Source organism: Microbacterium sp. FW305-3-2-15-F-LB2 (genome assembly GCF_058787255.1).
Map to the genome: position 1 here is coordinate 1179224 of NZ_JBYSZO010000001.1, position 111551 is coordinate 1290774.

General features: G+C 70.5%; 112 protein-coding genes and 1 tRNA gene (1 of these 113 cut by a window edge). 67 read left to right on the top strand and 46 right to left on the bottom strand.

What is annotated here, in order from left to right; genetic code table 11:
* Positions 1–580: 580 nt before the first annotated feature.
* The 18 genes from AC3WLZ_RS05660 (at position 581) to AC3WLZ_RS05745 (ending at position 17481) form a co-directional block, all read left to right on the top strand.
* Positions 581–1234, top strand: coding sequence for a tetratricopeptide repeat protein (locus tag AC3WLZ_RS05660; RefSeq protein ID WP_412924110.1), 654 nt, complete (start codon positions 581–583; stop codon positions 1232–1234).
* Positions 1231–2265 (top strand): HAD-IIA family hydrolase, encoded by a 1035-nt coding sequence (locus AC3WLZ_RS05665; RefSeq protein ID WP_412924111.1) that lies wholly within the window; start codon positions 1231–1233, stop codon positions 2263–2265. The genes AC3WLZ_RS05660 and AC3WLZ_RS05665 overlap by 4 nt, the downstream gene beginning before the upstream one ends.
* Before the next feature lie 19 nt (positions 2266–2284).
* Positions 2285–2446, top strand: coding sequence for a hypothetical protein (locus tag AC3WLZ_RS05670; protein WP_492469380.1), 162 nt, complete (start codon positions 2285–2287; stop codon positions 2444–2446).
* Complete coding sequence (locus tag AC3WLZ_RS05675) at positions 2443–3243, top strand: TlyA family RNA methyltransferase (protein ID WP_492469382.1); 801 nt, start codon at positions 2443–2445, stop codon at positions 3241–3243. The genes AC3WLZ_RS05670 and AC3WLZ_RS05675 overlap by 4 nt, the downstream gene beginning before the upstream one ends.
* The gene (locus tag AC3WLZ_RS05680) at positions 3240–4160 is read left to right on the top strand and encodes an NAD kinase (protein WP_412924114.1); all 921 of its coding nucleotides are present in this window, start codon (positions 3240–3242) and stop codon (positions 4158–4160) included. Before AC3WLZ_RS05675 ends, AC3WLZ_RS05680 begins: the two co-directional genes overlap by 4 nt.
* Complete coding sequence (recN, locus tag AC3WLZ_RS05685; RefSeq protein ID WP_492469384.1) at positions 4157–5857, top strand: DNA repair protein RecN; 1701 nt, start codon at positions 4157–4159, stop codon at positions 5855–5857. The genes AC3WLZ_RS05680 and recN overlap by 4 nt, the downstream gene beginning before the upstream one ends.
* Positions 5858–5989: 132 nt before the next feature.
* Entirely contained in the window at positions 5990–7699 is a 1710-nt protein-coding gene (gene pyrG, locus AC3WLZ_RS05690) for a CTP synthase (RefSeq protein WP_412924116.1), read from the top strand.
* Position 7700: 1 nt separating this feature from the next.
* Positions 7701–8279, top strand: a complete 579-nt coding sequence (locus tag AC3WLZ_RS05695) for an NUDIX domain-containing protein (RefSeq protein ID WP_412924117.1) — start codon at positions 7701–7703, stop codon at positions 8277–8279.
* Position 8280: 1 nt separating this feature from the next.
* Complete coding sequence (xerD, locus tag AC3WLZ_RS05700; RefSeq protein ID WP_492469386.1) at positions 8281–9210, top strand: site-specific tyrosine recombinase XerD; 930 nt, start codon at positions 8281–8283, stop codon at positions 9208–9210.
* A gap of 119 nt (positions 9211–9329) precedes the next feature.
* The gene (locus tag AC3WLZ_RS05705) at positions 9330–10232 is read left to right on the top strand and encodes a ParA family protein (protein ID WP_492469388.1); all 903 of its coding nucleotides are present in this window, start codon (positions 9330–9332) and stop codon (positions 10230–10232) included.
* Complete coding sequence (locus tag AC3WLZ_RS05710) at positions 10216–11067, top strand: segregation and condensation protein A (RefSeq protein WP_492469389.1); 852 nt, start codon at positions 10216–10218, stop codon at positions 11065–11067. The genes AC3WLZ_RS05705 and AC3WLZ_RS05710 overlap by 17 nt, the downstream gene beginning before the upstream one ends.
* Positions 11057–11671 (top strand): SMC-Scp complex subunit ScpB, encoded by a 615-nt coding sequence (scpB, locus tag AC3WLZ_RS05715; protein ID WP_412924121.1) that lies wholly within the window; start codon positions 11057–11059, stop codon positions 11669–11671. The genes AC3WLZ_RS05710 and scpB overlap by 11 nt, the downstream gene beginning before the upstream one ends.
* Positions 11668–12429, top strand: coding sequence for a pseudouridine synthase (locus AC3WLZ_RS05720; protein ID WP_412924122.1), 762 nt, complete (start codon positions 11668–11670; stop codon positions 12427–12429). The genes scpB and AC3WLZ_RS05720 overlap by 4 nt, the downstream gene beginning before the upstream one ends.
* Positions 12430–12481: 52 nt before the next feature.
* On the top strand, positions 12482–13615 hold the full coding sequence (locus AC3WLZ_RS05725; protein WP_412924123.1) for a prephenate dehydrogenase: 1134 nt from the start codon (positions 12482–12484) through the stop codon (positions 13613–13615).
* Positions 13608–14321, top strand: a complete 714-nt coding sequence (cmk, locus tag AC3WLZ_RS05730) for a (d)CMP kinase (RefSeq protein WP_492469392.1) — start codon at positions 13608–13610, stop codon at positions 14319–14321. Before AC3WLZ_RS05725 ends, cmk begins: the two co-directional genes overlap by 8 nt.
* Positions 14311–15834 (top strand): ribosome biogenesis GTPase Der, encoded by a 1524-nt coding sequence (der, locus tag AC3WLZ_RS05735; protein WP_138177425.1) that lies wholly within the window; start codon positions 14311–14313, stop codon positions 15832–15834. Before cmk ends, der begins: the two co-directional genes overlap by 11 nt.
* A gap of 182 nt (positions 15835–16016) precedes the next feature.
* Positions 16017–16457: a DUF805 domain-containing protein gene (locus AC3WLZ_RS05740; protein WP_492469395.1), complete on the top strand. Its 441-nt coding sequence runs from the start codon at positions 16017–16019 to the stop codon at positions 16455–16457.
* A gap of 121 nt (positions 16458–16578) precedes the next feature.
* On the top strand, positions 16579–17481 hold the full coding sequence (locus AC3WLZ_RS05745; protein WP_492469396.1) for an NUDIX domain-containing protein: 903 nt from the start codon (positions 16579–16581) through the stop codon (positions 17479–17481).
* A gap of 146 nt (positions 17482–17627) precedes the next feature.
* Here the strand turns inward: AC3WLZ_RS05745 and AC3WLZ_RS05750 are convergent, their stop codons facing one another.
* Entirely contained in the window at positions 17628–18011 is a 384-nt protein-coding gene (locus tag AC3WLZ_RS05750) for an RNA-binding S4 domain-containing protein (protein WP_492469398.1), read from the bottom strand.
* Between the two features lie 40 nt (positions 18012–18051).
* On the bottom strand, positions 18052–18630 hold the full coding sequence (locus AC3WLZ_RS05755; protein ID WP_492469399.1) for a GNAT family N-acetyltransferase: 579 nt from the start codon (positions 18628–18630) through the stop codon (positions 18052–18054).
* Positions 18631–18950: 320 nt separating this feature from the next.
* Between AC3WLZ_RS05755 and AC3WLZ_RS05760 the strand changes: the two genes are divergently transcribed.
* A tRNA-Pro gene (locus AC3WLZ_RS05760) sits at positions 18951–19024 on the top strand.
* 106 nt (positions 19025–19130) lie between these two features.
* Complete coding sequence (locus AC3WLZ_RS05765; RefSeq protein WP_412924129.1) at positions 19131–19451, top strand: DUF1214 domain-containing protein; 321 nt, start codon at positions 19131–19133, stop codon at positions 19449–19451.
* Between the two features lie 38 nt (positions 19452–19489).
* Here AC3WLZ_RS05765 and AC3WLZ_RS05770 read toward each other — a convergent pair whose 3' ends face one another.
* The 8 genes from AC3WLZ_RS05770 to AC3WLZ_RS05805 all read right to left on the bottom strand — a co-directional run bounded on the left by AC3WLZ_RS05770 (position 19490) and on the right by AC3WLZ_RS05805 (position 26027).
* Positions 19490–19969, bottom strand: coding sequence for an SRPBCC domain-containing protein (locus AC3WLZ_RS05770; protein WP_492469401.1), 480 nt, complete (start codon positions 19967–19969; stop codon positions 19490–19492).
* A gap of 64 nt (positions 19970–20033) precedes the next feature.
* On the bottom strand, positions 20034–20315 hold the full coding sequence (locus tag AC3WLZ_RS05775; RefSeq protein WP_412924130.1) for a hypothetical protein: 282 nt from the start codon (positions 20313–20315) through the stop codon (positions 20034–20036).
* A gap of 321 nt (positions 20316–20636) precedes the next feature.
* On the bottom strand, positions 20637–21632 hold the full coding sequence (locus AC3WLZ_RS05780; protein ID WP_492469403.1) for an aldo/keto reductase: 996 nt from the start codon (positions 21630–21632) through the stop codon (positions 20637–20639).
* The gene (locus tag AC3WLZ_RS05785) at positions 21629–22390 is read right to left on the bottom strand and encodes an SDR family oxidoreductase (RefSeq protein WP_492469404.1); all 762 of its coding nucleotides are present in this window, start codon (positions 22388–22390) and stop codon (positions 21629–21631) included. The genes AC3WLZ_RS05780 and AC3WLZ_RS05785 overlap by 4 nt, the downstream gene beginning before the upstream one ends.
* Positions 22387–22881: a hypothetical protein gene (locus AC3WLZ_RS05790; protein ID WP_412924133.1), complete on the bottom strand. Its 495-nt coding sequence runs from the start codon at positions 22879–22881 to the stop codon at positions 22387–22389. Before AC3WLZ_RS05790 ends, AC3WLZ_RS05785 begins: the two co-directional genes overlap by 4 nt.
* Positions 22878–23621, bottom strand: a complete 744-nt coding sequence (locus AC3WLZ_RS05795) for an SDR family oxidoreductase (RefSeq protein WP_412924134.1) — start codon at positions 23619–23621, stop codon at positions 22878–22880. Before AC3WLZ_RS05795 ends, AC3WLZ_RS05790 begins: the two co-directional genes overlap by 4 nt.
* Positions 23622–23689: 68 nt before the next feature.
* The gene (sigJ, locus tag AC3WLZ_RS05800; RefSeq protein ID WP_492469405.1) at positions 23690–24634 is read right to left on the bottom strand and encodes an RNA polymerase sigma factor SigJ; all 945 of its coding nucleotides are present in this window, start codon (positions 24632–24634) and stop codon (positions 23690–23692) included.
* Positions 24615–26027, bottom strand: coding sequence for an NAD(P)/FAD-dependent oxidoreductase (locus AC3WLZ_RS05805; RefSeq protein WP_492469407.1), 1413 nt, complete (start codon positions 26025–26027; stop codon positions 24615–24617). Before AC3WLZ_RS05805 ends, sigJ begins: the two co-directional genes overlap by 20 nt.
* Positions 26028–26218: 191 nt before the next feature.
* Here AC3WLZ_RS05805 and AC3WLZ_RS05810 point away from each other — a divergent pair, with 191 nt between their 5' ends.
* The 3 genes from AC3WLZ_RS05810 to AC3WLZ_RS05820 all read left to right on the top strand — a co-directional run bounded on the left by AC3WLZ_RS05810 (position 26219) and on the right by AC3WLZ_RS05820 (position 29654).
* Complete coding sequence (locus AC3WLZ_RS05810; RefSeq protein WP_492469409.1) at positions 26219–26923, top strand: SDR family oxidoreductase; 705 nt, start codon at positions 26219–26221, stop codon at positions 26921–26923.
* A gap of 608 nt (positions 26924–27531) precedes the next feature.
* A complete protein-coding gene (gene poxB / locus AC3WLZ_RS05815) occupies positions 27532–29256 on the top strand; it encodes a ubiquinone-dependent pyruvate dehydrogenase (RefSeq protein WP_492469411.1) in 1725 nt (574 codons plus the stop codon).
* Between the two features lie 38 nt (positions 29257–29294).
* Positions 29295–29654, top strand: coding sequence for a barstar family protein (locus AC3WLZ_RS05820; RefSeq protein WP_492469413.1), 360 nt, complete (start codon positions 29295–29297; stop codon positions 29652–29654).
* A 42-nt stretch (positions 29655–29696) separates the two neighbouring features.
* Here the strand turns inward: AC3WLZ_RS05820 and AC3WLZ_RS05825 are convergent, their stop codons facing one another.
* Positions 29697–30200, bottom strand: coding sequence for a MarR family winged helix-turn-helix transcriptional regulator (locus tag AC3WLZ_RS05825; protein ID WP_492469414.1), 504 nt, complete (start codon positions 30198–30200; stop codon positions 29697–29699).
* Between the two features lie 165 nt (positions 30201–30365).
* On the opposite strand from AC3WLZ_RS05825, the gene AC3WLZ_RS05830 reads away from it, so the two are divergent.
* Positions 30366–31199 carry a VOC family protein gene (locus AC3WLZ_RS05830; protein ID WP_492470945.1) on the top strand — a complete coding sequence of 278 codons (834 nt, stop codon included), beginning with the start codon at positions 30366–30368 and terminating at the stop codon, positions 31197–31199.
* 133 nt (positions 31200–31332) lie between these two features.
* Positions 31333–31590, top strand: coding sequence for a nuclease (locus tag AC3WLZ_RS05835; protein WP_412924147.1), 258 nt, complete (start codon positions 31333–31335; stop codon positions 31588–31590).
* A gap of 19 nt (positions 31591–31609) precedes the next feature.
* Here the strand turns inward: AC3WLZ_RS05835 and AC3WLZ_RS05840 are convergent, their stop codons facing one another.
* From AC3WLZ_RS05840 to AC3WLZ_RS05860, 5 genes are all read right to left on the bottom strand, one after another.
* A complete protein-coding gene (locus AC3WLZ_RS05840; RefSeq protein WP_492469416.1) occupies positions 31610–32017 on the bottom strand; it encodes a four-helix bundle copper-binding protein in 408 nt (135 codons plus the stop codon).
* Between the two features lie 91 nt (positions 32018–32108).
* A complete protein-coding gene (locus AC3WLZ_RS05845; protein ID WP_492469418.1) occupies positions 32109–32897 on the bottom strand; it encodes a dienelactone hydrolase family protein in 789 nt (262 codons plus the stop codon).
* Between the two features lie 45 nt (positions 32898–32942).
* Positions 32943–33401 (bottom strand): acyl-CoA thioesterase, encoded by a 459-nt coding sequence (locus AC3WLZ_RS05850; RefSeq protein ID WP_492469420.1) that lies wholly within the window; start codon positions 33399–33401, stop codon positions 32943–32945.
* 10 nt (positions 33402–33411) lie between these two features.
* The gene (locus tag AC3WLZ_RS05855; protein WP_492469421.1) at positions 33412–33780 is read right to left on the bottom strand and encodes a DUF1622 domain-containing protein; all 369 of its coding nucleotides are present in this window, start codon (positions 33778–33780) and stop codon (positions 33412–33414) included.
* 138 nt (positions 33781–33918) lie between these two features.
* Entirely contained in the window at positions 33919–34842 is a 924-nt protein-coding gene (locus AC3WLZ_RS05860) for a LysR family transcriptional regulator (RefSeq protein WP_412924151.1), read from the bottom strand.
* Between the two features lie 128 nt (positions 34843–34970).
* Here AC3WLZ_RS05860 and AC3WLZ_RS05865 point away from each other — a divergent pair, with 128 nt between their 5' ends.
* Entirely contained in the window at positions 34971–37070 is a 2100-nt protein-coding gene (locus tag AC3WLZ_RS05865) for an FAD-binding oxidoreductase (RefSeq protein WP_492469422.1), read from the top strand.
* Positions 37071–37123: 53 nt separating this feature from the next.
* On the opposite strand, the gene AC3WLZ_RS05870 is transcribed toward AC3WLZ_RS05865, so the two are convergent.
* The 3 genes from AC3WLZ_RS05870 to AC3WLZ_RS05880 form a co-directional block, all read right to left on the bottom strand.
* Complete coding sequence (locus AC3WLZ_RS05870; protein WP_412924153.1) at positions 37124–37291, bottom strand: hypothetical protein; 168 nt, start codon at positions 37289–37291, stop codon at positions 37124–37126.
* 111 nt (positions 37292–37402) lie between these two features.
* A complete protein-coding gene (locus AC3WLZ_RS05875) occupies positions 37403–37855 on the bottom strand; it encodes a hypothetical protein (RefSeq protein WP_412924154.1) in 453 nt (150 codons plus the stop codon).
* Between the two features lie 139 nt (positions 37856–37994).
* Positions 37995–39014, bottom strand: coding sequence for a zinc-binding metallopeptidase family protein (locus AC3WLZ_RS05880; protein ID WP_492469425.1), 1020 nt, complete (start codon positions 39012–39014; stop codon positions 37995–37997).
* Between the two features lie 153 nt (positions 39015–39167).
* Here AC3WLZ_RS05880 and AC3WLZ_RS05885 point away from each other — a divergent pair, with 153 nt between their 5' ends.
* The 6 genes from AC3WLZ_RS05885 (at position 39168) to AC3WLZ_RS05910 (ending at position 46412) form a co-directional block, all read left to right on the top strand.
* Complete coding sequence (locus AC3WLZ_RS05885; protein WP_412924156.1) at positions 39168–39875, top strand: response regulator transcription factor; 708 nt, start codon at positions 39168–39170, stop codon at positions 39873–39875.
* Positions 39872–41263, top strand: coding sequence for a sensor histidine kinase (locus tag AC3WLZ_RS05890; RefSeq protein ID WP_492469427.1), 1392 nt, complete (start codon positions 39872–39874; stop codon positions 41261–41263). Before AC3WLZ_RS05885 ends, AC3WLZ_RS05890 begins: the two co-directional genes overlap by 4 nt.
* A gap of 63 nt (positions 41264–41326) precedes the next feature.
* The gene (locus AC3WLZ_RS05895) at positions 41327–42094 is read left to right on the top strand and encodes a hypothetical protein (protein WP_492469429.1); all 768 of its coding nucleotides are present in this window, start codon (positions 41327–41329) and stop codon (positions 42092–42094) included.
* Between the two features lies 1 nt (position 42095).
* A complete protein-coding gene (locus tag AC3WLZ_RS05900) occupies positions 42096–44282 on the top strand; it encodes an MMPL family transporter (RefSeq protein ID WP_492469430.1) in 2187 nt (728 codons plus the stop codon).
* A 117-nt stretch (positions 44283–44399) separates the two neighbouring features.
* A complete protein-coding gene (locus AC3WLZ_RS05905; protein WP_492469431.1) occupies positions 44400–45377 on the top strand; it encodes an alpha/beta fold hydrolase in 978 nt (325 codons plus the stop codon).
* Between the two features lie 132 nt (positions 45378–45509).
* Entirely contained in the window at positions 45510–46412 is a 903-nt protein-coding gene (locus AC3WLZ_RS05910; RefSeq protein WP_492469432.1) for a CPBP family intramembrane glutamic endopeptidase, read from the top strand.
* On the opposite strand, the gene AC3WLZ_RS05915 is transcribed toward AC3WLZ_RS05910, so the two are convergent.
* Positions 46353–46793, bottom strand: coding sequence for a DUF2000 family protein (locus tag AC3WLZ_RS05915; protein ID WP_412924163.1), 441 nt, complete (start codon positions 46791–46793; stop codon positions 46353–46355). The two genes, AC3WLZ_RS05910 and AC3WLZ_RS05915, sit on opposite strands and share 60 nt — an antisense overlap.
* A gap of 49 nt (positions 46794–46842) precedes the next feature.
* Between AC3WLZ_RS05915 and AC3WLZ_RS05920 the strand changes: the two genes are divergently transcribed.
* The 3 genes from AC3WLZ_RS05920 (at position 46843) to AC3WLZ_RS05930 (ending at position 48327) form a co-directional block, all read left to right on the top strand.
* Positions 46843–47625: a helix-turn-helix transcriptional regulator gene (locus tag AC3WLZ_RS05920; protein WP_412924164.1), complete on the top strand. Its 783-nt coding sequence runs from the start codon at positions 46843–46845 to the stop codon at positions 47623–47625.
* Between the two features lie 69 nt (positions 47626–47694).
* Positions 47695–47979, top strand: a complete 285-nt coding sequence (locus AC3WLZ_RS05925; RefSeq protein ID WP_412924165.1) for a hypothetical protein — start codon at positions 47695–47697, stop codon at positions 47977–47979.
* 39 nt (positions 47980–48018) lie between these two features.
* A complete protein-coding gene (locus AC3WLZ_RS05930; RefSeq protein ID WP_412924166.1) occupies positions 48019–48327 on the top strand; it encodes a helix-turn-helix domain-containing protein in 309 nt (102 codons plus the stop codon).
* A gap of 30 nt (positions 48328–48357) precedes the next feature.
* On the opposite strand, the gene AC3WLZ_RS05935 is transcribed toward AC3WLZ_RS05930, so the two are convergent.
* Both AC3WLZ_RS05935 and AC3WLZ_RS05940 read right to left on the bottom strand, forming a co-directional pair.
* Complete coding sequence (locus tag AC3WLZ_RS05935) at positions 48358–48573, bottom strand: hypothetical protein (protein ID WP_412924167.1); 216 nt, start codon at positions 48571–48573, stop codon at positions 48358–48360.
* Between the two features lie 249 nt (positions 48574–48822).
* Positions 48823–49128 carry a hypothetical protein gene (locus AC3WLZ_RS05940; RefSeq protein ID WP_412924168.1) on the bottom strand — a complete coding sequence of 102 codons (306 nt, stop codon included), beginning with the start codon at positions 49126–49128 and terminating at the stop codon, positions 48823–48825.
* A gap of 124 nt (positions 49129–49252) precedes the next feature.
* Here AC3WLZ_RS05940 and AC3WLZ_RS05945 point away from each other — a divergent pair, with 124 nt between their 5' ends.
* Positions 49253–50065 carry a shikimate 5-dehydrogenase gene (locus tag AC3WLZ_RS05945; RefSeq protein ID WP_492469433.1) on the top strand — a complete coding sequence of 271 codons (813 nt, stop codon included), beginning with the start codon at positions 49253–49255 and terminating at the stop codon, positions 50063–50065.
* Between the two features lie 49 nt (positions 50066–50114).
* Here AC3WLZ_RS05945 and AC3WLZ_RS05950 read toward each other — a convergent pair whose 3' ends face one another.
* Together AC3WLZ_RS05950 and AC3WLZ_RS05955 are read right to left on the bottom strand one after the other, a co-directional pair.
* Positions 50115–51419, bottom strand: a complete 1305-nt coding sequence (locus AC3WLZ_RS05950) for an ABC transporter permease (RefSeq protein ID WP_492469434.1) — start codon at positions 51417–51419, stop codon at positions 50115–50117.
* Positions 51416–52123, bottom strand: a complete 708-nt coding sequence (locus AC3WLZ_RS05955; protein ID WP_492469435.1) for an ABC transporter ATP-binding protein — start codon at positions 52121–52123, stop codon at positions 51416–51418. Before AC3WLZ_RS05955 ends, AC3WLZ_RS05950 begins: the two co-directional genes overlap by 4 nt.
* Before the next feature lie 131 nt (positions 52124–52254).
* Here AC3WLZ_RS05955 and AC3WLZ_RS05960 point away from each other — a divergent pair, with 131 nt between their 5' ends.
* Positions 52255–53463 carry a sensor histidine kinase gene (locus tag AC3WLZ_RS05960; protein ID WP_492469436.1) on the top strand — a complete coding sequence of 403 codons (1209 nt, stop codon included), beginning with the start codon at positions 52255–52257 and terminating at the stop codon, positions 53461–53463.
* Entirely contained in the window at positions 53460–54125 is a 666-nt protein-coding gene (locus tag AC3WLZ_RS05965) for a response regulator transcription factor (protein WP_412924173.1), read from the top strand. The genes AC3WLZ_RS05960 and AC3WLZ_RS05965 overlap by 4 nt, the downstream gene beginning before the upstream one ends.
* Before the next feature lie 16 nt (positions 54126–54141).
* On the opposite strand, the gene AC3WLZ_RS05970 is transcribed toward AC3WLZ_RS05965, so the two are convergent.
* Positions 54142–54369 (bottom strand): hypothetical protein, encoded by a 228-nt coding sequence (locus tag AC3WLZ_RS05970; protein ID WP_492469437.1) that lies wholly within the window; start codon positions 54367–54369, stop codon positions 54142–54144.
* Between the two features lie 55 nt (positions 54370–54424).
* Positions 54425–56170 carry a Na+/H+ antiporter gene (locus AC3WLZ_RS05975; protein ID WP_412924175.1) on the bottom strand — a complete coding sequence of 582 codons (1746 nt, stop codon included), beginning with the start codon at positions 56168–56170 and terminating at the stop codon, positions 54425–54427.
* A gap of 205 nt (positions 56171–56375) precedes the next feature.
* Between AC3WLZ_RS05975 and AC3WLZ_RS05980 the strand changes: the two genes are divergently transcribed.
* On the top strand, positions 56376–56753 hold the full coding sequence (locus AC3WLZ_RS05980) for a hypothetical protein (protein WP_492469438.1): 378 nt from the start codon (positions 56376–56378) through the stop codon (positions 56751–56753).
* Between the two features lie 33 nt (positions 56754–56786).
* Here AC3WLZ_RS05980 and AC3WLZ_RS05985 read toward each other — a convergent pair whose 3' ends face one another.
* A complete protein-coding gene (locus AC3WLZ_RS05985; protein ID WP_492469439.1) occupies positions 56787–57707 on the bottom strand; it encodes a helix-turn-helix domain-containing protein in 921 nt (306 codons plus the stop codon).
* A gap of 217 nt (positions 57708–57924) precedes the next feature.
* Here AC3WLZ_RS05985 and AC3WLZ_RS05990 point away from each other — a divergent pair, with 217 nt between their 5' ends.
* Positions 57925–58911 (top strand): carbon-nitrogen hydrolase family protein, encoded by a 987-nt coding sequence (locus tag AC3WLZ_RS05990; protein WP_492469440.1) that lies wholly within the window; start codon positions 57925–57927, stop codon positions 58909–58911.
* A gap of 15 nt (positions 58912–58926) precedes the next feature.
* Here the strand turns inward: AC3WLZ_RS05990 and AC3WLZ_RS05995 are convergent, their stop codons facing one another.
* The 7 genes from AC3WLZ_RS05995 to AC3WLZ_RS06025 all read right to left on the bottom strand — a co-directional run bounded on the left by AC3WLZ_RS05995 (position 58927) and on the right by AC3WLZ_RS06025 (position 68179).
* Entirely contained in the window at positions 58927–60474 is a 1548-nt protein-coding gene (locus AC3WLZ_RS05995; protein WP_492470946.1) for an SbcC/MukB-like Walker B domain-containing protein, read from the bottom strand.
* 158 nt (positions 60475–60632) lie between these two features.
* The gene (locus AC3WLZ_RS06000) at positions 60633–62279 is read right to left on the bottom strand and encodes an ATP-binding protein (RefSeq protein WP_492469441.1); all 1647 of its coding nucleotides are present in this window, start codon (positions 62277–62279) and stop codon (positions 60633–60635) included.
* Entirely contained in the window at positions 62276–63016 is a 741-nt protein-coding gene (locus AC3WLZ_RS06005; RefSeq protein WP_492469442.1) for a DUF4194 domain-containing protein, read from the bottom strand. The genes AC3WLZ_RS06000 and AC3WLZ_RS06005 overlap by 4 nt, the downstream gene beginning before the upstream one ends.
* The gene (locus AC3WLZ_RS06010; protein ID WP_492469443.1) at positions 63009–64484 is read right to left on the bottom strand and encodes a DUF3375 domain-containing protein; all 1476 of its coding nucleotides are present in this window, start codon (positions 64482–64484) and stop codon (positions 63009–63011) included. The genes AC3WLZ_RS06005 and AC3WLZ_RS06010 overlap by 8 nt, the downstream gene beginning before the upstream one ends.
* Before the next feature lie 260 nt (positions 64485–64744).
* Positions 64745–66148: an APC family permease gene (locus AC3WLZ_RS06015; RefSeq protein WP_492469444.1), complete on the bottom strand. Its 1404-nt coding sequence runs from the start codon at positions 66146–66148 to the stop codon at positions 64745–64747.
* A gap of 169 nt (positions 66149–66317) precedes the next feature.
* A complete protein-coding gene (locus AC3WLZ_RS06020) occupies positions 66318–67712 on the bottom strand; it encodes an aspartate aminotransferase family protein (protein ID WP_492469445.1) in 1395 nt (464 codons plus the stop codon).
* The gene (locus AC3WLZ_RS06025; protein ID WP_412924185.1) at positions 67709–68179 is read right to left on the bottom strand and encodes an Lrp/AsnC family transcriptional regulator; all 471 of its coding nucleotides are present in this window, start codon (positions 68177–68179) and stop codon (positions 67709–67711) included. The genes AC3WLZ_RS06020 and AC3WLZ_RS06025 overlap by 4 nt, the downstream gene beginning before the upstream one ends.
* Positions 68180–68347: 168 nt before the next feature.
* Here AC3WLZ_RS06025 and AC3WLZ_RS06030 point away from each other — a divergent pair, with 168 nt between their 5' ends.
* Positions 68348–69055 carry a HEAT repeat domain-containing protein gene (locus AC3WLZ_RS06030; protein ID WP_492469446.1) on the top strand — a complete coding sequence of 236 codons (708 nt, stop codon included), beginning with the start codon at positions 68348–68350 and terminating at the stop codon, positions 69053–69055.
* Between the two features lie 6 nt (positions 69056–69061).
* On the opposite strand, the gene AC3WLZ_RS06035 is transcribed toward AC3WLZ_RS06030, so the two are convergent.
* Genes AC3WLZ_RS06035 through AC3WLZ_RS06045 form a run of 3 tightly spaced genes read right to left on the bottom strand, consistent with a single transcriptional unit; the run spans position 69062 to position 73358 of the window.
* Positions 69062–70432, bottom strand: a complete 1371-nt coding sequence (locus AC3WLZ_RS06035; protein WP_492470947.1) for a gamma-aminobutyraldehyde dehydrogenase — start codon at positions 70430–70432, stop codon at positions 69062–69064.
* A 50-nt stretch (positions 70433–70482) separates the two neighbouring features.
* A complete protein-coding gene (locus AC3WLZ_RS06040) occupies positions 70483–71844 on the bottom strand; it encodes an aspartate aminotransferase family protein (protein ID WP_492469447.1) in 1362 nt (453 codons plus the stop codon).
* A 26-nt stretch (positions 71845–71870) separates the two neighbouring features.
* The gene (locus AC3WLZ_RS06045; protein ID WP_492469448.1) at positions 71871–73358 is read right to left on the bottom strand and encodes a CoA-acylating methylmalonate-semialdehyde dehydrogenase; all 1488 of its coding nucleotides are present in this window, start codon (positions 73356–73358) and stop codon (positions 71871–71873) included.
* A gap of 99 nt (positions 73359–73457) precedes the next feature.
* On the opposite strand from AC3WLZ_RS06045, the gene AC3WLZ_RS06050 reads away from it, so the two are divergent.
* The 3 genes from AC3WLZ_RS06050 to AC3WLZ_RS06060 all read left to right on the top strand — a co-directional run bounded on the left by AC3WLZ_RS06050 (position 73458) and on the right by AC3WLZ_RS06060 (position 79010).
* A complete protein-coding gene (locus tag AC3WLZ_RS06050; RefSeq protein ID WP_492469449.1) occupies positions 73458–75113 on the top strand; it encodes a PucR family transcriptional regulator ligand-binding domain-containing protein in 1656 nt (551 codons plus the stop codon).
* A 64-nt stretch (positions 75114–75177) separates the two neighbouring features.
* Positions 75178–76881, top strand: coding sequence for a cellulase family glycosylhydrolase (locus AC3WLZ_RS06055; protein WP_492469450.1), 1704 nt, complete (start codon positions 75178–75180; stop codon positions 76879–76881).
* Positions 76882–76961: 80 nt separating this feature from the next.
* Positions 76962–79010: an ArnT family glycosyltransferase gene (locus AC3WLZ_RS06060; RefSeq protein WP_492469451.1), complete on the top strand. Its 2049-nt coding sequence runs from the start codon at positions 76962–76964 to the stop codon at positions 79008–79010.
* 30 nt (positions 79011–79040) lie between these two features.
* Here AC3WLZ_RS06060 and AC3WLZ_RS06065 read toward each other — a convergent pair whose 3' ends face one another.
* Entirely contained in the window at positions 79041–79838 is a 798-nt protein-coding gene (locus AC3WLZ_RS06065; protein ID WP_492469452.1) for an alpha/beta fold hydrolase, read from the bottom strand.
* A gap of 57 nt (positions 79839–79895) precedes the next feature.
* On the opposite strand from AC3WLZ_RS06065, the gene AC3WLZ_RS06070 reads away from it, so the two are divergent.
* The 5 genes from AC3WLZ_RS06070 to AC3WLZ_RS06090 all read left to right on the top strand — a co-directional run bounded on the left by AC3WLZ_RS06070 (position 79896) and on the right by AC3WLZ_RS06090 (position 83187).
* Positions 79896–80465: a mismatch-specific DNA-glycosylase gene (locus AC3WLZ_RS06070; protein WP_492469453.1), complete on the top strand. Its 570-nt coding sequence runs from the start codon at positions 79896–79898 to the stop codon at positions 80463–80465.
* A 77-nt stretch (positions 80466–80542) separates the two neighbouring features.
* On the top strand, positions 80543–80839 hold the full coding sequence (locus AC3WLZ_RS06075) for a DUF1905 domain-containing protein (protein ID WP_492469454.1): 297 nt from the start codon (positions 80543–80545) through the stop codon (positions 80837–80839).
* A 4-nt stretch (positions 80840–80843) separates the two neighbouring features.
* Complete coding sequence (locus AC3WLZ_RS06080) at positions 80844–81296, top strand: prepilin peptidase (RefSeq protein ID WP_492469455.1); 453 nt, start codon at positions 80844–80846, stop codon at positions 81294–81296.
* A gap of 131 nt (positions 81297–81427) precedes the next feature.
* Positions 81428–82450 (top strand): YhjD/YihY/BrkB family envelope integrity protein, encoded by a 1023-nt coding sequence (locus tag AC3WLZ_RS06085; RefSeq protein ID WP_412924197.1) that lies wholly within the window; start codon positions 81428–81430, stop codon positions 82448–82450.
* Positions 82451–82479: 29 nt separating this feature from the next.
* Positions 82480–83187, top strand: a complete 708-nt coding sequence (locus tag AC3WLZ_RS06090) for an NAD(P)H-hydrate epimerase (protein ID WP_492469456.1) — start codon at positions 82480–82482, stop codon at positions 83185–83187.
* A 90-nt stretch (positions 83188–83277) separates the two neighbouring features.
* Here the strand turns inward: AC3WLZ_RS06090 and AC3WLZ_RS06095 are convergent, their stop codons facing one another.
* On the bottom strand, positions 83278–84030 hold the full coding sequence (locus AC3WLZ_RS06095) for a glutamine amidotransferase (RefSeq protein ID WP_492469457.1): 753 nt from the start codon (positions 84028–84030) through the stop codon (positions 83278–83280).
* A gap of 71 nt (positions 84031–84101) precedes the next feature.
* On the opposite strand from AC3WLZ_RS06095, the gene AC3WLZ_RS06100 reads away from it, so the two are divergent.
* Together AC3WLZ_RS06100 and AC3WLZ_RS06105 are read left to right on the top strand one after the other, a co-directional pair.
* Entirely contained in the window at positions 84102–84329 is a 228-nt protein-coding gene (locus AC3WLZ_RS06100) for a response regulator (protein WP_412924200.1), read from the top strand.
* Positions 84326–84967, top strand: a complete 642-nt coding sequence (locus AC3WLZ_RS06105) for a CYTH domain-containing protein (protein WP_412924201.1) — start codon at positions 84326–84328, stop codon at positions 84965–84967. The genes AC3WLZ_RS06100 and AC3WLZ_RS06105 overlap by 4 nt, the downstream gene beginning before the upstream one ends.
* Positions 84968–85047: 80 nt before the next feature.
* Here AC3WLZ_RS06105 and lpdA read toward each other — a convergent pair whose 3' ends face one another.
* Both lpdA and AC3WLZ_RS06115 read right to left on the bottom strand, forming a co-directional pair.
* Positions 85048–86445 carry a dihydrolipoyl dehydrogenase gene (gene lpdA / locus AC3WLZ_RS06110; RefSeq protein WP_412924203.1) on the bottom strand — a complete coding sequence of 466 codons (1398 nt, stop codon included), beginning with the start codon at positions 86443–86445 and terminating at the stop codon, positions 85048–85050.
* Between the two features lie 9 nt (positions 86446–86454).
* Positions 86455–87096 carry a copper resistance CopC family protein gene (locus AC3WLZ_RS06115; RefSeq protein ID WP_492469458.1) on the bottom strand — a complete coding sequence of 214 codons (642 nt, stop codon included), beginning with the start codon at positions 87094–87096 and terminating at the stop codon, positions 86455–86457.
* A 256-nt stretch (positions 87097–87352) separates the two neighbouring features.
* On the opposite strand from AC3WLZ_RS06115, the gene AC3WLZ_RS06120 reads away from it, so the two are divergent.
* The 3 genes from AC3WLZ_RS06120 to AC3WLZ_RS06130 all read left to right on the top strand — a co-directional run bounded on the left by AC3WLZ_RS06120 (position 87353) and on the right by AC3WLZ_RS06130 (position 89172).
* Positions 87353–87847 carry an FHA domain-containing protein gene (locus tag AC3WLZ_RS06120; protein WP_412924205.1) on the top strand — a complete coding sequence of 165 codons (495 nt, stop codon included), beginning with the start codon at positions 87353–87355 and terminating at the stop codon, positions 87845–87847.
* Entirely contained in the window at positions 87847–88533 is a 687-nt protein-coding gene (ftsR, locus tag AC3WLZ_RS06125) for a transcriptional regulator FtsR (protein ID WP_492469459.1), read from the top strand. Before AC3WLZ_RS06120 ends, ftsR begins: the two co-directional genes overlap by 1 nt.
* A gap of 96 nt (positions 88534–88629) precedes the next feature.
* Positions 88630–89172, top strand: coding sequence for a MerR family transcriptional regulator (locus AC3WLZ_RS06130; protein WP_412924207.1), 543 nt, complete (start codon positions 88630–88632; stop codon positions 89170–89172).
* A gap of 50 nt (positions 89173–89222) precedes the next feature.
* Here the strand turns inward: AC3WLZ_RS06130 and AC3WLZ_RS06135 are convergent, their stop codons facing one another.
* Positions 89223–90032: a ParA family protein gene (locus tag AC3WLZ_RS06135; protein WP_412924208.1), complete on the bottom strand. Its 810-nt coding sequence runs from the start codon at positions 90030–90032 to the stop codon at positions 89223–89225.
* Between the two features lie 69 nt (positions 90033–90101).
* Here AC3WLZ_RS06135 and AC3WLZ_RS06140 point away from each other — a divergent pair, with 69 nt between their 5' ends.
* Genes AC3WLZ_RS06140 through AC3WLZ_RS06150 form a run of 3 tightly spaced genes read left to right on the top strand, consistent with a single transcriptional unit; the run spans position 90102 to position 96176 of the window.
* Positions 90102–93509 (top strand): pyruvate carboxylase, encoded by a 3408-nt coding sequence (locus tag AC3WLZ_RS06140; RefSeq protein WP_492469460.1) that lies wholly within the window; start codon positions 90102–90104, stop codon positions 93507–93509.
* Between the two features lie 49 nt (positions 93510–93558).
* Positions 93559–95688: a MinD/ParA family ATP-binding protein gene (locus AC3WLZ_RS06145; RefSeq protein ID WP_492469461.1), complete on the top strand. Its 2130-nt coding sequence runs from the start codon at positions 93559–93561 to the stop codon at positions 95686–95688.
* Positions 95685–96176: a peptide deformylase gene (locus AC3WLZ_RS06150; RefSeq protein WP_134128909.1), complete on the top strand. Its 492-nt coding sequence runs from the start codon at positions 95685–95687 to the stop codon at positions 96174–96176. Before AC3WLZ_RS06145 ends, AC3WLZ_RS06150 begins: the two co-directional genes overlap by 4 nt.
* 99 nt (positions 96177–96275) lie before the next feature.
* Here the strand turns inward: AC3WLZ_RS06150 and AC3WLZ_RS06155 are convergent, their stop codons facing one another.
* Positions 96276–98102 (bottom strand): AMP-dependent synthetase/ligase, encoded by a 1827-nt coding sequence (locus AC3WLZ_RS06155; RefSeq protein WP_492469462.1) that lies wholly within the window; start codon positions 98100–98102, stop codon positions 96276–96278.
* Between the two features lie 157 nt (positions 98103–98259).
* On the opposite strand from AC3WLZ_RS06155, the gene AC3WLZ_RS06160 reads away from it, so the two are divergent.
* Genes AC3WLZ_RS06160 through AC3WLZ_RS06170 form a run of 3 tightly spaced genes read left to right on the top strand, consistent with a single transcriptional unit; the run spans position 98260 to position 101258 of the window.
* Positions 98260–99195 (top strand): ROK family glucokinase, encoded by a 936-nt coding sequence (locus tag AC3WLZ_RS06160; protein WP_412924213.1) that lies wholly within the window; start codon positions 98260–98262, stop codon positions 99193–99195.
* Between the two features lie 2 nt (positions 99196–99197).
* Entirely contained in the window at positions 99198–99911 is a 714-nt protein-coding gene (locus tag AC3WLZ_RS06165) for a lysophospholipid acyltransferase family protein (protein ID WP_412924214.1), read from the top strand.
* 9 nt (positions 99912–99920) lie between these two features.
* Positions 99921–101258: a class II 3-deoxy-7-phosphoheptulonate synthase gene (locus AC3WLZ_RS06170; protein WP_492469463.1), complete on the top strand. Its 1338-nt coding sequence runs from the start codon at positions 99921–99923 to the stop codon at positions 101256–101258.
* Positions 101259–101333: 75 nt separating this feature from the next.
* On the opposite strand, the gene pknB is transcribed toward AC3WLZ_RS06170, so the two are convergent.
* Complete coding sequence (gene pknB, locus AC3WLZ_RS06175; protein WP_492469464.1) at positions 101334–103262, bottom strand: Stk1 family PASTA domain-containing Ser/Thr kinase; 1929 nt, start codon at positions 103260–103262, stop codon at positions 101334–101336.
* Positions 103263–103316: 54 nt separating this feature from the next.
* Positions 103317–104303 carry a LysM peptidoglycan-binding domain-containing protein gene (locus AC3WLZ_RS06180; RefSeq protein ID WP_492469465.1) on the bottom strand — a complete coding sequence of 329 codons (987 nt, stop codon included), beginning with the start codon at positions 104301–104303 and terminating at the stop codon, positions 103317–103319.
* Between the two features lie 136 nt (positions 104304–104439).
* On the opposite strand from AC3WLZ_RS06180, the gene AC3WLZ_RS06185 reads away from it, so the two are divergent.
* Positions 104440–104784 carry an Rv2175c family DNA-binding protein gene (locus AC3WLZ_RS06185; protein WP_492469466.1) on the top strand — a complete coding sequence of 115 codons (345 nt, stop codon included), beginning with the start codon at positions 104440–104442 and terminating at the stop codon, positions 104782–104784.
* Between the two features lie 18 nt (positions 104785–104802).
* Here the strand turns inward: AC3WLZ_RS06185 and AC3WLZ_RS06190 are convergent, their stop codons facing one another.
* The gene (locus tag AC3WLZ_RS06190; protein ID WP_492469467.1) at positions 104803–105894 is read right to left on the bottom strand and encodes a polyprenyl synthetase family protein; all 1092 of its coding nucleotides are present in this window, start codon (positions 105892–105894) and stop codon (positions 104803–104805) included.
* A 64-nt stretch (positions 105895–105958) separates the two neighbouring features.
* Here AC3WLZ_RS06190 and AC3WLZ_RS06195 point away from each other — a divergent pair, with 64 nt between their 5' ends.
* From AC3WLZ_RS06195 to AC3WLZ_RS06220, 6 genes are all read left to right on the top strand, one after another.
* Positions 105959–106345: an SCO2097 family morphological protein gene (locus AC3WLZ_RS06195; protein WP_412924220.1), complete on the top strand. Its 387-nt coding sequence runs from the start codon at positions 105959–105961 to the stop codon at positions 106343–106345.
* 361 nt (positions 106346–106706) lie between these two features.
* The gene (gene mraZ, locus AC3WLZ_RS06200; RefSeq protein WP_412924221.1) at positions 106707–107138 is read left to right on the top strand and encodes a division/cell wall cluster transcriptional repressor MraZ; all 432 of its coding nucleotides are present in this window, start codon (positions 106707–106709) and stop codon (positions 107136–107138) included.
* A 96-nt stretch (positions 107139–107234) separates the two neighbouring features.
* Positions 107235–108188: a 16S rRNA (cytosine(1402)-N(4))-methyltransferase RsmH gene (gene rsmH / locus AC3WLZ_RS06205; protein WP_412924222.1), complete on the top strand. Its 954-nt coding sequence runs from the start codon at positions 107235–107237 to the stop codon at positions 108186–108188.
* The gene (gene ftsL / locus AC3WLZ_RS06210; protein WP_492469468.1) at positions 108185–108787 is read left to right on the top strand and encodes a cell division protein FtsL; all 603 of its coding nucleotides are present in this window, start codon (positions 108185–108187) and stop codon (positions 108785–108787) included. Before rsmH ends, ftsL begins: the two co-directional genes overlap by 4 nt.
* 4 nt (positions 108788–108791) lie before the next feature.
* Complete coding sequence (locus tag AC3WLZ_RS06215) at positions 108792–110588, top strand: peptidoglycan D,D-transpeptidase FtsI family protein (RefSeq protein ID WP_492469469.1); 1797 nt, start codon at positions 108792–108794, stop codon at positions 110586–110588.
* Positions 110589–110640: 52 nt separating this feature from the next.
* A protein-coding gene (locus AC3WLZ_RS06220) for a UDP-N-acetylmuramoyl-tripeptide--D-alanyl-D-alanine ligase (protein WP_412924225.1) crosses the window boundary here: on the top strand, positions 110641–111551 show its 5' portion. 502 nt of this gene lie beyond the right edge of the window; the window shows 911 of its 1413 coding nt (coding positions 1–911); the start codon lies at positions 110641–110643; its stop codon lies off the right edge, out of view.

The window sequence follows — 111551 nt, forward strand, 5'->3', positions numbered from 1 at the left end:
CGGCGGCTTCGACCGTCCGCGTCGCGATGGGGATTCCCGTCCGTACCGCCGCGACGGCGAGTCGGCCGGTCGTCCCCGTCGGGACGGCGACGCTCGTCCGCGTCGCGACGGCGACGCGCGTCCGTACCGTCCTCGCACGGAGGGTTCGGATTCGCGTCCGTACCGTCCTCGCACGGAGGGTTCGGATTCGCGTCCGTACCGTCCTCGCACGGAGGGTTCGGATTCGCGTCCGTACCGTCCTCGCACGGAGGGTTCGGATCCGCGTCCGTACCGTCCTCGCGGCGAAGGGTCGGACTCGCGTCCGCCCCGTTCGCGGAGTGAGGGTGGCGAGTCGCGTTCCTTCCGACCGCGAGGCGATGGCGGCGACCGCCGGCCGTCCGGCGACCGTCGCCCGGGTGCCGGAGCGCCTCGTCGCTTTGACCGCGCGGACGGTCGCGCCACACGTCCGCCCCAGGATCAGCGCGAGCGCGGGCCGCAGATCCCCGAGGACGTCACCGCCCGTGACCTCCCGGGGGCGGCGCGGAACGAACTGAAGACTCTGAGCAAGGACAACGCCGAGAACGTCGCCCGACACCTGGTGATGGCGTCGCGCCTCATCGACGACGACCCGGCCCTCGCGCACGAGCACGCCCTCGCGGCATCCCGGAGCGCGGGCCGCGTCGCCATCGTCCGTGAGACCGTCGCGATCACGGCGTACGCCATCGGTGACTTCGCTCTCGCGCTGCGTGAGCTGCGCACCCACCGCCGCATCTCGGGCTCCGACGAGCAGCTTCCGCTCATCGTCGACAGCGAGCGCGGTGTGGGACGTCCGGACCGTGCGCTCGAGGAAGGCCGCGCCGTCGACCGCTCGACGCTGACGGCCGCGGTGCGCGCGCAACTGGCCATCGCCATGTCCGGAGCCCGGCTGGATCTCGGCGAGACCGAACGCGCGCTGCAAGAACTCGAGATTCCGGAAGCCGACCCGGATCGCGCCTTCGAATGGAGCCCCGCTCTCTTCGCCGCGCGTGCCGCTGTCCTGGAGGAACTCGGACGCGAGGACGAGGCGGCGGAGTGGTTCCACCGCGCCGAGATCGCGGCGGACGCGCTCGACGCTGCTGCCGGAGTCGCCGACCGCGAGGTCATCGTCGTCGAGGAGATCGACCTCGTGGATGACGAGGGCGGTGTGGACGTGGCATCCGGTGTCATTCCGGTGCAGGACGCCGCCGAAGACGCGAGCGAGGACGAATCGCGATGATCTTCGGGCGCAAGACGGAGTCGACGCCGCTCGACGGTGTGGATGTCGTGCTCGCGGATCTCGACGGCGTGGTCTATGCCGGACCCGGCGCGTTGCCGCACGCGGTCGAGAGCCTGAATCGTGCCGCGGACGAAGGACGCCGCCTCGGCTACATCACGAACAACGCGTCGCGAACGGATGCGTCTGTCGCCGAGCACCTGACCTCGTTGGGGTTGCACGTGGCGCCCGAGGACGTCGTGACGAGTCCGCAAGCCGCGATGCGTCTTCTCGCGGATCTGGTGCCGGCGGGCTCCACGCTCCTCGTCGTCGGGGGAGAGGGGCTCGTCGTCGAGGTCGAGAAGGCCGGGTTCGTCGTCACCCGCAGCGCCGAGGACTCACCCGCCGCGGTCGTCCAGGGTTTCGCGCCGGAGGTCGGGTGGAAGCAGCTGGCCGAGGCGGCATACGCTCTCGCGACGCCGGTGGAAGAGGGTGGCATCCCGTGGATCGCCACCAACACGGACTGGACCATTCCGCAGGCGAGGGGGATCGCGCCGGGAAACGGGACGCTCGTGTCCGCTGTGCACACGGCTGTCGGCCGCCTCGCGACCGTCGCCGGCAAGCCGGAGCGTCCGATCTTCGACGTGGCGGTCGCCCGCACCGGTGCGCAGTCGCCGCTGTTCATCGGCGACCGACTCGACACCGACGTGCAGGGAGCGCGCGGGGCGGAGATGGCATCCGTTCATGTTCTGACCGGAATCGACCGGCCGAAGCAGTTGCTCGCGGCGGCACCCAACCAGCGTCCCGACTACATCGTCGCGGACCTGCGGCAGCTCTTCGAGCCCTACCCCGCCACCATCGTGAAGGGTGACCGCACGCGGGTGGGTGGTGCGGTCGTCGAGATCGACGGTGTGGATCTGCGCATCGTCTCGGCGGGGGATCGCCAGATCGATCTCCTGCGCGCCGGGGCCGCCGCGATCTGGAACTCGGGTCGCGCGATCTTCGGGTTCCGCGTGCCGGAACAGCTGTACGCGGATCCGTTCCGCGTGCGCTGACGCGGATACGATGGCATCCATGTCGGACGACCGCGAGACCGATGGCGACGCCGAGCTGATCGGCCGCCTTCGCATCATCGAGGAGCAGCCGCTCGACGCGCGCGCCGGCGCCTACGCGGCGCTGCACGACGAGCTGGCGCGACGCCTCGAATCGGGGTCGTCGGCGCCGGCGGACGGATGAGCGGCCGGCTGGATGCCGAGCTCGCGGCACGGGGACTCGCACGATCGCGCACGCATGCCGCGCAGCTGATCGCAGACGGCTTGGTCGCCGTGGACGGACGGGGTGTAGTCAAGCCGTCGATGCGCGTCGAGGACGATTCGCGCATCGAGGTCGCCGTCGTCGACCACTACGTGAGCCGTGGCGCGCACAAGCTCCTCGCGGCGCTCGACGCGTTCGCCGTCGATCCGGCGGGTCGGGTCACGCTCGACCTCGGCGCGTCGACCGGCGGGTTCACCCAGGTGCTGCGCGAGCGGGGCGCGAGTCCCGTGATGGCCGTCGACGTCGGGCACGGGCAGTTGTCCCCAGCCGTGGCGGCCGACCCGGGAGTGGTGTCGGTCGAGGGGTATAACGTGCGGTTCATGACCGCCGCCACGCTCGCCGCCGCGACCGGCGTCGAGGAACGCCCGAGCGTGATCACGGGCGATCTGTCGTTCATCTCTCTCCATCACGTCCTCCCCGCCGTCGTCGCCACGGCCGCTCCTGCCGCCGACGTGGTGCTGCTGATCAAGCCGCAGTTCGAGGTCGGCCGTACGGCGGTGAAGGGCGGTCTCGTCACCGACCCGGCACTGCGGTCGGACGCGGTCCACGGCGTGCTGTGGGCGGCGTGGGACGCGGGCCTGCGGACCGCGGGCATCATCGCCTCGCCCATCGTGGGCACGCACGGCAACCAGGAGTACGTGGCGTGGTTCTCGGACACCCGGGGCACCGACCCCTCAGAATGGGAGAGCACCGTGACCCGACTGACCGGAAGCCGATGACCCCCAGCCAACGCAGAATCCTGCTCGTCGTCCACGCCCGCCGCGACGATACCGTCGAGGCGGCGCAGCGCGTGCTATCCGCCGTGCGCGCCGCGGGGGCGATCCCCGTCGTGTCGGCGGAGGATCGGCCCGAGCTCGCCGAGCGGTTGTCCCTCGCGGGTGTCGAAACCCTCGGTGTCGACGTCGGCGTCGACGACCTGGAGTTGGCGATCGTCCTGGGCGGCGACGGCACGATCCTGCGCGCGGCCGAGACCGTCCGCGGCGGCACGGCACCGATCCTCGGGATCAACATGGGTCACGTCGGATTCCTCGCCGAGATCGAGCGTGACGACATGGACGATGCCGTGCGCCGGGTGATCGCCCGCGACTACCGCGTCGAAGAGCGCCTCGCCCTCGCGGTGAAAGTGCTCGACGCCGACGACCGCGTGATCTTCGAGACGTGGGCGCTGAACGAAGCCACCGTTGAGAAGGCGAGTCGTGAGCGCATGCTCGAGGTCGTCATGGAGGTCGACGGGCGTCCGCTGTCGTCCTTCGGATGCGACGGCATCGTGATGGCCACCCCCACCGGGTCGACGGCCTACAACTTCTCCGCCGGTGGCCCGGTCATCTGGCCGACCGTCGAGGCGATCGCCGTCGTGCCGTTGTCTGCGCACGCGCTGTTCGCTCGTCCGTTGGTGGTGAGTCCGGATGCGACCGTCGCGGTCGAAGTCCTCGAGCGCACCAGCGGCAGCGGCATCCTGTGGTGCGACGGTCGCCGCTCGCACGAACTCCCGCCCGGGGCCCGCGTGGTGGTCCGGCGGTCGTCACGGCCGGTGCGTCTGGCACGTCTGCACCCGGCGGCGTTCACCGAGCGTCTGGTGCGGAAGTTCCGCCTGCCGGTCACCGGCTGGCGTGGCGCCCTCGGGGGCATGCCGTGATCGAGGAGATGCGGTTGCGCGACCTCGGTGTCATCGCTGACGCGACGCTGCCGATCGGACGCGGGTTCACCGCCATCACCGGCGAGACGGGCGCGGGCAAGACCATGGTCGTCACGGGTCTCGGGCTCCTCCTCGGCCAGCGCGCCGATTCGGGTGCGGTGCGCTCCGGCGCCGCCCAAGCGGCGGTCGAGGGCGTGTGGGTGGTTCCCGAGAATGGGCCGGTCGCCGCACGCGTTCGCGAAGCCGGGGGAGACGTCGAGCCGCTCGGCGGCGGGGCGGCCGAGCTGTACCTCGGCCGCACGGTGTCGAGCGAGGGTCGTGGCCGTGCGACCGTGGGCGGTCGGACCGCGCCCGCGGGCGTCCTGGCGGATCTCGCGGACGACCTCGTCGTCGTGCACGGTCAGTCCGATCAGTTGCGGCTGCGCTCGGCATCCGCCCAGCGCGACGCGCTCGACCGCTTCGGCGGCGAGCCGGTCGCGGCCGCGCGAGCCGCGTACCGGACGGCGTGGGACTCGTGGCGGACCCTGGATGCGGAGCTGTCGACGCTCACCGCCGACCGCGACGCCCGCGCTCGCGAGGCGGAGGAGTTGCGTGTCGCGATCGCCGAGATCGAGGCGGCGGAGCCCATCGCCGGCGAGGAAGAAGAACTCGAGCGTCGCGCGGAGCGCCTCGCGAACGCGGAAGAGCTCCGCATCGCCGCCGTGAGCGCGCACGCGGTGCTCTCCAGCGACGACGACACCCCCGACGTCGTGACGCTCCTCGCCGAGGCGCGTCGGGCGCTCGAACGAGTGTCGGGCAGCGACGCGGCGCTCGCGGTCATCGGCGAGCAGGTCGCCGACCTCGGCTACCGTGCGACCGACGTCGCCGTGGCGCTCTCGGGCTACCTGGCCGACCTCGACGAGTCGGGGCCGCACGAACTCGCGGCGGTCGACGAGCGGCGAGGCGTCCTGGCGACTCTCGTCCGTGCGCACGGATCCGTGGATGCCGCGATCGCGCTCCTCGAAACCGGCTCGGCCCGTCTGCTCGAGCTCGACGACGACAGCGACCGCATCGAACGACTCGGCGCGCAGCGCGACTCCGCGGCCGCCGAGCTCGACGCCGCAGCCGAAGCCCTCACCGCCGCGAGGCTCGAAGCCGCCGCTCGCCTCGGCGCCGCGGTCACCGAGGAACTGCACGCCCTCGCCCTGCCCGACGCGAAGCTGACCGTCGAGGTCACGCCCTCGCCCACGCCCGGCGCGCACGGACGTGACGACGTCGCGATCCTGCTCGCCCCGCACCCGGGAGCCGATCCGCGTCCCGTCTCACGCGGCGCGTCCGGCGGTGAGCTCAGCCGCGTCATGCTCGCGATCGAGGTCGTCATCGCGGGTGTCGACCCCGTGCCGACGTTCGTCTTCGACGAGGTGGACGCCGGTATCGGCGGGGCCGCGGCGATCGAGGTGGGGCGACGACTCGCCCGGCTCGCCGAGTCGTCGCAGGTCATCGCGGTGACCCACCTCGCCCAGGTGGCGGCCTTCGCGGGCAACCACCTGACCGTGGTCAAGGGCAACGACGGTGCGGTGACGGCATCCAGTGTCCGCCGCCTGGAGGGCGCCGAACGCGAGGCGGAGATGGCGCGTCTGCTCTCGGGGCTCAGCGATTCCGAGGCTGCGCTCACCCACGCGCGCGAGCTGTTGGAGACCGGCCGAGCGGTGCGCTGACCCCCGTCTCACGACACGGGATCGTCACGCCGAGGTGACACGGGTGTCGGTGGCCGATGCCAGACTTCCCTCAACGCGCGGCGCGCTCCGCGCGGCCATCCTCGGAGACGACTGATAGGATCGAAGCCCGTGATGCAGACTTCGGACGCGGGACATTCAGACGACAACACCACGGCATCGACCTTCACGACGAAGCACATCTTCGTGACCGGAGGAGTGGTTTCGTCACTCGGGAAGGGCCTGACGGCGGCAAGCCTCGGCAACCTCCTCACGGCGCGGGGTCTCCACGTCGTCATGCAGAAGCTCGATCCCTACCTCAACGTCGACCCGGGGACGATGAACCCCTTCCAGCACGGCGAGGTGTTCGTCACCGACGACGGGGCCGAGACCGACCTCGACATCGGTCACTACGAGCGCTTCCTCGACATCGAGCTGAGCCAGGCGGCCAACGTCACCACCGGTCAGATCTACTCGCAGGTGATCGCGCGCGAGCGCCGTGGCGAGTACCTCGGCGACACGGTGCAGGTCATCCCGCACATCACCGACGAGATCAAGCGTCGTATGCGTCTGCAGGCGACCGAGACGCCGCAGCCCGACGTCATCATCACCGAGATCGGTGGCACCGTCGGCGACATCGAGTCGCAGCCCTTCATCGAGTCTGCGCGTCAGATCCGACACGAACTCGGCCGCAAGAACGTCTTCTTCGTGCACGTGTCGCTCGTGCCGTTCATGGGCGCCTCGGGGGAGCAGAAGACCAAGCCCACGCAGCACTCGGTCGCGGCGCTGCGCTCCATCGGCATCCAGCCCGACGCTCTCGTGCTCAGAAGCGATCGGCCGGTCACCGAGTCGAACAAGCGCAAGATCGCGCTGATGTGCGACGTCGACGAGGATGCGGTCGTGAACGCGGTGGACGTTCCGAGCATCTACGACATTCCGACGATGCTGCACGACCAGGGCCTCGACTCCTACATCGTCGACGCGCTCGGCATCGACAAGGCCGCCGACGTCGACTGGTCGCGGTGGCAGCGCGTGCTGCAGGCGGTGCACAACCCCAAGCACGAGGTCACCATCGGCCTGGTCGGCAAGTACATCGACCTCCCGGATGCCTACCTGTCCGTGACCGAGGCCATCAAGGCGGGCGGCTTCGCGCAGGAGACGCAGGTCAAGATCACGTGGATCCCGTCCGACCTGTGCGAGACGCCCGAGGGCGCGGCCAAGGCGCTGTCGACGGTCGACGGCATCATCGTTCCGGGTGGCTTCGGCATCCGCGGGATCGAGGGCAAGCTGGGCGCGCTGCGCTTCGCGCGCGAGCAGGGCATCCCGACCCTGGGCATCTGCCTCGGCCTGCAGTGCATGGTCATCGAGTACGCGCGCACCGTCGCGGGTCTCGAGGGGGCGTCGTCGAGCGAGTTCGACCCCGACACCGTCCACCCCGTCGTGGCGACGATGGCCGAGCAGATCGACATCCTGCAGAGCGGTGACCTCGGCGGCACGATGCGTCTGGGCCTGTACCCGGCCGACCTGGCCGAGGGATCGCTCGCGGCCGAGGTGTACGGCGCGGAGCGCGTGTCGGAGCGGCACCGTCACCGGTACGAGGTCAACAACTCCTACCGTCAGCAGCTGAGCGACGCGGGTCTGGTGTTCTCGGGGCTCAACCCCGACCTCGACCTCGTCGAGTACGTCGAGCTGCCGCGCGACGTGCACCCGTACTACATCGCCACGCAGGCCCACCCCGAGCTGCGCTCGCGTCCCACGCAGCCGCACCCGCTGTTCCGCGGGCTCGTGGGCGCGGCGCTGGAGCGTCACCGTTCGAGCGAGCTGTTCGACGTCGAGGAGGACTGACGTGGAGTCGCTGCGCGACGAGCCCGTCGACCTGGAGGTCGTCGCCAGCGACCTCGTGTATCGCGGAGCGGTGTGGGACGTCCGGTCCGACACCGTCCGGTACGGCGACGACGAGATGACCCGCCAGTACGTCGAGCACCCGGGCGCGGCGGCTGTCGTCGCACTCGACGACGACAACCGCGTCGTGCTCATCCAGCAGTACCGGCAGCCGATCAAGGCGCGCGACTGGGAGATCCCGGCGGGCCTCCTCGACGTGGCGGGCGAGCCGCCGCTGGAAGCGGCCAAGCGGGAGCTGACCGAAGAGGTCGATCTCACCGCCGAGCGGTGGCAGCATCTCGTCTCGATCCACACGACGCCGGGGGGGAACGACGAGGTCGTTCACCTCTTCCTCGCCCGCGGACTCTCCACCGTCGTCACCGGCTATGAGCGCGAGCACGAGGAGTCCGACATGCGCGTCGAGCGGGTTCCGCTCGCCGACGTGATCGACGGTGTGCTCGCGGGGCGTCTGCGCAACGGCATCCTGGCCACCGGTGTGCTCGCCGCCGCCGAGGTGCTGCGCCGCGAGGCCGCGTCGGCCTGACGTGAAGCTCGAGCGCGCCGTCGAGACGTACCTGCGGCACGTCGCGCTCGAGCGAGGGCTGTCCGACCACACCGTCGCCGCGTACCGCCGCGACCTCACCGTCTACACGGCGTGGCTGGGGGAGCGGGGCATCTTCGACACGGATGCCGTGACCTCGGCGCTCGTCGCCGAGTTCGCCGCCGAACGTGCCGCCGCCGAGCCGCCGCCCGCGGCCTCGTCCCTCGCGAGGCTGCAGTCCTCGGTGCGCGGGTTGCACCGGTTCCTCGTGCGCGAGGGGCAATCCGACGATGATCCGAGCGGGCGGCTGCGCCCGCCCAAGGCTCCGCGACGGCTGCCGAAAGCGCTGTCCATCGGCCAGGTCGAACAACTCCTGGATGCCGCGGGCCCCGCGCCGGGATCGGTCGACGCGACCGCCGCCGAACCGTCCGCCGTGCGCGACCGGGCTCTGCTGGAGCTGCTGTACGCCACCGGTGCGCGCGTGTCCGAGATCGTGCAGCTCGATGTCGATGACACCGCGCACGGCGACGTGTTGCGGGTGCGGGGCAAGGGGGCGAAGGAGCGCATCGTCCCGGTCGGGTCGTACGCCCGCGCGGCGGTCGAGGCGTACCTGACGCGCGTGCGACCGGGATGGGCGACGAAGGGGCGGGCGACGCCCCGGCTGTTCCTGGGGGTGCGCGGTGCGCCGCTGTCGCGTCAGAGCGCGTGGCTCATCATCCAGGGTGCCGCGGAGCGGGCGGGTCTCACCGCGCACGTCTCCCCGCACACCCTCCGACACTCCTTCGCCACGCACCTGCTGCAGGGCGGCGCCGACGTCCGTGTGGTGCAGGAACTCCTCGGGCACGCCTCGGTGGCCACGACGCAGATCTACACGCACGTTTCGGTCGATGCGCTGCGCGACGTCTACGCCACGGCGCACCCGCGGGCGCGCTGAGCCACAGCGCGCTGCGGGGGCGGGGCGGCCATCGCGTGGGGCGCTCGCGCACAACCCCGGTCACGGGGCCCGCGGGTCGCCGGGCGAGCGGCGGGGCGGCGAGTAGACTCGGCAGGGTTATGACGAAGGCGGGAGACTCGGTGTCGGCGAGCACGAAGGGGACGGCGAAGAACGAGGACGAGGTCATCCTCGGTCCCACGGGCCGCCCGTACCAGGGATTCCCCACCCCGCCCGCGCTCTCCAGCCACGGCCCCGCGCGCATCATCGCCCTCTGCAACCAGAAGGGTGGCGTCGGCAAAACGACGACCACGATCAACCTCGCGGCCTCGCTCGCCGGGTACGGACGCCGTGTCCTCGCGATCGACTTCGACCCGCAGGGTGCGCTGTCGGCCGGGCTCGGCATCCAGACGCACGACATGCTGACGATCTACGACCTGCTGCTGGACACCAAGCGCGACCCGCGGGATGCGATCGTGCAGACCCGCGTCGAGGGTCTCGACCTGATCCCGGCGAACATCGACCTGTCGGCCGCCGAGGTCCACCTCGTCAACGAGGTCGCGCGCGAAACGATCCTCGCCCGCGTGCTGCGCAAGGTCGCCGCCGACTACGACGTCGTGCTCGTGGACTGCCAGCCCTCGCTCGGCTTGCTCACGGTCAACGCGCTCACCGCGGCGCACGGCGTCCTGATTCCGCTCGAGTGCGAGTTCTTCGCGCTGCGCGGCGTCGCGCTCCTCATCGAGACGATCGACAAGGTGCGCGACCGCCTCAACCCCGCCATCGAATTGGACGGCGTGCTCGCCACGATGTACGACCCGCGCACGCTCCACTCGCGCGAGGTGCTCGAGCGCGTGGTCGAGGCGTTCGGCGACGACGTCCTCGAGACGGTCATCGGGCGCACCGTGAAGTTCCCGGATGCCTCGGTCTCCGGCATGCCGATCACGGAATTCGCGCCCGAGCACGCCGCCGCACAGGCCTACATGCGGCTGGCGCGGGAGCTGGTCGCCCGTGGCGCCGTCGCCTGACGACAGCACCGCTGCCACGACGCCGGACGACGACTCCGCCGTCGACGCGGTCTCGCCGGGCTTCCGTGTGTCGCTTCCGGTGTTCGACGGGCCGTTCGACCTGCTCCTCAACCTCATCTCCGCGCACGAGCTCGACATCACCGAGGTCGCACTAAGCCGCGTGACCGACGAGTTCATCGCCTACCTGCGGGCCCTCGGCCCGGCGGGCGACCTGGACGAGGCATCCGAGTTCCTGGTCGTGGCCGCGACGCTGCTCGACATGAAGATCGTCGGGCTCCTGCCGCAGGGCGAGCTCGTGGATGCCGAGTCGGTGGCGTTGCTCGAGGCTCGCGACCTGCTGTTCGCGCGTTTGCTGCAGTACCGGGCCTTCAAAGAGGTGTCGGCGTGGTTCGCCCGCTGCCTGCAGCGGGAGGACCGCCGCCACACGCGGAACGTGCGCCTCGACGAGAAGTACCGGAGCGCCGTCCCGGAGCTCGTGTGGACGCTCAACGCCGAGGACTTCGCAGCGCTCGCCGTCGTCGCCCTCGCCCCGAAGCAGCCACCCACCGTCGGCCTCGACCACCTGCACGCGCCGCTCGTGAGCATCCGCGAGCAGGCCGCGATCGTGGTGACGCTGCTGCGCGGATCGGGGACGCTGAACTTCCGCGACCTCGTCGCCGGTGTGACGCAGACGGGGGTCGTCGTGGCGCGCTTCCTCGCGATCCTTGAGCTGTACCGCCACGCCGCGCTGTCGTTCGAGCAGCTCGAACCGTTGGGGGAGCTGACCCTGCGCTGGACCGCCGAGAGGTGGTCGGAAGAGAACCTCGCCGCCCTGGGAGCCGACTATGACCGATGACACCGTGGCCGAGACACCCGCCCCGGCGCCCGCCCGACCGCACGACACGGCATCCGTCGCCCGTCGGCTGGAGGCCATCCTGCTGATCCTGGACGAGCCGCAGAGCCTCGTCTCGCTCGCCGCGGCCGTCGCGGCACCCGTTCCCGCGGTACGGCAGGCGATCGAGGGACTCGTCGCCGATTACGACGGTGAGACCGGAGGCCCGCGACGCGGCTTCGAGCTGCGCGAGGTCGGGGGCGGGTGGCGGCTCTACGTCCGCGAGGAGTACGACGACGTGGTGGGGGAGTTCGTCAACACCCAGGCCCCCTCGCGCCTGTCGCAGGCGGCGCTGGAAACGCTGGCCGTCATCGCGTACAAGCAGCCCGTGACGCGGGGGCAGGTGGCATCCATCCGCGCCGTGAACGTCGATTCGGTCGTGCGGACGCTGCTGGCCCGCGGCCTCATCACCGAGGTCTTCACCGACCCCGACACGGGGGCGATCCACTACGGAACGACCGACCAGTTGCTGGTCAACCTGGGCATCAACTCGCTCGACGAGCTGCCCCACATCTCGCCGTTGCTCGACGACGGCGCCGACGGATTCGACGGAGAGGTGCTCAGATGAGCGAAGAGGGCGTACGCCTGCAGAAGGTGCTCGCCAACGCGGGGGTCGCCTCGCGTCGGGTGTCGGAGCAGATGATCGTCGAGGGGCGCGTGCGCGTGAACGGCGCCGTGGTGACCGAGCTCGGCTCGCGCATCGACCCGGAGAGCGACCTGGTCGACGTCGACGGTGTCGCCGTGCAGCTGGACGCCTCGAAGCGGTACGTCATCCTCAACAAGCCCACCGGGGTGGTCAGCTCGATGAGCGACGACCGCGGGCGGCCCGACCTGCGACGCTTCACCGGGGAGTGGGAGGAGCGGCTGTTCAACGTGGGACGCCTGGATGCCGACACGAGCGGGCTCCTCGTGCTCACCAACGACGGCGACCTCGCCCACGTGCTCGCGCACCCCTCGTTCGGCGTCACCAAGGTGTACATCGCGAAGGTCGAGGGGCTCGTGACGCCGCAGACCATCGCGCGCCTGACCAAGGGCGTCGAGCTCGAGGACGGACACATCGCGGCCGACAAGGCGCGCCTCCTGGATGCCTCGCAGGGGGCGAGCCTGGTGGAGCTCACGCTGCATTCCGGGCGCAATCGGATCGTCCGACGGATGATGGCCGAGGTCGGTCATCCGGTGGTGGAGCTGGTGCGTCGGCAGTTCGGGCCGCTCCACCTGGGAACTCTCCCGGTGGGGAAGGCCCGCGAGTTGACTACAGTAGAACGCGGCGCACTGCTCACGCTGTCTCGTCGAGACGGCGACACTCCGGCCGCTCCGGCCGAGTGACCGTCGGGCGCCGCGCGGTGCGAATGCCACCGCCAGGGCAGCAGGAGACCCGATGATCGAAGCGAACGGAACGCCCGCGCGCGCGGACGCGCCCTTGGCGACCCGGACGAGCGGCACCGTACGGGTGGTCGGATCGGGACTGCTCGGTGCCAGCATCGGCCATGCGCTGACCGCCCGCGGTGTCGACGTCGTGCTCGCCGACACGTCTCCGTCGCAGCTGCGCCTCGCGATCGATTACGGCGCGGGCCGCGCCGAGCGGGACGACGATCGTCCGTCGCTCATCGTCGTCGCCGTGCCGCCGGACGTCGTCGCCGACGTGGTGCAGCGCGAGCTCGCCGCTCACCCGGATGCCGTCGTCACCGACGTCGCGAGCGTGAAGCTGGATCCGCTGCGCACCCTCCGCTCGCGCGGCGTCGACCTCACCCACTACATCGGCTCGCACCCGATGGCCGGGCGCGAGCGCGGGGGAGCCATCTCCGCGCGCGCCGACATCTTCGTCGGGCGTCCCTGGGTCGTCTGCCGCGACGGCGAGACGTCCGCCCGTGACCTGTCACTCGTGGAGGGCCTCGCCCTCGACCTCGGCGCGACGCTCATCGAGATGACCCCCGAAGAGCACGACGAGTCCGTCGCGCTCATGTCGCACGTTCCCCAGCTGGTGGCGAGCCTGCTGGCCGGCCGGTTCGTCACCGCTCCCGACGGCTCGCTCCGGCTCGCGGGGCAGGGAGTCCGGGACACCACCCGCATCGCGGCGTCCGCCCCCGAACTGTGGGTGCAGATCCTGGGCGCGAACGCGGCGCCGGTGGTCGACGTTCTCGACGACCTCGCCGCCGACCTCGCCGACGTCGCGGACGCGCTCCGCAACTTCGACACTCCCGGTGCCCGTCGGGCCGTGGCCGACACCATCCGCCGCGGCAACGACGGCGTGGAGCGCCTGCCGGGCAAGCACGGCCAGAACCGCCGGTTCGACTCCTTCGTCGTCATGGTCGACGACACCGCCGGTCAGCTCGGGCGCCTCTTCGGCGAGCTGGGCGACCTCGACGTCAACGTCGAAGACCTGCGTCTCGAGCACTCGCCGGGGGCTCCCTTCGGCCTGGCCGAGATCAGCGTCGTTCCCGACGCCGTCCACCGAGCCGTCGACGGGCTCCAGCAGCGCGGATGGCGGATTGCGAGCACCACCCATGACTGATTCCCTCACCAAGCCCTCGCTGGGCGCGCCCGCGACCGTCGTGGCGATCGACGGACCCGCGGGAAGCGGCAAGTCGAGCGTTTCGCAGGCCGTCGCCACGCGCCTCGCCTTCGGTTTCCTCGACACCGGCGCCGCGTACCGCGCTCTCGCGTGGCACGCGCTCGAGCACGGCAGCGACACCTCCGACGCCACCGCAGTCCTAGAGGTCTTCGGCGACTTCGACTACGCGATCTCGCTCGACCCGGCCGACCGCTGGGTCCGTGTCGGCTCGACCGACGTCACCACCGCGATCCGCGAACCCCGGGTGACGGATGCCGTGAGCGGCGTGGCCCGCGTCCCCGCCGTGCGGCAGGCGATCAACGACCTGTTCCGTCGGCTTGTGGCATCCTCGGGTCTGCGCGGTGTCGTGGTCGAAGGCCGCGACATCACCACGGTCGTGTATCCCGACGCGCCCGTGCGCATCCTGCTGACCGCCGCCCCCGAGGTGCGCGCCGCCCGGCGCAGCGCCGAGGTCACCTCACAGGACGCCGCCGCCGTCGCCGCCGCGCTGTACAAACGCGACGCGGCCGACTCCACCGTCGTCGACTTCCTCACCGCCGCCCCCGGCGTGCAGGTGGTCGACTCGACCCACCTCGATTTCGAACAGACCGTCGACGCCGTGCTGAACGTCGTCGACTCCACGATGGGAGCCCGCGATGGGCGTTGAAGACGAGTACGAAGGCGGGCCCGACCAGCTCGCCGAGAAGATGGCCGAACTCGATGAGGTCCTGGCCGAACAGCGCGCTCAAGCGCTGCGCGCCGGCCTCGAGGACTTCGACCTCGACGAAGAAGATGCGCAGCTCCTCGCGGGCCTCGCGTCGGGCGAGGACGGCATCGAGTTCCTGCCGGCGCTGCCGGTGGTCGCGATCGTCGGCCGCCCGAACGTGGGCAAGTCGGCGCTGGTGAACCGCATCCTCGGGCGCCGTGAGGCCGTCGTCGAAGACACCCCCGGTGTCACCCGCGACCGCGTGACCTACAAGGCCGAGTGGCTCGACCGCCGGTTCTCGCTGGTCGACACCGGTGGCTGGGAGCCCGACGCGCGCGGCATCGACCGCTCGGTCGCCGCGCAGGCCGAGGTCGCGATCGACCTCGCCGACGTGGTCCTGTTCGTCGTGGATGCCACGGTGGGCGCGACCGCGACCGACGAGCACGTCGTGCGGCTGCTGCGCAAGACCAAGAAGCCCGTGTTCCTCGTGGCCAACAAGGTCGACGACGCCCGCCAGGAGCCCGAGGCCGCGGCCCTGTGGAACCTCGGACTCGGTGAGCCGCACCCCGTCTCCGCCATCCACGGCCGCGGCGTGGCCGACCTGCTCGACGAGCTCATGAAGGTGCTGCCGCAGATCTCGGCGGTGGCGAAGTACGAGATCGGCGGCCCGCGCCGCGTCGCGATCCTCGGCCGACCCAACGTCGGCAAGTCGTCGCTGCTGAACAAGGCCGCAGGCGAAGAGCGCGTCGTCGTCAACGAGCTCGCGGGCACCACCCGTGACCCCGTCGACGAGGTCGTCGAGCTCGGCGGCAAGCTCTGGACGCTCGTGGACACCGCCGGCATCCGTCGTCGCGTGCACCTGCAGCAGGGCGCCGACTTCTACGCGTCGCTGCGCACCTCGACCGCCCTGGAGAAGTCCGAGGTCGCCGTCGTCGTGCTCGACGTGTCGCAGTCGATCAGCGTGCAGGACCTCAACATCATCGACCTCGTGCTCGAGTCGGGGCGCGCGCTCGTGCTGGCGTTCAACAAGTGGGACCGCCTGAACGACGACGACATGGAGAACGCCGACCGCCGTCGCTACCTCGAGCGCGAGATCGAGCAGGACCTCGCGCACGTGACGTGGGCTCCGCGCGTGAACATCTCGGCGCGCACCGGCCGTCACCTCGACAAGCTCGTCCCGGCGCTCGAGACGGCGCTGGAGTCGTGGGATCAGCGCATCCCGACCGGCAAGTTCAACGCCTTCCTCGCCGAGCTCGTCGCCGAGCACCCGCACCCGCTGCGCGGCGGCAAGCAGCCCCGCATCCTGTTCGGCACGCAGGCGTCGACGCGGCCGCCGACCTTCGTGCTGTTCACGACCGGGTTCCTCGACCCGGGCTACCGCCGGTTCATCCAGCGGCGCCTCCGCGAGATCTATGGCTTCGAGGGCACCCCGATCGTGCTGAACATGCGCATCCGCGAGAAGCGCCAGCGCTGAGCTGCCACGAACGCCCCGGTTTCGGCCGGGGCGTTCGTGCGTGCGGGGATCGTGGCCGTGGCGGGGTGCCGTCGTGGGTCGGTACCGGGTGTCGTGCGCGTCATGTCCCGCGGTGGCGCGTTCGGTGCCGATAGAGTCCGGTGCTGCGGGCAAAGGGTGCCCGCGAGAATGGGGAGATCATCGTGTCCAGTTCGCAGACCGCGCCGGCGCTGAGTCAGCCGTATTACGGGGCTCCGATCGGTGCCGCCGTGCAGCGGTTCTTCAAGAAGTACGCGACCTTCACGGGCCGAGCCAGCCGCAGTGAGTACTGGTGGTGGGTGCTCGTCATGGCGATCGTGGGTGCCGTGTTCTCGGTGCTCGCGCTGGCGACGAGCGGCCCGACCGTGAACGAGTTCGGAGAGCCCGTCGGCCCGTCCGGTCTCGGCCTCGTGTTCTACGTCATCTACGGCCTGTGGTCGCTGGCGACCATCGTGCCGTACCTGGCGCTCGTCGTCCGCCGCCTGCACGACACCAACCGCAGCGGCTTCTGGATCTTCATTGCCCTCGTGCCGTTCGTCGGTGGGATCATCCTGCTCGTCTTCATGCTCCTGGACTCCAACCCCCAGGGCGCGCGCTTCGACTGAGCGCCGTCGCGATGCGCCTCGATCCTTCGTGGGTCGAGGCGCATCGCCGTTCTCGGGGGCGTGCAGCGCGATGTGACGATCGTGGGCCGGGGAGTGCGCGGGCTGTGCCAGGCTGGGGAGGATGACGATCGAACCTCCGGCCCCGGGCGAACCGCGGCGTCCGCACGGGCCCCGCGACCCCGGCGACGCGTGGGTGGTGGCGCCCACGGGTGAGAAGTACTGGGGCCGATTCGGGGCGGCGGGCCTGCTCGCCATCGACGCGGAGCGCGGCGTCCTCCTACAGCATCGAGTTTCGTGGAGTCATTTCGGCGATACCTGGGCGCTGCCGGGTGGTGCGCGCCACGAGGGCGAATCCGCTCGCGACGGTGCCCTGCGCGAGTCGGCAGAAGAGGCGGGCGTGCCGGTGGATGCCGTGCAACCCCGCTTCGAGAGCGTTCTCGACCTCGGCATCTGGACGTACTCGACGCTCGTCGCCGATGTGACGACACCGTTCGAGCCTGTGATCAGCGACCCCGAGAGCGTGGCACTGGAGTGGGTGCCGATCGACGAGGTGGCATCCCGCCCGTTGCATCCGGGATTCGCGGCGGCGTGGCCCGCGCTGCGCGCTGCCCTGCCGGTGCGTCCGGCGGTGGTCGTCGACGTGGCGAACGTCGTGGGCTCGGTGCCCGACGGGTGGTGGAAGGATCGCGCCGGAGCCGCCGCACGCCTGCTCGCCCAGCTGTCGACGCTCTCCGTCGAGGGGATGGATGCCGAGCACCTCGGCCTCTCGGCCACGCGCTGGTTCCCGTTCGTTTCGGCGGTGCTCGAGGGCGATGCGCGTGCCGCGGACGGCGACGTCGAGCAGGTCGAGGTCGTCCGTGCCGCGGGTTCGGGTGACGATGAGATCGTCGAGGTCGCTCGTGCGCTCGTGGGTTCGCGGAACCCCGTCATCGTCGTGACCAGCGACCGGGGGCTCGCGGCACGCGTCGAGGAGCTTGGGGCGTCGGTGCGCGGGGTGCGCTGGCTGCGGGAGCAGCTGGGCTGAGGCCCGCGGCGGTGGCGGGGCGCGCGGCGGTGGTGGGGCGCGCGGCCGTGGTGCGGCGCGCGGCGGGTGGCTCAGCGATCTGCATTCGCTCAGTTGATCCGGGCGGTTCGGGCTGAGGTTGCGCGGATCGCTGAGCTTGCGCGGCCTCAGTCGAGGTCGCGGCCGCGCAGCTTCTCGATCTCGCGGCGGTCGCGCTTGGTGGGCCGCCCGGCGCCGCGGTCGCGGACCGGCACGAACGCGATGCTCTCGCGCGGCGGTGGCGGGGGAGTTCGGTCGTCGGCGGCTTCCGCGACGAGGGCGGCACCGACCCGTTTCGCGATGGTCTTCTTCACGACGAGGATGCGGTCGAACCCCTGGATCCGCACGCGCAGCTCGTCGCCGGGGCGCACGGGCTGAGCGGCCTTTGCGCGCTCGCCGTTGACGCGCACGTGACCCGCGCGGCACGCCGTGGTGGCGGCCGACCGGGTCTTGTACACGCGGATGGCCCACAGCCACGCGTCGACGCGCGCGGTGGGCGTGGCATCCGTCATCAAGGCTCCTTCGGGCGAACCTCCATCGTAGGTCGAGCGGTCAGTCGCGAAGGGTGAGGGAGACGAGGGCGCGGTCGGGCTTCGGGCGATCGACCACGGCGAAACCCGCGCCTTCGAACACCGACACCGTGCCGAGGTAGAGGTCGTTCACCGGGATCTTCGCGGCGGCGGGGTCGCGCGGATACCCCTCCACGACGCGGGCACCGCCGTCGCGGGCGGCCTCGACCGCGGCATCCAGGAGGTCGTGCATGAGACCGCTACCGCGATGCTGTTTGCGGACGACGAAGCACGTGACTGCCCAGACGCTGTCGTCGTCGAGCGGTTCCGTCGTGGAACCGGTGACGGCGCGCGTGCGCGCAAGTCGGGCTTGGGAGGTGCGCGGACCGACGCGCACCCACCCTGCGGGCTCGCCGTCGACGTAGGCGATGAGTCCCGGTGGGCGGTCGCCGGCGAGCTCGGCGCGGAACATCTCGGTGCGGTCGGCGACGGACGCCTCTTTCCACGGCCCGTTCGGCAGCAGCCACCACTGGCACTGGCATTCGGGCCCGTCTCCGCTGTCGAGCGCGCGCTCGGCGTCGTCGAAGCGGTCACCGGTCGCGGGGAGGATCTCGATGCTCATGCCGCGACGGTAGCGAGGGGGTCCGACACGGGCAAGGGATGCCGGGAGGGGTTGCGGTCCCGGTCGTCCTCGGGCGTTGCGGTCGTCGGTCGTGCCAAGATGCACGACCGAAGCTGCGGTGCTGCACTTCGCCGCGACCGAACCGCTCGCGTCACCGCACACACGCCCGGGTCGCCGCCGGTTCGCGGGGCACCCGCGGAACGGGTAAGATAATCGAGTTGCCCGCTCGCGGGCGACGGGATGTGGCGCAGCTTGGTAGCGCACTTGACTGGGGGACACATTGTCTTCGACGGTCGAGAACAGCCTAGAAAACTCAACAACGGGATGTGGCGCAGCTTGGTAGCGCACCTGACTGGGGGTCAGGGGGTCGCAGGTTCAAATCCTGTCATCCCGACAGAAAAAGCCTGATGGAACGGCATTTCCGAGTGTCCGATTTCCACTAGCGTACGTCGGACGTAGATCGATTTTGTGGTCCCGATTTGTGCTTCCTATGTTAAGGGATGTCGGACTTCACAGTGCCCGCGAACGTGCCGGTCTCGCAGTTCTGGTCGGTCACGATGTACGACGCAGGGACGCACGCCTTCATCCGTGGCAACGACAAGTACTCCGTCTCGTCGCAGACCCCGGGCCTGATCACGAACGACGAGGGCACCGTCGACATCCACTTCGCACCCCACGCGGCAGCGGGAGAGGAAGCCAACACCATCGAGACCGGGGACTCCACCGTCTTCGAGCTGATGTTCCGCTTCTACGGAGTCGGACAGGACGTCATGGCGAAACGCTGGGCACTCAGTGACGTCGTAAGAGTCGCCCGCCTTTGACCCCACGCGCACATCTGCGATGCGCTCAGCTCAAGCAGTCATGCCGATGTGTCGTTGCGCCGCAACAGCGTCTCGTAGTCGTTCCAGAAGTGCTCGAGTGATCGTGGATTGCCTTCTGCGTAGTGGGCGAGGAAGTCCAGATGCACGTGCCAACCTGCTGTGTAGGACACCGGGTCGTCGATGCCTTCGTGCTTCAGCATCACGGTCGTCGTCGTTCCGGCGGGTTCGAGGCCGATGCGGACGAGGCTCGGTGGCTCGTCCGGGAAGTCCCACATGGTCAGCAGTCGGGTGGGTCGCCACTGTGCGATCTCGTGGCGGGAGGGGACGGTGCCGTCGTGCCAGAGCCGGAATCGTGCTCCCGGCTGGAGCGGCGGACCCTTGTAGCGGCCGAGCCACGCCCCGAGTGCCGCGGGTTCTGTCAGGGCCCGCCAGACGGTTTCCTGATCAGCGGCAATCGTCTGTCGCAGGAGTACCGAGTGCGGTTGCCGGCTGATCTCGCCGACGCCATCTGAATCCATCACACGCCCTCGGTGCCAGCCGACCAGACGCTCATACCGGCACGGACGCATCCCGGGCGGTTGGTCACAGTACGGGGCCTCGGAGGGTATCGATGGGGCGCTCGTCCCATTCGACGAAGGGATCGTCGCCGACCTCGGCCATCAGCGCCGACCGGGCTGCCGCTGCGGAATCAGGGGAGTCCCAGACGGCGATGCCGACGAGCCGACCGCTGTCGTCATCGACGATCCCGGTCCACTCCAGTCCAGGCTGTTCGCGTGCGACGCGGCTGTACCGGGACATCGAGTCGATGACCGCCGAGCGATGCTCGGGTTTCGGCGAATGGACGGAGACAACCGCAAACGACATGCTCCATTCGACCACCGTTCGCAACTCAGGTCGACCCCGATGACAGAACCGACCGGTGACCTCGCTCAGAGCAGCGGGGGCGCAACCTCACGACAGCAAAGACCGGCGGTTGGAGCCAACTGTCGCTATCGACATAACGTTCACTATCAGTCGTGCGGTGGTGCGCCGCCAACGGGGGAGTGGACTGATTCTGCGTCGCGGTCACGGATAGTTCTTGCCGATCCTCCCGATCGAATCCGGCTCACACAGAGAGTGAGAGTCCCGGAACAGAAATGAGGGCGCCGGGCGCCTGGCAGTCGTTGTCGAGGCGCATCGTCTGGGTCAGCGGTCGACGCCCACTTCGTGATGCACGTAGTCGCGGGTACCGACGATCTCGTCGTCGGGCAGGGCCGCGGTGAGCCGGGCGAGGTCGTCCGCGTCGAGGCGGATGCGCGCAGCCGCGGTGTTCTCGTCGAGACGGCCTCGCCGGCGGGTGCCGGGGATGGGCACTACGCCTTGGGCGATCAACCAGGCGAGAGCGATCTGCGCGGCGGTCACGCCCTTCTCCGCGGCGATCGTGTGGACGCGATCGACCAGGGCGAGGTTCGCAACGATCGCCTCGGGCTGGAACCGTGGGAGACCGAGCCGCGCGTCGTCGGGGTCGAGGTCGGCGACCGAGCGTATGCCGCCGGTGAGGAAGCCCCGTCCGAGCGGCGAGAACGCTACGAAACCGATGCCGAGCTCGTCGACGGTGGCCTTCTCGTCGTTGTGCAGCACGTCGCGCGTGAACAGCGAGAACTCCGACTGCACGGCGGCGAGCGGATGCACGGCGTGCGCCCGCCTTATGGTCGCCGCCGAGGCCTCCGACAGTCCGATGTGCCGCACCTTTCCCTCGGAGACGAGCTCTGACATAGCGCCGACGCTCTCCTCGATCGGTACCTGCGGGTCGACGCGGTGGAGGTAGTAGAGGTCGATCACGTCGGTGCCGAGGTGGCGGAGTGATCGCTCGGCGGCTTTCCGGATGTAGGCCGGGGTGCCGTTGCGGCCATGGATCGTGCCGTCGTCGTCGGTCTCCGCCGAGGCCTTCGTGGCGAGCACGACCTCGTCGCGGCGGTCGCCGAGCGCGCGGGCGATGAGCTTCTCGTTCTCGAACGGCCCGTAGGCCTCAGCGGTGTCGATGAAGGTGACCCCGGTGTCGACGGCGTGGTGCAGAGTGGCGATCGACTCGCGCTCGTCGCTCGAGCCGTAGTACGCGCTCATGCCCATGGCACCGAGCCCGATGGCCGACACGGTCAGGCCGTCGCCGAGCGGTGTGGTGGGGAGGGCGGAGGAGGTCATGCGGGGTCCTCTCGTGTGCTGATCTCAGCGATCCAGTCGCTGAACGTCTGTGTGCCGAGCATGGCTCCGGGGCCGGCGGTCACGGTGCCGTCGCGGAGGGCTCGACCGAAGCCTCCGGGGAGGGGAACCTCCCAGATCGGCCCCCTGCCGCCGACCGCTCGGGCGTAGGAGCGCACCATGTCGGCCATGCGCAGCACTTCCGGCCCGGCGAGGTCGGCGGGGCGACCGGACGGCCCGTGTTCGGCGAGTTCGACAAGGTGCCGGCCGACTTCGCGGGCGGCGACGGGTTGCGAGATCATCGTCGGCACGAGTGAGACCGGGCCGAGCGTGATCTGCTTGTAAATCTGCGCGGCGAACTCGTGGAACTGGGCGGCGCGGAGGATCGTCCACGGGATGCTGCCGGTCGACACCAGTTGTTCCTGCACCGCCTTGCCGGCGTAGTAACCGAAGGGTGCCCGGTCGCTGCCCACGATCGACAGCGAGAGGTGATGGCCCACACCGGCCACCCGTTCCGCCTCGAGAAGATGATGGGTGACGGCTCCGAAGAATTTCTCGGACACTGTGCCCGACTGGGTCGAGATGGAGGTGACGTCGATCACCGCCTCCGTGCCTCGCAGCGCTTCGACGAGCCCGGTTCCGGCGGCGAGGTCGGTCCCGGTCGCCCGGGACAGGATCGTCACCTCATGATCCTGCAGCCGGGCCGCGTCGACGACGTAGCGCCCTACGGTTCCGGTTCCTCCCGCGACGGCGATTCTCATGACCGTGTTCCTCTCGCGGGCTTCCGGGTGCTGCGACGGGGTGGGACGGCGATCCCGATTCCGAGGAGCGCGGCGACGGCGAGCACGATGACCTGGGCAATGCCATCGGCCGGCGCCATGTGATCAAGGTGGGTGACGTGGTAGGCGAAATGGAGCACGCCGAAGGTGGCCCAGGCGATGCCGAGCACTCGGTAGACCACCTGCGACCGCCAGATGAGGGCAGTCACGCTCGCTGCCCCGAGCGCGAGGTACTGCGCTCCGTGATCCCGGATGAGGTGCTCGTTGTACGGGCCGTCCTGCGAAATCCACTCGCCGAGGAAGGAGGGGAAGTGGTCGTAGAACTCGCGAGGCAGGACGTACGCCCACACCCCGACGACGGCGGCGATCACGATCGTGCCGATCAGTGCTGCGAGCTGGAGGCGGCCGACGCGGTCGCGGCTAGGGCGGTCGCGGGTCGGGCGGTCGGTGGGCGCCGGCGCCGTCGACGTCACTCGGCCACCGCCGGCACGGCGACCGGATACGGGCGGGATCCCGTGCGGTGGTCGCCGAGGGGCACGAGCGAGTCGGCCGCGTCGGCACCGAGCGCGGTTCCTTCCACGGTGACGACCTCGCGCGTGTCGGAGCGGGCGACGAGGGTGGCGCGCAGAAGGTCGTCGAGTCGGTAGCGCTCCGCGCCGGCGATGGCGACGACGTCCTCGAGAGGATCGCTCGTGGCGACCTCGGCGAGGAGGTCGACGACGTCCTCGACGGCCACGGGCTGCAGCAGCATTCCGGGTGCGTGTACCGAGCCGTCGACGGTGAGCCAGTCGGCGATGGTGGGCACGAAGTCGAAGAACTGGGTGGCGCGCACGATCGAGTAGGGCACGTCGGCGTCGCGGAGGGCGTCCTCCTGGGCCACCTTGCCGACGTAGTAGCCGTTCGCTCGCGCGCGATCGACCCCGACGATCGACAGCAGCACGTGGTGGCCGACGCCCGTGGACTGCTCCGCCGCGAGCATCCGCTCAGTGGTTCCCCTGAAGAACGCCGTAGCGGCCGCCGCATCCATCTCGGCCGTGTTGAGCACGTCCACGACGACATCCGCGCCCGACATCGCCTCGCCGAGGCCTTCTCCGGTGACCACATCGACACCGTTCTGCCGAGCGCCGATCCGCACGGTGTGCCCGAGTTCTCGCAATCGCGCGCCGAGGCGACTTCCGACGTATCCGTTGCCGCCGACGATGAGGATCTCCATGACTGTCCCTTCCCTACCCGGTTCGTGCCGGTCACAGGGATGACGACGCAAGGCCGCCGAGTGTGAGGTCAGTGCGGTGGGATCCAAGCGGTGAGCTTCTGCGGGTTGACCTGCAGCCAGACGTCGGTGACGCGCCCGCCGTGCACGTTGACGTTCACCACCGCGCGCACCTCGCCGCCGTCCAGGGCGGTGAAGGCGACGCCGTCGCCGGTGCGGTGCTGCTCGAGCGTGAGGGTGGGACTCTTGCGGAACAGTCCCAGCAGGAACCTCGCCACGTTCGAGACGCCGAGCACGGGCCGGCGGGCGGCGCTCACCACGCCGCCGCCGTCGGAGCGCAGAGTGACCGACGGATCCAGCAGCGCCGTCAGGCCCGCCAGGTCGCCGTTGGCGCAGGCGGCGGCGAAGGCGAGGGCGACGTCGTCGTGCTCGCGGGTGCTGCCGGGGTGGGCGTTGTGGTCGCGGACGCGCCGTCGAGCCGAGGTGGCGAGCTGGCGCACCGCGGCGGGCGAGCGCCCGACGATGGTGGCGATCTCGTCGAAGGGCACCGCGAACACGTCATGTAGCACGAACGCGACCCGCTCGGCCGGCGTCATGCTCTCCATCACGATCAGCAACGCGGAGCTGACTTCGTCGTCGAGGGTGACGCGGTCGAGGGGATCCTCCGAGGCGGGCCCAGACGCGGTGATCGCGGTTCCGGCGAACAGGTCGGCGGGCACGGGTTCGGGGAGCCAGGGGCCGACATACCGTTCACGGCGGGCACGGGCCGAGCCCAGGGCGTCGAGGCAGACGCGGCTCATCACGCGGGTCAGCCAGCCTTGCGGGTTCCGGATGGCGTCGCGTTCGGCATCGGTCATGCGGTACCAGCGCACGTAGGTCTCCTGCACGGCGTCCTCGGCGTCGGCGAGGGTGCCGAGCATCCGATACCCGATCGCGAGCAGGCGGCGCCGTTCGTCAAGAACCGTCGGAGGCACCCCGTCATCGACGCGGCCGTCGTTACGCACGCTGTCGCCCACCCCTCACCTCATCCCCACCCATCTCAGCTTGCCCGACGTCGCCTCTGCGGGACGAGCTTTCGCCGCGTCGGATCGGCGCGTCCGGCACGCCGCCGCTCACGAAGGCCCGGCGCGGTTCGGTGATCGATCCAAGCGAGGCGATGTCGCGACCCCCGATGAGGGCGCCGAGCCAGATCAGCAGCACCCGGATCTTGCGCTCCCACGTCGGCACTGCGAGAACGTGGTAGCCGCGATGCATCACCCACCCGGCGAATCCTCTGATCACGATCCTCTTGTACTGGAAGATACCCCGCCCGAGACCCAGCGTGGCGACGACACCGAGGGTGTGGTGCACGTAGTTTTCGGGCTCGCCGCCCCGCAGCACCGCGACGAGGTTCTTCGCCAGGCGCTTGCCCTGCCGCACCGCGTGCTGCGCATTCGGCACGGTCAGCGCTCCGGGCTTCGAGGAGGCTAGGTCAGGCACCGCGGCGTCGTCGCCGGCCGCCCAGGCGTCCGGCACGATGCCGTCGCCGCCCTCCACCCGCAGGTCGGCCCGCACCCTCACATAGCCGCGAGCGGTCAGCGGCAGATCGGTGTGGCTCGTCACGACCGGGTTCGCCGCGTTCCCCGCCACCCAGACGATCAGCCCCGAGTCGTACTCCTCACCGGAGGAGAGCACGACGTGGCCGTCCACGGCCGAGAGCAGCTGAGCATCCAGGTGCACGTGCCCGCCCCGTGAGCGCAGGTGATCGACGACCCACCGCCCGGGGGTTTCGCTCACCTCGGGCAGGATGCGGTGGGTTGCCTCGATGAGGTGGAAGGAGACGTCGTCTTCGCTCAGCTCCGGGTAGGACGCCAGCAGAGCGTGGGCGAGCGACAGCGTCTCCCCGAAACCCTCGACGCCGGAGAAGCCGCCTCCGACGAAAGTGACCGTGAGCAGCTTCCTCCGCTCGGGCCCAGGAGGTAGCACCGAGGCCCGGTCGAAGGCGGTGAGGATGTGGTCGCGGATCGCGACGGCCTCCTCGACCTGCTTCATCCCGATCGCCTCCTCCAGCAGTCCGGGGATGGGGAACGTCCTCGTGACCGCGCCCGCGGTCACCACCACGATGTCGTAGGGCACGTCGAAGGGCTCACCGTCCTGAGCGGCCACGGTCACCCGCCGGGCGGCGTGATCGATGCGCGTCACGGCTCCGGCGATCAGGCGGGTCCGCCGCAGATGACGGCGGAACGAGATCACCACGTGCCGCGCCTCCACCGACCCGGCCGCGACCTCCGGCAGGAACGGCTGGTACGTCATCGCCGGACGAGGATCGATGACGGTGACCCTCGCCTCGCCCCGCCCCAGCTTCTTCTCGAGCTTCCACGCCGTGTAGAAACCGGCGTACCCGCCACCCACGATCACGATGTCCTTCACGATCCGCCCCTCATCCGTCTTCCTGTTCCTTCACAGAGATGACGACGCAGATATCTCGGATGTGAGGTCGGCAGGAGCATCCGTCCTCACATCTTCGACGTCTGAATCGTCAATCTGCTGACGGTGATGATTGCCGTCCGGAAGGAGCAAGGACAGTCATGAAGGTGCTGATCGCGGGTGGACGAGGACGAGTGGGCTCGAAGGTCGCTGACCTCCTCGAGTCCAACGGGGTAGAGGTCGTCTCGGGTGGGCTCGATGATGGAGTGGACTACCTCGAGGGCGCCGGGGTTCCGGAGGCGCTCCAGGGAGTCCACACCATCATCAACGTTCTCAACACGAGAAGCTTCGACAAGGATGCAGCTGTGGCGTTCTTCGAGGGCACGACCCGCACCCTGAGTGCGGAGGGTGCACGGGCGGGCGTCGAGCACCACATCCTCCTCTCCATCGTGGGGGTCGGTCAGGGCGATGCGTCCGACGTCGGCTACTACTTCGGGAAGGTTGCGCAGGAGAAGGCGGTCAAGGAAGGGCCGTTGCCGTACACCATCGTTCGGTCAACCCAATTCCACGCGTACATCCCGGTTCTCGCTGACCAGCACGCGGTCGACGGTGAGGTGCGAGCACCACGAGAGCTCATCCAACCAGTCGCTCTCGACGAACTCGTGTCTCTCTTGGCTGAGGTGGCGCTTGCGCGGGCTCCGTTAGGGGAATTGGAGGTCGCTGGGCCGGAGCGGTACTACATGGACGACCTGCTGCGCGGCACCCTCGCCGCATCAGGCGACGCTCGGGAAGTCGTCACAGTCCCGAGTCATGGTCCTGTCGACGTGATGGTTCCTCGTGGCGAGTATCGGATGGGTCACGAGCTCTATCCCGTACGTGGCATTCCATTGGCGGACTGAGAAGACGAGCCGACGGCGGCTTGTGGGAAGACGGTCCGGTCCGGGCGCCGCCCATCTAGACCATGCGGCTAATTCCAGGCAGCAGCCTGTAAGCGCAGATGCGCTGATCTGGTTGATCCTCTGGGCCCGTGGCTTACGACGGGGGGCGAGTGGGTAAGCCCTGCTGGTAGCGAGCAATATTCGATCTCGTGGTAATCGCTGTGGGACGATGGCGCAATGTCAGAGTCTGTCTGGGTCAAGGGGTCGCAGGTTCAAATCCTGTCATCCCGACACGAATGACGAAGGGTCCGCCTGATGGCGGGCCCTTCGTCGTTGCCGCGAGGGGGCGGTCGGTCAGCCCTGCGTTCACGTATGGATACCTGTCACGGACGCAGATCTGTCACGTTGCGACCGCCTCGCCTCGATGCGTTCCTTTGTTGTTTCCCACGCATGACGACAGGAGACGGGACCCCGCGTCGTCGCGTCCCACGCTCCGCCCCCATCCGTGATCGACCGACCATGGCCCCCGGAGGGCCAACCCGCGGCCCGCGGGGCAGGCGTAGCGTGAGTCGCGGGAGGCATCACCGACACGACCGAACGCCTCCGCACCCTCGCCGAAAGGAACACCCGTGACCACCGTCGCCGAGAACATCGTCGCCCTTCTTCGCCGTCAGAACGTCGCTCGCGTTTACGGTCTCCCCGGAGATTCGCTGAACGGCTTCACGGATGCCATCCGCCGAGACGGCGTGATCCAGTGGGCGCACGTGCGGCACGAGGAGGGGGCGGCTTTCGCCGCGGCGGCCGAGGCGGAGCTGACCGGCGAGTTGGCGGTCTGCGCGGGCAGCTGCGGCCCCGGGAACCTCCACCTCATCAACGGTCTCTACGACGCCAACCGCTCGCGAGTGCCTGTGCTGGCTATCGCTGCGCACATCCCGACGGCCGAGATCGGCACGAACTACTTCCAGGAGACGCATCCGCAGGAGCTCTTCCGCGAGTGCTCGGTCTACGTCGAGTACGTCGCCGATCCGGTGCAGATGCCGCGGCTGCTGGAGATCGCGATGCGCGAGGCGATCGAGAAGCGGGGCGTCGCCGTGCTGGTCATCCCGGGCGACGTGCTCCTGGCCAAGGCGAAGAACGAGCGCGTCGTCGCGATCGAGCGCGCGACCCCTCGCATCCTTCCCTCCGATGACGAGCTGCGACGCACGGCCGACGTCCTCAACGCCGCCGAGAAGGTCACCATCCTCGCGGGGGCGGGCGTGGCCGGCGCGCACGACGAGGTCGTCGAGCTGGCGGCGCGCCTCCAGGCACCCGTCGTGCACGCGCTGCGCGGCAAGGAGCACATCGAGTGGGAGAACCCCTACGACGTGGGGATGACGGGACTGCTCGGTTTCTCGTCGGGCTACCGCGCCATGGAAGACGCCGACGTGGTGCTCATGCTCGGCACCGACTTCCCGTACCCGCAGTTCTATCCGCAGCACGCCACCCACATCCAGGTCGACATCCGGGGCGCGCAGCTCGGACGACGGCATCCGGTCGACATCGGTCTGGTCGGCACGGTCCGAGACACGTTGCAGGCACTGCTACCGCTGCTCACGGAAGGGAAGCCGACGCGGCACGCCGACGAGGCGCGCGAGCACTACCGCAAGACGCGCGCGAAGCTCGACGACCTCGCGGTTCCCGCGGGGCGCGGCAAGCCGCTGCACCCGCAGTTCGTGGCGCGGACGCTCGACCGGCTCGCCGCCGACGATGCCGTCTTCATCCCCGACGTCGGGTCGCCGGTCGTCTGGGCCGCGCGCTATCTCACGATGACCCGGGAGCGCCGACTGATCGGGTCGTTCTCGCACGGCACGATGGCCAACGCCGTCTCGCACGCGATCGGCGCGCAGGAGGCGTTCCCCGACCGGCAGGTCGTCGCGCTGGCCGGCGACGGAGGGCTGGCGATGCTGCTCGGCGAGCTCATCACGATCGTGCAGAACGAGCTGCCGGTGAAGGTCGTGGTGTTCGACAACTCGTCGCTGAACTTCGTCGAGCTCGAGATGAAGGCCGCGGGCTTCGTCACCTTCGGCACCGACCTGAAGAACCCCGACTTCGCCGCCGTCGCCGAGGCGATCGGGCTGAAGGGCTTCCGGGTCGACGAGTCCGACGACCTCGAGGCGGCCCTGGGCGCGGCCCTGGCCCACGACGGCCCCGCCCTCGTCTCGGTGAAGACCGCGCGCCAGGAACTGTCGATGCCCCCGTCGGTGACGCTCGAGCAGGCCAAGGGATTCACGCTGTACGCGATCCGCACGGTGCTCTCGGGGAGAGGCGACGAACTGATCGACCTTGCCGCGACGAACTTCCGGCAGCTGTTCTGAGCGCCGGCAAGCGGTCGCTCCGCATCGAGGGGGCACGTGTGCACGGCATACCTTCTCTGTACCGCGAGCTCAACCGCGTGTTCATGCCCGACGAGGAGTGGACGCTCGGCGAGAGTCTGGATGCGCTCGACGACGTGCTGTACGGCGGGTTCGGGGTGCTCGAGGGTGCCGAACCCGTGCGGGTGGTGTGGGCCGATCACGCCGTGTCACGTGCAGCGCTCGGCGTCGAGACGACCCGCGAGTACTACCGCGCCAAGCTCGCCCGCCCCGATGTGTACGCGTCGGCGCCGGCGCAGCGCGCGATCGACGCGCTCGACGCCGGCGTCGGCGAGACGTACTTCGATCTGGTGCGACGGGTGTTCGCCGACCACGAGAACATCGAGCTGGTGCTGGCCTGAGGAGCGAAAGCGCTGCGCCGCGGTTCGACGCAGTGGCGGGTCCTACCCCGAGGAGACGTTCCCCGGCTCCGTCTGATCGTCATCGGGGAAGTGGTCGAGCCGTCCGCGGATGATCGCGGTGATCTCGGCGAGCGCGTCGAGCTGCGCCGGGCTGAGCGCGTCGACGACGAGACGCCGCGCTGTCTCGATGTGCCCGGGGGTGGCGTGGATGAGCGCTCGACGGCCCTCACCGGTGAGCTGGACGTTGGTCGCGCGCCGGTCTTCCACGCCGGGCGAGCGGTCGACGAGGCCGCGCTTCTGCAACCGGGAGCAGACGTGCGAGAGGCGGGGCAGGGTGGATGCCGTCGCCTCGGCGAGCGCGGTCATCCGAAGGGTGCTCTCGGGGGCGAACCGCAGCGCGGTCAGCACGGAGAACTCGAAGTGCGTCATTCGCGAGTCGCGTTGCAACTGCGCGTCGAGTGCGGCGGGGAGAAGCTGGCTCACGGTGACCAAGCCGACCCACGCGGCCGACTCTTGCGCGTTCATGCGGGGTGCCTGGAATACCACGCGACCATCCTAGGTTGGTTGTAGCGACAACTAATGAATCGGGTTGTCGCGCCGCACGAGATAGAGGAGCTCATCGTGGATCACGTACCGGCAAGGGACGCGGCAGCGCCCGCATGGACGGCACCCGCCGTACCCACCGCGGGGGCCGCGCCGGACGGCACCCGTATGGATACGGTCGAGCTGCTCGTGAGCGACCTTGACGCGATGACCGAGTTCTACCGGCGGGCGGTGACGCTCGACGTCCTCGATCAGGCCGGCCCCACCGCGACGCTCGGGCGGGGAGGCGTCGCGTCGATCGTGCTCCGCCAGGAGAAGGACCTCCCCGGTCGCGACGGTCGTGGCGCCGGCCTCTATCACACCGCGATCGTGTTCCAGGATCAGGCCCGGCTCGCCGCCGCCCTGGCATCCATGGCCCAGCATGCTGGGCGGCTGTACGAGGGATCCGCCGACCATCTCGTCAGTGAGGCGTTCTACTTCCGCGACCCCGAGGGCAACGGCCTCGAGCTCTACCGCGACCGGCCCCGCGACCAGTGGACGATCCACCCCGACGGCACGGTGCAGATGGCGTCGGAGGCGCTCGACCCGAACCAGTTCCTCCAGCGCTGGTACGACCCGGAGATCGTAGAAAACGGGACGGATGCCACGGCCGCCATCGGGCACGTCCACCTCCAGGTCGGCGACATCCCCACCGCTCGCCGCTTCTACGAGGGCATCCTCGGGTTCGACGTGACCGCGGACCTGGGTTCGGCCCTGTTCCTCTCCGCGGGCGGATACCACCACCACCTCGGAATGAACACCTGGCACAGCGCCGGTGCGGGGCCGCGCGCCGCGACCCTCGGGCTCGGCGACGTGCGCATCCTCGTGCCCTCGCGCGACGACGTGGAGGGTTTTGCTGCGCGTCTGCGCGACCACGGCATCGCCGCGTCCGACGACGGTCGCACCCTGCGTCTCTCCGACCCGTGGGGGACGCGGCTGGCGATCACGCCCGAGCGAGGCTGAGTCGAGGAAGCGAGTATCGCAGTCGTGGATCGACCGCGCGGTCCCGGTGTTACGCCGCGCTACGCCGCCCCGCGCCTGCTCTCGAGGCATCCCGTAGTTTCGTTTCACCGCAACCCCGAAGGCAGGTGAAGCCATGTCCCGCACGATCTCGTCGACAGTCCACCCGATCCAGCGCTGCATGGCGGCAGCCAACTCGTCCGCGTGGTGGGATGGCATCCTCGTGGAGGTCGACGGCGGCGAGGTCACCGTGGCGCTGTTCACCGGTGCGACGATGCGACTGCGCGTGGTCGGCCCGGTCGTGGACTTCACGCCCAACGAGCCGGTTGCCTACCACCCGGTCGCAGAACTCCTGAGCGCGTCGGCCGTCCTCACGACCGCGCGCGTCGCGTAAGCGCCGAAGCGGAGACGCCTCAGGCGGACATCGAGGCCATCATGGCCTCGCACTTCATGACCATGTCGTCGCACGCCATGGCGCAGTAGCGGCACATCTCGTCCATGTCGGCGTGCATGCGGCACTCCTCGGCGCACGCCTTTCCCATGGTCATGCAGGCCATCATCATGGCCTTCATCACGTCCATGTCCATGCCCGCGGGGCGCATCATCATGTGCATCGTGGCCTGAGCCATCTCGACCATGTTCGAGCACATGGCGCAGCACTTCGCCATCTCGGCGCCCTGCATCATGTCGCTGCCGGCGCACATCGCGGCCGCCATCGCGCAGGCGTTGAGGGACTGCAGGCATTCCTGCATGGCATCCATGTCCATGGTCATCTCGCCCATCGGCATGGACTTCATCATCATCGTGGTGTCCATCTGCATCTCCCGTGTCTCGCGGTGAAGGGATCGGTCGGCGCGGAGGAGCGCTCGTGTGACGAAATGTTACGCCTCCGCAGCGACGACCCACAGGACTTCAGCTCATCAGCCGCTCGCGGAGAAACTCGACGACCCGTTCGTTCGCGCGATGGGTCGGGTGACCCGGCGTCGTGGCCGAGGCATCCGTGAGGACGGAGTGCGCGTTCGCCGGGATGCCATCGGGGTTGCCCGGAGACGAGTCGATCTCGAACGCCCGCCATCCCTCGCCGAGCAGCCGCTCGAACGCCGCGAAACGCTCCTCCGGCACGCTCCGGTCGTGCGTGAATCGCAAGCCGAGCGCGCACAGCCCGTCCCCGGCGCGACGGCGGACCGCCGACTCTTCGGCCGGGCTGAGGCCGGTGGCGGATCGCCCGGCCCCGATCGCCGGCGGCAGCGCGGGCTGGGAGACGACGGGCGCGAGCACGCTGTCATCGGCGGCCGTCGCCAACGCGAACCCGCCGGAGAAGCACATTCCGATGACGCCGACGCCGGGCCCGCCACGGTCAGCGTGCACGTCGCGGGCGAGGGCGCGAAGGAATCCGGTGATCGGGCGGTCGGCGCCGCGGGCGAATGCCGCGAACTCGCGCGACACGCACATGCGCAGCGCCGAACCGGCGATGTATCCACCGCTCGCGGGTCGCCCCGGCGTTCCGATGATCGAGGGGAGAGCGACATGGAAGCCCGCGGCGACCAGTCGTTCGCCGAGTGCGATCACCTCGGGTGTCGCACCGGGGATCTCGGGAACGAGGATGACTCCGGGACCGTCTCCGGAACGGTACACGTCATGGGTGATGCCGTCGTAGGAGAACGGCGAGACGCTCCAGCCAGCCAAAAGCTCCGTGCTCACGGGCTCAGTGAATCACAGTCGCACACCGCGACGGCGGCCGGCGGACTACTCGATCCGGATGCTCCCGGTCGCGGGGTGCTCGTGCGGCATCCGGTCGCGGTCGTACGTGATGGCGGTGTACCCGTGCGGCTTCGGCTTGCCGTCCTCGTCGACGCTGACGAAGACGATCCGCTCGATCGTGAGGATCCGTTTGCGCGTGATCATGTTCCGCACGATGGCGCGCATTTCGAGCGAGGTCCGTCCGAAGCGCGTCGCGGTCAGCCCCATCTCGATCAGGTCTCCCTGAAGGGCGGATGCCTCGAAGTTGATCTCCGAAATGAGCTTGGTGACCACGCGGTAGTTTCCGAGCTGGATGATCGCGTAGATCGCTGCTTCCTCGTCGATCCATCGCAGCAGACTGCCCCCGAAGAGGGTGCCGTTCGCGTTGAGGTCCTCGGGCTTGACCCACTTACGGGTGTGGAAGTTGATGCCGTCGTCCGAGGGATGCCACTGCGATGCCGTCACACGGGCCACGCTACTCCGGGGTGCTGCTCGTCGGACTGGCGACGGCCGCCTTCTGCCAGGGCCAGCGGCCGGTGATCTCGAGCTCGAGCGACCAGCTGAGGAACGTCCGGATGAGGACGATCGCCGCCAGCACCCCGACGCTCGCGAGCGTCGGGGTGACGGCGACGGTGCGGATGATGTCCGCGGCGACCAGCAGCTCCAGGCCGAGGAGGATGGAGCGCCCGAGGAACCGGCGGAAGCGGCTGTAGACATCGGGTTCGCGTCTGAGGGTCCGTTGCCCAGCGAGCACGACCGCGGCGACGACCCCGATCACGATCGCGGCGACGCCCACGGCATCCAGGGACTTGCCGATGCCTTCGATGATCTCCGAGAACTCCATAAGGCAGTTCTAGCCGGGGTCCGTCGTCGCGGCGAGCGTGAACGACGCGATCACCGCTCGGACGATGTCGTCGGCCGGTGCCTATCGGAAAGTGCTCCGTCCGCGGGAGGAGAGTCGGAGCGCGCTGTCGCGCTGACTTCAGACGGCATCCGGCGCGTACAGCGTCTCGTCGAGCTCGATTGCTCGCCGACAGTTCTCGCGGACCGTCTCGAGAAAGGTCTCGGCGGCACGCGACAGTCTGCGGGTGTTGGCCCAGGCGGCCGCCGCCGTCCACCGCATGTCGATCCAGGGCGTCGGCAGCGCGACGAGACCCGGGTGGTCGCGCGCGACCGCTTCGGTGACGAAACCGACACCCACGCCCGCGGCGACGTAGCCGCTGACGAGGTCGAGGTGCGGCACCTCCACGATCGTGCGGCGGGCGACACCACGCGCCATGAGCTCGCGGTCGGTCGACTCGCGCAGCGTGAATCCTCGGGGGAACTCCACCATGGCCGCTCCGGACAGATCTTCGGGCTCGACCGGCGAGGAGCGTCCGGCCCACGGGTGGGATGTTCCGCAGGCCAGGACGAACTTCCCGGTCAGCAGGGGCTCGACCGTCAGTTCGGGGGAGTACGCGAACGGCAGCACGACGAAGCACACGTCGAGCACGTTGGCGAGGATGTCGTTCTGCAGGGCTACGCTCCCGCCGAGGGCGGACTTCACCGAGATGCGCAGATCCGGATGCCGTTGGTGAAGCGTCGCGATGGCGGTGGCGATCGAGACGATGTCGGGGGTGGCGAGGACGCCGACGGCGACGTGGCCGCCGATCCCGCCGCCCGCGAGGGCCGCGGCGGAGTCCTTCGCCTCTTCGAGCGCCGCCACGGCAGCCCGTGCCGCGGGAAGGAACGACCGGCCCTCCGGGGTGAGCGTGACGGCGCGGGTGCCACGGTGGAGGAGCTGCAGGCCCGTCGAACTCTCGAGGGCCTTCACCGACGCCGACACCGATGACTGCACGAGGTGCAGGCGTTCCGCTGCCCGGGTGAAGCCGCCCTCCTCGGCGACGGCGATGAAGGCCATCAGCATGCGAGGGTCCACGGTTACTCCCATCGGAAACATCGATCGCTGCGAACGAAATTAGTCGTTGTACATCGATGGGTGGAACCCCGCATCCTTTCTGTCGACCCTGTCATCGACGGAAAGGAAGAAGAACGATGTCCCTCTCTGCTGCGGCCCCCTCGCGTGCTGCCGAAGCGGTTGCGGCTGTGCCGAGCGCGCCGACTCTGGGGCGCGCCGCGCGCGTCTCGAGCGTCGCCGCGTCACTCCTCACGATCGGCGCGATCGGCGTGGCGGTCGGCTCCGTAGCCGCCGCTCCCTTGGCGGGCGCCGCGGTCGCCGACGCGGTCGGCGCCGCGCTCGGGAGCGCCCTCGCCCTCGTCCAGGGCGCGAACGTCTCGGCCCGCCGGGGGCGCCGTCGGTTCGTGCTCGTCGGACTCGTCCTTCTCGGTGCGGCCACCCTCGCCCACGCCGCGGCGATTCCCTTCCTCGCCGGGCTCCTGCTCGGCCTCGGGGCGGTCATCGCCGTCATGGCCGCGACCGGATGGCTCGCAGACGCGGGACTCCCGACGTTCGCGGCCGCCGCGTCTGCGCTGGCGATCCTCGCGGCGGCCTCCGTCGTCGCCGTGCCCGTCCTGGTCGCCACCGTCGTCCTTCTCGCCGCCGCCGCGGTCGCCGCGATCAGCATCGACACCGTGTCGGGGCCGCGCACACCCGTGTTCCTGCTGCCGGCTCTGCCGCGCCTGTCGGAGCACCCCGTGGCCGCGCTCGTGCTGGCTGCCCTCGTCGCGAGCTTCGCGTGGCGCAGCGGGGGAGTGTTCGCCCTCGTCGTCGTGCTGGCGGTGCTGGCGGCATCCGCGGGAATCGGACGCGCCGCGGGCCGCCGCTCCCTCGCGTCGACGCCGCTGACCTCGAGCGGGCGCGCCTACCACGCGGCATCCGCGGTGTTCGATGCGACGGTGGCCCTGCGTCCGGCGGCGGCCACCACCGTCCGCTCGGTCGAGGAGGTGCGCGAGGCGATCGATACTGCTCGCGCGCGCGGCCTCGGCGTGGCGATGCACAGCACAGGACACGCCGCCGCGGGGCTGGCCGACCTGAGCGGCAGCGCCCTGCTGAAGGTGGCGATCGACGAGCCGATCACGGTGGATGCCATTCGCCGCACCGTGCGCATTCCGGCAGGGCGCGCGTGGGGAGAGGTCGTCCCCCTCGTCGCGGCGCACGGACTCACCGTGCCCCACGGGTCTTCCGCCCTCGTCGGCGTCGTGGGCTACCTCTCTCGGGGCGGGCTGTCGGCCTACGGGCGGCACACCGGCGTGGCAGCGAACGCGATCGAGTCGATCGAGATCGTGACCGCCGACGGCGAGCACCGCCGTGTCGACCGCGAGAACGATCCAAAGCTCTTCTGGGCGCTGCGCGGCGGGGGCGGCGGCTTCGGGGTCATCACCGCGGTCACGGTGCGTGCCTTCGCGCCCGGCGAGATCGTGACCGGCACGACGGTCTGGGAACTCTCCGACGCCGAGGCGGTCGCCCACGAGTGGGCACGCTGGTCGGCCGAAGCGCCGTCGGCGATCACGACCTCGCTTCGTGTGCTCAGCATTCCTCCGCTGCCCGGAATGCCGTTCCCCCTCTCGCGCCGGCCTGTGCTCGTCGTCGACGGCACCGCGGTGAACGGCGACGTCACCGCGCGCGATGCGGCGGGCACGCTGCTGGCTCGTCTCCGGTCGGCCGCGGCCCCGCGCCTGGACACCTGGCGCGTCGCCGACCCGGCCGAGGTCGCGCACACCCACATGGATGCCCCGTTCGCGCCGGCGCACTCCTCGGCCCACGCCCTCGTGGGGGCGGCGGAGTCGACCGACGCGGGTCAGGCGCACGGGATCGTCGCCGACTTCCTACGCGCGACCGCCGACTCCGCGGTGCTCATCTCGGAACTGCGTCAGCTGGGTGGCGCCCTCGGGGAGCGTCCCGAGGGGGCCGGCGTCGTGGGCCACTACCGCGGTGCGTTCGGGTGGCTGAATCTCGCTCTGCACGGCAAGCCCGGACGCGAGGTCGCCGAGGCGGCGATCGACGCGCAGTGGGAGCAGATCCGCCGCTGGGAGACCGGGTACACCGCGCCGACGCTGGCGGCGGAACGGCACCGTCCGGCCCGGTCGTTCCCCGAGGCCGACATCGCCGCCGTCGACGCGGTCCGCGTCCGCGTGGATGCCGAGGGCCTCTTCCGTGTCGATGTCGCCCCGGGAGCGCACTCGGGGCTGGTCTGACCGTTGACCGACACGGGAGGCGGGGGAGTGGCATCCCTCGCCTCCCGTCGCGCTCACGCGGCGACGAGCGTGGGCGTGCGGGCGACCGTGCGTCTGCGCCAGAGCAGCCACGCGTACAGCACCCCCTGCGTCATCACGATTCCGCTCACGGTGGAGGCGATGACGCCGGCGGACTGATCGGCCGCGGTGAGGAGGTCGACGCCGGCGTGCCAGATCAACACGGGAACGATGCTCCCCCCGGCGCCGACGGTCATCCACGCCAGCAGGAACGAACCGCAGACGAAGCGGTTCCGGGGTCCGCTGCACCTCCATGGCCCCGCGCGGTGCGGGGGTCAGGTGTCAGTGCGGAGCGCCCGGGCGACAGCCAGCGACGTGGGGATGTGACCCGCGGCCAGCACTCCCGCGGCGAGGACGAGCCAGATCACGCCGAGCCAGGCGCCCGCGGTCGCGAAGACCGCGACCGGCAGCACCGCCATCGGCACGGGCACCGGGCCCCATCGGCGGTAGAGCGTTCCCGGATCCCGCCGTCGCACGTAACGGCCCCACAGCCCCAGGTAAGCGGCGAGGAACACGGCCATCGGCACGGCCCACGCCCACGTCAGCGGCGCGGGCAGCACGATGACGGGGATCACGAGGCACGCCGCCTGTCCGCCGCGTTCGAGCACCGGCAGCACGGGCGAGACGCGCACGGAGGGCAGCGGAGGCCGCGGCGGGAGCACGAGGAGCAGAAGGCTCGGGGCCAAGACGGCCACGGCGATGGCGAGCCCCCACGGCGAGAATCCCACAGCCACAGGCTAGCGGGTGGCTCAGTCGTGGAAGCGCGCGCCCTTGGCGATGCGGTCCACGACGTTGCACGGACCGCGCAGGGCGATGCCCACCGGGTCGAGATCGACCTACGCTTCGCGAGTCCGGACCACCCCCGCGCTACCCGCCCGCGCCCAGCGACCGCGGGGCTCTCCGGCCGGGCCTCAGCGACGCGATGAATTCCAGCTTGTCCAGGACCGGGTCCGGGATGACGAAGGGGTACAGGTCGGCCTTTCCCATCGACCGGTTGATCATGTTGAGCGAGATGGTCAGAGGCATCCACACCCCCGTCGCGAGGTCGCGGAAGCGCGAGAAGGCGTCCACGCCGGCCACCGTGATGAGGCCGTAGGCGGTGGCTGTCTCGAGGGTGTCGGTGATGTGGAGGTAGTGCGCCCAGGTCTCGGCGAAGTCCTCGTACGGATGCATCGTCGCGTACGTCGAGATGTAGCGCCGGGACCAGTCGGCCGGCGGTCCCTCGGAGTAGTGGCGGTCGATCTCAGCCTGGTAGTCGGCGGTCTCGTCGCCGAAGAGCTCGCGCGCCTCGGTGATCCGGTCGGTGCCCTCGACGAGCAGCCACTCGATGTAATGCCCGACCTCGTGGCGGAAGTGTCCGAGCATCGTGCGGTACGGCTCGCCCAGTTGCTTCTGCACCCGGACGCGGTACGCGTCGTCGCTCTCGGCCAGGTCGATCGTGATGACGCCCTCGTCGTGGCCGATGACGACGTTCTCGGCCACGCTCGAGAGGAGGTCGAAACACAGGCCGCGCTCGGGATCCTGCGCCTTGCTCGCGATGACGAATCCCAGGCGGTCGAGCTCGAAGAGCAACCACCGCTTCGCGCGCTCGGCGACGGGGAACTGTCCGAGACCCTCGAGGTCGGAATCGTTGGGGCGCACGCGGGTCAGGTCGCACGCAGAGCACTGACCACCCTCGAAGGGGGCGAGCCACGTGCAGCCCGACAGGTTGAGGTTGCGGCAGACGTGCCAGACGAACCCGGCCGAGTCGATGTAGCGGCCGAGGCCATCGACCGGGACGATCTCCGCCTCGCCGCGCGAGAAGCCGAGGCTCGTTCCGCACGAGACGCACACCGAATTCTCGAAGTACAGGGCATTGCCGCACACGCGGCACCGAAACGACTTCACACCTACAGCCTGGCAGGGCCGCGGCGCCGGCGGGGCGGGGTTGCGCTCCGCCCGCCGTTCGCGACGGCGCTCCGTCCCGCTCGCCAGAGCTGTCTCCCGTCACCCTTCGAAGTACCGCTCGGCGGCACAGGGCGTCCCCCTAGCATCGAGGTCATGACCGCGCGAGAGAACGACGGGCCGCCGACACGGGTGCTGGTCGTCGACGACGACGAAGGCATCCGCGTCCTGCTCGCTTCGGTCCTCGCCGCCCCCGGGTGCACCGTCACCACCGCGGCGACGGGGGTCGACGCCCTGCGAATCGTGCGCGGGGAGGAGTTCGACGCGATCCTCCTCGATCGACTGCTACCGGATGTCGATGCCGTCCAGATCGTGACGGCTCTGCGCGCAGCAGCGCCATCCGCCGCCATCGTCATGCTCAGCGCGGTCGACGATGTCGACGCACGTGTCGCGGGACTTCGGCTCGGTGCCGACGACTTCCTGACGAAGCCATTCCACGTCTCCGAGGTCCTGGCCCGCATCGACGCCGTCCGGCGCCGAGGGATGCCCATCGACGACCCCGATGTCCTGCGTTACGCCGACCTCGAGTTCGACCTCGCCGGGCAGCGCGTCCGTCGCGGCGGAGAGGTCGTGCCGCTGACCCCCACCGAATTGAGGCTGCTGCGATTCCTCCTCGAGAACGCGGAGCGAGTGCTCTCCCGCGGCCAACTGCTGGACCATGTGTGGCGCTATGACTTCGGCGGTAACAGCGAGGTCGTGGAGAAGGCGGTTTCGACCCTCCGGCGCAAAGTCGATGCGGGGCGCCCTCCGCTCATCCAGACCGTCCGCGGTTTCGGCTACTGTCTCCGCGCGGACCCGTCATGACCGATGCCGCGCGGCCCTCGATGGTGCGGACCCTTCGTCGACGCATCCTCGTCGTCGTCGCCGCCGCGGGCATCCTCCTGGCGATCGCGAGCGTCTGGGGTGTCCGGCTGATCACTCTGCGCACAGCGGAGACGCATGTGCGTGTGACAGCGCAGACCGTGACGACCTGGCCGCAGCCCGGACAGGGAGGGCTGGTCATCGACGAGGAGCAGCTGCGCGCGGCGAACGTCGGATCGACGATGGTCGCGCTGCTGGATGCCGACGGGGACATCGTCGCCGCTTCGGCCGCCACCTCCACCCCGTTCACCGACCTCGGGAGGGTGGCCGCCGCCATCGGCGGAGACGAGACGGCTCGCGCAGAGGTCGCGGGCCGCAGTCTCCTGTTCGCCCGCGTCGAGCTTCCCCCCGGCACGGTGTACGACGACGGCGCGAGAACGCCGGTCGCCACCGCCCTCGTCGGCGTCGGGATGGAGGCGGCCGATCGCCTGGTCACGGCGCTCGCCCTGGCCGCGCTCGCCGTCCTGGCAGCCGTGCTCGTGCTCGCCGGAGTGGTCGTTACCCTCGTCGTCTCGCGGACGACACGGTCGCTGACGGTCCTCGCCGATCGCGTCGAGCAGTCGAACCTGAGCGACCTGGCGGCCTCGCCGGCCGGCGAGTTCGGCGAGACGCAGAGCGTCGCCCGCGCGATCGAACGCCTCGACGGACGAAGGGATGCCACGGAGCGCCGGCTGCGCACGTTCGTCGCGGACGCGTCGCACGAGCTTCGGACGCCCCTCACCAAGATCCAGGGGTGGACGCAGCTGCACTTCCAGCGTCCGGACGATGCCGAGACGACCGAGCGCGCGTTCGGAAGCGTTTCGGAGGAGTCGGAACGGATGCGTGTCCTGGTCGAGCGCCTGGGCTTGCTCGCCCGCAGCGAGGCGACGTCTCCCGTGCGGGAGCGGATCGATCTGCGCGAGGTGTGCCGGGCCGCGGTCGAGGACGCGGAACTTCTCGCGCCCGACGCCGCCGTTTCCCTTGCCGTCGATGCCCCCGTGTTCGTCGACGGCGATCCCCACGCGATCGCTCAACTCGTCCGCAACCTCGTGGGGAACGCGCTGCGCCATGCCGGTCCGGATGCCTCGATCGCGATCGAGGTGCGCGACGCGGGGGAGACCGTCGTCCTCGTCGTCGCCGACGACGGCGTCGGGATGGGCCCCGACCTGCGCGACCGCGCGTTCGAGCGTTTCGTCAGCGGCGACCGAAGTGCCGGGAGCGGTCTGGGACTCGCGATCGTCGAAGCGATCGCGCTCGCTCACGGGGGCGATGTCGCGCTGGAATCGGAACCCGGTACGGGAACGCGCGTGACGGTGCGTCTGCCCAGCGCGCTCTCGACGGCATCCGGCTGATTCGTCAGCCGATCGTCAGAACGTCGTCCGCTTCTCGGGAGGTGTGCCCGCTGCGATAAGGGCGTGATCTCGAAACGTACCCGGACCTGGATCGGCGCCGGTGTGGCGCTCGCTCTCGTCGCGACATCCGGTCTCGTCGCCGGTGAGGTCGTCGCGCGGGGGCAGCTGGACGCGCGGGCGGCCTCCTTCAGCGGGTCCCTTCCCGGGGTGTCGGCGGAGGTCGGTGGGGGTCCGGCCTTGTGGCAGCTCGCTTCGGGTGCGGTCGAGGTGCGCCTCACCGTCGCCGACGCCGCTCTCGACGCTCTCGCGCGGTGCCGGACGGATCAGGAGGTCACGGTCCACGCCGTCTCGGGTGGGGTGGTCGTCGAAACGGAGCGCACGCTGCGCGGCGTCCCGGTGACGGTCGATGTGCTGCTCGTCCCGCAGCGCGATGCAGCCGGGTGGCGTCTCGTCGCGGACTCGGTCAGCGCAGCCGGTATCTCGCTCCCGGCCGAGCGTGCCCTGAAAGTGCTCTCGGGTCGCGACGGCGACGGCGCCGGGTTCGCTCAGCGGCTGGCGGACGGTATCCCGCTCGTGCTGCCGGGTGCTCCCGTGCGTGGTGTCGAGTTCCGCGCCGGGGCGGCTGTGCTTTCGGTGGGTCTGCCGGTCGCACGTGACGGTGCGGCCGAGGGCGGAAGTGATCGGTGGGGGTCGCTCCGCGAGTGCCTCGACCCATCGGCATCAACGGATCCCGCTGACCCGGCCGAGCCCTCCGCCCCCGCCGACCCTTCCGCTCCGATCGACCCTTCCGCGCCCGCTGCCCCTTCCATCCCCTCCGATCAGGACGGTTGAAATGAAACGCTTGGTCTCCTCTCTCGCCCGGGTGTGCGCCCGGCATCGCTGGCTCACGATCGCCGCCTGGGTCATCGCCGTGGGTGCGCTCTTCGGGAGCGCGTACCTCGTCGGTCCGGCTCTGCAAGACGATCTGGAGGTCACCGGCAGCGACAGCCAGGTCGCGGCGGACGTCCTCGAGGCACGCTCGGGAGAGGAGGAGCCGACCGTACCGACGAGCCGCATCGTCGTGGCAGGTGACCTTTCCGGGCATGCCGACGTCGTCCAAGAGGTCATCGGCGGGCTCGAGGCCGCGACCGGCGAGACCGTCGAGAACCCTCTCGACGACCCCGCGGCGGCCACACGTGCGGGAACTCTCGCGCAGGCGGGGGACGCGCTCGTCCTCACCGTCTCCGGCGACCCCAAGGAAGAGGGGCGGACGTGGCAGCGAGACGTCGATGCGGCGCTCGATCCCGCTCGCTCCGCGGGCCTGGAGGTGGGGATCGGCGCGCCGCTCGGCACGCAGCTCGACCGTGCGGGCGGGGTCAACAGCGAACTCGTCGGCGTCGTCGCCGCCCTGATCGTCTTGTTCTTCGCCCTCGGGTCTGCGCTCGCGGCGCTCGCTCCCGTGGCCACCGGCATCATCGCCGTCGCGGGCGGGGTCGGGTCCGTCTGGCTGTTGAGTCACGGATTCACCATCTCGGAGAGCGCCGTGACCCTCGCGATCATGATCGGACTCGGCGTCGGCATCGACTACACGCTCTTCTTGCTGTCCCGCTTCCGTGCTGCGCTGAGGGAGGGGGCGGATCCGGTCGAGGCTGCGGTCACGTCCGGCCACACCGCGGGGGAGGCGGCGACCATGGCGGGCGTGACCGTGGCGATCTGCGCGACGGGCCTCGCGATCTCGGGGGTCGAGTTCGTCGCCTGGCTCGGCTATGCGACCGCGATTGTCGTCATCGTCGCGGTCGCGGCGACCCTGACGCTCACTCCGGCGGTGCTGGCCGCCATCGGACACCGGGCACTCGCGCGCGGCGAGCGCCAGGAAGCGCTCGCCGCGAGGTCGGGCCCGCCGGCGGCGGACGGGGGAGTCCAGGGGGATGCCATGACCCGAGCGTCGCATCGCGGCGCCTGGGACCGGCTCGCGCCGCGGCTCACGCGGCATCCCGTGATCGCGGGCGTCTCGGCGGCCACACTGCTCGTGGTGCTGTCGCTGCCGGCGTTCGCCCTGCAGCTCGGGCAGTCCAGCGCGGGTGACGCGCTCCCCGGCTCGAATCAACGCCAGTCGTTCGATCTCACGGCGGAGTATTGGGGACCCGGGCAGAACGCGGCCCTCCTGCTCGTGGCCGAGGGTGGGGAGGAGTCGCTCGCGGACTGGCAGGCGCTCGCGGGTGATATCGCCGCCCGCGCGGACGTCGCGGCCGTCTCGCCTCCTCTGGCGCGCGACGGCGTCGTGACGATGCAGGTCACGCCCCTGACGGGGCCGAGCGACGACGCGACGGCGGCGCTGGTCGCCGAGCTGCGGGCCGACGTGATCCCCGGCTCGGGCGTCGATGCGCACGTGGGTGGCGCCGTGGCCACACGCCTGGACCTCAGCGACCGGATCGCCGAACGGCTGCCGTGGCTCATCGGCATCGTCATCGCCGCGTCGATGGTGCTCGTGGCGTTCACGTTCCGCTCGGTTCTGCTGCCGGTCAAGGCGGCGGTCTGCAACCTGCTGTCGATCGCCGCCGCGTTCGGTGTGCTCGTGTGGGTGTTCCAGGAGGGGCACGGGGTCGAGGTGCTCGGCCTCGACGGGCCGATGCCGCTCGATCCTTACGTGCCGATGATGCTCTTCGCCGTGCTCTTCGGTCTGTCCATGGACTACGAGGTGTTCCTGCTCACCTCGATGCGGCAGGCCTGGTTGCGCGACGGGGATGCACGTGTCGCCACGACGCGCGGTCTCGCCGAGACCGGTGGGGTCATCTCCGCGGCCGCGCTCATCATGATCGCCGTCTTCCTGAGCTTCACCTTCAGCACCAACCCGGTGATCAAGGTGTTCGGCGTGGGGCTGGCCGTGGCCGTGCTCGTGGATGCCACCGTCATCCGGCTGCTGCTCGTCCCAGCCGTGATGACGCTCCTCGGGCGCGCGGCCTGGTGGTGGCCCGGCCGTCGGCGGGCGCCGGGGCCGAGGCGTCAGTCGTCCGCGGAGACGAGCGAGGTCAGCACGTGATCGGCGTCGTGGATACGGACCCCCAGCGCCCCCGCTCGTGCGGGCGGAAGCGCTCCGGCGACGACCCCGAGCACCGCGGCGGGAGCGCCTTGAACCATCTTTCGAAAGGGATCGATCATGACACGAAGCACCCCACGGCATCCGGATCCGTCCTGGCTCGATCGCACGTCGTATCCGCTCTCCGATGCGTACGTCGACGTCGCCGGGCACGAGGTGCACTACGTGGACACGGGCGCACCGCCGCTCGCGGCGGGAGCACCCGGGGACTCACCTGTAGCGACGGTGCTCTTCCTCCACGGCAATCCGACATGGTCGTTCGTGTATCGCGAGATCATTGCGCGCCTTGCTCCCGCGGCGCGCTGCATCGCGCCCGATCTCCCCGGATTCGGCTTGTCGCAGGCGGCCGCGGGGTATCGGGGCACTTTCGTCGAGCACGCCGACGCCGTCGAGCGGTTCGTGTCGACGATGGGTCTGAACGACCTCGTGATCGTCGTGCAGGACTGGGGCGGCCCGATCGGACTGCGCCTGGTCGAGCGGCGCCCCGATCTCTTCCGTGGGGTCGTCATCTGCAATTCGTGGGCGTGGCCCGTCGACGCCGACCCGCACTTCGCCCGGTTCGCGGGGTTCATGGGCGGTCGTGTCGGCAGCGCCCTCATTCGTCGGTTCAACCTGTTCGTCAACGCGCTCGTTCCGCTCGGGCATCGGCGTCGTCGACTCGGACGCCGCGAGATGGCCCAGTACCGCAAGCCGCTCGCCACGGGCGCCCGCAGGGAATTCAGCGCCGTGCTTCCGCGCGAGATCGTCGACGCCACGCCGCAGCTCGCACAGGTGGCCGAGGGCCTCGGCATCCTGGACTCCCTTCCCGTGCTCATCGTGTGGGGGGATCGCGACATCGCGTTCCGCGAGGCGGAGCTCGCGCGATGGCGCGCGGAGGTTCCGGGTGCCGAGGTGCACGTCGTCTCGGGCGCGGGTCACTTCGTGCAGTCCGACGCGCCGGATGAGGTCGCCGGAGTCCTCCGTGCGTGGCTCGAGGCGGAAGGCCTTCTCGCCGCGGAGAACGCGACAGCGGAGGAGAACGACACCGGTCGCCTGTGACGGGGCGCGGTCGGCTTCCGTGGTCCGGGGGTCTTTCGTCCTGCCGCCCTGGCGCACGCCCTCCTATCAATGGGGGTGATGACATCGCCCGTCACGATGTGCGGCCGCCCATCGGCCGGGAAAGGATCCGCCATGACATCGCCATCGAACGCCCCCGCTCGCGGCGGCGGGATCGCCGTGTTCCTCACCGTCGCGTTCGGCGTGACGTGGGCGATCTGGACGCCGATCCTCGTCCAGGCGCAGACCGACGGGCTCGAGCGGATGCCGTGGACGTTCTTCCTCGCCTCGATCGGACCGCTCTGCGGGGCGGTCGCCGCCGCGGCGTGGGAGGGCGGACGGCGCGGGCTCGTCGAGTGGGCGCGCACGACGTTCTCGGTGCGCTTCCGGTGGGTGTGGTGGGCTGCCGGGATCGGGATGCCACTGGCGTACTTCGTGATCGCGTGGCTCGCCGTGTTCTTCGTGACGGGTGGATGGCTCGACGCCGCGGGGTTCGGGCTGACCGAGAAGCTCCCGGGCCTCGCATGGCCCGTGGTCGCGGCGGTGTGGGTGCTCACCTTCGGGCTCGGCGAAGAGGCCGGCTGGCGCGGTTGGCTGCTGACGGCGCTGACGCGACGCGTGTCGGCGTTCTGGGCGGCGCTGATCGTCGCCGCGGTGTGGATCGTGTGGCACGCGCCCGCGTTCTTCTTCAACCCGACGTATACGGCGATGGGCGCGGGCATCGTCGGCTGGATGCTGGCATTGGTGTGCGGGTCGTATCTGCTGGCCTGGATGACGCTCGGGGCGCGGGGGAGCATCGTCCCGGTGCTTCTGTGGCACGCGGGTTTCGACCTGCTCACGGCCGCGGATCAGTCCGCGGGGATCATCGCCTCCACGATCAGCGCGATCGTCATGGTTCAGGGGGTTCTCTGCGCGTGGCTGCTGTGGCGTCGGCGGCACACCGGGCGTCGCTTCGTCGCCACCGTCGCCGAGCGGGGCTCAGGCGTGGAACACCGCTCCCTTCGCGATGCGATCGACGACATTCCGCGGACCCCGTAGGGCGATGCCGACCAGGTCGAGATCCTCGGCCGGTACGGCGGCGACGGCGGCGCGATTGGCCTCGTCGTGCATCGTCGCGAAGAGGTCGCGCGTGTAGATCGCGAGGGCGACGTCCTCGCGCGCCGCGGCCTTCGCGCGGGCACGTGACAGCAGGTCGGCGTTCCCGGTCAGCACGATCACCGGCTGCCGCAGCATCGGCAGATACTCGATGCCGTCGGCGTCGCGGTAGGGCTCTCCGACCAGGTCGGGCGCGCTCGTCGTGATGCCGGCGATGAGGAACGCGGTGACGTTGAGTTCCTGCCAGGCGGCCAGGTCTTCGCGGAGGACGACGACGATCTTCGTGTCGAAGGACGGCGTGGGTGCGGGGGTCGGGTCGGTCATGGGTCCAGCCTCGGCCCGGGGACTCTCCGCCGTCTTGTACGTTTCTTGCATGATCGAACGGGTGCGGGCGTGGCATCCCGACGTCCCGTTCCTTCGCGAGGTGTACCACGCGAGTTTCGATCATGCGTATCCACTGCACACCCACGACGACTGGGCCGTGATGCTGGTGGACCGCGGCGCGGTCGCGTACGACCTCGATGGCGTCGCCCATCGGGCCGCGCCGGGGGCGTTGACGCTTCTTCCGCCGGGGATCGCCCACGACGGACGCTCGGCGGTCGCGGGGGCGGGATACCGCAAGCAGGTGCTCTACCTGCGCCGTGACTGGCTTCCCGACGGCACGGCCGACCGCGTCGCGCGGCGCCCCACCGTGACCCGCGGCACCGCAGAGTCGGCGGCGAGGCGCGTCCACGCCGCGCTGCGGTATCCGGGCGAGGAGATGGCCGCGGAGCACTGGTTGCTCGCGGTGCGCGATGCCGTGCTCGCGTACACCGGGACCGCCTCGGTTCCCGTCCGAGACGTCCCGCTGGCTCGGCGCCTGCGTGCGCTCGTCGATGATCGGTACACCGAGTCGTTCACCATCGCTGCGGCGGCCGACGAGCTCGGTGCCCATCCCAGCCACCTCGTGCGCGAGTTCTCGCGCGCTTACGGAATGGCACCCCACCGCTACCTCGTCGCGCGGAGGGTCGACGCCGCACGACGCCTCCTCGTCGATGGATGCCGCCCCGCGGAGGCCGCGGCGCGCACCGGCTTCCATGATCAGGCGCATCTGACACGGCATTTCCGCCGCGTGTGGGGGGTGACACCCGGGGCCCTCGCGCGTTCGAGCTCGTGAATGATGCTCCCGCTCGAATCGAGTGAGGCCATGTATACGTGGTATACAGGTGGGGGGTCAGAGGATGCCGTGGGGGACGTCATGGACGAGGGTGAAAGTCGAGCAGGGGCGGATGCCGCCGGGGCGCGTCCGGACGATGTGCGCTTCCAGGTCCATACGGCGATGCTGAGCGTGCTCCGTTACATGTCGGGCGATCTCTCGCTGACGGAGGCCGCGGCGCGCGCGGAGCTGCCCCGCAGCGTGATCACCGAATTGAGCAGCGAACTGGCGGGATTCATGATCCCGCGCACGGTGCGCTCGATGCGCTACGTCAAAGCGCTCGTCTCGGCAAGGGGCGTCGATAGTACGCGATAAGCAATCCCCGACATGCCACACTGGCGTGGCAATGTGTACATGGCTTCTTGGCATCCCGGTCCCGTGTTAGCGCCCGGCGCGCCTGATCCGTGGGCGGAGTATTCGCGGATCTTCGGTGCGAACCTTCAGCGTGCGCGTCTTCGGATCGGGCTCACCCAGGAGCGCGTCGCCCACGCCGCCGGATTGTCGACGTTCACCTATCAGAAGCTGGAAAAGGGCGAGTCGAACCCCGGGACGGCGGCGAACCCGCGCATGCAGACCCTCGTCTCCCTCTCGCTCGTCCTGGGGGTATCGGTGGCCGACCTGCTGCCGACGCCCACCGAGGACCTCCTGCCGGGGGCGGGCTGACCCGAGGCGGACCCTCGCGATCCGCACCGCTCACGGTGCCGCTTCGCCGAACACGCGCGTGAGCGTGCGAACGAGACGGTGCGCGCTCTCCTTGCTCAGCACCAGGCCTCGTCTCACGTCGTCTTCCGGCGTGATCCAGATCCACGTGTCGCCCCAGCGCACCTCGACACCCACGGCGAGATCTGTGGCGGCAACCCGGTCGAACGGGGCCGCGCCCGCTCCGGCGCGACGCTCGATGACGGCCACCGGCCACGGATCACTTCGGTGCGAAGCGGACTCGTGCTCGGGGCGATCATGAATGCCGTTGCACCACCTCGGGCACGCGCTATCGGTCGGCCGGGGGTCTGCATCCATGGGACACCAATCTCACGAGGCATCTCCGCCGGGCGGGATCGTGCCCTCTTCGGCGCGCGGCGCGCGATAAGCCCCCCGGCGCCTGGGGGGACATTACCACGCATACATGGTGTTCGTGAGGGCGGATTCCGCGAAGTGCCGTTATTCGTGCACCTCGAGGTGCCACCCGTCGGCGCTCATGAACCACCGCGCCGCGTGCCCGTCGACCGGCTCCATTCCGAGTGTCGCGGCCCACCGCCGCACGATGCGGGTCTTGCGCGGTGATCGCGGATGCGGCGTGCCCACCAGTGTCACCTGGCCGTCCCAGTGCTCGACCGACCAGTGCAGGGAGGGAAGCGAGCGCTTTCGCGCCCACCGGCGGAACGTGCGCTCGATAGCGGCGCGAAGTGCGGCGTCGATCTCGTGCGCGACGAGTTCCGAGGAAACTCCGGGCGCATTCATCACCATGTATGCATGGTAGAACACGCGCCGCGTCCCCGTCTCCGTTATCGAGATCCTGGGGGACCGGCGGCGGAGGCGCTCACATCCGCCTCGTACGATCGAAGCATTCACCCTGCACCCGGAGGTCGGCATGCCCGAATTGAGCAAAGACACGACGTTGTGCATATCGCTGGCCGGTCGGCCCTCGAATATCGGCACCCGATTTCATAATTTCCTCTATGCGGAACTCGGCCTCGATTTCGTCTACAAGGCCTTCACGACGACCGACATCGTCGGCGCGATCAGCGGAGTCCGAGCACTCGGCATCCGAGGGTGTTCGGTCTCGATGCCGTTCAAGGAGGCGGTGATCCCGCTCGTCGACCGCATCGAGCCGTCGGCCGCGGCAATCGGGTCGATCAACACGATCGTCAATGACGGGGGAGTGCTCACGGCCTCGAACACCGACTACGAGGCCATCGCGAGCCTCATCGCGAGCCACCGGCTCGACCCCGCGGCATCCGTCCTCGTGCGTGGATCGGGCGGGATGGCCAAGGCCGTGGTCGCCGCCTTCCGCGACGCGGGCTTCGCCGACGTGACGGTCGTCGCCCGCAACCCCGAGGCCGGCTCCGCGCTCGCCGAGAGCTACGGGTTCCGGTGGGTCGCCGAGGATCCCTCGCCTGGCGCCGACATCATCGTCAACGTCACCCCACTCGGCATGAACGGCGCGGATGCCGAGGCGCTGGCGTTCTCGCGAGAGCACATCGCCGCAGCACGCACCGTCTTCGACGTCGTCGCCTTCCCCGCGGAGACCCCGCTCATCCGTTCCGCGCGGGAGGCGGGCAAGGACGTGATCACCGGCGCCGAGGTGATCGCGCTGCAGGCCGCCGGCCAGTTCGCGCGGTACACCGGTGTCACTCCGACGCCCGATCAGGTCGCGCGCGCGTCGGCGCACTCGCGCGCCTGACGCGGCGGGGCCCCGTGGTCGCGCCCACGGGGCCCCGTACCGGAGGCGATCACTCGTAACGGAGGGATTCCACCGGGTCGGCGCGGGCCGCACGAGCGGCGGGGAGGCTTCCGGCCAGGAACGCGATCCCCATGATCACCAGCGACGTCACGACGATCGACACGGGGTCGAACGCGATCAGTTGCAGCCCCGGGAGATCGCTGAAGAGCGTGCGGGTGAGCCCGGCGCTCACCGGAACGCCCACCGCGATCGCCACCACCGCGCCGAGCACGCTGCCGAGGAGCCCGAGCACGACCGCCTCGAGACTGAAGAGCGAGAAGACGCGGCCGCTGCCCATCCCCATCGCCTTCATCAGCCCGATCTCTCGCGTCCGTTCCTGCACCGACATGAGCAGCGTGTTGACGATGCCGAAGCTCGCCGCGAGGAGGGCGATGACCGCGAAGGCGTTGAGGACGAGCACGATGCCGTTGATCACGGCCTGGAACGTCCCGAGCTGGTCGGCGACGGTGCGGCCGGTGTAGCCGGCATCCGACAGGGCTGCTTTGACAGTGTCGACCTGCGCCGGGGTCGCCGATGGTGCCAGCGACACGCTCGCGGTCGCGTACCGGTCGAGCTGGTCCTGCGGAACACCGGTGTTCTGCGCCGTGTACAAGGCGTCCTGGAGCGCGGTGTTGGTGGTCACGGCGGTCGTCGTGGTGAACGCCTCCTCGGTGACGCCCGTGACCGTGGCCTCGATCAGGTGCTGGGTCCGGAGCGGATCGGTCACGGCGATGGTGACGGTCTTCCCGACGGCGTCGGCGGCGTCGGAGAAGCCCAACGGCGACACCAGGGCGGTGGGGAGAGCCACCTGAAGTGCGTCCGCGGAGTTGTCCGGCGCGACGCCCTCCGACAGTTGCGGGGTCTGACCGCCGATGATGCCGCCCGCCGACGCGACGTAGCGGTCGCCGCCGTCGTACTGGACGAAGTCGACCGTCGCGGAGCGGACGGGGGTGACGCTCTCGACACCGTCGATGCCCTCGAGGGTGGTGATGTCGGCGTCGGTGAGCGCCGAGACCTCGCTCCGGGTACCGGGCTGTCCCGGGCTCGTCTGCGCTGAAGCGATGGCATCCGGGTCGTACTTCTGGGGAGCCGTACCCGCGCCCGCGTTCGTGGACGTCTTCGACACCGTCAGCACGTTCGACGCGCCGATCGAGGAGACCGTGCTGTCGATGAAGCCGTTGATTCCGGTGCCGAGACCGTTGGTCAGGGTGAGGGTGAAGGCTCCGACGAAGATCGCGAGCACGGTCAGGATCGTGCGCGTCTTGGATCGGAAGGTGTTCGAGAAGGCCGTCGAGATCAGGTCGAGGGTTTTCATGCTGCCTGTCCCTCCTCGGAGACGATGACGCCGTCGCGGATCTGGATGCGACGATCGCAGCGGGACGCCAGGTCTTCGTCGTGGGTCACGACGATGAGCGTGATCCCGTGCTCGCGATTGAGGCGGAAGAGGATGTCCTCCACCACCGCCCCGGTCGCGGAGTCGAGGTTGCCCGTGGGCTCGTCGGCGAAGATCACCTGGGGGTCGTTCACGAGGGCGCGCGCGATCACGGCGCGCTGCTTCTGCCCGCCCGAGAGGGCGGTCGCCTTGTTCTTCGCCTTGTCCTGCATGTCGAGTTCGGACAGGGCGGCGAGACCGCGGCGCTTGCGCTCGGCGCGCCCGACCCCGGCGATCTTCAGCGGAAGGACGACGTTCTCGAGCACGGACACGTTGGGCGTGAGGAAGAACTGCTGGAAGACGAAGCCGAACGTCTTGTTGCGCGTGCGGTTCAGATGACGGCCGCGGAGGGTGCTGGCATCCGTCCCGTCCAGGGCGATGACGCCGCTCGTGGGGGCGTCCATCAGGGCGAGGAGGTGCATGAGGGTGGACTTGCCGGACCCGCTCTTGCCGACGATCGCGACGCTCTCACCGCGCCGGATGTCGAGAGTGACGCCGCGCAGCGCGTCGAAGCGGGCGGAGCCGCGGCCGTACGACTTGTGCAGGTCGACGACGGAGAGGAGCGGGGGTGGGGTGTCGGGTGTCATGGTCCCACCCTCGCCGTCGGGGCCGCCCCGCGCGTCCCATGACGGGGGTGGATGCCTACCCCCGTGGGGGGATTCGTTTCTGCCCCCGCACGGTGATGGTCTCGTGCGGCGGGGCGCGTCAGACTAGGACGATGCGACCGTCCACGAGCCTCGACACCGCGCCGAGGCCGGTGCCGCCGGTGCCGCCGTGGGTTCGCGACATCGTCGTCGCGGTGCTGGTCGTCGCGCCGGCGTTCGCGCCCGTGCCGTTCCCGGAATTGCGCCCCGCGAGTCCCCTCGTCTTCCTGCTCGTCGTCCTCCCGGCGGCCGTCCTCCCGCTTCGACGTCGGTTGCCGCGCACGGTGCTGGCCGTCTGCATCGCTCTCTACGTCGCCGCGCTCGCCCTCGGCACCCTCTCACCCGGTGCGGCGCTCGCGGCGGTCATCGCGGCCTACTCGGTCGCGAACCGGTTGGGTCGTCGCGCGGCGGCGCCGGTGAGCATTGCCGCGGTCGTCGTGGTGATCGGGGCGAGCATCGTCGTCACCCTCACGACGGGAATGGACACCCGGTTTCTTCAGGTCGGTCTCGCCGTCGCGCTCGCCGGGGCGCTGGGCGATGCCGCCCGGTCTCGACGCGCGTACGTTCAGGCGGTGATCGAGCGGGCCCGGCGTGCCGAGCAGACGCGCGAGGCGGAGGCCCGCCGCCGCGTGACGGAGGAGCGCCTCCGCATCGCGCGCGACCTGCACGACGCCGTGGCGCATCAGATCTCCGTGATCAGCCTCAACGCGGGGGTGGCCTCCTCCGCCATGGAGTCGCGCCCGGAGCGTGCCCAAGAAGCGCTCGCGACCATCCGGACCGCCTCACGGGAGGTGCTGGCGGAGATCGGATCGATGCTCTCCGTGCTGCGGACCCCCGACGACGCGGGGCCACGCGATCAACCGGGTCTCGCGCGTCTGCCGGAGATCGTGGAGTCGGTGCGCGTCGCGGGCTGGGAGGTCGTCGTCCGCGACGAGCTCGGCGACGAGCCGCTGCCCCTCGGCGTCGACATCGTCGCGTACCGCGTCGTGCAGGAGGGGCTGACCAACGCTCTCAAACACGGCGCCGCTCGCCGCGCGTTCGTTCTTCTGCGGCGCGACGGCGACGATCTGGAGGTGGTCGTGACCAACCCCGTGAGCCATGAGCCGCAGCCCGCCGAACCGCCGGTGTCCGGCTTCGGGCTCGTGGGCCTGCGCGAGCGCGTCGACTCGGTCGGCGGCGCCCTGGAGGCCGGGCCCGCGCCGGGCGGATATCGTCTGGCCGCTCGGCTCCCTCTCGTCGCCTCGAGTTCCGTGCGCCGCCCGACCCCCGGAGGCCTGTCGTGACCACCGTTGTCGTCGTCGACGATCAGGCCCTCATCCGCGCGGCGGTGCGTGATCTCCTCGACTCCGCGCCCGGCATCGACGTCGTCGGCGAAGCCGCGGACGGCGAGGCCGGGGTCGACGCGGTCCGCCACCTGCGACCCGACGTGGTCGTGTGCGACATCCGGATGCCGCGGATGGACGGCATCGAGGCGACCCGCCTCATCTGCCGCGACCCCGACCTGAGCGATACCCGCGTCCTCATCCTCACGACGTTCGAGGAGGACGACTACGTCGTCGCGGCTCTTCGAGCCGGAGCGAGCGGCTTCATCGGGAAGGGTGCCGAACCCGAGGACATCGTCCAGGCGGTCCGCGCCGTCCACGACGGCGGCGCACTGCTGTCGCCCGCGGCCACGCGCGCGATGATCGAGAAGTACGTGCGGGGCGCGGCATCCGAGGCTCCTCTGCCCTCGCCCGCCCTCGACGCCCTCACCGATCGCGAGCGGGAGATCCTCCGGTTGGTGGGACGCGGGCGCTCGAACGACGAGATCGCCGCGGAGCTCTACATCTCACCCCACACCGCCAAGACCCACGTGAAGAACACGATGATCAAGCTGGGCGCGCACGATCGCGCCCAGCTCGTCATCGCGGCGTACGAGAGCGGTCTGGTGCTGCCGGGGCACTGAGCCCTGCGGCGCGTCGTCAGACGATGCCGCCGACCATGGCATCGCGGCGCAGCTGCGCGTGCGTGGCGTGGAACTTCCCATCCGCTGTCCACCATGCCTCGTGGCCCGCGGCGTCGGGGTGCTGCTCGACGACGACGGGCCAGTGCGCCTTGATGTCTTTGAGGTAGTAGCGGATCTCTCCGCCGATCGTGCGCTTCTCGACCTTGTCGGACGTTTCCAGCTGCTCTCGCGTGGGCTCGCTCATGGCGCCAGCCTAGGCGTCGCCTCGGTCACGGGGGAGGGCGGAGCCGGACGCCGCGTCAGTCGGCGGCGCGGTCCATGCCGCGGGCGCGGATCTCCTCGATGTCGAGGTCGGCGAGGATGCGACGGGCGACGAGGTCGTCGATCGTGCCCTCACGCCGCAGCCGCAGCAGCACCTCGCGCTTGCGGTCGAGGATCGCCAGGCGAAGCCGCGTGGCCTCGCGATGCCGGATGAGCGGCGACCGTTGAGTGATGTCGATGTCGTCGCTCACCGCGATCATCTCCAGCTGCCCCACGGGACGCCGGCCGTCGTCGTCGCCGTCGGCGGCGGGTGGGATCGGCCCCATGCGCGACGCCGCGTCGTCGCCCCCGGCATCCATCGTGTCGTCGTCGTCGCGGTCGCGCTCCTCGGCGGCGCGCTGGCGCGCGACGGCGCGGGCGTTCGCCAGTTCGAGGCGCTCGTACCCCTCCTGCCGTGCGCGATCCTTCACGGCATCGCTGACGCCGTGCTCGGCGGCGAGGTCGTCGAGGGCAACGAGGGCTGCGCCGGTGATCGCCCGTTGGGCGAGCTCGAACTCCTCGACCGCGGCGTCGTCGGCGGGAAGCTTCGCCCAGCGGATCACGACGGGAAGGAGCGGACCCTGCACGAGCAGGGTCAAGACGATCACGCCGGCGGTGATGAACACGACGGCGTCGCGCCCGGCCACGGGAGTTCCGTCGGCCGTGGTGAGGGGAACCGAGAGCGCGATCGCGAGCGACACGGCGCCGCGGAACCCCGCGACCGTGCTCACCACGCGGGAGCGATGTCGCAGCGAACGGGAGGAGCCGGGACCGGGGCGTGAGAACGGCGAGAAGAGCCACTGGAACAGGTAGCGCACGATCGCGAGCACGATCCATGCCGCCACCGTGATGAGCAGCAGGATGCCGATCTCAGAGGGCGAGATCTCGTGCAGCACGAGCTGGATCTCCAGGCCGATGAGCACGAACAGCGCGCCGTTGAGGAGGTAGACGCCGAAGGGCCAGGTGGCATCCGCGGCTCTTCGCGACATGGCTGTCGTGATGCGCGGGGCGATCCACGCGACGATCAGCCCCGCGAACACGACGGCGAGCACGCCGGAGGCGTGTGCGATCTCGGCGAGGAGGAACGCCACGAACGGCACAAGCGCGAGCGTGAGGTTGATCGTCAGCGTCGACTCCATGCGGCGCAGCGCCAGGTACGCCAGCGCCGCGACAGCGACGCCCGCGGCCGCGCCGCCGAGGTACGACAGGAGCACCATGCCGGTGATCTGCCACGGGGTGACCTGGTCGCCGATGAGGAGCGATACGGCGATCGAGTACAGGACGAGGGCCGTTCCGTCGTTGGTGAGGCTCTCGGCCTTCAGCTTCATGAACGTGCGCTCGGGAAGAAGTCGTCCGAGCGCTGCGACGGCGGTGGCATCCGGGGGAGCGACCGCCGCACCGAGCACCAGCGCCGCCTCCCACGGCACGCCCATCCAGGTCGCCACGCCCGCGACGGCGAAGGCGGATGCCACGACGAGGAGCGTGCTCATCGGCACGATGTACCGCAGCGACCGGCGCACCGAGCGCAACGAGGTCGTCCACGCCTCGCGGAACAGGAGCACGGGGAGGAACAGCAGCAGGACCGTTTCGGGCGGGAGCTCGATCTGCCGCAGCTCCGGCACGAACCCCAGCGCGAGCCCGATCACGAGCAGGACGAGCGGCGTCGCGACGCGCAGCCGCGGGGCCAGCACCGTACCCACGAGCATCGCCAGCCCGAGCAGAACCGTGACCTCGAGTCCTTGCATCCCAACCGCCTTCCGCCGCGCCCTCACCTCACAGCGTAGAGAGCGCGCGGAGAATTCCCGACGTCGCGTTCGCTCAGGGCGTGCGCGGGCAGTCGTCGGTATCAGGGAATCACCGCCGCGCCCGAGGCCGGCACGATGAGGCGGATCCTCTCTGTCGCGCTGTGGGCGACGGAGTCTCGATCTCGCCGGGTCCACGTGCTGCCAAGTGGACCTTTGCGATGTCGAGGCTGAACGGCATTCTGGTCCAATGATCCCTGAAAACCGACAAATCGACCGGTTTGAAAGTCCAATCGCTCCAGAGTGGACTTTTCTTGATCTGTGCGAGTGGATCGGCGCCGATGACGGTCGATGCCACGACCCGCGCCTGAATGCGCTGCTCGCCGCCGTCGAGCGTGCGCTCGCGCCCGAGCGCACCGGGGCGGTCTCGACGGTCGTCCTCGTCCGATCGATCGCCGCCCGTCTCGTTGCAGAGCCGCACCTGGGTGGACTGCGCCTGGGAAGCGCCCTCGATGTGCCGGCCCCGTCCGCCCGGGAGGTGGACCGAACTCGCGTGCCGAGCGACCGCGCAACGATCGCGGCGTGAGACTGCGCGAATCCGGGTGCGCTGTCCGGCCCGCTACGGTCGGCTGTCCCTGGCGAGGGCGCGATGAGCGGCCGGCGAATGCTGCCACTGCCGACGGAACGCGCGCGTGAACGACGTGGGGTCCGTGAACCCGCAGGCGAGCGCGATTTCGACCACGGGCATCCTCGTCGTCTCCAACAGGCTGCGCGAAAGGTCGAGCCGCGCGCGGCGGATCTCGGCCGCGGGACTGCTGCCCACTTCCGCGAAGGCCGCGTGGATCGTGCGTTCCGACACCCCCGCGGCCTCCGCGAGCGTGCCGACGCGCAGTTCCGCGTCGGCGATGCGGCTCCGGATACGGTCGCGTGCCTCCGCCCGGACCGCCGCGTGCGACCGGGCACGGGCGCGCACGGGCGCGCCGACCTGTCCCGTGAACACCTCCCGCAGGAGCTCGACGCTTACCCGTGCGGTCTCGGCGGGGGAGGGGAGCAGCCCTCGACCGGCGAGGGACGAACCGAGGATGCGCGCGAGCAAGCCCAACGTGCCGTCCCCGCGCAGTGGGGCGGCGACCGCGTCGCGGAGCCGACCCGCGGACAAGCCCAGTGCGGAGACGGGGGCTTTGACGACCAGGATGTCGCTGTCTCCAGGGAAATCGAGGCGGTACGGCGCGTCCGCGAGATACAGCACGCCGGAAGCGGGATGGGCCACCGTCGCCCGGCCCCGCTGGGTCACCCTGCCGATGCCGCGCAGCTGGAGCGAGAACAGCGCGATCCCGGAGTCCGCCGAATCGATCAGCTCCTCCGCGCGGACGACCTCGCCGCTGGTCGAACGCACCCGCGAGTACGCGACGTCCGAGACGCTCTCGTAGTCGACACGGATGCGCGGTTGCGAAGCGTCGCCGGACACGCGCAACGGCACGAAGATCTCCGAGGCCAGTCGTTGCCATTGCTCGGTCGACGTGGGCTGCGCCGTCACCATCCCTCCATTGTCGCGAGGAACGGTTTCCCGCGTGTTGTCGAACGGCGTCGGAACCACGGACGGGGACGACGCCGACGTAACGGTCGTGTTGCATGGGCGGCATCCTGCGGAAAATGCCAGCTTTCCCGCGGGCTCGGCCTCCCGGCCGGCTCGGGCGCGGCCGTAGCGTTCCTGTCGCTGGCGGGGACCCGACCCCGGCGGTCCGGAAGGAGACCTCATGACACGTGTTCGTGCCGCCGCCGTTCAGGCGGAGCCGATCTGGTTCGACCTCGACGCGACGACCACCAAGACCGTGGAGATCATCGCGCAGGCAGCCACCGAGGGTGTCGACCTCGTCGCGTTCCCGGAGACCTGGCTCCCCGGGTACCCCCTTTTCCTGTGGGGGATGCCGCCGGTCGAACAGATCCCCCTCGTGAACGCCTACCGCGCGAACTCGCCGCGGATCGACGGCCCGGAGATCGCGCGCATCCGCGACGCGGCACGGGCACACGGCATCACCGTCGTGCTCGGCCTCAGCGAACGCGACCACGGATCGCTGTACATGGCGCAGCTCATCGTCGGGCCCGACGGCGACGTGCTTCTGCACCGTCGCAAGCTGAAGCCGACGTTCGTCGAACGCACGCTCTTCGGCGAGGGGGACGGATCAGGCCTGCAGGTGATCGACACCCCACTCGGGCGGCTCGGGGCGCTGAACTGCTGGGAGCACCTGCAGCCCCTCCTGAAGTTCAGCATGTACGCCCAGCACGAGCAGATCCACGTGGGCGCATGGCCGCCGTTCGGCGATCAGCTCGCGCAGTTGTCGGCGGAGGCGTCGATCGCGATGAGCCGCACCTACGCGATGGAAGGCAGTGTGTTCGTCGTCATGGCCAACGGCGTCATGAACAACGTCCCCGGTTTCGCCGGCGGAGGTGCGGCGGGGATCTACGGCCCGGACGGGTCGCTCCTGAGCGACCCGCTCGACCCGGCGCACGAGGGTCTGGCCGTCGCCGACCTCGACCTGGATGCCATCGACATCGCGAAGGTGGTCGCCGACCCCGTCGGTCACTACGCGCGGCCGGACGTCTTCACGTTCGCCGTCGACCGGACCGCTCGTCCGGCGGCGACCGTGGGTGCCGTCATCGAGGCAGGATCCACGTCCGGAGGCGCGCCTGCCGCCGTCGAGACGGGCCCGGATGACGGGAGCGCCGAGGCGATCCCGTCGTGACCCGCCCGGGGGGCCTCAGACTTCCGCGGGCAGCGCCACCTTCGCCTTCGCCCACGAGCGGCCGCGGGTGTCCTTGAGGATGTCGTACTCGACGTCGACGTGCGGCTCGATGGCGCTGTACTTGTCGTTCGGCGCGCCGATCACGAGCTGGAACCCGAGGCCGCGCCACGCACCGATCGCGCGCTTGGTGAAGTGCGCGTCGGCCTTGATGAGCGCCTCGTCGAGGAACACCGGGGCATAGCGCGGGCGCTCGGCTCCGGCATCCCCCAGCTGGTAGCGCAGAGCCGCGCCGACGATGAACGCGATGAGCTCCTGCGACTCACCGCCGGACTTCTCGCCGATGTGGTCGTAGAGCGCGACGTGTTCGCCGGTCGCCGCGCGGAAGCGCTCGGCGCTCACGCGCACGTGATTGCGGACGTCGATGAGGTCGGCGAAGTCGGGTGCGGTCGGGCGGATGCGGCCGATCAGCCGTGCCATCCGCCCGTACACCGCCTCGCGTTCCTCGTCGCTTGCGGCCGCGTCGATCGCCGCGCGCACGTCGCGCAGCTCGCGGCGGAACCGGCGCCGCACCTCGGACTGGCTTTCGCGCGGAACGATCTGCAGGCGGTGCTCGTCGTCGTAGAACGGCAGGTCGCGCATGATGTCGTTGATCGGTGCGATGCGGTCGCGGATCTCCCGCAGGGCTCGGGTGAGCGAGGAGTCGAGGTTCGTGAGGTCGTTGCCGGAGAGCCGCAGCAGGCTGTCGCGCCACTCGGCCTCGAGCTCGTGCAGCCCGCTCGCCTCGAGGTCGGCGAGGATCCGCTCGAAATCGCCGAGCGACTCGTCGGGGTCGGCGAGCAGGTTCGGGCTCGGCCACCGGTCGAGGAACGCCGTGAGCGTGCGCCGCAGGCTCTCGCGCTGCTCGCTCCACGTCTCCTGCGCGCTGCGCTGGTCTTCCAGGAGCCGCTTGGACGCGGACTCCAGCGCCGCGTCGAATCGCGCGAGGCGTTGCGACGGGTTCTGGTCCTCGCCGGCGGGCGCCACGAACAGCGCGTCGAGGTAGGCGCTCTCCTCGTCGGTGAGCGTGAGCCCCGCGTCCTCGGCATCCTCGAGGCGCACGTGCGCCGCGTCGACCTCGTCGGTGATCTCCGCCCAGCGGGCGGCGAGGCGCTGCTGCTCGGCCTTGGCGCTGCCGATCTCCTCGCGCAGCCGCGCGGCACGGGAACGCGTGACGGAGATCTGCTCCTGGAGCTCGGCGATGCGGGGGTTGCCGGCCGTGATCTCGGTGAGCGTCTCGGTCCAACGTTCGATCTCGCGGTCGACGGATGCCGTGTCCACCTGGTCCCAGGTCAGATCGGCGATCTTCTCGAGAGCGCTCCGGCGGTCATCGAACGCGTCGAGGGCGGCGGCCGCCTCGTCGACGGCGGTCTTCGCCCGATCGAGCTCGCCACGAACGCCGCGGATCTCCTCGCCGAGCTCGGTCAGGCGGACGCGGCTGGAGAACCCGAGGATGCTCTGCCGTGCCGAGCCGCCGTGCGCTCCGCGCGCCCCCTGGCTGCTCTGCCCCGAGATGGTGAGGGCCATCCGGTGCCGTGACAGTTCGCGCGCGGCATCCACGCAGACGAACGCGAACTGCTGCTCCAGGCGGTCCTGCAGCCAGCCCGTGAAGGGCGAGGTCCGATAGTCGAGGCGGCCGGGGAGCGTCGCGGGGTCGAGGCCGGTGCGTTCGGGCAGACCCGTGGTCACGCCCTCGAACCGCAGGCGTTCCGACAGTCGGACGCCGTCGATGGCCGCGCGGAAGGATGCCAGGTGCGCGGCATCCACGAGGAGCGTCGTGGCGAAGCCTCCGAGCGCGAGCGTGAACGCCCCGCGCCACGGTTCGAACTCGGTGCGCACGTCGACGAGCTCGGCGACGAACGGCAGCTCCGCTGCGGTGAGGCCGGCCGCTTCGGCCAGGGCCTCGCGCGCCTCGTGGAGGCGGGGAGGGATGTTGTCGTCGCGCGTCTGCGTGCGACGGTGCTCCGCTTCGAGCGTCGCGAGCTGCTGGCGCAGCGCCGTGTGCCGGCTGCTGGCGGTGACGAAGGCGTCGCGGACGGCGCTCTTGGCATCCGCGTCGGAGAGCGTGCGGCGGGCGTCGTCGACGAGCGCCGCGAACTGCTTGGCGTTCGTCGCCTCGGTGTCGAGGACGGCGAGCGCGGCATCGAACCGGTCGCGGTCGCGCTGCATGCCCGAGCGGCGACGTTCGAGTCCGCGCAGCTCGCGCTGCGCGGCCTCGAGCCGGTCGCCGCCGGCCGCGCGCAGCACGTCGCCCAGCCCTCGCGCTCGGCCTCGGCCGCGTCGGCCAGCGCCTGGCGTTCGCGCACGAGCGCGTCGGTGGCGTGGGTGCGTTCGCGCAGCTCGTCCTCGACGGCGCCGAGCAGGTCGATGCGGCGTTGCGCGCGCCACAGCGACGCGCGCGAGGTCGGGTCGCCGAAGCGACCGAGCCCCTCGATGATCCGCATCCGTTCGGCCGCGTCGTCGATGCGGCTCGTGATGGTGCGGATCGGCTGCAGCGCCCGCACCTGCTGGCGTGCCTCGAGCATGCGTGTGCGGGTGCTCTCCAGCCCGTCGAAGTGCGTGACGACGGCCTCGGCGGTCGCGAGGGTCTCGGGCTCCTCGAGGACCATGCGCTTGTAGAGGTCGTCGACGGTCGTGATCTGCTGGCCGGCCTGGATGCGCGCGAGCAGGCTCATGGCCTTCGCTCCGGCGCCGGCAGCCCCGATGCCGAGCACCGCGTGCAGGCGTGCGGAGAACTCGCGGTCGGTGGCGAGGGTGTCGAGGCCGGTCGCGCGGACCGCGGAGTCGGACAGATGCTGCGCCGCTGCCCGCTCGAGCGCGCGGAGGTCGAACCCGCCGTGGATCGTGCCGCGCACCTTGACGGCATCGTCGAGCACGCGCGCGGCCGCGGGGAAGTACCACGCCCGCACCGCGGTGAACCGGGCGCCGTCGTGGTCGAGCCACGTCATCGCGATGGCCGTCCACGTATCGGTGCCGTCGCCGCGGAGCACCCGCACCTTCGTGCCCTCGTCGGTGCGCGACTCGTCGAGCTTGCCGCGACCGTACGAGAGGATGTTGCGCTGCTCCTGTCCGCGCGGGCGGCCGACCACCGCGCCGTTGGACGCGCCGTTGAACGGGGTCGTGTGGGGCATCATGAGCGCGACGTAGGCGTCCATGAGCGTCGATTTGCCCGAACCCGATCCACCGCACAGGAGCGTCGCGGTGGGCGCGAAGCGGACGCGGTGCTCCCCGTCGTATCCGCCCCAGTTGATCAGCTGCAGTTCCTCGGCCACCCACTGCTGCCCGCGTGACGCGGCGGGGATCAGGCCGAACAACGTCTCGAGCATCGTCATGCGTCTTGCTCCTCGTGGATGGTCCCGGATGCCACGGCCTCGACGTCGTCGGACGGCGCGGTCGTGGCATCCGCCGTCTGCTCGTCCAGCCACCGCTGGAGATCGCGCAGCACCTCGGCGCTCAGGACGATCTCGATGAGCGGACCGATGCGGTAGCGGCCCTCGGACTCCTCCTCGATGATGCCCTCGCGGTCCAGGCGCGCGATCGCCGTGCGCACGGCGCGCTGCTGGCTCGCGCGCGTGCCGTCGGTCTCGGCGAAGTAGGTCAGCACGGTCTGCTCGACCTCTTCCACGTCGACACGGGCCGACGGCGCACCCGCGGTGGTCTCGCGCTGGAACACGGTCCGCAGGTACACCAGCACGAGCGTCTCGGCCCGCGAGTAGGCCTCGTCCTTCAGCAGGATCGGCACGTCGACCTCGTCGCTGCGGACCTGCTCCTTGTACGCGACACCGCGATCGTGGTCGACGACGAGTCGCACGAAGAGGTCGTTGAGGCGCGACTCGATCATCTGCTGGTGCTCGAGCAGTAGCTTCCACTCGGCGGGGGAGCTCTCGGCCAGCAGGAACCGCCGCTGGAGGACCCGCACGAGCACCCGTCGCACGTCGGCGTCCAGGATGCCGCGGTCCCCGGCGAACAGGGCGTCGGGGTCGTTCTCCATCGCCACGGGCGCGATGAAGGCGGGGGTGTCGTCGCCCGGCGCGGGCACGGCGGGGGCGGACGTGTCGACGTCAGTCATCGGCATCCGTTTCTGTCGGGCGGACGGCGGTGACCGCCGTGAAGGCGAAGCGGCGGGTGGTCCCGTCGGGGCGGACGGCCTCGACCACCGAGACCTCGTCGCTCTCGGTGAGGCCGCCCCGATGGGCGATCTCGAGGAGCCCGACGAGGTCGACCGGGCGTCGGGTGTGTTCGTCAGCTCCGGCGAAGGCCGCCGCGAGGTCGAAACGCGCGCCGAGGGTCTCGACATAGCGTTCGAGCTCGGCATAGTGCGGGCCACCCCAGGCCCGCGTGTCGGCGTCGACGAACTCGACATCGGCGGCGTCGGTCGACAGCGGCTCGGGAGCGCCGGGCGGGCGCACATCGCTCAGCGACCGGCGCAGGTGGCCGATGTCGGCGAGGGGCAGCGTGCGCACCGGCTCGACCCGTCCGGGGGTCTTGGTCTGGCTCCAGCGATGGAGCCCCGCCATCACCGACCGCAGCAGGTCGTCGACCTGGCGGTCGCGGATCGGGTCGTGGGTCTTCACCTGCACGGTGATGACGTGCGACGCCCGCCGCTGAGCGGTGAGCACCTCGAGCACACCCGCCTCGACGCGGCGGGCGATGGCATCCAGCTCTCCGCGCTGCTCGGGGGTCATCAAACGCGCGAAGGGCTGGGTGAGCACGGCGTGCAGCTGATCGGTGAGGTCGTCGATGTGCTCGGGGTCGCCGATCAGGCGCAGCGCACCCTGGAAGGCCCGGCCCTCGGGCGTGGACTGCATGACGTGGCGCCCGCGTTCGAGGTATTCGCGCAGCACGTCGCCCGTGGGGCGGGCGTCACGGCGCAGCTCGGCGACGACGTCGCGCTGCATCGACACGATCGACTCCGCGACCCTCGAAAAGTCGGCCGGCAGCTCGCGGGCGAGATGGATGACGTTCTCCGCCTCCTCCAGCAGGTGCTCGTCATCGGGCGGCTCGACGACGCCGTCCTCGAGCGCCGCGATCTCGGCATCCAGCGCGGCCCGTTCCGCGAGCAGGGCCTCGCGGCGCCGGTCGGGATCGGTCTCGGCGTCGCGGGCCAGGCGCTCGACGGCGTCGAGCAGGGTCCGCACGCGGGACCGGGAGACGCGGGCACGGCCTCCGCCGGCGCGTCCGGCGATCTCGAGGGCGCCCACCGCGTGCGCGGAGAGTCGGTACACCTCGACGTCGTCCTCGATCTGCAGGCTCAGCCACCCGACCCGCACCCAGCCGCGGCAGATGTCGCGCGCCGAGCCGGCGGGGATACGCCGGTCGTCCTCGGTGTCGTACCCGGCGGCGCGCAGCTCGTCGATCGCCTCGGCCACCTCGACGTGGGCGTCGGCGACCGCGACCGCGGGGCGGTCGGGCGAGAACACGTTCGACAGCACGGCCACGACGAACGGTGCGAACCGCCCGTGCAGCAGGTCGAGCATCGGGTTCTTGAACGCCGTGACCGAGCGCAGGTAAGCGGCTTCGGCGCGGGTGGTGGTCACTGGCTCGAGTTTACCGGCGAGGCGGGGCGGGCACCGATCCCGGGGCCGTCACCGCACGCCCGCGGGCCGACCTCCCCGCGGCGGCCCGCGGGTGGGGCGGGCCGAACTCCGGAGAAAGTCGCTGCCCGTGCCCGAAGGCCGCGGCGCGGGCGCCTGCCGGGGCCGGAACTCCGGAGTTCGGCCCGGTGCGGGCGGCGGAACGGCGAAGCCGCGGCATCCCTCCCGTGGGGCGAGGGATGCCGCGGCCTCGATGGTGCGGGTCAGACCTCCGAGCGCGGGCCGGGGACGGTCTTGTTGACGCCCGTGACCGGCTGGTTCTCGTCGAACGAGGCGATCGGACGCCGGAAACCGCGGGTGAGGATGACGAGGTACACCACGCCGAGGCCGGTCCAGATGAGACCGCCGACGAGCGCGTGCGTGTCGAGGTTCACCCACAGCAGGCCCGTGAGCAGCATGCCGATCGCGGGCATCACGATGTACCGGAAGATGTCGCCCGGCGTCTTGCGCAGACCCTTGCGGATCGCGAACCACGCGATCACCGAGATGTTCACGAACGTGAAGGCGATGAGCGCGCCGTAGTTGATGTACGCCGCGATCTGCTCGAGGGTGAAGGCGATCGCGAGCAGGCTCACCACGCCGACGATGATGATGGACATCGTCGGGGTGTGCGTCTTCGGGTTGATGTAGCCGAAGATGCGGCGGGGGAGCACGCTGTTGCGCCCCATCACCATGAGCATGCGCGAGACCGAGGCGTGCGAGGCGAGCCACGACGCGAGGGTCGCCGCGAAGCCGGCGGCGGTGAGGACCGCCTGGAGCACGGGGCCGCCGACCTGGACGCCGATCTCGGGCAGCGTGCTGTTCTCGATCGCCTCGGGCGGGAAGGCCGCGGAATCGGGGAAGCGCAGCTGCGTGAAGTACGACGCGACGAGGAAGATCACGCCGCCGGCCACGAGCGTCAGCAGGATCGCGCGGGGCATGATCTTCGGCGTCTTGGCCTCCTCGGAGTACATCGACACCGCGTCGAAGCCGATGAAGGAGAAGCACACGATCGTGGCGCCGGCCAGGACCGCGCCGAACTGCACCTCGCTGTGGGCGAAGGGCGCGATCGAGACGGCGGTGCCGGCCCCCGCGCCGCCGACGAGCTGCACCACGACCATCACGACGAACACCGCCATGACGAGGATCGAGAACACCAGCAGGACCATGTTGACGTTCGAGGTGCCGCGCATCGTCAGGTAGATGACGCCGGTGACTCCGGCCGTGAAGACGACGACCCAGATCCAGCCCGGGACGTCGGGGAAGAGCGCCTCCATGTAGCTGCGGAGGATGAGGGCGTTGACCATCGGCAGGAGCATGTAGTCGATGAGGGCGGTCCACCCGACGACGAAACCGACGCCGGGGTGGATCGACTCGCGGGCGTACGTGTACGCCGACCCCGCGCTCGGGATGACGCGCACCATCTTGCCGTAGCTGATGGCGGTGAAGATCAGCACGACGAGCGCGACCGCGTAAGCGGCGGGCACGACGTTGTTGGTGCCGTCGGCGACGAGACCGAAGGTGTCGAACACGACGGTGGGGGTCATGTAGCCGAGACCCAGACCCACGATGGACCAGAGTCCCAGGGTGCGGGCGAGCTTCGCGCCCGAGGCAGAGGGTGCCGACACGGCGGCACCGATGTTCTCGTTCGTGGCTTCTCCTAGAGGGGCGGGTCGGGATCGGGCGGATCCGACCGGGGCGAGTGATGTCGGGTGGAGCTTCGGGTGCACCGCTCGGGGTGGGAGCGGGGGACGAAGAAGCGGATGCCGCCGGGGTGGGGTGGCATCCGCTTCCGCGTCAGAGGCGCGTCCAGGCTTCGGTGAGCGTCGAGCGCAGGATCTGCTCGATCTCGTCGAACTCGGACGGGCCGATCGTCAGTGGCGGGGCGAGCTGGATGACGGGGTCGCCCCGGTCGTCGGCGCGGCAGTAGAGGCCGGCGTCGAAGAGCGCCTTGGAGAGGAAACCGCGCAGCAGGCGCTCGGACTCGTCGTCGTCGAAGGTCTCCTTGGTGACCTTGTCCTTGACGAGTTCGATCCCGAAGAAGTACCCGTCGCCGCGCACGTCGCCGACGATCGGGAGGTCGAGCAGCTTCTCGAGCGTCGAGCGGAAGACGGGGGAGTTCGCGCGCACGTTCTCCAGCAGCCCCTCCTCCTCGAACACGTCGAGGTTCTCCATTGCCACGGCCGACGAGACCGGGTGGCCGCCGAAGGTGTAGCCGTGGGGGAACGAGGCGTCGCCGTGCGCGAACGGCTCGTAGACGCGGTCGCTGACGATGGTGCCGCCGAGCGGCGAATACCCGCTGGTGACGGCCTTGGCGAACGTGATCATGTCGGGCTGGTAGTCGTAGGCCTCGGCGCCGAAGTAGTAGCCGAGGCGGCCGAAGGCGCAGATGACCTCGTCGCTGACGAGCAGCACGTCGTACTTGTCGCAGATCTCACGCACCCGCTGGAAGTAGCCGGCCGGGGCGGGGAAGCAGCCGCCGGCGTTCTGCACGGGCTCGAGGAAGACCGCCGCGACGGTCTCGGGACCCTCGAACTGGATCATCTGCTCGATCCGGTCGGCCGCCCACAGTCCGAACTCCTCGGGGCTTCCGCCGCCGAAGCCGGACTCCTCGGCGCGGTAGTAGTTCGTGTTCGGCACGCGGAAACCGCCCGGGGTGACCGGCTCGAACATGTGCTTCATCACCGGCAGGCCCGTGATGGCGAGCGCACCCTGCGTGGTGCCGTGGTAGGCGATCGCCCGCGAGATCACCTTGTGCTTGCTGGGCTCGCCCTGCGTCTTCCAGTACTGCTTGGCGAGTTTGAACGCCGTCTCGACCGCCTCGCCGCCGCCGGTGGAGAAGAACACGTGGTTGAGGTCGCCGGGGGCGAGGTGCGCGATGCGGTCGGCGAGCTCGATCGCCGCCGGGTGGGCGTAGGACCACAACGGGAAGAACGCCAGCTCCTCGGCCTGCTTCGCCGCGGCCTGCGCGATACGGCGACGTCCGTGGCCGGCGTTGACGACGAAGAGGCCCGAGAGACCGTCGATGTACCGCTTGCCCGCGGCATCCCAGATGTGGTGTCCCTCACCCTTGACGATGATGGGGACGCCCGGACCCTCGGTCATCACGGACTGGCGCGCGAAGTGCATCCAGAGGTGGTCGCGGGCCTTCGCCTGAAGATCGGACTGCAGGTCGATTTCGTGAAGCGTCATCGCGTTCCCCAGTTGTAGAGCTGTCGGTGGAGTTTCAAGTACACGAACGTCTCGGTGGCCACGACGTCGGGCAGCGACCGGATGCGATCGTTGAGCAGGTCGATGAGGTCGTCGTCGCTCTCGCAGACGACCTCGACGAGAAGATCGAACGATCCCGCCGTGGAGACGACGTAGGTCACGCCCGGGAGTTCCGCCATCTCGGCCGCGATCACACGGGTGTCACCCGATACGCGAACGCCGATCATCGCCTGGCGGGCGAAGCCGAGCTGGAGTGGGTCGGTGACCGCCACGATCTGCAGGACACCGGCGTCCTGCAGCTTCTGCACGCGCTGCCGCGTGGCGGTCTCGCTGAGACCCACCGCCTTGCCGATCTCGGCGTAGGAGCGGCGGCCGTCCTCCTGGAGTTGCTCGACGATGGCTTTCGACACGCTGTCGAGAACCGGACGTCGTTCCGTGGAGATGCTCATGATGGGGCGACGGTATCAGTCGTTCACCAGCCGTTTCAATGGTGGATTTGACATTCACCGACCCGTAACAACGCGGAAACCGTCGTTCTCGCGCGCTTGCGCCCGCGACGGGCTCCAGCCGCCCGCAGCATGTCAAGCTGGGCGGGGCGACGAACGGAAGGGTCGGGCATGACGGACGGCGACATCACGGCGGGTCTGCGCGCGGCCCTGGAACGCACGGATGCCTCCGAGCGTCTGCGCGCGGCGATGGATGCCGGCACCCGCCCGAACGACCTCTTCATCGACGTGCTGGTTGACCGGTGCGCGGTCGAGCCCGATTTCTTCGTCCGCGACATGCTCACGTGGGCGCTGACGCGCCACGACGCCGGGCGCGTCGTCCCGGCTGTGGTGCGGGAGCTGGGATCGCCCTTCCCGCAGGCGCGGAGCCAGGGTCTGCACACGCTGTCGAAGATCGGCGACCCGGACACCTGGTCGGCGATCACCCCGGCGCTCCTCCACGACGAGGAGACCGCCGTCGCGCGCGCCGCCTGGCGGGCCGCGGCGGGGCTCGTGCCGGATGCCGAGCGGGCCTCGCTCGCCGTCGCGCTCGCGCACCATCTCGGCCAGGGCGACATCGAGACGCGGCGCAGCCTCAGCCGCGCGCTCGTGATGGTGGGAGAAGAGGCGCGTCCCGCCGTCGATGCTGCATCCGAGTCTGACGACGACGACGTCCGCGTCCACGCGCTCGCGACGCGGGCCCTGATGGACGACCCGGATGCCGGGTTCGAGGGCGCCGTGGACCACGCGCGGCGCGTTGCGGCTCTTCGGGACGCACCGGCAGCCGGGCAGCAGCAGGCGCCGGACGCCCCCGACGAGGCGGGAACGCCCGGCGCCTGAGGAGCGTCAGGCCAGGCTCGACATCACGTGCTTGAGGCGCGTGTAGTCCTCGAAGCCGTAGACCGACAGGTCTTTGCCGTACCCGGAGTGCTTGAACCCGCCGTGCGGCATGTCCGACACGAACGGGATGTGGGCGTTGATCCACACGCACCCGAAGTCGAGGTCGCGGCTGAAGCGCATCGCGCGTCCGTGCTCGCGGGTCCAGACGGATGCCGCGAGGGCGTACGGCACGTCGTTGGCCATGTCCAGCGCCTCCGCGTCGTCGTCGAACGATTGCACCGCCAGGATGGGGCCGAAGACCTCGTTCTGCACGAGCTCGTCGTCCTGCCGCAGCCCGGTGACGATGGTCGGGGCGAAGAAACAGCCGGTGTCGCCGACGCGCACGCCCCCGGTCGCGACCCGCGCGTGCGCGGGCAGTCGGTCGACGAACTCCTGCACCCGCGCCAGCTGGTCGGGGTTGTTGACCGGACCGAAGAACGCGTCCGGGTCGTCCGGTGCGCCCACGCGCACGTGCTCGGCGACGTATGCCACCAGGCGCTCCACGAACTCGTCGTGCAGCGAGGAGTGCACGAGCACGCGGGTCGCGGCCGTGCAGTCCTGCCCGGCGTTGAAGAACGCCGCCTGCGCGATCCCCGACGCCGCGGCATCCAGGTCGGCGTCCGCGAAGACGATCGCCGGTGCCTTGCCGCCGAGTTCGAGGTGGACACGCTTGACCTGTCGCGCCGCGGACTCGGCGACCTGCATGCCCGCGCGCACCGACCCGGTGATGGCCACGAGCTGCGGCGTCGGGTGCTCGACGAGCGCGCGCCCGGTCTCGCGGTCGCCCAGGACGACGTTGAGCACTCCCGGCGGCAGAATCCCGGCGGCCAGCTCGGCCAGCCGCACCGTGGTCTGCGGCGTCGTCTCGCTGGGCTTGAGCACCACCGTGTTCCCCGCCGCGATCGCCGGGGCGATCTTCCAGATCGCCATGTTCAGCGGGTAATTCCACGGCGTCACCTGCGCGACGACGCCGATCGGCTCGCGGCGCACGTAGGACGTGAATCCCTCGGCGTACTCCGCCGCGGCCCTGCCGTCGAGATCGCGCGCGGCCCCGGCGAAGAACCGCAACTGGTCCACCGACTGGTCGATCTCGTCGGCCACGAGCGTCGCGCGCGGCTTGCCCGTGTCCTGCGATTCCAGGTCGGCGAACTCCTCGGCATTCTCGGCGAGGGCGTCGGCGAGCCGGAACAGCGCGAGCTGTCGCGCCGCCGGTGTCGTCAGCCGCCACGACGCGAAGGCCCGGGATGCCGCCTGGAAAGCGGCATCCACCTCGTCGGCGGTCGAGCAGGGCGCCTGGCCGTAGACCTCGCCCGTGACGGGGCTCACCAGATCGAGCATCCGCCCGGTGGGCGGGGTCGCCACCCCGTCCACCACATTGCTCAACGTCTTCACGCCGTGGCCGCCTCATCGGCGACGGTCAGTGCCTCGTCGATGATGTCGAGGCCGCGGACGAGCTCGTCCTCGGTGATGACGAGCGGCGGGGCGACGTGCACACGGTTGAAGTGCGTGAAGGGCCACAGGCCGGCCTTCTTGCACGCCGCGGCGAACGCGGCCATGGGGGCGGCGTCCGCCCCGGCGGCGTTGAACGGCACGAGGGGTTCGCGCGTCTCGCGGTCGCGCACGAGCTCGATCGCCCAGAACAGTCCGCGACCGCGCACCTCGCCGATCGACGGGTGCTTCTCGGCCATCTCCCGCAGACGCGGGCCGACGACGCGCTCGCCGAGGTCGCGCACCCGCTCGAGGATCCCGTCGCGGCGGAACACCTCGAACGTCGCGATCCCGGGGGCGCAGGCCAGCGGGTGGCCCGAGTACGTCAGGCCGCCGGGGAAGGTCACGGTGTCGAAGTGGCTCGCGATGGCATCCGAGATCACCACTCCGCCGAGCGGCACGTAGCCGGAGTTGATGCCCTTGGCGAAGGTGATGAGGTCGGGGACGACGTCGAACGCGTCGACCGCGAACCACTCTCCGATGCGGCCGAAGCCGACCATGACCTCGTCGGCGATGTAGACGATGCCGTACTTGTCGCACAGGGCGCGCACACCCGGCAGATAGCCGGGCGGGGGCACGAGCACGCCGTTGGTGCCGACGACGGTCTCGAGGATGATCGCTCCGATCGTCGAGGCACCCTCGAGGATGATCGTCTGCTCGAGGTGCTCGAGGGCGCGGGCGGTCTCCTCCTCCTCGGAGGCGGAGTGGAACGCCGAGCGGTAGGCGTACGGGCCGAAGAAGTGCACGACCGAGGCGTCGGCCGGCTCGTTGGCCCAGCGGCGCGGGTCACCGGTGAGGGTGATCGCCGTCGAGGTGTTGCCGTGGTAGCTCCGGTACATCGCGAGCACCTTGCGCTTGCCGGTGACCAGGCGCGCCATGCGGACGGCGTTCTCGTTGGCATCCGCCCCGCCGTTGGTGAAGAACACCTTCGACATGCCGGCGGGAGCGACCTCGGAGATGAGGCGGGCCAGTTCGCCCCGCGTGCCGTTGGCCATCGCGGGCTGGATCGTGGCGAGCTCGCCCGCCTGTCGCTGGATCGCCTCGACGAGGTCGGGGTGCTGGTGGCCGAGGTTGAGGTTCACCAGCTGCGATGCGAAGTCGAGGTAGCGGTTGCCGGAGTAGTCCCAGAAGGTCGCGCCCTCGCCGCCGGCGACGGGGAGCGGGTCGATGAGCGCTTGCGCGCTCCACGAGTGGAAGACGTGGGCACGGTCGTCGGCGCGCACCTGCGCGTCGGCGGCGAGGTCGGGGGAGGTCAGGGTCATGATCGTTCCTTTCCGGATGCCGCTGGTCAGTGGTTGCTCGGGAAACCGAGGCTGATCTGGCTCTCGCTGGGGTCGGGCCACCGGGTGGTGACGACCTTGCTGCGCGTGTAGAAGTGGATCGACTCGGGGCCGTAGATGTGCGAGTCGCCGAAGAGCGAGTTGCGCCAGCCGCCGAAGGAGAATGCGCCGACGGGGACGGGGATCGGCACGTTCACGCCGACCATACCCACCTCGATGTCGAACTCGAACTGGCGTGCGGTGCCGCCGTCGCGCGTGAACACCGCGGTGCCGTTGGCGAAGGGGCTCGTGTTGATGAGGTCGACGGCCTCGTCGTAGCTCGCCACCCGGACGACCGAGAGGACGGGGCCGAAGATCTCGTCGTCGTACACCTTCATGCCCGGGGCGACGCGGTCCACGAGCGAGACGCCGATGAAGAATCCGTCGCCGTCGAACTGCTGCGTCGTTCCGTCGACGACGACCTCGGCACCCTCGGACGCTGCGCCGGTGACGTACGAGGCCACCTTGTCCCGGTGCTCGCGCGTGATGAGCGGACCCATCTCGCTCGCGGCATCCGTTCCGGGGCCGATCTTGAGGCCCTCGATGCGGGAGGCGACCTTCTCCACGAGCGCGTCGGCCACGTCGTCGCCCACCGCGACGAGCACCGAGACGGCCATGCAGCGCTCGCCGGCCGAGCCGTACGCGGCCGAGACGGCGGCGTCGGCGGCCGAGTCGAGGTCGGCGTCGGGCATGACGACCATGTGGTTCTTCGCGCCGCCGAGGGCCTGCACGCGCTTACCGTTCTCGGCCGCACGCGAGTAGATCGACCTCGCGATCGGGGTAGAGCCGACGAAGCTCACCGCGCGGACGTCGGGGGAGTCCAGCAGCGCGTCCACGGCCACCTTGTCGCCGTGCACGACGTTGAGGACACCGGCGGGGAGGCCCGCCTCCTCGAACAGCTTCGCCAGGAAGATCGACGCCGAGGGGTCTTTCTCGCTGGGCTTGAGCACGACCGTGTTGCCACAGGCGATGGCCGAGGCGGTCATCCACAGCGGCACCATCACCGGGAAGTTGAACGGAGTGATCGCGGCGACGACGCCGACGGGCTGCTTGACCGAGTGCACGTCGACGCCGCGGCTGACCTGCTCGGCGTGCTCGCCCTTGAGCAGGTGCACGAGCCCGGCGGCGAACTCGACGTTCTCGATGCCGCGGCTGATCTCGCCCTTGGCATCCGAGAGCACCTTGCCGTGCTCCGCGGTGATGATGGCGGCGAGCTCGTCGGTGCGCTCGACGAGGAGGTGACGGAGCCGGAAGAACACGTCGGCGCGCTTGATGAGGCTCGTCGCCCGCCACCCGGGCAGCGCCGCCTTCGCGGCGGCGATGGCCTCGTCGACCTCGGCGGTCGAGGCGAAGGCGACCTGCGCCTGCACGCGACCCGTGGCGGGGTCGAAGACATCGCCCGTGCGCTCCGCGGCGCCGTGGGCGGCACCGTTGATGTGGTGGTGGATGACGGTCATGCGGATCCTCCTCGAGATTCTCGGTCGTCCGGACAGATCGACCGGGGGCGCCGTAGGGTGTTCACTGCCGATTCTGCGGCACGGAAGGGGCGAGCGCGCATGGCTGATCGTCGCGAAGATGAGCGCTCCCGGACAGATCGTCCGGATGCCGGGGAGACCCCGGGCGACCGAGGGTTGCCCACCCTCGGCGAGGTGCTGGAGTCTCCCGCGCTCGCCGCCGGGGCGCCCGAGGTCCTCGTCGGCGGCGGGGCGCTGTCGACGCCCGTGCGGTGGGTGCACGTCTCGGACAGCCCGAGCGCGGCGCGCCTCCTCGAGGGCGGGGAGCTGCTCCTGACGACGGCGTCGGCGTGGCCCGCGGAACCGGCGGACCTGCGGGCCCTGGTGGCCGAGTTCGTGCGCGCGGGCCTGGTCGGGATCGTCATCGAGCTCGGCGCGCACTACCGCTACGTGCCCGCCGTCGTGGTCGAGGCCGCGGCGGCCGCGGGACTCGCCCTGGTCGCGCTCCATCGCGAGATCAAGTTCGTCGCCGTGACCGAGCAGGTGCATCGGCGCATCATCGACGACCAGACGGCGGCCCTGCGCGCCCGCGACGACGTCCGCACCCTCTTCACCTCCCTCGCCCTGCGCGGCGCCCCCGCCGACTACGTCGTGGAGCGGCTCGCCCACACGCTGCGCGCGCCCGTCGTGTTGGAATCTCTGGCGCACGAAGTGATCGTCGCCGATCTCGCGGGCGCCGAGCCCGCGGTCCTGAGCGAATGGCAGGAGCGATCACGCCGCTTCGGCGACGACGGTGACGACGGCCGCTCGATCGTGCCGGTGGAGGCCCGTGGCATCCGGTGGGCGACGCTCGTCGCTCTCGCGGGCCCGGGGCATCCGGCCGGCCGTCGGGCCGTGCTCGAGCAGGGTGCGACCGCGCTCGCCCTCGGCCGCCTCGCCGATCCCGACGGTGACGACTGGGCGCGGCTCGGCCGCCGCCGTCTGATGGACGCGCTGCTGGGCGGACGCTACGGTTCCGCCGAGGAGGTCGTCGCCCTGCTGGGGGCCGCGCGCGTGGACCTCACCGATACTGCGCTGATCGGCCTCGCGGCCGACGGCTCCACGGCCGCCGCCGTCGAGGCTGCGGCGGCCGACCTCGGCGGGCGTGCGCTGTGCGGGACGCCCCGCGGAGCGAGCGAGCGGGCGGCGGGATGGATGCCGATCCTGCTGGCCGTGCCCGCGTCGGCGACCTTCGCGGGTGCCGCGGCCGAACGCTTCCTCGCACGCCTGCGCGGGGATGGGTCGCCGCCCCGGCTGTCGGTCGGTCCTCGTGTCGACGGCGCGGCGGGCGAGGCGGCCGTGCCCGCCCTGCTCGATTCCCTCGAGCAGGCGCTCGACCTCGCCGAAGTGGGCGATCTCCCCGACGGCGAAGTGCACTGGGTCGTGCGGCATCCGCTCGTCCGGTTCGTGTCGTCGCTGCGGGGGGATCACCGCCTGCTCGAGCACGGCGAGCTCCTCCTCGCCCCCGTGCTGGCGGCCCCGCCCGCCCGGCGTCGCGACCTGCTCGCCGCGCTGTCCGCGATCGTGGCCCACCCCGGCAATCGCACCGCCGCGGCGGCGGCGGCGCACGTTTCGCGCTCGGTGTTCTACCAGCGCCTCGACCTCGCCGAGCGGGTGCTGGGCGTCGATCTCGATGACGGGGAGGTGTTGGCGGCGCTGCACCTCGCCCTCGTCGTGCACCGGGCCCATCGTTCGCCGCGCTCCGCCGACGGGCGATGAGCGTGGGGGCGATGCCCGGCGGCGTTCGCGACCGCTACGATGACCCGAACGGGCAGGGGCAGATGTGGCGGAACAGCGGACGTGGGTGCGGCGCGCGTGGATGCGTGCGGCCGCCGTGGCGTCGGTCGCCGGGCTGCTGATGGTCGGGGCTGTGGCAGCGCCGGCGGCCTCGGCCGCGAGCCTGCCGGGATGGCTGTCCACCCGCGGATCGACCATCATCACGTCCACCGGCAGCCCCTACTCGATCAAGGCCGCCGCCTGGTTCGGCATGGAGACGTCGAACTGCGCCCCGCACGGGCTGTGGTCGATCTCACTGGACGAGGGGCTGACGACGATCGCCGGGATGGGCTTCAACACCCTTCGGTTGCCGTTCTCCACGGAGTGCTTGGCGGCGTCCGCGACGACCTCGATCAACGCCTACGTCAACCCGGGGCTCGACAGGCTGACGCCGCTCCAGCTGTTGGACACCGTGATCGCGCGGGCGAAGGCGCGGGGACTTTCGGTCATCCTCGATCGCCACCGTCCCGACTCGGGATCGCAGAGCGAGCTCTGGTACACCGCGCAGTACTCGGAGAAGCGGTGGATCGACGACTGGACGATGCTCGCCGCGCGCTACAAGAACGATTCCACCGTCATCGGCGTCGACCTGCACAACGAACCGCACGGGCCGGCGTGCTGGAACTGCGGTGATCCCGCGCGCGACTGGCGCGCGGCGGCGACGCGGGCGGGGAACGCCGTCCTCGCGGTCAACCCGCGTCTGCTGATCGTCATCGAGGGCGTCGAGCGGCAGAACGACGGCTCGAGCACCTGGTGGGGCGGCGGGCTCAAAGACGTCCGGAACGCGCCGGTGACGCTGTCGGTCGCCAACCAGGTCGTGTACTCGCCGCACGACTATCCGGCGTCGGTGCACGCGCAGTCGTGGTTCTCGGATGCGCGCTACCCCGCGAATCTCGAGCCGTTGTGGGATGCCAACTGGGGCTATCTCGCGAAAGAGAACATCGCGCCCGTCCTTCTCGGTGAATTCGGCACGAAGTTGGAGACCCCGAGCGACGCGACCTGGCTGTCGACGCTCGTGGGCTACATCGCCAAACGCGGGATCAGCTACGCCTACTGGTCGTTCAACCCCAACAGCGGCGACACCGGCGGACTCGTGACAGACGACTGGCGTACCCCGCAGACGGCGAAGCTGAAGGCTCTCCAGCCCATCCTCACGCCGGTCGCGCAGCCGACCCCCACCCCCTCCGTCACGCCGAAGCCGACCGCGTCGCCGAAGCCGACGTCGACCGCGTCGCCGAAGCCGACCGCGTCGCCGAAGCCGACCGTGACGCCGAAGCCGACCGCGACGCCGAAGCCCACGTCCACTCCGAAGCCGACCGCGTCGCCGACGCCCAAGCCCACGACCACCCCCAAGCCGACCGCCACGCCGAAGCCGACCGCGACGCCGAAGCCGACCGTGAGCTCCGCTCCCGCCGCGATCGCGGCCACCTGGATCCCGCAGAGCTCGTGGGGCGAGGGGTACGTCGCCGAGTTGACGGTCACCGCAACCGGTGGCGCGGTGACGGCGTGGACGGTGTCGTGGTCGTCCCCGGGGGCGACGGCGGTGACGAACGCGTGGGGCATGACGTGCGACGTCCGTTCGAGCACCGTGACGTGCCGTGGAGACGGGTGGGCCAGCGCGCTCGCCTCCGGGCAGACCGTACGGGTGGGCGTGCAGATGGCGGCCACGGCGGCGCCCAACGCTCCCCGGCTCAGCGTCACCGCCCGGTGATGCACCGCATCGCGGCATCCATCGCTCGTCCATAGGGAGCGCAGGGCGTCGGTTAGTGGTCGGATGCCTACGATGCGCCGGTGACCGCCGCACTCACCATTCCGCACACTCCGTTGGCCCGGACCGCCACGGCCGCACCGCCGCGTGGCGGTGGTTGGGTGTGGGGCCTCGTCGCCGTCGGCACCCTGGCGCTCGTGCTGACCGCCTGGCAGGTGTGGGACGGCGCGCCGTCGGACTATTACGCCTCCATCGCGGTGTCGATGAGCCAGTCCTGGTCGAACTTCTTCTTCGGGGCCATGGACCCGGCGGGCACCGTCACGCTCGACAAGATCCCGGGGTCGTTCTGGATCCCGGCCCTTTTCGTGAGGGTGTTCGGCTACTCGGCATGGGCGGTGATCCTCCCCAACGCTCTCGCTGCCGTCGGTGCGGCGCTGATCACCGCCGTCACGGCCCGTCGCCTCGCGGGCACGCGGGCGGGTCTGTTCGCGGGCGCGATCGTCGCGGTGACGCCGATCCTCGTCGCGGTCGCACGCTCGAACCAGCCGGAGTCATTCTTCGTGCTGGGCCTGTCGATCACGGCGTGGGCGGCGGTCCGAGCCGTCCAGGCGCGCAGTCTCGGGTGGTTGGTCGTCGCGGGCGCGGCGATCGGGCTGTCGTTCCAGTTCTACATGCTCGAAGCATGGGCGGTGTGGCCCGCGCTCGCCGCGGCGTACCTGTGCACCGCGCAATCGTGGCGGCGCCGGATCGGCCACCTCATCGCCGCGGGCGCCGTCAGTGCCGTCGCGTCGCTGTGGTGGGTTGCGATCGTGTCGCTGGTCCCGGCGGGGAGCCGCCCCTACATCGGCAGCACCCTCGGCAACGATCCGTGGGAGATGGTGTTCGGGTACAACGGACTCGGCCGCTTCGGTGCGACGGACGACAGCTCCGCGTACGAGTCGTTCACCCCGCCCTTCTCCGGCAGCCCCGGCGTGTTGCGTCTGTTCAACGCGCAGCTGGCGGGTCAGATCGCCTGGCTGATCCCCGCGGCCCTCATCGCGCTCGTCGTGCTGTGGATCCTTCGCTTCCCGCGACCCCTGACCGTGTTGCTGACGGTGTGGACCCTCACCTTCGGAGCGATGTTCTCGACCGTCGCGGGAATGCACCAGTTCTACACGGCCGCCCTCGCCGTTCCCCTCGGACTCGTCGTGGCGACCGCGCTCGCGTGGAGTCGGCGGGCGCGGAAGACCTGGCCCGTCGCGACGATCGTGGCCGTCGCCGCGGTGACCGCGCTCGCCATCGGCTTCTCCGTGGGCGGGTACACCATCCCCGTTGCGCTCGCGCAGGCCGTCGCGGCGGTCGTCGCCCTCGCGCTGCTGTTCACCCGTCACCGCACGCGGATCGTCACCACCGCGGCGATGCTCGTGGGCCTGCTTCTGACTCCCACGGTGTGGTCGGCCGTGACGATCGCCCACCCGAGCTCGATCAACCCGGTCGCCGGCGGGGTGTCCGAGATGGCGTCGGGGTTCGGCGGCCGCGGGGGCGCCGCGGCGGGCGGGAGTGGCTTCGCCGGCGCGGCGAACGGCGGTCCTGCCGCGGGCGGATTCGCCGGAGCCCCGAACGGTGGACCGGGTGCGAGCGGATCCGGCCGTTTCCCCGGGGCGCCCACCGGCGGCGCCGCGCGAGACGGCCGGGGTGGTGGCGGAGCCGACGGCCGCACCGGCGGGCTCGGGGGGTCCGGCGGCGACACCAGCGCGTTGCTGTCGTGGCTCGAGACGAACCGGGGTGGGGCGACCTACCTCGCGGCGACCTTCGGGGCGCAGACCGCGGCGCCGCTCATCGTGGCGTCGGATGGCGAATCCGTCCTCCCGATCGGCGGCTTCAACGGCACGGACGCGGCGCCGACCCTCGACCGGTTCATCTCGCTGGTCGAGAGTGGGCAGCTACGGTACGTCATCGGGGGTCAGGACCGTATCGGTGGTCCGGGCGGGGGAGCCTTCGGTGGGGCGAACGGCAGCGGTGCTGCCACCTCCTCTACGGGCACGACCTCGGCACAGATCCGCGCGTGGGTGGAGCAGAACTGCACGCCCGCGACGGATGCTCCGACCACCGTGTACGTCTGCGGCTCGGGCACCGGCGACGATGGCGCGTGACCCCGCCCGCTCTCCGCGCGGGGTGGGCGCTCAGATGTCGCGCGCGAGGAACACGACCCCGGCCTCGCGGAAGGCGCGGGCACCGGGGGCGTTGACGTGGTGCCGCCCCGGGATGTCGACGAACTCCCCGTGCGGGAGGAGACCGGCCAGGCGCGTCGACTGGTCGTGGATGGGGTCCTCGGTGCCGGTGGCGATGAGCACCGGCTGCTGCGGCGGCGATGCGGGGTCGGGATCCGTCTGGCCGAGGCGCATCCCCTCGGCGATCGCGACGAGGGCACGAAGGTCGTTGCCCGGCACGCGGTCGGCGAGCGACATGTAGCGCAGGGTGGTGGCATCCTGAACCGGTTCGCCGTGATCGAGGAACGCCCGCGCCTGATCGACCTGGAGCCGCGCGAGCGGCCGGCCGTCCGGGATGCCGCCGAGCACCGCGCGTTCGACGTGCTCGGGCGCGTCGACGGCGAGCTGCCATCCGACGCGGCCGCCGAGCGAGTACCCGAGGTAACGCACCTGGTCGACCAGGTAGGTGTCGAGGACCGCGACGAGGTCGGAGACGAGCGCGCTCATGCGGTAGGCGTCGGCGTCGTGAGGTTTGTCGCTCAGGCCGTGGCCGCGTTGGTCGGCGGCGAGCACCCGGAAGCCCGCGCGCAGAAGATCGCGAACCCAACCGGTGTTGACCCAGTTGTCGCGCGTGCTCGACCCGAAGCCGTGGACGCACAGCACCGGGGGCGCCTCGGGGTCTCCCCACGAGTAGGTCGCGAGGCGGATGTTGTCGCCCACGATGACGAACTGGGCGGGAGGGACCTCGGTCAGAGCCGGAACGACATCCATTCCGCCGATCCTGGCACAACCGCGCATCGGGCGGAGGAATGTGGTCATAGTGGTCTCGTGGGGTATTCGCGCGCCGAGCTGGAGTCGTACCGGGATGCCACGATCCCCGACCTCGTCGGGCCCGGGCTCCGGCTGCTCTTCGTGGGCATCAACCCCGGTCTGTGGACGGCGGCCACCGGTACGCCGTTCGCCCGGCCCGGCAACCGGTTCTGGCCCGCGCTGGTCGCGGCGGGTGTCCTCCCGCGCCTCCCCGCCTATACCGGACCCCTCGACGACGCCGACCGCGCCATGATCTTCGCGGCCGGCATCGGCGTGAGCAACCTCGTCGCCCGGGCGACGGCGCGCGCCGACGAACTCGGCCGCGAGGAACTCCGCGCGGGCGCCGCGGCGCTGGAGACCCGCGTGGCCGCCCTCGATCCGCGCGCCGTGGCCGTCGTCGGTCTCACCGCCTACCGTCAGGGTTTCGAACGCCCGAAGGCCGTCGCGGGGCGGCAAGACGAGAGCATCGCGGGAGTGCCCACGTGGGTGCTGCCGAACCCGAGTGGTCTCAACGCTCACGACACCGTCGCCTCTCTCGCGCTGGCCTACGCCGACCCGGCGCGTGCCGCGGGGATCCTGCCGGCGTGACGGCTCCTCCCCACGGGAGAACGGCGTGGGCGGCTCCGGGCGCCGGGGTAGGGTGACGCGATCGGAAGGAGACGCGGGTGATCGTGGAGTTCGAGGGAGAGGTCTTCCGGTGGGCCGCGCGGCTCGACAGCGACTGGTACTTCGTCGCCCTGCCGCTCGATCTCAGCGAAGCCGTCCGCGAGACCCAGACCTACCGTCGTGGCTTCGGGGGTGTCCGCGTGGAGGCCACGATCGGGTCGTCGACCTGGCGGACCTCGGTGTTCCCCCAGTCCGACGGGGCGTACGTCCTGCCGCTGAAACGCGCGGTCCGCGACCGAGAGGGGATCAAGCCCGACGGGATCGTCCTCGTCCATCTGTCGGTCGTCGACGCGTAACCGCGTGCTCGGCGTCGCCCTCGCCTCCTTCGCGGCCCTGAGCGTCGTCCTCGCCGTCGTCGACCTCCGCCACCATCGCCTCCCGCACGTCCTCGTGCTCCCCGGCCTCGCGCTCGCGCTGGCGTTGCTGACCGCCACGGCACTCGCCGACGGCGCACTCGAACGCGTCGCGGGCGTGTGGGGCGGGGCGGCATCCGCGTTCCTCGTCTGCCTCCTGCTGCACGGGGTCCGGCCCGCGGCCTTCGGCGGCGGCGACGTCACGCTCTCCGCGCTCGTCGGCGCCCACCTCGGGTGGTTCGGAGCGGATGCCGTGATCACGGGACTCGTCGCGGGCTTCGCGTGCGGCGGAGCCGCCGCCGCGGGAGCGCTGCTCGCCGGGCTACGGCGCGCCGAGGTCGCCTTCGGGCCGCCGTTGCTGGTGGGGGCGTGGTGGGTGCTCCTGAGGGCGATCACGTGACGGGCTCACCTCCACGCCCCCGCGTTCTCGCCCATCGCCGCCGAGATTCTCCGAGCGTCGCGCGGTTCGGCGATTCCGCTGCTCGGTCAACCCCGAACGGAGAATCCGCGCGCCCCGCTTAGCCTGAGGAAATGGCTGACCTCCTCCGTCGCGTCACCGCGTGGGCGCTGCAGCAGCGTCTCGTGCGCGCCTACCTCGTTTATGCGGGGCGGCGCGGACCCATCCTCGCCGACAGCGTGACCTACCGCACCCTCTTCAGCGTCTTCGCCGGTGTGCTCATCGGATTCTCGTTCGCGGCCCTGTGGCTCGCGGGGAACCCGGACGGGCTCGCCGCTCTCGTGCGCGCCGTGGACAGCGCCATCCCGGGCCTGGTCGGCCCCGACGGTCTCATCGACGTCGCCGATATCAAGGCGCCCGCGGGCTTCACCATCGCGGGCATCCTCGGTTCGCTCGGCCTCGTCGGCGCCGCGATCGGCGCGGTCGGATCGCTCCGGTCGGCGCTCCGCCAGATCGCCGACGTCACGACCGAGGACACGTTCATCGTCTGGGTGATCCTGCGCAACCTGGCGCTCGCGATCGGCGTCGGCGTCGCACTCGCGGCGGCCGCGGCCGTGACCTTCCTCGCGACCGCGGGGCTGACGGTCGTGCGTGACTGGCTGGGCATCTCCGCGGATTCGTGGGTCACCGGCATCCTGACCTGGCTGGTCTCGACTCTCGTCGTCCTCGCGCTCGACTCCGCGGTCGTCGCCGCGGCGTTCGCGCTGCTCTCCGGACTGAGGGTGCGGCGGGCGACGCTGCTGCGCGGCGCGCTCCTCGGTGGGATCGGTCTCGTCGTGCTGCAGCAGTTGTCGGGGCTGTTCGTCGGGGGCGCCGGCAGCAATCCGCTGCTCGCGACCTTCGCCGCCCTCATCGCGCTGCTGCTGTGGCTCAATCTCTCCAGCCAGGTGATCCTGCTCGCCGGTGCCTACATCACGGTCGGACACGAGGAGGACGAGGACCGGGTGCGCGCGAAGTACGCGGCCTCGACGCTCGTGCAGTTCCGTGTGCAGCGCGCCGAGCGGGCCGTGCAGGCGGCCGTCGGCGAACTGGATGCCGCCCGAGAGGCGGAGACGAAGGAACGCGAGACGATCGCGAAGAATACCGCCCACGACTGACCTCGCCGCACGCGTCTAGGGTGGGCCACATGACCGAGCGCATCGTCGCTTACACCGCCGACACGATCCGTGCGGCGGAGGCGCCGCTCCTCGCCGCCGGCCGTCCGCTCATGCGTGAGGCCGCCCGCGCGCTCGCCCGGGTCGTCGCCGACGAGCTCGTCCGGACGCCCGGGCCCGTCCTGGTCCTTGCCGGATCGGGGGACAACGGGGGAGACGTGCTCTTCGCCGCCGCGCACATCGCCGGCGGCGGCACCCGCGTGGATGTCGTGCTCACCCGCGACCGCGTTCATCGCGAGGCTCTCGACACGGCCCTCGCTGCGGGGGCCCGGCTCCGGGATGCCTCGGAGATCTGCGCCGCCGGGTCGGATCACGTGCTGGTGCTCGACGGCATCCTGGGCATCGGCGCCTCCGCCGATCCACGCTTGCGGGGGACCGCCCGCGCCGTCGTCGAGGCGCTCCTGCCGGCAGTGCTCGAGGGACGCGTGCGGGTCGTGGCCGCCGATCTTCCCAGCGGGCTGCACCCCGATTCGGGCGAGGCGGATGCCGCCGTCCTTCCCGCCGACATCACGGTGACGTTCGGGGCGGTGAAAGCGGGGTCGCTGCGCGGACGCGGTCCCGAGCTCTCCGGTCGCCTGGTGCTGGTGGACCTCGGGCTCGAGCCGCAGCTGCGGCTCGTGCACCCCGCGATCACCGCGGTCGTGCCGGTCGTGCGGCGGACTCCGGCCGAGCGGGCGTAGCGCGGCCCCGGGCGCGTCAGGCGGCCATGCGAGCGGTCGGGTGGGTGCGGCGCCGCGCCGAGCGTTGCGCGGACCGGAGCGTGGTCCGGGTCAGCGCGCGTAGCGCTCGACGAACGTGCGGAGGATGCGACCCGTCGACGTGACGGGCGCGCGCCGGACGGCCGCGAGGGTCAGGTCGAGCTCGTCGGGCGCGAAGTATCCGTACGACGCGTACGCGTGGATGCGCGTGACGATGCCGGCGAGATCGAGTTCGGGATGGAACTGCGTCGCGTAGACGTTCTCGCCGACGCGGAACATCTGGACCGGGCACGTGGGGGAGGATGCCAGCAGCGTCGCCGCCGGGGGAAGCGCGGAGATCGCCTCCTTGTGCCCCACGAACGCGGCGAAGCCTTCGGGCATACCGGCGAGCAGCGGGTCGGCGCGGCCGGCCTCCGACAGCGACACGTCCACCACGCCGATGGATTCGGCGTAGGTGCCGTCGATGGGGGCGCCCAGGTGCGTTCCGAGGGTGCCGACGCCGTAACAGGCGCCGAGGAACGGCGCATCCCGCGCGACGACCTCGTCGACCAGCGCGGCCATCTCGGCCTCGACCCGTCGCTGCACCGCCGACTTCTCCTCCCACGGGTCGGACGCGTTGAACGGGCTCCCTCCGACCAGGATGCCGGCGACCTCATCGAGGTCGATCTCGGGCATCGGATCGCGCTCGAGCCGGACGCGACGCAGCCGCCCGGGAGGCAGGCCGGTGAACCGCAGGAACAGCGCGTATTCCTCGTCCGCGGGAAGGTCTTGCGCGCGCGTCGCGAGGAGCACGAACGGCTTGTCGCCGGGGAGGTCCGCGCTCATCACCCGAGCGAGTCTAGGCGAGGGGTGTCAAGGCGCGGGCCGCGCGCGAGGGCCCGGTCTACGCTGGGCACATGGCTATTGCACGACTGACCGGAGGCCCGCTCGACGGGCAGGTGATCCCGCTCGAGAACGAGTCCGATGACACGCTGATCATGCCCTACAGCGAGGGGCAGCTCGTCTACCGTCGCGAAGGCGGGCTGGAGAACACCGGCGAGTCCGACGGCCCCACGCAGGCGGTCTACGCCTATGTCGAGGAGACCGAGGACATCAACCCGGATGTCGACGGACGCGACGATTGAGTAAAGGCGCGCCGGGGTCTTCGTCGGTCGAGGTCGAGTCGAAGTACGACGTCGAGTCCGACACGCCCCTTCCCGATTGGTCGGCGGTTCCCGGCGTCGCCCGCGTGGGCGAGGCCGAGCCGCGTGTCCTGGACGCGCGCTACGTCGACACCGCCGACGCCGACCTGGCGCGCAACGGCGTCGCCGTGCGTCGCCGCCAGGGTGGACCCGACGCGGGGTGGCACATCAAGGCTCCCGCCGAGGGCGGTCGCTCGGAGACGCAGTGGCCGCTCGGCGACATCGGCGATCCCGACGCCGACCCGGTGGTTCCGGATGAGATCCAGGATGCCGTCGCCGGCTGGGCACGGGGACCCTTCGTCCCGCTCGCACGCGTGCGCAACCATCGCACGGCGTACGCGCTGCTCGACGCGGACGGGGGTATCGTCGCGGAGTTCGTCGACGACCGCGTCCGAGCGCTCGACGAACGCCGCGGCGTGGAATCGGAGTGGCGCGAGTGGGAGGTGGAGCTGGGTCCCGCCGGTCCCGCCGATGACGCCGGTCGCACGGCCCTTTTCGCGGCGGTCGACGCGGCGGTGTTCGCCGCCGGTGGTCGGCCCGCGGCATCCGGTTCGAAGCTGGCCCGCACCCTCGGCCACTGACACGAAGTCGCAGACGACGACGGCCCCCGACCCGCTCTCTCGAGTGGGTCAGGGGCCGTCGGACGTTGCGACCGGTCGGGTCAGAGGTTGATCATGTGGCCGACGAGACCGTGGAAGGCCTCCTGCAGGCCTTCCGACAGCGTCGGGTGCGTGTGCACGTTACGCGCGGCCTCGAGGGCGGTGAGGTCCCACTTCTGCGCGAGCGTCAGCTCGGGGAGCAGCTCGGAGACGTCGGGGCCGATGAGGTGGCCGCCGATGAGCTCGAGCGTCTCGGCGTCGGCGACGAGCTTGACGAAGCCGACGGGCTCGCCCAGGCCGTTGGCCTTGCCGTTGGCCGAGAACGGGAACTTCGCGACCTTGATGTCGTGGCCGGCGTCGCGCGCCTGCTGCTCCGTCAGGCCGAACGAGGCGACCTGCGGGTTGCAGAAGGTGGCGCGGGGCATGTTCCGGTAGTCGCCCAGGGTCTGCGTCTCGGCGCCTCCGATGGTCTCGGCCGCCACGACGCCCTGCGCCTCGGCGACGTGCGCGAGCTGCAGCTTCGCGGTGACGTCGCCGATGGCGTAGATGTGCGGGACGTTGGTGCGCATGTGGTCGTCGATGTCGATCGCGCCGCGCTCGGTGAGCTTCACACCGGTGTTCTCGAGACCGAAGCCGTCGACCTTGGGCGCGAAACCGATCGACATGAGCACGCGGTCGGCGTCGATCGAGCCGGTCGTGCCGTCCTTGCCGGTGTAGGCGACGGTGACCTTGTCGCCGTGGTCGGTGACGGAGTCGACCTTGGTGGAGGTGAGGATGTCGACGCCGTAGCTCTTGTACTGCCGCTGGATCTCCTTCGAGACCTCGGCGTCCTCGTTGGGGAGGGCACGGTCGAGGAACTCGATGATCGTGACCTTGACGCCGTAGTTCGTCAGGACGTAGGCGAACTCCATGCCGATGGCGCCGGCCCCGACGATGACGATGGAGCCGGGCAGTTCGCGGTTGAGGATCTGCTCCTCGTAGGTCACGACGTTCTCGGACAGCGTCACGCCGGGCAGCAGGCGCACGGTCGAGCCGGTGGCGATGATGACGTTGTCGAAGGTGACCTGTTCCTTCGAGCCGTCGGCCTTGGTGACATCCAGGGTGTGGTCGTCGACGAAATGACCGCGGCCCTCGTACTCGGTGACCTTGTTCTTCTTCATCAGGTAGTGGATGCCCTTGACGTGGCCGGCCGCGACCGACCGGGAGCGGTCGAAGGCGGTGCCGAAGTCGAAGTGCACGTCACCCGAGATGCCGAACAGGTCGGCCTTCGCGTGGAACGTGTGCGCGAGGTCGGCGTTGCGCAGCAGAGCCTTGGAGGGGATGCAGCCGACGTTCAGGCACACACCACCCCAGTACTTCTCTTCGATGACCGCGACCGACAGCCCCAGCTGCGCGCCGCGCACGGCTGCGACGTACCCGCCGGGACCCGCACCAAGAATGACCAGATCGTAATGAGGCATGTCTTCAGCCTATCGCCCGGCGCTCCCCGCGGAGCCTCTTCCGGACGAGCCTCCGCGGCCCCGGGCGAGGGCCACCCAGACGAGTACTCCGACGACGAGGACGGCCGCCACGGCGAGCAGGATCCACGGCAGGGGAGAGGCATCCGAGGTGCTCTCGGCCGGGGCCGGGGTCGCCGTGACCGTGACCGTCGGCTCGGGCGTCGAGGTCGCTGAGGGGGTCTCCGTGGGAGTGGGGGTCGCGGTCGGCGTGGGCGCGGCGGGAACGGTGAAGGAGAACGTGCCGTCGATGGGGTGCCCGTCGCCCGAGACGACGCGCCAGACGACAGTGACGACCCCGGATGCCGGTCCGGCGAGGGCCTGGGTGACGACCGTGCCCGACACCGTTGCCGCGCCGTCGGTGAGGGCGGTGCCCGCGGCATCCGTCACCTGGATGACGGTGGCGCCGTCGGCGTCGAGGATGTCGGCGCTGTAGGTGAGGGTGATCTGCGGGGGGAGCGCGTCCAGCACCGCATCCGCCGAGGGGTCCGACGACACCAGTTCGTCGTGCGCGGAGGCCGGGGCCGCCGGGATCAGGAGCGCCGCGAGCGCGACGGCCGCGGCGGCCAGGAATGCGGGCAGGGTGCGCCGACGAGGCGCGGAGGACGTGATCACCCCATCGACCCTAGCGAGGGTGCCTGAGTCGAGCCGGGGAGGCGTGCCCCGATGGACGACACTCGGGGTGACCCGGACTCGACAGGGTGCACCTGCGCTGGATAGGTTCGAGTGTCCCCCGTCGCACCGAACCGCTTCCCGAACGCGGTCCGTGCTGCCGACGCCGGGAGAAGACCCATATCCCATGGCCTCCGCGAGGCTCATCGGCAGCTCCGGCTCGGAGCCGGTCGGCTATGGTGGAAATGAAGGAGCAGCCGTGGACGAGACCCGCAGATTCGAGCGCGACGATATTCGACGCGCCGCAGACGCTGCCGCGTCCGAGCCGTCGCATGACACCACGCAGACGTTCGGGCACGACGCCGATCTCTCTTTCGTCCCGTTCGGCGCCGACCTCACCGAGGCCGAGGTCGAGGCGATCGGCGCGCTCCCTTCCGGTGCCGCCCTGCTGATCGTCCGTTCCGGGCCCACGACCGGTGCCCGGTACCTGCTCGACACCGACGTGACGACCGTCGGGCGTCACCCCGAAGCAGACATCTTCTTCGACGACGTCACGGTCTCGCGCCGTCACGCGGAGATCACCCGTTCCGGCAGCTCCTTCGAGATCGTCGACCAGCGGTCGCTGAACGGCAGCTACGTCAACGGCGAGCGCGTCGACCGGTCGGCGTTGATCAACGGTGCCGAGGTGCGCATCGGCAAGTTCCGCCTGAACTTCTTCGGCTCACCGGTCGACCTCCCGCCGGTAGAGAACTGATGGCGGCAGCCCCCGCCCGCGGTCGTCCGGCGGCCTCGGGGCTGTTGAGCATCGGACAGGTCCTCGCGCGACTCACGCCCGAGTTCCCCGCGCTCTCCTCCAGCAAGCTGCGTTTCCTCGAGGTGCAGGGCATCGTCTCGCCCACGCGCACCGAATCCGGTTACCGCAAGTTCTCGCCCGGCGACCTCGATCGTCTTCGGCTGGCGCTGTCTTTGCAGCGCGATCACTACCTTCCGCTCGCCGTCATCCGCGACTACCTCGCCGACGTCGACGCAGGGCGCAATCCCGCACCTCCGACGGCGATCGCGTCGATGACGAACGCGCCTCGCCGCTACCGCCGCGACGAGCTCCTGGCCGCGGCGGGCGCTGCGCCTCAGCTGCTGAACGACGCGATCAGCACGGGTGTGATCACGGGCGCCGAAACGTACTCCGAACAGACGGTCACGCTGCTGCGGACCCTCGTCGCCCTCGACCGTCACGGCATCGAACCGCGACACGTGCGGTCGCTCAGGCAGAGCGCCGAGCGCGAGGCATCCCTCGTCGAGTCCGCCCTGTCGGCTCTGCTGCGACGCCCGGATGCGGCGTCTCGAGCGCGCGCGAGCGAGCTCGCCCCCGAGCTCGCGGCCCGCCTCGACGAGGTCCGCACACTGTTCGTCCGCGAAGCGATCGACCGGATCCTGTCCTGACCGCGACACGCCGACCCCCTCGGCTCGGATGTCATTGCCGGGGGACCCTCGCTGATCTAGCGTGGAACCAACGAGCCGATGAGGAGGGACGCGAGCATGAACGCTGGCGACGTAGTCGGTGAACCCCGGTTCGCCACAGATCTCCTCTTCACCGACGGGCTTCCCGAGATGGACGACGACACGGGCTATCGGGGAGCGGTCGCCGCGCGAGCCGCGGGCATCACGTACCGTCAGCTCGATTACTGGGCTCGCACCGAACTCGTCGTCCCGACCGTTCGGGGTGCGAGCGGATCCGGTTCGCAGCGGCTCTACGGTTTCCGCGACATCCTCGTGCTCAAACTCGTCAAGCGTCTTCTCGACACCGGCATCTCGCTCCAGCAGATCCGCACCGCCGTCGAACAGCTTCGCGCCGCCGGCATCCGCGATCTGGCCGGAACCACGCTCATGAGCGACGGTGCCTCGGTATACCTGTGCACCTCGAACGACGAGGTCATCGACCTCGTCAGCCGTGGGCAGGGCGTTTTCGGGATCGCGGTCGGCAAGGTCCTCCGCGAGGTGGAGTCGACGCTGGTCGACTTCGAGTCCGCGGCCGAGGCGGTCGACGAACTCGCCGCGCGCCGCGCCGCCCGCACCGCCTGACCCCCCCGGGACCCTTCCGCTCACGCGCGAGAGGGCGGGGAGAGGAAGGGCTACGCCTGCGGGGAGTCCGAGACCGGGATGCGGCCGGTGCGGACGATGCGGTCGAGCAGGGCGTCGAAGTCGGCGGCCAGCTCCTGCGCGGAGTCGCCGGGCCACACGTGCAGCGGCTTAGCGGCGCCCTGGGCCTGCTGCAGCGACGTGCGCTCGGGCAGCTGCGGGTTGAGGACGAGCGGGCCGAACATGTCGCGCAATTCCTTGATACGGAACTGGTGCTCGATCGACTGCGGGCGGACGCGGTTGACGACGACGCCCAGCGGCTGGAGACGGGGGGAGAGGCCGCGGCGGATCTCTTCGATGGCGCGGAGCGCGCGGTCGGCGGCGGCGACGGAGAACAATCCGGGCTCCGTCACGACGATGACGCGATCGCTCGCGGCCCATGCGGTACGGGTCAGCGCGTTCAACGACGGGGCGCAGTCGATGAGGACGAGGTCGTAGTCGGACTCGATGGTGGCCAGGGCCTCCTCGAGCTTCCAGACGTCGCGCACGCTCGGGTGCGGGCCGTCGAAGTTGATGGCCGATGGGCTGCCGATGAGCACGTCGATCGTGCCGGGGTGGACCTTGGCCCAGCCGCTGGAGGTGATCGCCTGACGGACGACCTTCTCTTTCGGGTTGGCCAGGACATCGGCGATGTTCAGTCGACCGGCGACCTGGATGTCCATGCCGGTGGACACATCGGACTGCGGGTCGAGGTCGACGACGAGAGTGCGAACGCCACGTGCGAAGGCGGCGGATGCCAGCCCGAGCGTCACGGTCGTCTTGCCGACCCCGCCTTTCAAAGAGCTGACGGAGAGTACGTGCACGATCGTCTACGTTACCTTCCCCTAGGCTGTGAGCACATTCAGCTCCGCCAGCTTGACGTGAGGGTGTGCATGTTCTCGAAAATCCTGGTCGCCAATCGCGGAGAGATCGCCATTCGGGCGTTTCGAGCCGCCTACGAGGTGGGAGCCCGCACCGTCGCGGTCTACCCCTACGAGGACCGCGCATCCCTCCACCGGCTGAAGGCCGACGAGGCGTACCAGATCGGCGAGCGCGGGCATCCCGTGCGCGCCTACCTCGACGTCGACGAGATCATCCGCGTCGCTCTCGAGTGCGGGGCGGATGCCATCTACCCGGGATACGGGTTCCTCTCGGAGAACCCCGAGCTCGCCGAGAAGGCCGCCGCGAACGGCATCGCCTTCATCGGGCCGCCCGCCGAGGTGCTGTCCATGGCGGGCAACAAGGTCACGGCGAAGGAGCACGCGATCGCCGCCGGCGTTCCGGTGCTGCGGTCGACGGCCGCCTCCGACGACGTCGATGCTCTCGTCGCTGAGGCGGAGGGGATCGGCTTCCCCCTGTTCGCGAAGGCGGTTGCCGGCGGCGGCGGCCGCGGGATGCGGCGCGTGGAGTCGATCGGCGAGCTGGCTCCCGCGCTCGCGGAGGCGATGCGCGAGGCTCAGAGCGCGTTCGGCGACCCGCGCATGTTCCTCGAGCAGGCCGTGCAGCGACCGCGCCACGTCGAGGTGCAGATCCTGGCCGACGCCACGGGCGAGACCGTCCACCTCTTCGAGCGCGACTGCTCGGTGCAGCGGCGGCACCAGAAGGTCATCGAGATCGCCCCCGCACCGAACCTCGACGACGCCGTGCGAGAGGACCTGCACCGCTACGCCGTCGCCTTCGCCCGTTCGATCGGCTACCAGAACGCCGGGACGGTGGAGTTCCTGCTCGAGACGGCGGGACCGCGGGCGGGCGAGGTCGTGTTCATCGAGATGAACCCGCGCATCCAGGTCGAGCACACCGTGACCGAGGAGGTGACGGACGTCGACCTCGTGCAGTCCCAGATGCGCATCGCCGCGGGAGAGACGCTCGCCGAGCTCCAGCTCACGCAGGGCGAGATCCGTCTGCGCGGTGCGGCCCTCCAGTGCCGCATCACGACCGAGGACCCGACGCAGGGGTTCCGTCCTGACACCGGCAAGATCACGACCTACCGCTCACCGGGTGGTGCCGGCATCCGTCTCGACGGCGGCACGACCGCCGCAGGGTCGCAGATCAGCCCGCACTTCGACTCGATGCTCGCGAAGCTCACGTGCCGCGGCCGCGACTTCGGTGCGGCGGTCGCCCGGGCCCGCCGCGCGCTGGCGGAGTTCCGCATCCGCGGCGTCTCCACCAACATCCCGTTCCTGCAGGCCGTGCTCGATGACCCGGCGTTCGTCGCGGGCGACCTCAGCACCTCGTTCATCGACGAGCGGCCCGGGCTGCTCCGGGGGCGCGAATCCAAGGACCGCGGCACCAAGATCCTGTCGTGGCTCGTGGACACGACGGTCAACCGCCCGAACGGCGAGAACCCGCTCTCGGTCGAGCCGGGCAGCAAGCTCCCCGCCGTCGACCTCACGGCTCCCGCGCCCGCCGGTTCGCGCCAGCGGCTGCAGGAGCTCGGGCCCGCCGGGTTCGCGAAGGCGCTCCGCGAGCAGACGGCCCTGGCGGTCACCGAGACGACCTTCCGCGACGCCCACCAGTCCCTTCTCGCGACGCGTGTCCGCACGCGCGATCTCGCCCGCGTCGCCCCCTACGTCGCGCGGCTCACGCCCGAGCTGCTCTCCGTCGAGGCGTGGGGTGGTGCGACCTACGACGTCGCGCTCCGCTTCCTCGGGGAAGACCCCTGGGAACGCCTCGACGTGCTGCGCGGGGCGTTGCCGAACGTGGCGATCCAGATGCTCCTGCGCGGTCGCAACACCGTCGGATACACCCCGTACCCGACGGAGGTGACGGATGCCTTCGTCGCCGAGGCAGCGGCATCCGGGATCGACATCTTCCGCATCTTCGACGCGCTCAACGACGTCGCGCAGATGCGGCCCGCGATCGACGCGGTCCTGGCAACCGGAACCGCTCTCGCCGAGGTCGCCGTCTGCTACACCGGCGACCTGCTCGACCCCCGCGAGGACCTCTACACGCTCGACTACTACCTGCGGCTGGCCGAGCAGATCGTCGATGCCGGCGCGCACGTGCTCGCCGTGAAGGACATGGCGGGACTTCTCCGACCGGCGGCAGCCGCGCGCCTGGTGTCGGCTCTGCGCGAGCGCTTCGACCTTCCCGTGCACGTCCACACCCACGACACCGCGGGCGGTCAACTCGCGACGCTTCTCGCCGCCTCGGCGGCCGGAGCGGATGCCGTCGACGCGGCGGCCGCTCCGATGTCGGGCACGACGAGCCAGCCGTCGCTGTCGGCCCTGGTCGCGGCGCTCGCGCACACCGAGCGCGACACGGGGCTCGATCTGGCAGCCGTGTCCGACCTCGAGCCGTACTGGGAGGCCGTGCGCCACCTCTACCGCCCCTTCGAGTCGGGGCTGCCCGGCCCCACCGGGCGCGTCTATCACCACGAGATCCCGGGCGGTCAGCTGTCGAACCTGCGTCAGCAGGCGATCGCGCTCGGTCTGGCCGACGACTTCGAGCTCATCGAGGACATGTACGCCGCGGCGAACCGGATCCTCGGACGTGTGCCCAAGGTCACTCCGTCCTCGAAGGTCGTCGGTGACCTGGCCCTCCATCTCGCGGCGGTCAAGGCCGACCCCGACGACTTCGAGCGCAACCCCGAGAAGTACGACGTGCCCGACTCCGTGGTCTCGTTCATGGCGGGCGAGCTCGGCGATCTCCCCGGCGGGTGGCCCGAGCCGTTCCGCACGAAGGTGCTCGCCGGCCGCGACATCAAGACCGGACTCACGCCGCTCACGGCCGACGACCTCGCCGCCCTCGGGGGCGACTCCGAGACGCGGCGTGGACGGCTCAACGCGCTTCTCTTCCCGGCGCCCACCCGCACGTTCCTCGAGACGCGCGCGGCGTACGGCGACCTCAGCGCCCTCGACACCGCCGACTACCTCTACGGCCTGCGCGCCGCCGAGGAGCACACCGTCGAGATCGAGCGCGGTGTGCAGCTGTTCGTCGGCCTCGAGGCCATCGGCGACGCCGACGACAAGGGCATGCGCACCGTCATGACGACGCTCAACGGCCAGTTGCGGCCGGTGTTCGTCCGCGACCTGTCGATCGACGTCGAGGCGCGGCAGGCCGAGAAGGCGGACACCTCCAAGCCCGGTCAGGTCGCGGCGCCCTTCTCGGGTGTCGTCACCTTGAAAGCGGCCGTCGGCGACCGGGTCGCGGCCGGTCAGGCGGTGGCATCCATCGAGGCGATGAAGATGGAGGCCGCCATCACGAGCCCCGTCGACGGCGTCATCGAACGGCTCACGGTGGGGGCGACCCAGCAGGTCGAAGCCGGAGACCTTTTGCTCGTCGTCCGTCCGGCGCAGTAGCCTCAAAGGGGGGCGCTCTTCGCGCCCCCCTTTTTCTTTGGAGACTGCAGTGACCCCCGACCGCACCGACGAGACCCCCGACGACGGCGCCGAACACGGTGTCCTCGACGACAGCGGCTCGCTCGACACGTCCAGCATCCACATCCTCGGCGGACACATCGCACAGGTCAGCGTCGACCTCCCGGTGTCCGACGACGACGACGTCGACGACGACGTGGTCGAGGACGAGATGCCCATCATCGACCCCGAATCCCGCGGCTTCGAGGTCGTCGGGATCGTGCAGCTGCCGGACGCCGACGGGCCGCCGCCCCTCACCCACGTTCCCGACCCCGCGGTCGCGGAAGCGACGGAGGAGCCGGAGTCCGAGGCGCTCCCCGCCGGCGACATCATCCTCGAGCCGCGCGACGACTCGGACGGGTGGGATGCCGACGGCGGCGAGGTCCACGTCGCCGAACTCGTGCACGAAGACGGCGAGGAGCAGCCCGGGGGTCCCGACGCGGATGCCATGACGGGCGACCCCGAGACCGAGGACGCCGAGCACGTCGACGCCGCGCTCGAGGACGCGGATGTCGAGCCCGACGCCGAGGTCATGCGCGAGGTACCCGTCGAGCAGGACCGCGAGTCCGCGGACGCCGACGGGCTCGAGTCGGACCACGAGACCGAGCCGTCCGCCGACGGGGACGTCGTCGAGACCGCACCGGCCCCGGATGACGCCGAGCCCGCGGACGCGACCGTCGAAGACGCCGAGGCCGCCCCCGCCATCGTCGAGGACACGGCGGAAGAGGAGCCCGAGTCGGTCGCCGACCTCGACGTCCCGACGTTCGAAGAGCACGAGGCCGAGCCCGCTGCAGGCGAAGCCGAGGCCGCCGTCGAGGAGCCCGCGCCCGTCGCGGTGCACGAGACGGCCGCGGAGACCGCCGTCACCCGAGAGCCGAACATCGCCGCCGCGGAACTGCCCGACGCGGATGCCGCGGAGCCTCCCGCGGCCCCCGCGGACGTCGCCGCGGCCAACGTCCCCGCGGACGCCGCGCCGGCCACCGGTCCCGTCCCGCGCACTCGAGCCGAACGCGCTGCGACCGGCGTGATCGGTACCGTTCCGCTCACGCGCCGCGAGGTGCACCAGGCGGACGAGACGGCGCGGGTCGGTCGCCTCCACGCGACCGAGCGCGTCCGCACGCCGGCCACCGACCTGACGCTCGCGTCCAAGCGGCTGGGAGAGATCGACGACGTCCGCGAGAGCCCGGATCTCCTCACCGCCGACCGCCTGCTCGATCCGCGCCAGATCGCCCGCCCCGAGCCCGAGGGCCTGTGGCAGCAGCTGGTGTACTCCGTGTCGCGGCATCGCATCAACCTCGGTGACGGTCGCCGTGCCCGCGCCCGCAAAGACCTCGACCGCCGGATCGCGGCGCCGCTCTCGGGTGAGGCGCGCTTCGTGCCCGTGGTGTCGCGCAAGGGTGGCGTCGGAAAGACCACCGTCACGTCGCTGCTGGGCATGGCCCTCGCCGACGCCCGCGACGACCGCGTGATCGCCGTCGACGCCAACCCCGACCGGGGCACGCTCGCCGATCGCGTCGGACGCCCCAACGGACGGACCGTGCGCGACCTGGTGCGTGCGCACGACGACGTGGACGGCTTCGGCGACGTGTCCTCGATCGTGGCGCGGGACACCACGCGCCTGGACGTCCTGGCATCCGACTCCGATCCTCGAGTGTCGGAGGCGTTCAGCGACGACGACTACCGTCGGGTCGCCGACATCGCCGCGCACTACTACTCGATCGTCCTCACCGATACCGGGACAGGGATCGTCCACTCCGTCATGGAGGCGACGCTCGAGCTCGCCGATTCGCTCGTCGTGGTCGCGGGACTCTCCGTGGACGAGGCGCGACTGGCGTCCGAGACACTGACCTGGCTGGAGACCAACGGCTACGCCGATCGGGTTCGCGGGGCCGTCGTCGTCCTCAACAACGCTCGCCCCGGCGCGCCCCTCGTGCGCGAGAGCGAACTGGAGGCGCACTTCCGCAGCCGCGTCCGCGCCGTCATCCGGATGCCGTACGACGCCCACGTCGCCGCCGGCAGCGCGATCGCGTTCCGCGATCTGCAGCCCGGCACGCGCCTGGCAGCCCGAGAGCTGGCCGCGGCCGTCGTCGAGGGCCTGCGCACCCCGGCGGCCGTGGCATGACGGTCCGCCCGATCCGCCTCTTCGGCGACCCCGTTCTGCGCGCCCCCAGTGCGCCCATCGAAGAGATCGACGACGGCATCCGCGCCCTCGTGCGCGACCTCGTCGATACGGTCGAGCCGCCGGGTCGTGCGGGTGTGGCCGCGCCCCAGATCGGTGTGGGTTTGCGCGCCTTCAGTTACAACATCGACGGCGACATCGGCTATGTCCTGAACCCCGTCCTGGTCGAGACCCGCGGTGAGCCGGAGCTGGTGGGGGAGGGATGCCTCTCCGTCCCGGGCCTCTGGCACGACGCGCTGCGCTACCCGTGGGCGAAGGTCGTCGGCATCGACCTCGACGGCAACGAGGTCGTTCTCGAGGGCGAGGGCCTGCTCGCGCAGGCGCTGCAGCACGAGACCGACCACCTCGACGGGAAGCTGTACCTCTCGCGCCTCCCCGCGGAGACGCGTCGCGAGGCGATGCGGCAGATCCGCGAGAGCGACTGGTTCTGACCCGAGTCACCGCCTCTCCGAAACAGGGCATGGAACGAGAACAGGCCGATCCGACACGGATCGGCCTGTTCTCGTCTCAGGACCTGTTGTGGCGACGGCTCAGGGCAGCGACACGTTGGTGGTGTTGATCGGCACCGCGTAGATGTCCTCGATCGCGTCGGCGAAGTCGCTGACGATGACGTTGCGCTTGATGCTCATCTTCGGCGTCAGGTGCCCGCTGGCCTCGGTCCATTCCGTGGGAAGGATCGAGAACTTCCGGATCGACTCGGCGCGGGAGACGCGGGTGTTGGCGCGGTCGATCGCGCTTTGGATCTCGGCGCGCACCTTTTCGTTCGTCGCCGCGTCGACCAGCGACATGTCGGCGGGCAGCCCGTTGTTCGCGAGCCACGTGGGCAGCATCTCGGGGTCGAGGGTCACGAGAGCGGCGATGAACGGCTTGTGGTCGCCGACGACGACGACCTGACCGACGATCGGGTTCGCGCGGATCGGGTCTTCGAGCGCCGCGGGGGCGACGTTCTTGCCGCCGGCGGTGACGATGATCTCCTTCTTGCGACCGGTGATCGAGAGGAAGCCGTCGGAGTCGAACGCGCCGATGTCGCCGGTCTTGAACCAGTCGCCGTCGAACGCTTCGGCGGTGGCCTCGGGGTTGCGCCAGTACTCGGAGAAGACGTTGATGCCGCGGACCTGGATCTCGCCGTCGTCGGCCAGGCGCACGCTGACGCCCGGTAGCACGGGCCCGACGGTGCCGATCTTGGACTTCGTCGCGAGATTCACCGTCGCCGGCGCGGTGGTCTCGGTCAGGCCGTAGCCCTCGAGGATCACGACACCGAGGCTGCGGAAGAAGTGCCCGAGCCGCGGGCCGAGGGGTGCTGAGCCCGAAACGGCGTACACGATGCGGCCGCCCATGGCCTCGCGGAGCTTCGAGTACACGAGCCGGTCGAACAGGGCGAACTTGATCTTCAGCAGGAGGGGGATCGGCTTGCCCTGCTGTTCGCGTTCGGAGTGCTCGATGGCCGCCGCGGCGGCGGCACGGAAGATCTTGCCCTTGCCGCCGGCCTCGGCCTTCTGCTCGGCCGAGTTGTAGACCTTCTCGAACACGCGCGGAACGGCCAGGAGGAATGTGGGCTGGAACGACCCGAGCGCGGGGAGCAGCTGCTTCGTGTCGGGCTGGTGACCGGTCTTGACGCCGGCGTGCACGTTCAGGAGCGAGATGAAGCGGGCGAAGACGTGCGCGGTCGTGATGAACAGCAGGGTCGACGCGCCGGGGGTCTCCACGACCTCGTGCAGCGCCTTCGCCGAGTTGCGGGCCAGCTCGACGAAGTTCCCGTGGGTGAGGACGCAGCCCTTGGGGCGGCCGGTGGATCCGGACGTGTAGATGAGCGTCGCGATGTCGGAGCTGTTCGCGATCGCGCGGCGTCGGGCGATCTCGGCATCCTCCACTCCTGCCCCGCGGGAGACCAGCGCGTCGAGGTCGCCGGCGTGCATCGCCCACACCTCGCGCACGAGGGGGAGGTCGCTGCGCACCTCGTCGAGGCGCTGGCCGTGCTCGGACGACTCCACAATCGCGGCGATCGCGCCGGAATCGGACAGGATCCACGAGATCTGCGTCGGGGAGCTGGTCTCGTACACGGGCACCATGACCGCTCCGGCGTAGAAGAGCGCGAAGTCGACGAGCGTCCAGTCGTAGGTCGTGCGGGCGATGAAGGCGACCTTCTCACCGGGTTGGATGCCGGCGGCGACGAAGCCTTTCGCCAGGGCGATGACCTGCTGCTCGAAGTCCCGGGCGGACACCTCGCGCCACCCGGAGCCGTCGGGGACGGCGAAGAGCGCCCGATCGGGCGTCGCGGCGACCCGATCGGCGAGCAGGTCGGACGCGTTCGCGGACGGATCGGCGGGAACGACAGGGGCAAGGTCGAACTGGATCACGGTAACTCCTTTGGCACCGGAAGAGCGTTCAGCGGTCCATCGAGTCTAGTCGCAGGTTGCGAGCTCCACCGGGGCGCCACGGGCTGTCCGCGCCGCAGCGCGCCGGTGGCTAGACTGCTGCGGGCCGAGCCGCGGGGCGGGCCGAAAGGGGAACGCGGTGCGCAACATCGGTATCGACATCGGCGGCACGAAGATCGCCGGTGGCGTGGTCGACGAAGACGGCACGATCATCGAGAAGCTCCGGGTGGACACCCCGATCGACCCGATCGCCCTCGTCGATGCCGTCGTCGACATGGCCGACCACTTGCGCCGCAGTCACGACGTGCACGCCATCGGCGTCGCGGCGGCCGGATTCATCAGTCGCGACCGCAGCACCGTCATCTACGCGGCGAACATCGACTGGAGGAACGAGCCGCTCCGCGCTCGCCTCGAGGGCCGTCTCGACACGCCCGTGACCATCGAGAACGACGCGAACGCCGCCGGATGGGGCGAGTACCGCTTCGGTGCCGGGCAGGGCGTCCACGACATGGTCATGCTGACGATGGGCACCGGTGTCGGCGGGGCCGTCGTCACCAACGGCGAGCTGTTCCGCGGGGGTCACGGCATCGGTGCCGAGCTCGGCCACCTGCGGTTCGTCCGGGGCGGGCACCCGTGCGGGTGCGGACAGAACGGATGCCTCGAGCAGTACGCCTCCGGACGCGCCCTGCAGCGGGAGGCCAACGCGATCGCCGACGAGGGCGGCATCGGCGCGGCGCTGGCCGCCGTCCGCGCGGAGAAGGGCGCGATCCCGGGTCCCGCCGTCTCGCGTCTCGTTCTGGCGGGCGATCCGGGTGCCATCGAGGCGCTGCGGCGCGTGGCCACCGCGCTCGGCGAGGCGTGCGGCGGCTTCCAGGCCGTCCTCGACCCCGAACTGTTCGTGATCGGCGGGGGAGTCGCGCAGCTGGGCGCCGATCTCCTCGTACCGGTGAAGCTCGCGTACGAGACGTCCCTTCCGGGGTACGGTGAACGTCCGGTGGCGGAATTCACGATCGCGCGACTGGGCAACGACGCCGGTCTCATCGGGGTCGCAGACCTCGCCGGGAAGGAGCGCTGACGATGTTCTACTGGCTCATGAAGTACGTGGTCATCGGGCCGGTCATCAAGGCCGTGTTCCGTCCGTGGATCGTGGGCCGGCGCAACATCCCCCGCGAGGGGGCGGCCATCCTCGCCAGCAACCACCTGTCGTTCTCCGACTCGATCTTCCTGCCGCTCATGATCGACCGGCGCATGGCGTTCCTGGCCAAGAGCGACTACTTCACGGGCAGAGGCCTCAAGGGGTGGGCGACGCGGCTCTTCTTCACCGCCACCGGCCAGCTGCCGATCGACCGCTCCGGCGGAAAGGCCTCCGAGGCGTCGCTCAACACCGGCCTCGGGGTGCTCGGTCGCGGCGAGTTGCTCGGCATCTACCCCGAGGGCACGCGCAGCCCCGACGGGACGCTCTACCGCGGACGCACGGGCATCGCGCGCATGGCGCTGGAGGCGCGCGTCCCGGTGATCCCCGTCGTGATGGTGGACACCGGCGCCGTCATGCCCATCGGGCAGCGTCTGCCGCGCGTCGGTCGCGTCGGCATCGTCATCGGCGAGCCGCTCGACTTCTCCCGCTTCGAGGGGATGGAGAGCGATCGCTACATCCTCCGTTCGGTCACGGACGAGATCATGGTGGCGCTGCAGCGCCTCGGCGAGCAGCGTTACGAGGACGTGTACGCCTCGACGGTGAAGGACCGTCTGGCCAGCGCTCAGGCGGCGAAGGCCCCCGCGGCCCGCCACTAGACTTCAGGAGTGAATCAGCAGCTCCACGACCTCGACCACTGGCTGACCCTGCCCATCAAGCAGCAGCCCCAGTGGTATGACGAGGCCGCTGTGGCCGCGGCATCCGCCGAACTGGCCACCCTCCCACCGCTCGTCTTCGCGGGCGAGGTCGACAACCTCCGTGACCGCCTGGCCCGTGCCGCCGCGGGGCAGGCCTTCCTGCTCCAGGGCGGAGACTGCGCCGAGACCTTCGCCGGTGCGACGGCCGAGCAGATCCGCAACCGCATCAAGACGGTTCTCCAGATGGCGGTGGTCCTCACCTATGGCGCGTCGATGCCCGTGGTGAAGATGGGGCGCATGGCGGGTCAATTCGCCAAGCCCCGGTCCAGCGACACCGAGACCCGCGGCGACGTGACGCTCCCCGCCTACCGCGGCGACATCGTCAACGGCTACGACTTCACCGAGGAGTCGCGCAAGGCCGACCCCGCGCGCCTGCTGAAGGGCTACCACACGGCCGCGTCCACCCTGAACCTCATCCGCGCCTTCACGCAGGGCGGATTCGCCGACCTCCGCGAGGTGCACAGCTGGAACAAGGGGTTCGCGAGCAATCCCGCGAACCAGGCGTACGAGAGCATGGCGGCCGAGATCGACCGCGCGATCAAGTTCATGGAGGCGGCGGGCGCGAACTTCGACGAGCTCACGCGTGTCGAGTTCTACACCGGCCACGAGGGCCTGCTCATGGACTACGAGCGTCCGATGACGCGCATCGACTCGCGCACGGGGCTCGCCTACAACACGTCCTCGCACTTCCAGTGGATCGGCGAGCGCACGCGCGAGCTCGACGGTGCGCACGTCGACTACTTCTCCAAGATCCGCAACCCCATCGGCGTCAAGCTCGGCCCGACGACGACGGCCGAGACGGCGCTCGCCCTCATCGACAAGCTCGACCCCGAGCGCGAGCCCGGGCGACTGACGTTCATCACGCGCATGGGCGCGGGGAAGATCCGCGACGCTCTGCCGCCGCTGCTCGAGGCCGTGCAGGCGTCCGGCGCGACGCCGCTGTGGGTCACCGACCCGATGCACGGCAACGGGATCACGACGCCCACGGGGTACAAGACGCGTCGCTTCGACGACGTCGTCGACGAGGTCCGTGGATTCTTCGAGGCGCACCGCCAGGTGGGCACGCACCCCGGTGGCATCCATGTCGAGCTGACGGGCGACGACGTCACCGAGTGCCTGGGCGGGTCCGAGATGATCGACGAGGCCACGCTCGCGACGCGGTACGAGAGCCTGTGCGACCCGCGTCTGAACCACCGTCAGAGCCTGGAGCTGGCGTTCCTCGTCGCCGAGGAGCTCGAGAACCGCTGACCACGGCCCGCACGACGACGCCCCCGATCCTCGCGGTCGGGGGCGTCGTCTTTCGCGTGGTTTCCGTACACACGGCTACCCGGTGCTGAAGACACGGACTGGCGTGCCCGGTCGTTGGCTAGTTCCCGGTGCAGGGTCGGTGCGGCTCACGGTGAAGATGCCCCACACCAATTCCGGCAGAGCCGTGCCGGGCTCGAATCCGGCGTCGCGAAGCGTGTTCATTGCGTCAGCAACTGTCTTGCCCGAGACATCCGGCACGACGATCGGCTTTGGACCTTTGGAAACAAGGAGTGTGACCGTGTCGCCAGGGCGCCAGTTTCCGTCTTGCTCACGATCCAGGATGCCGATGACAGCACCCTCCGCGAGGGAGCTGCTGAAGTCGGTCGGCCGGTCCCCGGAGACCTGCAACCCCGCAGCCTCCAACTCCCGCACCGCACCATCGACGCTCAGCCCGCTCACGTTTGGGACGGGGCCTGCCGACACAAGCATGGATGCGCTGTCCCCCTCGTACACCGTGCAGCCGTCGGTGCAGGGAAAAGGGTCACCTCCCGAACGAGGCGTGATCGTGACGGTCAGAACCGAATCGGCGTCGCTGTCCGTGAACTCCTTCGTGTCGTCTCCGACTGTCACGCGCGCGCCGGTGAGAACGTCACGAGCCTCTGTGGCTGACCGTCCCGCCAGGCCGTCGATCTGGTGCGTCGAAGGCCCGAGAGAAACGAGCACAGTGACGACGGACTTCTTGTCGACGCGCTCACCTGGCCCAGGATCGCTGCCGATCGTGGTGCCAGCAGGAATATCGAAATCGTTGACCTCTTGCGGCTGCGCGGCGAGCTGCTCCTGCGTCAGCAATGCCTCGGCATCCGCGAAGCTCATGCGCGAGACGTCCGGGACGGCGACGAGTGAGCCCGGGCCCGACCCGAACCACCACCCGGCCGTGGCCGCACCCGCGGCGAGCATCAGGACGAGAGCGAACAGCCAGATCCCACGGGTGGTGCGCCGACGCGTGCGCTGACGCAGCCGCGTGGCGTTGTCGACGTCCTCGGTCGGGGCGGAGGGCGTCACCGCCGTCTGGGGCAGCACCTTGGTCAGCTCGCGGGAGTCCGCGGAGGTGGACGCCGCCGTCCCGATGGAGACGGCGCGGGCGACCTGCGGCGCCAGTCCGAGCTCCGTCTCGATCTCGCGCAGCCGCGCCAGCATCGTGCCCGCGTCGAGTGGGCGCTCGGACGGCTCGCGCTCCGTGGCCCAAAGGACCAGTTCGTCGAGCTGTTCGGGGACGCCGGAGTTCTTCGCGGAGGGGCGCGGAACCGAGTCGGTGGCGTGCTGGTACGCGATCTGCATGGGCTGCTCGCCCTTGTACGGCTGCTCGCCGACGAGCATCTCGTAGAGCATGATGCCGAGCGAGTAGATGTCGCTGCGGGCGTCGGCCGTGCCGCGGGTCACGAGCTCGGGGGCGAGGTACGCGATCGTCCCCATGAGCTGGGCACCGCTCGCGGTGTTGGCGGTGGTGGCGCGGGCGAGACCGAAATCGCCGATCTTGATGCGCCCGTCCTCGGCCAGGAGCACGTTCTCGGGCTTGACGTCGCGGTGGACGATGCCGGCCCGGTGGGCGGCCGCGAGCCCCGAGAGGATGGCATCCATGATGGTCAGGGTCTGATCGACCGTGAGGCGCTTGTGCTCGCGGAGGAGTTCGCGCAGGGTGATGCCCGGCAGGTACTCCATGACGAGGTAGGCCATGTCGCCGTCCTGGCCCTGGTCGAAGACGTTGACGACGTGCGGATCCGACAGGCGGGCCGCCGAGCGCGCCTCCTGGATGAATCGGCTCTGGAACACGGTGTCGTCGCTGAGGTGGCCGTGCATGACCTTCAGCGCCACCCGGCGCTCGAGCCGCAGATCTGTGGCGACGTACACGGTCGCCATGCCGCCGCGCGCGATGCGCGCGCGTACCCGGTATCGGCCGTCGACGAGACGGCCGATCAGCGGGTCGGCCTGCTGGCTCGTGCTCACGGGTCGAGTCTACGGAGCGCCCCCTGGGAGCCCGGGGAGCGGCTCACCTTCGCATCAGCCGAGAACGGCGAGCCAGACCGTCGCCGGGGACTCCCACTGTGCGTATCGATCGGGGTAGGCCGAGATCTGCACGGCTTGGGCGGCGTCGGCGTAGGACATGCCTTCCCACCCGGGGATGTCCAGCAGTCCGCGGGTCGCCGAGCCGTTCGGGTCGTCCGCACCGCCGTAGAAGGCGCGGGTCGAGTGCTCGCGGTCGAGGATCTGTTCGGGGCTTCCCCAGCCGCTGCTCGGTCGCTGCTGGAACAGGCCGAGCGAGTCGCGGTCGCCCCAGTCGAGGTTGCGCAGCCACGACTCCTGCATCGCGGTGCCGAGCGCGATCGCGATGCCGCGGTCGGACACGCCCAGCTCGCGACCGATCCGAATGAGGAGCCGGGCGTTGTCGGACTGTTCGGCGTCGAGCCCGGGAGCCGTCGCCGGGCCCGCGGATGCCACGCTCTCGGCCGACGTGTCGGCGCCGGGCGCGGGGATCTGCAACGTCTCGCCGGGGTAGATGATCGATGCGCGTGTCAGGCCGTTCGCGGCCAGAACGGCGTCGGTCGACACGCCGTTGGCAGACGCGATCGCGGAGACCGTGTCGCCCGCGTTCACCACGTGAGCGCGCGCTGGCGCGGGAGCCTCACTCGCCGGGGGAGCCGAGACCGCGGCGGGGGCCAGGACGAGCACCTGGCCCGGGCGGATCACACTGCCCCCGTCCAGGCCGTTCGCAGCGAGCACGGCGGCGGTGTCGAGGCCGTGGGCGCGGGCGATCGCCCACACGGTGTCGCCGGGCTGCACGGTGTACGACACCGGCGCCGACGCGGCCGCGAGGACGGGGCCGCCCACGGTTCGTGGGGCGGGTGGGACGGTGGAAAGTGCGGGCGTGGGCGGGGTGGCGTGCGCGGCGTTCTCGCCCGAGAGGGCGAGCGCGATCGTTCCGGCCACGGCCGCGGGCCAGACCGTCAGGGCGCGCGGGCGCACGGGTGCAGCAGAGAGTCGTCGCATGGTGGGGGATCCGTTCTTCCGACTGCCCGACACGGTCGCACGGCGTGAGACGGATGTCAACGCACGGTGCTGGTGTGACTCATGTGACGGGGGCGATCATCGCCGGAGGACGCGGCGGGGATGAGATAGTGGCACGGTGACCGAAACACCCCGCTTCGCAACCGATTGGCTGACTCTTCCCGACCTCGTCGAGGTGCTGGGGGAACCGCTCGGACGCGTGCGCCGCTTCCTCGACGAGAATTACCTGGTCGGTTCCCGCCGGGACGGCGTGCTGCGCGTCCCCGCGGTGTTCATCGTCGACGGCCGCCCGCTCCCCTCGTTGCGCGGCACGATCATGGTTCTGCACGACGCCGGCTTCGACCCCGACGAGACGATCGACTGGTTGCTCACGCCCGAGGAGACGATCGGGGTCGCGCCGATCGAGGCGCTCCTCGCCGGCCGCAAGAGCGAAGTACGCCGCGTGGCGGCCACGCTGGCCTGAGCCGAGCGCTCCGGCGGGTCAGGACGAGCGCCGGGTTGCGGCGCGCGCCAGAACCCGCAGCTCCTCGACGGCCGCGTGCCCCAGGTGCGCCCCGTCGAGGGCGTCCTCCGCCTGACGTTCGTACTCGGCGATGAGTTCTTCGGTCCGCTCGAGCGCACCGGTGGCGACGATCGCGCGCTGGAGCTCGCGGATCTGGGAGGCGTCGAGGGCCCGGTCCCCGAGCATGCCGTCGAGATCGGCACGCCGGTCGTCGGGCAGCGCCTCGCGCGCGTAGGCGACCAGCACCGTGCGCTTGCCCTCGCGCAGGTCGTCGCCGGAGGGCTTGCCGGTCACGGCACTGTCACCGAAGACGCCGAGAACGTCGTCGCGCAGCTGGAACGCCATACCGATGTCGTGTCCGAAGCGACCGAGGGCGTCCAGCTGGCTCTCGTCCGCACCCGCGAGAGCGGCTCCGATCTGCAGCGGCTTCTGGATGCTGTACCGCGCCGACTTGTACGAGGCCACCCGCAAGGCCCGCTCGGCGTGGGCGTCGTCGTCGTGAACGGCGTACGCCGATTCCTCGGCGACGTCGAGGAACTGGCCGATCGTGACGTCACGACGCATCTGCGCGTACTGCCGACGGGTGGGCCCGGCGGTGGGGAGCCCGTCGAGGGACTCCTCGAGAAGGTCATCGCTCCAGGCGACCAGCAGGTCGCCCAGCAGGATGGCGGCGGAGCGCCCGAATGCCTCGGCGTCTCCGAACCATCCGGCTTCGACGTGGGTCGTCTGGAGGGCGCGGTGTGCCGCGGGCTGGCCGCGGCGTGTGTCCGAATTGTCGATGAGATCGTCGTGGACGAGGGCGGCGGCCTGGAAGATCTCGAGGGCCGCGGCCACGCCGATCGCGGCACCGTCGGTGGCGAGGGGTGCGGTGTCGGCCACCTCTTCCACTGCGCGGCGCCCCGTGAGCAGGAATCGTGCCCGGAGGCGCTTGCCGCCACGCAGGGACGACGCACCCGCGCGGGCCATTTTTTCCGCCTCTTCACCGAGGCTGGAGGCGTACGATATCTGTTCAGACACGAACTTGTCGAGTCGCTGGGAAACAGCCTCGATCGGTTCCAGGGAGCTCGGCACGGGCCTAGCCTAGTGATCCTCGCCCCACCTAGAATTGAACGTACTGAGCAACAGAGGGGGATGCATGCCACTCTCCGAACAGGAGCAGCGCCTGCTGGACGAGATGGAGCGCCATCTCATGAGTAACGACGCCGACGTCGTCACGGCCCCCAGTCGCGCGCTCAGTTACCGCAACATCGTCCTCGGCTCGATCCTCGTGCTCGCCGGGCTCGGCGCCCTGATCGCGGGTGTCTCGATCGGATTCAACACGGGTGTCCTCGGCATCGCCGTGGGCGTCGTCGGCTTCCTGGTCATGGTCGCCGGCGTCGTGTTCGCGGTCACGCCTACCCGCAACTCTTCTCGTCTTCCGTCGGCCCGCCCGGCCTCGGGCGCGCGGGCCCCGCGTGCGTCGGGCGCCTCCTTCATGGATCGCATGAACGATCGATGGGATCGGCGCAACGAGGGTCACTGATTCCCCACAGCGTTTGAGAGAACACCGGCTCTTCGGAGCCGGTGTTTTTTTGTGCCCTCCCGCGCACCGACCGACGGCACGGCCGCCCGGAGGGGTGTCGTGAGCGCTTCGGGTGAACCCCACGTCCGGGTCGCGTGAGCCCGAGATCGCTCCCTTTTCCTCCACCGCGACGCTCCGACAGCCCCGGCCGCGGCCGAATATCGCGGAATCTCGCGGATGACGGAGGTGCCGCGCGAGTGATCGGCAGACCATACACGGCCCCCGGTCCCTGGGAAAGCCCGGCATTTTGATAGCGAAGTGGAGGGCGGTGGAGTAAAGTGGGGGAAACTTCGCAGGCCGGACGAAGGGGGTGGACGCCCGAATGCTGCTCGGCACGCATACCCCCAAGCTCGACGACAAAGGGCGCGTCATCCTGCCCGCGAAGTTTCGGGACGATCTCGGCGCCGGAGTGGTAATCACCCGGGGGCAGGACCGCTGCCTCTACGTGTTCAGCACCGAGGAGTTCGAGCGCGTCCATGAGCGGATCCGCGAGGCCCCGCTCAGCAACAAGCAGGCCCGCGACTTCCTGCGCATGTTCCTCTCCGGGGCGAGCGCCGAGAAGCCCGACAGCCAGAACCGCATCACCGTCCCCCCGGCGCTGCGCGCCTATGCCGGACTCGACCGCGAGCTGGTCGTGACCGGCGTCGGCGCTCACGCCGAGATCTGGGATGCCACGGCGTGGAACGCCTACGCCGAAAGCAACGAAGAGACCTACGCAGAGCTGGAGCAGGAGGTGATCCCGGGATTGTTCTGATCGCCGGCTGTGATTCCCAGCCGCACGCCCTGACGCACTTCCCCGGCGCCAGGTCGAGCGGATGGGGATCAGAGCCCGCGACCTCGCCCCGTCATCATGGACATCCGCGACATCCACACCCCGGTCCTGCTCGAGCGCTGCGCCGAGCTGCTCGCCCCCGCGCTGCGCCGCGACGGTGCCGTGTTCGTCGATGCGACGCTCGGCATGGGCGGGCACTCCGAGGCGTTCCTCGAGCGGTTCCCGACGTCGCGGCTCATCGGTCTGGACCGTGACACCGACGCCCTGCGCATCGCGGGGGAGCGTCTGGCCCGGTTCGATGGACGCACGACGTTCGTCCACACCGTCTACGACGGCATCGCGGATGCCGTCGCCTCGGCCGGAGTCGACAAGGTCGACGGCATCCTCTTCGACCTGGGCGTTTCGTCGCTCCAGCTCGACGAGGCATCGCGCGGTTTCGCGTACGCGCAGGACGCTCCGCTGGACATGCGCATGGATCAGACCTCGGGCGTCACGGCCGCCGAGGTGGTCGCCACTTACGGCGAGGGCGACCTGCGCCGCATCTTCGAGCGCTATGGCGAAGAGAAGCTGGCGGCTCGCTACGCCCGCGCGATCATCGCCGCGCGCCAGCAGGCGCCCCTGGAACGTTCGGGACAGCTCGTGGACGTGCTGCAGGCGGCGACGCCCGCCGCGGTGCTGCGCGAACGGCATCCGGCCAAGCGCGTCTTCCAGGCTCTGCGGATCGAGGTCAACGCCGAGCTCGCCGTCCTCGAGCGGGCGATCCCGGCGGCGCTGAGCGTGCTCGGCGTGGGCGGGCGCATCGTCGTGCTCTCGTACCAGTCGCTCGAAGACCGTCTGGTCAAGCGCGTGTTCGCCGAGGCGTCGGCATCCACCGCTCCCCGGGGACTCCCCGTGGAGCTGCCGGAGCACGCGCCGAAGTTCCGGTTGCTCGTGCGGGGAGCCGAGCTCGCCAGTGACGACGAACGCGCGGCCAACCCGCGCGCCACCCCCGTGCGTCTGCGCGCGGCCGAGAGGATCCAGGAGGACGCATGAGCGCTCCCCAGACCATCGACGCGGCGTTCCTGCCGGAGTTCCCCGTCCCGGTGCGCGAGCCCCTGCGCCTGCACGTGGTGGATGCGCCCGTGCGTCGTCGCGTCCCGCGTCGCGCGTTCGGCGTCATCGCCGTGCTCGGGGCGGTCACGATCGCGCTCGTGCAAATGGGACTGTCGATCCTCACGACCCAGAGCTCCTTCGAGATCGCGTCGCTCACGCAGCAGCAGCGCGATCTGACGTACCAGAAGCAGATCCTCTACGACGAGGTGGCGGGGCTGAATTCGCCCCAGTACCTTGCCGCCAACGCCGCGGCACTCGGAATGGTCATCGACGAGACCCCGACGTACCTGAGGCTGAGCGACGGTGCCGTCATCGGCGCGGGCAAGCCCGCCGAGGGCGCTTCCTCCGTGGATGCCATGGGTCGGGGGTCGGTCCGCAACGCCCTGATCTCCGGCGTCCCCCTCGTCACCGACCCGCAGAAGGCCGCGGGGCCGGCACCGTCCACCGACGCCGCGCCCGCCGACGCGGCCGCTCCGACGGCGAGTTCGGCGACACCCCCACCGATCAGCGACGGTCTCCCGACCCCCGCGACACGATAAGCCCATGACGACGACGCTTTCCCGCTCCCCGCGACGTCGCACGGTGGTGGCTCTCTCGATCGTGCTCATCGTGCTCATCGCCTTCGTCGTCCGGCTGGTCGACATCCAGGTCGTGAACGCGCGCGAACACGTGGACGACTCCCTCGCCATGGGATTGCAGGACTCCCGCACCGTCTACGGTTCGCGCGGCTCGATCGTCGACGAGAACGGTGTGACGCTCGCCGCGAGCGTGCTCCGCTACGACGTGCAGGTCGATCCGATGCTCGCCGCCCAGGGGCTGGTCTCGCGCGAAGACGACGGCTCGACGCGGGTCGAGGCCACATGGTCCGACCTCGCGGCCAAGATCGCCGGCATCCTCGGTCAGGATCCGGCCGCGGTGGAGAAGGTCGTGACGGATGCCGTGGCAGCCGACCCCGATTCGCGCTACGCCATCATCGCGAAGGACGTCTCCACGGAGCAGTACCGCGCGCTCGCGGACCTGGGCCTGCCGTTCCTCGTCTTCCCGCCGAAGGCGGGTCGGGTGTACCCGGATGGCGCCGTCGGGGGCAACCTCCTGGGCTTCGTCGGCGGCGACGGGCAAGCGCTCGCGGGCCTCGAGCTCGCCGACAACGACTGCTTGTCGTCGCAGGACGGGAAGGTCGTCTTCCAGCAGGGGCGCGACGGTGTCGTCCTGCCCGGGACGGAGGTGGAGACCGAGCCCGCCGTCGACGGTGGCACCCTGAAACTCACGATCGATCGCGATCTGCAGTGGTACATGGGCCAGCTCATCGCCGAGCAGGTGCAGAACACCGGATCGGTGCGCGGCGCCATCACGGTCGTCGAAGCGAAGACGGGCAAGGTGCGCGCCCTCGCCGAGTACCCGACGGTGGACCCGAACGACCCCACCGCGACCCCTGCCACCGAGCGTGGCAGCTGGACGTTCACCGATCCGGTCGAGCCGGGATCGACGTTCAAGGCCCTCACCGCGGCGATCGGTCTGGACAGTGGCTCCTTCACCAGCGACACCACCGTCACGGCATCGTCGAGCGAGACCCTCCGCGGCGGAGCGCGGGTCACGGACTCGTTCGCGCACGGGGCGAACAACTACACCCTCACCGGCGTGCTGATCGATTCGTCCAACGTCGGCATCTCGAAGTTCGCCGACAAGATCCCCGCGCAGACGCGATTCGACTACCTGCAGAAGTTCGGCATCGGTTCCCCGACGGCCATCGACTTCCCGGGCGAGTCCGACGGCATCCTGCACCCCGTCCAGGACTGGGGTGACCAGACCTTCTACAACACCGCGTTCGGTCAGGGTCTCGCGGTCACCATCCCGCAGCTCGTCGGCGCGTACCAGACGATCGCCAACGGGGGAGTGCGTATGCCTCTTTCTCTGGTGGAGAGCTGCACGGCCGCCGACGGAACCGTCACCGACGTCCCGTCCACCCAGGGCGAGCGCGTCGTCTCGGCGGAAACCGCCTCGAAGGTCTCGCAGATGCTCGAGAACGTCGCCACGCAGGGCACGCTCGCCTCGCAGGTGGCCGTGCCGGGGTATCGCGTCGCGATCAAGACCGGAACGGGTGAGAAGACCGACCCGAACACCGGTGCCTACAAGCCCGATGCCTACTTCACGACCATGATCGGCTTCGCCCCCGCGGACGACCCTCAGTACATCGTCGCCGTCAACCTCGACGAACCGCGGACGGTAAAGTCGTCTGCGGCCACGGCTCCCGCCTTCCAAAAGGCGCTCACCCAGGTGCTCAAGAACTACCGGGTGATTCCGTCCGGAACCACTTCCCCCGAACTGCCCAAGTTCGGCTGACACGCCGGATGCCGGTCTCCTCCCGACACGGAAAGGGCGTCCGTACACAGCAATGATCTCCACCAGCCTCTCCCACATCGCCTCCGTGCTCGGGGGCCGCCTCGTCCTCCGCGGCGACGACACGCCGGACACCCTGGTCGCCGGACTCGTCGACACCGACTCGCGCCTCATCGAGCCCGGCGGGATCTTCGTCGCCAAGCCCGGCGAGACCACCGACGGACACCTGTTCGTCCCCGCCGCGATCGAGCGCGGAGCTGTGCTGGCGCTCGTCGAGCGCGAGCTCGACGAACCGGTCAGCCAGGTCGTCGTGCCCGATGTCGTCGCGGCCCTCGCCGAGCTGGCACGCGACGTCGTCGCGCGTGTGCGCGCGAGCGGCGATCTCCGCATCGTCGGCATCACCGGTTCCAACGGCAAGACGACGACGAAGAACCTCCTCGCCCGCATCCTCGAGGACGAAGGCCCCACCGTCGCGCCCCGCGCCTCGTTCAACAACGAGGTCGGCGCGCCGCTGACGATGCTGCGGGTGACGGAGGACACCCGGTTCCTGGTGAGCGAGTTCGGTGCCAGCGCACCCGGCGCGATCGCGCGTCTCGCGGGTCTCGTCACGCCGGACATCGGCGTCGTCCTCATGGTCGGGATGGCCCACGCCGGCGGGTTCGGGGGCATCGAGGCGACCTTCCACGCCAAGAGCGAGCTCGTGCGCGCCACACGCGAGGGCGGACTGGCCGTCCTCAACGCCGACGATCCGCGTGTCGCGGCGATGGAGCCCATCGCCCGCGAACGCGGGCAGGACGTCCGCTGGTTCGGCCGCGGCGATCGCGCGCAGGTGCGTGCCCTCGACGTCGAGGTCTCGGCATCCGGCACCCGCGCACAGCTCGTCGTCGACGGCGAGGAGCACACGTTGACCCTCCGCGTGCTGGGCGAGCATCACGTCATGAACGCCCTCGCGGCTCTCGCCGCGGC

What these genes read in the sequence shown, in the direction of transcription:
- AC3WLZ_RS06000 (WP_492469441.1), bottom strand. Translation starts at nt 62,279, where the DNA reads ATGACGATGCTCGAGACGTTGTTCGGCCTGATCCCCGCCGCGTCACGC.
- AC3WLZ_RS05670 (WP_492469380.1), top strand. Translation starts at nt 2,285, where the DNA reads ATGTCGGACGACCGCGAGACCGATGGCGACGCCGAGCTGATCGGCCGC.
- AC3WLZ_RS06195 (WP_412924220.1), top strand. Translation starts at nt 105,959, where the DNA reads ATGCCACTCTCCGAACAGGAGCAGCGCCTGCTGGACGAGATGGAGCGC.
- AC3WLZ_RS05905 (WP_492469431.1), top strand. Translation starts at nt 44,400, where the DNA reads ATGACACGAAGCACCCCACGGCATCCGGATCCGTCCTGGCTCGATCGC.
- AC3WLZ_RS05720 (WP_412924122.1), top strand. Translation starts at nt 11,668, where the DNA reads ATGAGCGAAGAGGGCGTACGCCTGCAGAAGGTGCTCGCCAACGCGGGG.
- pyrG (WP_412924116.1), top strand. Translation starts at nt 5,990, where the DNA reads ATGCAGACTTCGGACGCGGGACATTCAGACGACAACACCACGGCATCG.
- AC3WLZ_RS05665 (WP_412924111.1), top strand. Translation starts at nt 1,231, where the DNA reads ATGATCTTCGGGCGCAAGACGGAGTCGACGCCGCTCGACGGTGTGGAT.
- AC3WLZ_RS06005 (WP_492469442.1), bottom strand. Translation starts at nt 63,016, where the DNA reads ATGACTGACGTCGACACGTCCGCCCCCGCCGTGCCCGCGCCGGGCGAC.
- AC3WLZ_RS06025 (WP_412924185.1), bottom strand. Translation starts at nt 68,179, where the DNA reads ATGAGCATCTCCACGGAACGACGTCCGGTTCTCGACAGCGTGTCGAAA.
- AC3WLZ_RS05755 (WP_492469399.1), bottom strand. Translation starts at nt 18,630, where the DNA reads ATGAGCATCGAGATCCTCCCCGCGACCGGTGACCGCTTCGACGACGCC.
- AC3WLZ_RS05945 (WP_492469433.1), top strand. Translation starts at nt 49,253, where the DNA reads ATGCCCGAATTGAGCAAAGACACGACGTTGTGCATATCGCTGGCCGGT.
- AC3WLZ_RS05885 (WP_412924156.1), top strand. Translation starts at nt 39,168, where the DNA reads ATGACCGCGCGAGAGAACGACGGGCCGCCGACACGGGTGCTGGTCGTC.
- AC3WLZ_RS05940 (WP_412924168.1), bottom strand. Translation starts at nt 49,128, where the DNA reads ATGGTGATGAATGCGCCCGGAGTTTCCTCGGAACTCGTCGCGCACGAG.
- AC3WLZ_RS05900 (WP_492469430.1), top strand. Translation starts at nt 42,096, where the DNA reads ATGAAACGCTTGGTCTCCTCTCTCGCCCGGGTGTGCGCCCGGCATCGC.
- mraZ (WP_412924221.1), top strand. Translation starts at nt 106,707, where the DNA reads ATGCTGCTCGGCACGCATACCCCCAAGCTCGACGACAAAGGGCGCGTC.
- AC3WLZ_RS05765 (WP_412924129.1), top strand. Translation starts at nt 19,131, where the DNA reads ATGTCGGACTTCACAGTGCCCGCGAACGTGCCGGTCTCGCAGTTCTGG.
- AC3WLZ_RS05660 (WP_412924110.1), top strand. Translation starts at nt 581, where the DNA reads ATGGCGTCGCGCCTCATCGACGACGACCCGGCCCTCGCGCACGAGCAC.
- AC3WLZ_RS05835 (WP_412924147.1), top strand. Translation starts at nt 31,333, where the DNA reads ATGTCCCGCACGATCTCGTCGACAGTCCACCCGATCCAGCGCTGCATG.
- AC3WLZ_RS05910 (WP_492469432.1), top strand. Translation starts at nt 45,510, where the DNA reads ATGACATCGCCATCGAACGCCCCCGCTCGCGGCGGCGGGATCGCCGTG.
- der (WP_138177425.1), top strand. Translation starts at nt 14,311, where the DNA reads ATGGGCGTTGAAGACGAGTACGAAGGCGGGCCCGACCAGCTCGCCGAG.
- AC3WLZ_RS05830 (WP_492470945.1), top strand. Translation starts at nt 30,366, where the DNA reads ATGGATACGGTCGAGCTGCTCGTGAGCGACCTTGACGCGATGACCGAG.
- AC3WLZ_RS05675 (WP_492469382.1), top strand. Translation starts at nt 2,443, where the DNA reads ATGAGCGGCCGGCTGGATGCCGAGCTCGCGGCACGGGGACTCGCACGA.
- AC3WLZ_RS06180 (WP_492469465.1), bottom strand. Translation starts at nt 104,303, where the DNA reads ATGCGACGACTCTCTGCTGCACCCGTGCGCCCGCGCGCCCTGACGGTC.
- AC3WLZ_RS05915 (WP_412924163.1), bottom strand. Translation starts at nt 46,793, where the DNA reads ATGACCGACCCGACCCCCGCACCCACGCCGTCCTTCGACACGAAGATC.
- AC3WLZ_RS06130 (WP_412924207.1), top strand. Translation starts at nt 88,630, where the DNA reads ATGAACGCTGGCGACGTAGTCGGTGAACCCCGGTTCGCCACAGATCTC.
- AC3WLZ_RS05705 (WP_492469388.1), top strand. Translation starts at nt 9,330, where the DNA reads ATGACGAAGGCGGGAGACTCGGTGTCGGCGAGCACGAAGGGGACGGCG.
- lpdA (WP_412924203.1), bottom strand. Translation starts at nt 86,445, where the DNA reads ATGCCTCATTACGATCTGGTCATTCTTGGTGCGGGTCCCGGCGGGTAC.
- AC3WLZ_RS05860 (WP_412924151.1), bottom strand. Translation starts at nt 34,842, where the DNA reads ATGCTGATGGCCTTCATCGCCGTCGCCGAGGAGGGCGGCTTCACCCGG.
- AC3WLZ_RS06050 (WP_492469449.1), top strand. Translation starts at nt 73,458, where the DNA reads ATGGCTGATCGTCGCGAAGATGAGCGCTCCCGGACAGATCGTCCGGAT.
- AC3WLZ_RS05920 (WP_412924164.1), top strand. Translation starts at nt 46,843, where the DNA reads ATGATCGAACGGGTGCGGGCGTGGCATCCCGACGTCCCGTTCCTTCGC.
- AC3WLZ_RS06065 (WP_492469452.1), bottom strand. Translation starts at nt 79,838, where the DNA reads ATGGATGTCGTTCCGGCTCTGACCGAGGTCCCTCCCGCCCAGTTCGTC.
- AC3WLZ_RS06030 (WP_492469446.1), top strand. Translation starts at nt 68,348, where the DNA reads ATGACGGACGGCGACATCACGGCGGGTCTGCGCGCGGCCCTGGAACGC.
- AC3WLZ_RS06040 (WP_492469447.1), bottom strand. Translation starts at nt 71,844, where the DNA reads ATGACCCTGACCTCCCCCGACCTCGCCGCCGACGCGCAGGTGCGCGCC.
- AC3WLZ_RS05795 (WP_412924134.1), bottom strand. Translation starts at nt 23,621, where the DNA reads ATGGAGATCCTCATCGTCGGCGGCAACGGATACGTCGGAAGTCGCCTC.
- AC3WLZ_RS05990 (WP_492469440.1), top strand. Translation starts at nt 57,925, where the DNA reads ATGACACGTGTTCGTGCCGCCGCCGTTCAGGCGGAGCCGATCTGGTTC.
- ftsR (WP_492469459.1), top strand. Translation starts at nt 87,847, where the DNA reads ATGGCGGCAGCCCCCGCCCGCGGTCGTCCGGCGGCCTCGGGGCTGTTG.
- AC3WLZ_RS05775 (WP_412924130.1), bottom strand. Translation starts at nt 20,315, where the DNA reads ATGTCGTTTGCGGTTGTCTCCGTCCATTCGCCGAAACCCGAGCATCGC.
- cmk (WP_492469392.1), top strand. Translation starts at nt 13,608, where the DNA reads ATGACTGATTCCCTCACCAAGCCCTCGCTGGGCGCGCCCGCGACCGTC.
- AC3WLZ_RS05995 (WP_492470946.1), bottom strand. Translation starts at nt 60,474, where the DNA reads ATGGCCCTCACCATCTCGGGGCAGAGCAGCCAGGGGGCGCGCGGAGCG.
- AC3WLZ_RS05770 (WP_492469401.1), bottom strand. Translation starts at nt 19,969, where the DNA reads ATGGATTCAGATGGCGTCGGCGAGATCAGCCGGCAACCGCACTCGGTA.
- AC3WLZ_RS05890 (WP_492469427.1), top strand. Translation starts at nt 39,872, where the DNA reads ATGACCGATGCCGCGCGGCCCTCGATGGTGCGGACCCTTCGTCGACGC.
- AC3WLZ_RS05840 (WP_492469416.1), bottom strand. Translation starts at nt 32,017, where the DNA reads ATGCAGATGGACACCACGATGATGATGAAGTCCATGCCGATGGGCGAG.
- AC3WLZ_RS05725 (WP_412924123.1), top strand. Translation starts at nt 12,482, where the DNA reads ATGATCGAAGCGAACGGAACGCCCGCGCGCGCGGACGCGCCCTTGGCG.
- AC3WLZ_RS06035 (WP_492470947.1), bottom strand. Translation starts at nt 70,432, where the DNA reads ATGCTCGATCTGGTGAGCCCCGTCACGGGCGAGGTCTACGGCCAGGCG.
- scpB (WP_412924121.1), top strand. Translation starts at nt 11,057, where the DNA reads ATGACCGATGACACCGTGGCCGAGACACCCGCCCCGGCGCCCGCCCGA.
- AC3WLZ_RS06045 (WP_492469448.1), bottom strand. Translation starts at nt 73,358, where the DNA reads ATGACCGTCATCCACCACCACATCAACGGTGCCGCCCACGGCGCCGCG.
- AC3WLZ_RS05930 (WP_412924166.1), top strand. Translation starts at nt 48,019, where the DNA reads ATGGCTTCTTGGCATCCCGGTCCCGTGTTAGCGCCCGGCGCGCCTGAT.
- AC3WLZ_RS05960 (WP_492469436.1), top strand. Translation starts at nt 52,255, where the DNA reads ATGCGACCGTCCACGAGCCTCGACACCGCGCCGAGGCCGGTGCCGCCG.
- AC3WLZ_RS05780 (WP_492469403.1), bottom strand. Translation starts at nt 21,632, where the DNA reads ATGACCTCCTCCGCCCTCCCCACCACACCGCTCGGCGACGGCCTGACC.
- ftsL (WP_492469468.1), top strand. Translation starts at nt 108,185, where the DNA reads ATGAGCGCTCCCCAGACCATCGACGCGGCGTTCCTGCCGGAGTTCCCC.
- AC3WLZ_RS06140 (WP_492469460.1), top strand. Translation starts at nt 90,102, where the DNA reads ATGTTCTCGAAAATCCTGGTCGCCAATCGCGGAGAGATCGCCATTCGG.
- AC3WLZ_RS06020 (WP_492469445.1), bottom strand. Translation starts at nt 67,712, where the DNA reads ATGACGCTTCACGAAATCGACCTGCAGTCCGATCTTCAGGCGAAGGCC.
- AC3WLZ_RS06090 (WP_492469456.1), top strand. Translation starts at nt 82,480, where the DNA reads ATGACCGAGCGCATCGTCGCTTACACCGCCGACACGATCCGTGCGGCG.
- AC3WLZ_RS06100 (WP_412924200.1), top strand. Translation starts at nt 84,102, where the DNA reads ATGGCTATTGCACGACTGACCGGAGGCCCGCTCGACGGGCAGGTGATC.
- AC3WLZ_RS06215 (WP_492469469.1), top strand. Translation starts at nt 108,792, where the DNA reads ATGACGACGACGCTTTCCCGCTCCCCGCGACGTCGCACGGTGGTGGCT.
- AC3WLZ_RS05785 (WP_492469404.1), bottom strand. Translation starts at nt 22,390, where the DNA reads ATGAGAATCGCCGTCGCGGGAGGAACCGGAACCGTAGGGCGCTACGTC.
- AC3WLZ_RS05750 (WP_492469398.1), bottom strand. Translation starts at nt 18,011, where the DNA reads ATGACGGATGCCACGCCCACCGCGCGCGTCGACGCGTGGCTGTGGGCC.
- AC3WLZ_RS05680 (WP_412924114.1), top strand. Translation starts at nt 3,240, where the DNA reads ATGACCCCCAGCCAACGCAGAATCCTGCTCGTCGTCCACGCCCGCCGC.
- rsmH (WP_412924222.1), top strand. Translation starts at nt 107,235, where the DNA reads ATGGACATCCGCGACATCCACACCCCGGTCCTGCTCGAGCGCTGCGCC.
- AC3WLZ_RS05950 (WP_492469434.1), bottom strand. Translation starts at nt 51,419, where the DNA reads ATGAAAACCCTCGACCTGATCTCGACGGCCTTCTCGAACACCTTCCGA.
- AC3WLZ_RS06085 (WP_412924197.1), top strand. Translation starts at nt 81,428, where the DNA reads ATGGCTGACCTCCTCCGTCGCGTCACCGCGTGGGCGCTGCAGCAGCGT.
- AC3WLZ_RS05975 (WP_412924175.1), bottom strand. Translation starts at nt 56,170, where the DNA reads ATGCAAGGACTCGAGGTCACGGTTCTGCTCGGGCTGGCGATGCTCGTG.
- AC3WLZ_RS05855 (WP_492469421.1), bottom strand. Translation starts at nt 33,780, where the DNA reads ATGGAGTTCTCGGAGATCATCGAAGGCATCGGCAAGTCCCTGGATGCC.
- AC3WLZ_RS05745 (WP_492469396.1), top strand. Translation starts at nt 16,579, where the DNA reads ATGACGATCGAACCTCCGGCCCCGGGCGAACCGCGGCGTCCGCACGGG.
- AC3WLZ_RS06150 (WP_134128909.1), top strand. Translation starts at nt 95,685, where the DNA reads ATGACGGTCCGCCCGATCCGCCTCTTCGGCGACCCCGTTCTGCGCGCC.
- AC3WLZ_RS05970 (WP_492469437.1), bottom strand. Translation starts at nt 54,369, where the DNA reads ATGAGCGAGCCCACGCGAGAGCAGCTGGAAACGTCCGACAAGGTCGAG.
- AC3WLZ_RS06095 (WP_492469457.1), bottom strand. Translation starts at nt 84,030, where the DNA reads ATGAGCGCGGACCTCCCCGGCGACAAGCCGTTCGTGCTCCTCGCGACG.
- AC3WLZ_RS06165 (WP_412924214.1), top strand. Translation starts at nt 99,198, where the DNA reads ATGTTCTACTGGCTCATGAAGTACGTGGTCATCGGGCCGGTCATCAAG.
- AC3WLZ_RS05985 (WP_492469439.1), bottom strand. Translation starts at nt 57,707, where the DNA reads ATGGTGACGGCGCAGCCCACGTCGACCGAGCAATGGCAACGACTGGCC.
- AC3WLZ_RS05955 (WP_492469435.1), bottom strand. Translation starts at nt 52,123, where the DNA reads ATGACACCCGACACCCCACCCCCGCTCCTCTCCGTCGTCGACCTGCAC.
- AC3WLZ_RS05865 (WP_492469422.1), top strand. Translation starts at nt 34,971, where the DNA reads ATGTCCCTCTCTGCTGCGGCCCCCTCGCGTGCTGCCGAAGCGGTTGCG.